Below are 115,343 nucleotides of genomic sequence, written 5' to 3'. Positions count from 1 at the left end.
GATGGTCAGCTCGCCATTGGCCCTGAACGCAAAGGCTCGGCGATGGCGTTTGACGGTCCGGTGCCAACACCGACCGACGCCATGATCGTGCTCGGCCTCGCCAACATCGGCGACAAGGCCAAGGCGACTGCCGCGATTGAATCCGTTGCCAGGGACCTCGGCAAATCGACCGAGCAAACCGCACAAGCCATCATGGATCTCGCGTGCGAAACCATCGCCGCCAAGGTGCGCAGCATGATCGCCGAAGTCAACGGCAAGCCGGTCTACACGATTCACGAAATGCTGGAAGGCAAAGTACTCGCACCAACCGATGCGATTGTCGTCGGCGGCCCTGCGCCGTACATGGCCAAGCAAGTCGGCGAACTGCTGCAAATGAAAGCCATCGTTCCCGGCGATTCGGACGTGATCAACGCCAGCGGCGCCGCCATGGCGCGCACCACGGTCGAACTGACCTTGATGGCCGATACCGAAGAGCGCCAGATGTCGATTGCCGAAGAAGGTACGCAGGCAGATATTCCGCGCAACTTCACGATCAACGACCTGATCGATGTCGGTACCGAACGCCTGAAGGAAATCGCCCGCGTTGCCGGTGCGCCCGAGGAAGACATCGAGATCGAAGTGGCAGACAGCCAGAGCTTCAACGTCATCCGCGATGGCTCGACCACCGGCAAGAACTTCCGCGTCCGGCTGCAGATCAAGCCGGGTCTGACGAAACATGTAACTGCGCACGCAACCGCGAACTGACACAGTAAGGAACACACCATGACCAAAAAGAAAACCGGACTGGTATTTTTCCCCGCCTTCGACTACGCGATCTCGCCCAACCATCCTGAGCGCGAAGAGCGCCTGCTCTACACGCAAGATCAGGTCAGCGAAGAAGGCCTGCTCGACTTCGACAACATCATCGAATTCAAGCCCGATCTCGCCACCGCAGAAGACATCAACCGCGTGCACTTTTGCGTACCCGGCATCGATGAGCTCGTGCATGCCTCGCACCTGATCTCGGTCGGCGGCACACTGACGGCGGCAGACAAGGTAATGACCAAGGAAGTCGATAACGCCTTTGCGCTCGTGCGCCCTTGCGGCCACCACTCGATGCGCGTCGTGCACGGCACACGTGGCTTCTGCACGCTGAACATGGAGGCCATCATGGTCGAGTACATCCGCGAGAAGTATGGCGACAAGAACGGCATCAAGAAGATCGCCATCGTCGATACCGATTGCCACCACGGTGATGGCTCGCAGGATATCTTCTGGCACGATCCCAACACGCTCTTCATCTCGCTGCATCAGGATGGCCGCACGCTCTATCCGGGCTCAGGCTTCCCGGATGAACTCGGTGGCCCGAATGCATTCGGCACCACCATTAACCTGCCGATGCCGCCGAATACTTGCGAAGAAGGCTTCCTCTACGTACTGGATGAAATCGTGATGCCGATTCTGGCCGACTTCAAGCCAGACCTCATCATCAATTCGGCCGGTCAGGACAATCACTATTCCGATCCGATCACGAACATGAAATTCACGGCGCAAGGTTACGCCGTGCTCAATGATCGCCTCAAACCTGACATCGCCGTGCTGGAAGGTGGCTATTCGATCGAAAGCGCCCTGCCCTACATCAACACCGGCATCATCCTCGCGATGGCCGGCATGGACTACTCGCAGATTCGCGAGCCGGACTATGACGAAGAAGATCAAAAGCAGGACCCACGCATCAACGACTACCTGAAGAAGCTCAAGGAAGTCACGTTTGAGCGCTGGAACAATCGCGAAACCTTGCGCGATGAAGTCTATGGCGACGCACCATTCCACACGCGCGAACAAAACATCTACTACGACACCGCCGGCATCCGCGAATCACAAACGGAAACCGTGCGTACCTGCAAAGTGCCGGATTGCGGCGGTGCCGTGACGATAGAATCGCGCAACGAAAGCCGCCCACGTCTGCCAGTCTTTGCCGTACAGATTCCGCGCTTCTGCTGCCCTGAATGCCGTACGTGGGCAGAAGATCAGTACAACAAAGCGGAGAAGCGTTTGTACACGCAAGTGCTGCTGCAGGATAAGCAGAAGGATACGTATACGCAGAAGTAAGCGTTTGTCGCATCAAGCAAAAGCCGCACATGTGTGCGGCTTTTTTATGCCCTAAAGATTAGGAAGTTGATAGATAGTTAGATGAGGAGCATAAAAAGACGTATCAACTTGAAATGGATAACCAGCTTTAAACAAAGTCGGATCAGGATTCAATTGAGCTTTCTCGCCTTCTTCCCTATAGAAAAATAGCAGCAACACAAATAGACCTGCAACCGCATTAAGAGCATGCTTCAAATTAGCATCTGAAAAATGCGTATGTCTATGATGTTTGACATTGTTATAAGCAGTCCACCAGAGAGGTGTTTTATCTTTGCCCCACTGTTCCCACGGATGAAACTTCAATCCAAATCGAGGAATTTCCACACGCGTGTCTTTAATTTGTGGACAGGCGTTTAATAACTCATCTCGATACTTCATGATGTTGTTAGCTTTGCTATCTACATTAATTTTTAAACAAAGTCTTTTACAAATAACATCAACCTCAGATGAAGCTGCAAATAATATTCGCGCCAACTCCAATGAATAAGAAGAAAAATTTCTTTCAGTGGGCTCAAGATAACGAGCCAACTGAATCACATCATCTTCAAGTGAAAGAAAATAATTCCAGTGTTCCGGTGTCGGTATTCCCTGTATTCCCATGTCGTAACTTTAAGGCAATGTAGTTGGAGCAAAAGTTAAACGCGTTTGCACTTCTGCGGCTGGCGCATCCGATGTCGTGGATAACATTGTCCAACCATGAGATGCACCTTCCTTACTCAAAAAATAGCCTAACTGCCGATACTTTCCCCCAACGCCATCAGACACTTTATCGACAAGCGAGCTGATAGTTATGCCTGGTCGAGCCGTGCCTTTAACAAGCCGTTCAAAGCCCGTATTTACCGTTTTTGCATCTGCAGTTCTCGCCCAAGCAGAACAATGGTTTTCTCCAGATAGGACCACAATAAACTGACCAATTGAGTTTGGCACACCCCATACCTCGCCCTTTTGTCCTCGCAAAGCAGCCTTAGAAAATTGCTCATCTGCGCGCACATATTTATTTTCTTTAACGTAGCGAGAAATCTTATCGGTATTACCGAGATGTTTTACACATGTATCCATGTAAACACGCAATACAAAATTGCCTTGCTGTTCCGCTTGCGTGGTTTGAGCAAAAGCTGGAACCGCAACAACAAGCAGCAGACTAAAAAATCCAATCAGAAAACGCATATTGATCAACCATGAATTGAGATTTTTGATCATATGGGGCTAAGTTGCTGCATGTCAGAAGAATCCAAATAGCGCCTTCTTGAATACATCAAATCTCCCATTAGTATGGGATAAGATCTGTCGTTTTCTGCACGCGTAAAAAAAGCACCTTCACAGGTGCTTTTTCATTTCTTGAGTGCTCAGGCATAAGCCAAATTCCTGTCCGGCATAACTAACTCCTTCACCGGATGCCAGCACGCCAATCGCGCACCATCTGCCGATAACAACGCTGGTCTATCCTTGGTACAACGCTCACTCGCGTTATCGCAACGTGGTGCAAACGTGCAGCCTGGCGGAATGGCAGCGAGGTTGGGAGGTGCACCGCGTACGGCGGGCAATGGCTTGCCGCGATTGTCGCTGCTGACGGTAGAGCCGAGCAGACCTGCCGTGTACGGATGCATGGGCGATGTGACGATGCCCTTGACCGAGTTTTCTTCGATGATGCGGCCACCGTACATGACGGCGATGCGATCAGCGACTTCCACCGCGGCACCGATATCGTGGGTAACGAAGATGACGGACATGCCGGTTTCTTTTTGCAGCTCACGCAGCAGGAGCAGAATCTGAATTTGCACCGAGGCATCGAGCGCGGTGGTCGGCTCATCCGCCAGCAACAACTTGGGACGGCATGACAAGGCCAGCGCGATCATCGCACGTTGGCGCATACCACCAGACAGCTCATGCGGGTAGGCATCAAAGCGGCGCTTGGCTTGCGGGATTTGTACGCGTTCCAGCATTTCCAGTGCGCGCTTGGCCGCGGTAGCTTTGTCTACTGCATCATGTGCGCGAATGGTTTCGACGATCTGCTGACCAATGGTATAGACCGGATCGAACGCGAGGCCCGGCTCCTGAAAGATCATGGAGACGGTGCCACCGCGATAGTGATCGAGATCCTTGCCTTTCAGGTCCAGCACCTCCTTGCCATCGACCTGAATGCTGCCGCCGATGCGCGTGGTGCGCTGCGGATGCAGGCGCAGCAGCGTGCGCAAGGTGACGCTCTTGCCGGAGCCGGATTCACCCAGCAAACCCAGCACCTCGCCCGGTTGAATATCGAAGCTGACGTGATCGAGCGCACGGGCGCGGCGCGCACCGTTAAACTCGACACAAAGGTCGGTGACCTTGACCAGTGGATTTGTCATGCTGTTACCTCTTCGTTCGACTGTGCTGCCACGAAATTGACGCGCTGGGTGTGACCGGATTGCGCGTCGTTCATGTGGCAGGCGACCATGTGTTCTGTATTACTGCCAACTGCCATCAGCTTGGGCGCGAGCGATTCGCACACGGCTTCGGCATGCGCGCAACGTGCACAGAAGCGGCAGCCCGATGGCGGATTGATTGGATTGGGTGGATCGCCAGCGAGCGGCGATTTTTGCGTGCGGTTGTCCGGGTCCATCGATGGCACGGCGGACAGCAAGGCACGCGTGTACGGATGACGTGCGTTGCCGTAGATATCTTCGACCGGGCCTTTTTCGACGACCTGCCCCAGATACATGACCATGACTTCATCACTGATGTAATGGACGACGTGCAGATCGTGCGAGATGAACAGATAGGTCAGATCGTGCTCGACCTTGAGCTCCTGCAGCAAATTAAGCACCTGCGCCTGCACGGACTTATCGAGTGCAGCAACCGCTTCATCCAGAATCACGAGACGCGGCTGGAATGCCAATGCACGAGCAATGTTGACGCGCTGACGCTGACCACCAGATAGCTCATGCGGATAACGCTGGCCGAACATCGATGGCTCCAGACCGACGCGCTTGAGCAGATTGTTGGCGCGTTCCAGCGCTTCGGTACGCGAGACGCCATGTACTTGCGGGCCATAAGCGACGGTATCAAGAATCGTCAGACGCGGATTGAGCGAGGCGAACGAATCCTGAAACACCATCTGCAGGTTGCGACGGAATTCCTTGAATTCGATCCCGCCAAATTCGGCCACGCCTTCGCCATCGAAAATCATGCTGCCACTGTCCGGCTCGTTCAGGCGTGCAACCACGCGAGCAGTGGACGACTTGCCACAGCCGGATTCACCAACGATGCCAAGCGTCTTGCCCTTGGCGACGGAGAAGCTGACACCATCGACAGCGTGGACGAATTTTTTTTCGCGGTTGAGCAAGCCACCGCGGACGGGAAAGTATTTCTTGAGGTCCTTGACCACCAGCAAGGGTTGCGCAGGGCCGCCCTTGTCTTCCGTGGGGAACAGTTTGTTTTCGGTTTTCATTTGCGGATATCCATTGCAGAGCGCACGCCATCGGCTAGCAGGTTGAAGGCGATCGACGTGGCGAAAATCATGATGCCGGGCAGTGCCGCAATCCATGGATTGCGGAAGATTGCCGAGCGCAGCGTATTGAGCATGAGGCCCCATTCCGGCTCTGGTGGACGTACGCCCAGACCGAGGAAGGACAGACCGGCGGCGAGAATCATGCTGACGCTGAGCAAACCGGTTGCATACACAAAGACCGGACCGAGCACGTTACCAAGTACGTGCGTACGGATGATCGACATGGCGCTGGCACCACTCATGCGGGCGGCTTCGATGTAATCGAGCTTGCGAACCTGTGTGGTGACGCTTTCTGCCACACGCACGATCTGCGGCACGAACACCAGCGTCAGCGCGAGGATACTGTTGCTCATGCCAGGGCCGAGTGCGCCGGAGATGGCGACAGCCAGCAGCACGGATGGGAAGGCGTAGAACACGTCCAGCACACGCATGATGACCATGTTGACCTTGCCGCCCACATAACCGGCCAGCAGACCGATGGTGGTGCCGATACCGAAGGCACACAGCACCGGCATGACGCCCATCATCAGCGACAGGCGACCGCCGTACATCAGACGGCTCAGCATGTCGCGACCCAGTTCATCGGAACCAAGCAGATAGCCTTCGCTACCGATCGGCAGCAGGCGCTTGATCATGCTGCTCTTGAACGGATCGGCCGGCGCCAGCAGCGGTGCAAACACGGCTGCAGCAACGATCAGCAGCAGGACGATGGCGGCACCCATGGCAACCGGATCGCGCATGAGTTTGCGCAAGACCGTGCCCCAGTAACCGCGCGGTTGGGCGGCGACCACCGGCATCGGCGGTTGCGGCAGAAATTCAAATGGTGAAGCCTTCATTATTTTTTCCCAGTGTTACGTTTAGCGTGCATTCAGCGGACTTCTTAACGACCCATGCGTGGATCAAGAAGCGGTTGCAGAATGTCGACCAGCAGATTGAGCGCGACGAAGAACATGCACAACACGAGGATCGTGCCTTGCAGCAGCGGCATGTCGCGCTGGAAGATCGCGGTGTTCAACAGGAAGCCAGTACCCGGCCATGCGAACACGGTTTCGACCAGAATCGAACCGCCCATCAGGTAACCAATTTGCAGACCGGTGACAGCCAGTACGGTTGGTGCGGTGTTTTTGGCGATGTGACGGAAAATGGCGACATTGCTCAGACCACGTGCACGCAGCGAGACGACGAACTCCTGCTCCAGCATGTCGGCCACCAGCGCACGCACGGTGCGGGTGATGATGCCCATCGGGATCACAGCCATCGTTGCAGCAGGCAGGATCAGATGCTTGAAGTGTTCAACATCCCACTGCCAGCCACCGCCCGGCCCTGCACCCATCGCAGGCAACCAGCCCAGCCAGATCGAAAACACAATCGTCAGCACCAGACCCAGCCAGTAATGCGGGACGCTGACACCAATCACGGAAATAAATGTGGCGACACGGTCAATGATGCTGCCGTGCCAGTAACCAGCCAGTGCGCCGAGAATGCAGCCGGCAACCACCCCAACCAGACCGGCAGCGCCAGCCAGCAACAAGGTGTTACTGACCGCGCTCATGACTTCGCTCACGACTTCACGGCCGGTGGCGATCGAGGTACCGAGATCCCCTTGTACCGCGCGCAGCAGCCACATGCCGTATTGCACAGGGACCGGCTTGTCGAGGCCATAGGCGGCCTTGAGTGCGGTGATGACTTCTTCCGGTGCATCGGCGGGCGCAATCGCGTTGAGCGGATCACCAGGAGCGAGATAGACCAACATGAACGACAGCACGGTCACGCTCAGCGCAATCGGGATCGCGTACAACAGGCGCTTGAGGATATAGGTAAACATGAGACAGCTTTCATGACGCGCCGCAAGGGCGGGGTAAGTCAAAAACAATTTCGCAAACATGCCGATGCCATCCACGGCATCGGTGACGACGTATTGGGCCGGACACAGCACGGCGAACCGCACTGCGCCGGGAGTACTGCTATTGCAAACAACCACATCACTTTCAACTGCGGAGCGGGAACCGGAGATGTTGAGGACAACCGCGGCTCCCTTGGGATTACATCTTGATCGTGGTCAGATCTTGGAACCAGTGCTGTGCCTGAACAAAACCTTTGACCTTTGGCGAGATGGCGTGCGGATTGACGTCATGCACAACCCACAGCATCAGCGCATCGTCGACCATGGTTTGGTGCACTTGTGCCAGCAATGCGTCCTGCTTCTTCACATCGAAGCTGGTACGGATTTGATCAAGCATGGCATCCACTTTCGGGTTGTTGTAACCACCCCAGTTGACGCCGTTTGGTGCAACGTAGCGGCTGTCAACGAAACGGGTGATGCCGTAGAACGGATCAGCAGTCACGTACCCCAGGTTGATTGCGGTGATCCCTTTGCTGGTCGCCATGTCAGCCTTTGCACCACTACGCCAGTAGAGGTACAGGTTTTCCAGTTCAACGACTTCGAACGAGATCTGGATGCCGATTTCAGCCAGGCTTTGCTGGATGTATTCGTTCATCGGCAGCGACAGCATCTGACCGGTACCGCCTTGGGCGATCACGACTTTTGCTTTCAACGGTTTGGATGGGCTGTAGCCAGCTTCAGCCATCAGCTTCTTGGCTGCTGCGAGGTCGTACTTGAGCTTGAACGATGGCTTGCCGAACCATGGGCTGGTTGCATCGACCTGACCGACTGCAGGCACGGCCAGACCGTTCATCAGGGCCACGATGCCATCACGATCGATCGCCAGATTGGCAGCCTTGCGCACGCGGATATCGGTCCACGGCGAGCCTGGGTAGGTGCTGAAGTGATATGGCCAGACGTGCGGTGTGACGTTCTTGACGATCTTCATCTTCGCCGCTTGCAGTTGCGGCACGACATCTGGTGGTGGCGTTTCGATGATATCGACCTGACCGTTCAACAGTGCGTTGGCACGGGTCAGTGCATCAGGGATCGGCAACAGAACGATACGGTCGGTCTTCGCGATGCGGGTCTTGTCCCAGTAGTCAGCATTCTTGACGAGTTCTGCGCGTTCACGTGGCACCAGCTTGTCGAGCTTGAACGGACCGGTGCCGGATGGTTGCGAGGCAAACTTGTTCCAATCTTTGCCGAGCTTCTCCCACTGTGCCGGACTGGAGACCAGGAACCAGGGCAACTGGTAAGGGAACAATGCATCGACGTCCTTGGTGGTGATCTCGACTGCGTAATCGCTGATCTTGCGGTACGACGCCACGGACGGAATACGCGGGCGCACCTGTGCACTCTGCTTGGCATCGAATTGCGGCGACTTGTCATTTAGAACCTTGTCCAGATTCCAGATCACGGCGTCGGCCTTGAATTCGGAACCGTCATGGAATTTCACGCCCTTGCGCAGCGTGAAGGTCCACTTCTTGGGATCCTTGGCATCGGCTTTCCACTCGGTAGCCAAACCCGGGATCAGCTTGCCGGGACGCGAGTCGATGTTCGCTTCCCATGCGATCAGCGGATCGTAGAGGGTGTGACCGGTGAACTGATAAGCACCAGCGCCGCGATCAGGCTGGCCGGTGGTCAGCGGAATATCCGCCATAGAAATACCGTAGCGGGCGACCGTTTCGGCATACGCCCCTGAATGCAGGGTCAGTGCGAGTGGCACGGTTACCAGCAAACGGGAAATCCATTTGTATGAGGGCATGGCATTCTCCAAGATGAGTGACACAACAATGATGTGACATGTCAGTTCTAAGCATGTCGCATGCCAGAAATGTGTTTTGCTGAAACTTTCAGCAAATACCTTGAAAATTGCGCTCTTTTCGCAACGAATAAGCGCTTATGCACACGCAGAAAACCATTTTCGTAAGAAAACGGTAAGCAAAGGCACCGTTTTGGTACATTCTTTTCCAAACTGGGGCAAAACGAACAAAATCTGCCCTCTTCTCAGGTAAGCGAGAAACGAACCAGCAGGATCGGTGAGTTGATAAAAGGAAAAGGTGCGTTGGAACAGTCTGATTCGAGCCAGACTTATGGGGATTCGGATGACTGAACTGGGGCAGCGGAAGAAATCGGGACTTCCGTGATCGTTTCGGGAATCTTGGAAAGAATCATCAGTTGTACGCGACGATTGCGCAGACGGCCGTCAGCCGTATCGTTGGTATCAACCGGCTGATTGGCACCATGGCCGACAGCCAGCAGGCGTTTTTCACTAATGCCTGCATCGATGAACAGGCGTACCACACTGCTGGCGCGGACCGCCGACAATTCCCAGTTTGACGGGAAGATGGGATTGTTGATCGGTATGTTGTCCGTATGCCCTTCGACCTGGATCGAATTATCGACCTTGGTCAGCACCTCGGCGACGGCACGCAGCGTCTTTTCGGACTGCGCACTGAGTTTGGCATCCGCCGGTGCAAACAGGACGCTGGCATTGATCTCGACGCTGACGCCGCGATCGGTCTGCGTGACGCGAACCTTGCCCTGATCAATCAGCGGCGCCATTGCCGCCAGCAGATCGCGCGCGATACCGGTCATCTGCTCACGCTCTTTTTTTACCGCGTTGACGTTGGGATTGGCGCGACGCGGTGCGGGCATCGGCAATGGCAAAGCCGGCCTTTGCGATTCAATCGGTGAATCGACTACGGGTGCCTGCGGACGCAAACCGCTGAAGGCGATCCCCAGCGAATCGGACAGCACACGATACTTGCCTTCATTGACAGACGACACGGCATACATCACGACAAAGAACGCAAACAGCAGCGTGATGAAATCGGCGTAAGAAACCAGCCAGCGTTCGTGGTTGTCCTGATCGTCGTCGTATCGGCGTCTGCGTCGCATGACTCGTCCTGATCTGCCGTCAGAGCAGATAAATTGCCATGCGCTCTTCAATCAGGCGCGGATTGTCGCCGGCGGCAATGCCGGCAAACGCCTCGGCCAGCAACTCGTGACGGAACACATCACGATTGACCAGCGCCTTGAGCTTGTTGGAAATTGGCAGGAACACCAGATTGGCAAAGCCGACACCATAAATGGTAGCGACAAAAGCGATGGCAATACCGCTGCCGAGACGTTCCGGATCGGACAGGTTTTCCATCACATGAATCAAACCCAGCACGGCACCGAGAATACCGATGGTCGGCGCATAGCCACCGGCCGCTTCCCATATCTTGGCGGCCAGACGCTGTTTGGTTTCATAGACGCCGATTTCCATATCCAGCACTTCGCGGATACGGCGTGGCTCGATGCCATCCACAATCAGACGCAATCCATGCGCGATGAAAGGATCCTTGGCATCGGGAATGCGCTTTTCCAGACTGAGCAAGCCTTCACGACGTGCCGTAATGCTCCAGTCAACCACGGTACGCATCAGTTCGGGAAACTGATCATCATGCGCGCGGAACACGCGACGTGCCATGCCAATGCCGGTCATGAAGTTCTGCAGACCGCTCTGCAACAGCACCGCGCCCATCGTGCCGACGATGACGATGATAAAGGCGGCCGGCTGGATCAGTGACCCAAGCGTACCGCCTTCGAGCTTTTGTCCGATGAGCAGGCCACCAACGGCCAGCGTGATGCCGATCAGGCTACCCCAGTCCACGCCTTCTCCCGTAAATTGGCACGCATACGTGCAATGGCCTGACTATGCAGTTGCGAAACACGTGATTCGGTCACGCCCATGATCGCGCCGATTTCCTTCAGATTCATTTCCTGCTCGTAATACAGGCCCATGAGAATTTTTTCGCGCTCTGGCAAGGCTTCGATGGCAGCGATGACCGCCGAGCGGAATCCGGTGTTCATCAGATTCTGCAGCGGGTCCGAACTTTCGTCCGTGCAATAACGGTCGAGGAAATGCTCGTTGTCTTCGCTGTCGTGAAAGTCTTCGTAGTAGACCAGTTGATGACCGCCACCATCACTGAGCAAATCCTGATAGTCGGCGAGTGACAGCTTGAGCTGCTTGGCGACCTCGCTCTCGTTTGGCGCGCGGCCCAACTGCTGCTGCAAGGTGTTCATCGCAATCTCGATCTTGCGCATGTTCTGACGCATGCTGCGCGGCATCCAGTCGCTGCTGCGCAACTCATCGAGCATCGCACCACGGATGCGCTGCACGGCGTAGGTCTCGAACTGTGCACCGTGTGTTTCTTCGTAGCGGTTGACTGCGTCAAGCAGTCCCATCATGCCTGCCTGAATCAGATCGTCGACTTCGACGCTGGGTGGCAGTTTGGCCTTCATCTGATGCGCAAGTTTCTTCACGAGCGGCACATGTTCGCCGACGAGATGATCCCTGTCCGATTTTCCGGCCGCTGTATACATTCAATCAAACCCCGAGTTCTACTCTGCCTGCTATCGCGTCCGGTACGGCGAAGCGCTGCGCCAGACGGCGAAATGCTGTCGCCGCACCTGCACGCGGAAAGGCATCGATCACCGCGCGCCCCAGACGGGCAGCACGCGTGACCTGTTCATCGTCAGGAATCGAGCCGATCGAGAACAGGGAAATGGCCAGATAGCGACTCGCTGCCTGCGCCAGATTCTGATACACGACGGCAGCTTCTTGTTCATCTGCACCGGTCACCAGAATGCCAAACGGACGACGACCAAGCTGCGCGTACAAACGCTTGATCAGGGCATAGGCATCCGTGATCGACGCTGCAGCAGGCGAAACCTGAATCACGATATCGCCATTGGCCAGCACATTCAGTGGCAAGGCATCCGCATCATCCAGCTCGGCATCGACCACTACGACGTCGGCTTGTGCAGCCAGTACATGAAAGGTATTGGCGAGGCGACGCGACTCCACCAGATCATGCGTCATCGCACGGCGCGAACCCGTCGTCAGCGACGCCAGACGAAAGCCCTGGGGCATCATCTGCACTGCCTGATCGAACGCACGATGCTGACGTGAAACATCCAGCAAGGTTGCGCTGACCTCTGCGCCCATGCGATGCACCAGCCCCTGATCCGAGGTGCACGCATCGAGCATGACCACATCACGACCGCATTCAGCGAGCGAAGCACCCAGATTGACGAGCATGGTGCCCTTGTCAGCGACCGATGTCGTGGAAAGGAATGTGAAGATGCGTGGCCGTGGCCCTGCAAGCAGGCGGCGCAGCCCTTCAGCCTGATCACATTCAAAACTAGCCAAGAATCACCTCACGCAGACTTTTATCATTCATTGCACGTGCCGTATTGGCCATGACCAGCGGAATCTCCGCATCGTTGAAGCGGAACGGCGCGGTTTCACGCTTGAGCTTGAAGGCACGGTCAACCAGATATGCCTTGTTGGCGACATGCAGGTCTTCCGGTACGCGCTGTCCATTTGCCACGTAGTATAAATTCAATTTCTGGCGAATGGCGACATCCAGTGCATTGCCAATGGTTGCAGCTTCATCCAGTTTGGTCAATATGCAACCAGCCAGACCATCGCCCATGTAGGCGCGTGCCACTTCATTCAGCGTTTCGCCATTGGAGGTGGCATTGAGGCACAGCAGGCGTTTGACTTCGGTACCGGCGCCCGACAGCATCGCAATCTGCTCGGCAACCATCTTGTCGCGCTGGCTGACGCCGACGGTATCGATCAGGATGGTGTGCTTGCCTTTGAGTTCTTCCAGTGCGATGCGCAGATCGGCCTCATCCTTGACCGAATGCACCATTACGCCAAGAATCTTGCCGTAGATGCGCAACTGCTCGTAACCGCCAATACGATAACCATCGGTCGTGATCAGCGCCAGCTTGCCGGCACCGTGACGCATGACGCAACGTGCGGCCAGTTTGGCCGTGGTCGTGGTTTTGCCGACACCGGTCGGACCAACCAGTGCATAGACACCACCCTTTTCCAGAATTTCATCGTCGCTGGTGATGGTCGTCAGGTTCTTTGCGAGCACGCCCTGAATCCAGCTCATGCCTTGCTTGTGCGATGCACCGGCCGGCATGCGTTCGATCATATAGCGTGACAGGCTGGCGCTGAAACCGGCTGCCAGCATTTCACGCAGGACACTGGATTTCGCTGGCTCTTTCTTTTGCTGATCGGTCCATGCCAGCTCGGCCAGCTGCATTTCGAGCATGCCACGCATGCTGCGGATTTCGTTCATTACGGAATCCAGCTCACTGCGATCAAATGCAGATGCTGCCGGCGCGACCTCCGCATGGGCCGATTGCTTGGCGGGTGCTGCCGCCGGTGTCGCTTTGGCTGCAGGCTTGATGCTGATCGCTGCATTCGGTTGAGCAAAGCTCAGTGCGGGCGCTTCAGCACGCTTTGTCGACAAGGCGGCCAGCGTCTGTGGCGAGATCGCGGATTTTTCGACAACCGGTGCCGCCAGTGCGGCCATGTCTTCACCAGCCAGCGCCAGAATCTCCGTGCCACCTTCCACCGAGCGATTGGAGAGAATGACGGCGTCTGCACCGAGCGCCTCGCGTACCAGATGCCACGCTTCACGCGATGTGGGTGCGGTAAATTTTCTGACGTTCATACTTGACCTCCGACTAGGCTGGTTACCCTGATGGTTTTGGTGTCAGGCACTTCTGCGTGCGACAACACCTTCAATTGTGGAATTGCACGGCGCAGGAAGCGCGAGAGCAAGGTTCTGAGTTGGGCCGGTACCAGCAACACTGGTGTCAGTCCCATTTGTTCTTGTTGGCGCGTGGCGGCTTCTGCCTGCGCGGCGATGGTATCTGCCAGACCTGGTTCGATCCCTGCACCATCGGCACCGTTGGACTGCATGGCTTGCATCAACAGACGCTCCAGACGATTGTCGAGCGTCATCACCGACAGTTCGTTGGACGAAGGGAACAGTTGCTGCACGATGGCACGACCCAGTGCAACGCGGACCAGTGCAGTCAGATCGTTGACGTCCTGCGTGTAGGCAGCGTGCTCGGTCAGGGTTTCGATGATGGTGTGCATATCGCGGATGTGCACGCCTTCGATCAGCAGGTTTTGCAGCACTTTTTGCAGTGCCGACAAGGTCATCAGCTTCGGCACCAGGTCCTCGACCAGTTTGGGCGATTCCTTGGTCAGATGATCCAGCAATGCCTGCACTTCCTGACGACCCAGCAGTTCCGATGCGTGCGTGGTGATCAGATGATTCAGATGGGTTGCAACGACGGTGCCCGCGTCTACCACGGTGTACCCCATGCCTTGCGCCTGATCGCGCATGTGCGAATCGATCCATGTCGCAGGCAGACCAAACGCCGGATCGCTGGTCACAGCGCCGGGCAAGGTACCGGTGACCATGCCAGGATTGATCGCCAGATACTGACCCGCATGTGCTTCTCCGTTACCGACTTCCACACCCTTGAGCGTGATGCGGTAAGCCGATGGCTTGAGTTCGAGGTTGTCGCGAATATGCACTGGTGGCGAGAGGAAACCCACTTCCTGTGCAAACTTCTTGCGAATACCTTTGATGCGACGCAGCAGTTCGCCGCTCTGTGCCTTATCGACCAGCGGAATCAGGCGATAGCCCACTTCTAGGCCCAGCGTATCGACTTGCACGATATCGTTCCAGCTTGCTTCTTCGACTTCCGGTGCAGCGGCTGGGGGTTGTGCGACTTCGGCCTCGACCTGCGGTGCATTCTTGGCGCGCTGTGCGATCAGGTAGCCGGCACCAGCCAGAACGCCAGCCAGAAACAGAAAGGCAACGTGTGGCATGCCGGGAATCACGCCCATGCCGCCAATGATGCCGGCGGCAATGTACAGCACTTGTGAACGGGCAAACAACTGGCCGATCAGCTGGCCGCCGATGTCCTGATCGCTGGCCACGCGCGACACGATGATACCGGCCGCGGTCGAGATGATCAGCGATGGCAACTGCGCCACCAGACCATCACCGATGGCCAGCAAGGTGTAGTTTTCAATCGCGTTCGAGAATGCCATGTCATGCTGGATCATGCCGACGATCAGACCGCCAACGATGTTGATGACGGTGATGATGATGCCGGCGATCGCATCGCCCCGAACGTATTTGCTTGCACCGTCCATCGCACCGTAGAACTCGGCCTCCTGTGCCACTTGCGTACGACGCATGCGCGCATCCTGTTCACCAATCAGACCAGCGTTCAGATCTGCATCGATCGCCATCTGCTTGCCTGGCATCGCATCCAGAGCGAAACGCGCACCAACTTCCGCAATACGGCCCGCACCTTTGGTCACGACGGTGAAGTTGATGATGGTCAGGATGATGAACACCACGATACCGACGGTGTAGTTGCCGCCGATCAGGAAGTGACCGAACGCTTCGATCACCTTGCCTGCTGCATCCGGACCGGCGTGGCCTTCGGTCAGCACGACACGTGTGGAAGCCACGTTCAACGACAGACGCAGCATCGTGGTCACCAGCAACACGGTTGGAAACACCATGAAGTCCAGGGGCTTGACGGTGTACAAGGCCGTCAGCAGGACAATGATCGACAAGGCCAGATTGAAGGTGAACAGCATATCCAGCGCCAAGGCCGGCAGAGGCAATACCATCATCGCCAGCATGAGGACGATGAGAATTGGTGCAGCGATCACACGCGAATTGGTACCCGCCATCCATGAGGGCAAATTCAGGCTGTTCATTGTTTTGTACCGTTTTGTGCAGCAGGGTTAAGAGGATCCATCTGTGGTGGCACATCCAGATCGACCGGTTTTTGCGGACGTTGCCCGCCATGTTTGCTATAGGCGCGCAGCTGGAAGACGTAGGCCAGGACCTCGGCAACGGCGACATAAAGGCCTTCCGGGATTTCATCGCCCAGCTCGGTGTGACGGAACAATGCACGTGCGAGCGGCGGCGCCTCGAGCAACACCACATTGTTTTCAATCGCGATCTCGCGGATTTTGGCGGCCACTTCATCGGCACCTTTGGCGACGACCTTCGGTGCGCGCATGCCGTTTTCCGAATACTTCAGTGCCACGGCAAAGTGGGTCGGGTTGGTTACGACGACGTCCGCGGTTGGTATTTCGGTCATCATGCGACGACGTGCCATGGCACGCTGGGTCTGACGAATCTTGGCCTTGATCTCTGGGTTACCGTCGGATTCCTTGGCTTCCTGACGCACTTCCTGACGGGTCATCATCAGTTTCTTGGCGTGCTGCCACATCTGATACGGCGCATCAACTGCGGCGATGATGATCAGACCACTGGCAATAAAGGTGAAAGTCAGCAGCATCAGATGACCAAGATGCTCTGCGCCGGTTTTCAGCGACTCGACGCTCAATGCCATCACAGCGTCAATTTCAAACCGGATGACCGTATAGGCAATGCAACCGACCAGCAAAGTTTTACCAATTGCCTTGCCGAGTTCGACTGCTGCACGCGTCGAGACCATGTTGCCCAGTCCCTTGATCGGGTTCATGCGTGCGAAATTGGGTTGCAGTGCCTTGGCGCTAAACAGCCAGCCACCAATGAGCATGGGAGAAGCCAGCGCCACCACGATCAAAATCAGGGCAGCCGGAAGGAAAGCGATCAGCAGATCGATGATTTGCGACGCGGTATGCGTCAGCAGGAGATTCATGTCGAATGCCATGTCACGGTTGAATGACAGGCCGGAGGACAGCATGGTGTTGATCTGATTGATCATGCTGCCACCTGTGAACCAGAAAGCCGCGCCAGCGCCGAGCAGCAACGTACACGTTGCCAGCTCACGCGAACGGGGGACGTCGCCCTCTTCCCGCGCCTTTTCCAGCTTGCGCGGTGACGCGGGTTCCGTCTTTTCGAGATCACTTTCTTCAGCCAAGGCCGACTCCTGAGCAGTCCGGTTTGGGTCGGGAATGACGCCATACGGACCGATGAGTGCGATTATTGGTCAGAAAGCGACGCGGCCATCGGGGGAATAAGAAGGGAAACTACCCGCTATTAATGTTTCTGCTCTGCACGAATTGCAGGCAAAGGCGGGACGGAGCGACGTCAAATCAGAAATGGACTGATGTTCAACGTGAGACGGCGCCAACAAGAACGCCGGCTCGATGCGTCAAGGCTTGATTTTCTGCGACCAGGCCAGTGCTTCCAGATGTGCTTCGTTGATCTGTCGCGCCCGGATAAACAGCGAATCGGCCGTGGCTGCCAGCGGGCCATTGTCTTTTTCACATGATTCAGCCAATGTGAGGAACGGACCATACATGCCATCCCGCGTGAGCAAGGCCTGTGAAACCGCATCCGACAAATGGATATGTCCGAGCACGTCGTTCATCGGCATACCCAGGAGGCGATCCAGCAAGGAGAACATACCAACCACGAACAGATTCTCGGCTTCATGCTTTGGCAGAATCCCGTGCCCTGCAAGCTCGGCAATCCGGCCGCGCACGATGGCTGTCTGCATCAGCAAGGCCGCCTGGCTGTTGTCGCTGAGGGCAGCCAGCAGCAGCGACAACCAGCGGTACAACGGCGAATACCCCAGCATGGTCACGGCGTGACGCAAGGACTGGATTTCCACGCCAAGCCCGAAACTGGCGCTGTTGATGTATCGGAACAATTTATAGGACAGCGCTGCATCGCGCTTGAGCACTTCTTCCAGCTGTCGTACATCGGCATTCTTGCGCACCATGTCCATCAACTGCACGATGATGACCTGCGCCGGGCTCAATCCCTTGGGCGTGGTCAGCACGCGTGGCTTGTTGTATAGATTGCCGATGAATACGGGCAGACCGTCCGCCAGACAAGCGTCAAAGGTATCCCAGTCGTCGACTTGCCGCACCAGAGTCTGCACACCAGCCTGTTTGAAGAGAGCGACGTTGCTAGCCGACTTACCGAACGCGCCCTCGGCATGCGAGATCACAGACAGCAACGGGCTATCAGTTGGCAAATCATCCGCATTACAAAGCGAAATGCCGTAACCGAGCTGACGCAAGGCGCGCGCGCGTTCCAGCGTATCACCGTCCGACAGATCAGCCAGTGTCATGCGGAATACCGTGTTAGCGGGCGGCAGTACCTCGATCTGTTCAGAGGCCAGCACCGCCGGCGTGACTTCAAAAAACAGAATCAGGCTGCCAAGCAGCCATGTGCCGTCACTCTTGATCAATTGAGAAGACGCAAAGGAAGTCAGCGCCAGCAATTCTTCATCACCAGACAGCGCACCACCTTCCACGCTGCTGTACCAGGACAACTCGTAGCCAAGAATCTGATGCGCCGGACTGACAAGCGGCGAACGAATGAGAAATTGGTTATCCGACATGAATAAGCACAAGCTATCGCAAATTGAAATCTTGATCAGAAACCAAGGCTGTCCAGCAGATCGTCAACCTGCTCCTGCGTGGCGACGACATCCTGTCCGGTGGGGTGAATCTGCGGACCATTCAGTAAGCCGGTATCGACATCGCGCATTTTCTCCGATGGCGTGTAATCGACCAGTACCTGCAACAATTGCTGTTCGATACCGTGCGCGAGTTCCGTCACTTTCTTGATGACCTGCCCCGTCAGATCCTGAAAATCCTGCGCCATCATGATATTCATCAGATGCTGGCGCGTCTCGACCGAGGCTTGCTGTGTCTGTTGCAGACTGCTCACCGTACGTGCTGCCAGATCGCGGAATGTCTGTTCCGAAAATGGAAGATTCAGCGCCTGCTGCCAGTCGTGGGCCAGCGCGGACGCGTCGTTTTGAATACGCTCCTGCAGAGGTCCGGCCAGATCCGTCGCATTGAGAACGCGTTGCGCCGCCTGTTCCGTCATGCGGGCAACATAATCCAGACGATCCCGCGCATCCGGAATATCGTTGGAAGCGCGCTCGAGCAACTGATCGAAACCCAGACCGCGCAGGTTTTCATGCAAGGCACGTGTCATTTGACCGACACGCGCCAGCATTTCTTCGCTGGCGGGTGTTTCCGGTGACATCGCATCCATTCGCTGCATAACGGCTCCCCCCGAAGCAGCGGTCAACTCAACCTCCGGTACTGGCGAGTTTTTCGAAAATCTTTGCCAGCTTTTCGTCCAACGTGGCCGCCGTGAACGGCTTGACGACGTAACCGTTGGCACCGGCTTGCGCAGCCGCGATGATGTTCTCCTTCTTGGCTTCAGCCGTCACCATCAGCACTGGCAATTTGGACAAGGCCGGATCAGCACGAATCTGTTGCAACATCGTCAGGCCGTCCATGTTGGGCATGTTCCAGTCGGAGACCACGAAATCGAATTGCTCGCTGCGCAGTTTGGCCAGCGCCATTGCGCCATCTTCTGCTTCATCGACGTTGGTATAGCCCAGTTCCTTCAGCAAATTGCGCACGATACGACGCATCGTCGAGAAATCGTCAACAACGAGAAACTTGGTATTTGGACCTGCCATGAATTACTCCATTCATTCTTGATTCGTCATCAGTCCCTATACAGACCGAACGCGTGTTTATCCAGATCGTTGCTATTATGCCCTGTGGCAGCCGTCACGCAGAAAGAAAAAGAGACAACAATAGCCCGCTATTCGTCATACGCGCAACGCGCGGGTGCTGTTTGTTGACAAATAATTCATCACCATCGACGGCAACGCTTGCAAGGCGCCGACTTCATGTGCAGCCCCAACAGCAATCGCTTCGCGTGGCATACCGAACACGACGCACGATGCCTCATCCTGCGCAAAGTTGTATGCACCGGCCTTCTTCATCTCCAGCATGCCCTGTGCCCCATCTTTTCCCATGCCGGTCAGAATCACACCGACGGCGTTTTTACCGGCGTGTGTCGCGGCAGAATGAAACAGCACATCGACCGAAGGACGATGACGGTTGACCGGCGGTCCCTGATCGAGCTGCGTCATGTAGTTGGCGCCACTGCGGACAAGTTGCAAATGCATATCGCCCGGTGCCAGATAGGCATGGCCCGGCAGAATACGTTCGTTGCCTTCGGATTCCTTGACGCTGATCTTGCACAGGTTGTCCAGACGTTGCGCAAATGACTTGGTGAACCCCGCAGGCATATGCTGCGTGATCAAAATGCCCGGACAATCGGACGGCATCTGCATCAGAAAATCCTTGATCGCTTCCGTGCCACCTGTCGAGGCACCGATGATGATCAGCTTTTCACTACTGGTAAGCGGATTGCGAATCTGTGGCAACGCGCCGCCACTGGCCTTACCGGCATCCACGGGCATGATTTGACGCGCCTTGATGCGTGCCCGGGAAGCCGCGCGAATCTTGTCGGCAATCATCTCGGTGTATTCCAGCATGCCGCTCTGGATCGACATCTTGGGCTTGGTCACAAAATCCACGGCGCCCAGTTCCAGCGCACGCAGTGTGATTTCCGAACCGCGTTCCGTCAACGACGACACCATCACCACCGGCATGGGGCGCAGACGCATGAGCTTCTCAAGGAAATCGAGACCATCCATTTTCGGCATCTCGACATCCAGCGTCAGCACATCCGGATTGGTTTGCTTGATCAAATCACGCGCAATGATGGGATCTGGCGCCACACCGACCACTTCCATATCGGGCTGACTATTGATGATCTCTTTCATCACACTGCGAATCAATGCAGAGTCATCAACAATGAGGACCTTGGTTTTCATAGGTTGTCTTGTTCTGAATTATTGTTTTACCTGGACGAACTCACGAAAAGAGTTCGACATCTCCGCTTACATTGCCCGCCTGCAGACGGTTGGCGTAATCCTGCTCGCGATTAACCAGCGTATTGTTGTTGAGCTGGCGCAGCTTCTTGACCAACACCTTGCCGCTGCGCGGGAAGTAATACACCTTGCGCGGATGGATGTCGTTCAGATCTTCTGCCACGATGCGAATATTTTCTGTTTTCAGAAAATTGCGCACGAATTGCGCATTGCGCTCTCCGACATTCATATTGACGAAACCACGCAGGACGTTGCCGCCGCCAAACACCTTGGCCTCCAGATTTTCGCGACGCGCGCCCGCTTTCAACAAGTCGTTGATCAGAATTTCCATGGCATACGTGCCATAGCGTGCCGAAGCGGAAACCGGACTGTCCACATCACCATCGGGCAACATGAAGTGATTCATGCCACCGACACCCGAGACCCGATCGCGGATGCAGGCCGATACACAGGAGCCCAGCACGGTCACGATCAACATGTCCTTGCCGGTGTAGTAATACTCGCCCGGCAATATCTTGGCGGCATCGCGGTCAAACGTCCGGTCAAAATAGACGTTTGTCGCGAAATGCTCGTTGACTGGTCCTATCATGTCCTCTCCCTCATGCGCGCCGCACTCTGGAGCCGCCCGCATTGCGGTTCGGATCGAGTTCGTAGACCGTTTTGCCACGTAATTTGTAAGCATTGCTGGCGTACAGGAAATTTTCCGAATGCCCGGCAAACAGCAATGCATCTTCTTTCATCATCGGCGCAAAGCGATCAAGAATTTTGCCTTGCGTCGGCTTATCGAAATAAATCATGACGTTACGACAGAAAATCACGTCGAACGGACCAGACACAGGCCAGTGATCCGAAAGCAGATTGAGCTGACGAAAGGTGATCATCTGTCGCAATTCAGGGCGCACACGCACCATGCCTTCCTGTGCGCCCTTGCCTTTCAGGAAAAAACGACGCATGCGTTCCGGCGCCATTTTTTCCAGGCGATCGATCGTGTAAATACCATTCTCGGCGGTCTGCAATACGTTGGTATCGATATCCGTTGCAATGATGCGTACCGGCGGCGTCAGGCTATTGAACGCCTCGCATGCTGTAATGGCAATGGAATAGGGCTCTTCACCCGTGGACGCCGCGCTGCACCAGATTTCCAGCGGAGCCTTGGTCTTCTTGAGATGCTCGGCAAGCAGCGGAAAGTGATGTGCTTCGCGAAAGAATGACGTCAGATTGGTGGTAAGCGCATTGGTGAATGCCTCCCACTCTGCACCATCGCTATGGCGTTCCAATGAATCAAGATAAGTCTCAAACGAATTGATGCCGGTTGCACGTAAGCGGCGTGCCAGACGGCTGTACACCATTTCCTGCTTGCTTTCGGCTAGGGCAATACCCGCGCGCTTGTAGATCAAGCCACGTACTCGTTCAAAGTCACGCGCGGTAAATTCGAATTCCTTTGTGCCTTCCGGCCGGATTTGCGCGTTTGCTTTCATGATGCAGATGTTTCCTTGTTAGCCTCTCGCTATGCGCGATCTCCGTCAGATTCTGCCGCGATAAACATCGACCGCACTGCTGTCGATGATCACATCAGGCAGCGATCGTTTCGATCAAACCCATTTCGGAACTGGACATCAGACGATCGATATCGACCAGGATCAGCATGCGTTCTTCCAGCGTACCCAGACCGATCAGATAATCGGTATTGAATGCCGTGCCCATTTCCGGCGCAGGACGAATCTGTTCCGGCGCCAGCGTGATCACGTCAGACACACTATCCACCACCATGCCGACGACGCGCCCACCGATATTGAGAATGATGACAACGGTAAACTGATCGTAGGTTGGTTCGCCCAAATTAAATTTGATGCGCATATCGACGATCGGCACGATGATGCCGCGCAGATTGACCACGCCCTTGACGAAATCCGGTGCATTGGCGATGCGGGTAACCGCTTCATAGCCACGAATTTCCTGCACCTTCAGAATATCGATGCCGTACTCTTCCTTGCCCAGTTTGAATGCCAGAAACTCATTGCCGTTTTCACTACCGGTCGTATTGTTTTTCAAGACATCATTCATCTTGTCTCCCTCCTGATAATCATGCTATTCAAAAATAAACCGGGTCTTCGCTCAACTGCTTGCTCGAGCGTAGTAGCGCTGCCACATCAATAATCAGCGAGACGCCGCCATCTCCGAGAATCGTCGCGCCAGAAATCCCTGCTACCTTGCGATAATTCGACTCCAGATTTTTGACCACAACCTGCTGTTGTCCAACCAGATCGTCGACAAACAAGGCAGCCTTGCGACCTTCCGATTCCAGTATCACTACAATACCCTGAGATGGGTCGGTAAAACGGGGTGTTACATCAAAAATCTTGTATAAAGGAATTAATGGCAGATACTCGCCACGTACCTTGATCACTCTGCCTTGCCCGGTTATCTCCTTGACATCATCCTTCGATGGCTGCAGAGACTCGACCACGTAACCCAGCGGGAGAATGTAAATCTCTTCGCCAACCCTGATCGACATCCCGTCCAGAATCGCCAGCGTGAGCGGCAGAGAAATCGAGATCGTGGTGCCGAAGCCCTTGCTGGATGCGATATCGACAACCCCTCCCATCGCCGTAATATTCCGTTTGACGACATCCATACCGACGCCCCGACCGGACACGTCCGTTACGGCTTCTGCCGTTGAAAATCCCGGAGCAAAGATCAGTTGCCACACGTCGCTGTCCGGCATGTCGTCACTGACAGGCAAGCCGTTCTGTTTTGCCTTGCTGAGGATACGTTCACGGTTCAGACCACCACCGTTATCACTGACCTCGATAATGATGTTGCCGCCTTGGTGTGCCGCAGAGAGCGAAAGCTGTCCCATCGGCGGTTTGCCCGCAGCGATTCGGACATCGGGTGCCTCGATGCCATGATCGATACTGTTGCGTACCAGATGGGTTAGCGGATCGACGATCCGTTCGATCAATCCTTTATCAAGCTCCGTCGCTGCGCCATGGGTCACAAACTCGACTTTCTTGCCGAGCTTGCCGGCCAGATCGCGCACCATGCGAGGAAAGCGGGAAAACACGTAATCCATCGGCATCATGCGAATCGACATGACAGCTTCCTGCAAATCGCGTGTATTGCGCGTCAGTTGCGATACGCTGTTGAGCAGGCGTTCATGCAGCATGGGATCGAGCGATCCGGTACGTTGTTCAATCATGGCTTGTGTGATCACCAGCTCACCAACCAGATTGATCAGTTGATCCACCTTTTCAATGCCGACACGGATCGAGGTGGACTCGGCACTAGGTGCCGCCGCTGATTTTTCTTCACGTTTGGCGGCTGGTTTGCGTTCTGCTGCACTTGATTTGCCAATGCCGCCAGCATCAACAGCCGGATCGGTAGTATGTGCCACCGTCACTGCAGCGGAAGCCGTAGCCTCCAGCGGCTCAAAGAAGCCGTACCCCTGTGCCTCTTCCTGCTCACGCGTTGCCTGTGCTTGTTCACTGGCAGACAATGGCTCGAAAAAACCATAGCCCTGCTCTTCTTCCTGAAGACGTTGCGCCGCAGCCGACTGAGCACCAGTGTCCTCTTCAATCTGCAACTCGTCAGGATCTAGAATGAACGAGCAAATGGCAATGATGTCATCCTGACTGCCATTTGTCGTCAGCGTAAACTCGGTCCGCTGGTCCGCCAGGGTCACGCGCTGGATGTCGCCAAGCAAACCCAACTCGGCCGTCAACGCATCGACATCACGTGGTGTGGTCGGCAGCGGGAGGGTGACACGGAAAATCCGGTTACCGTGTGTTTGAACAACGGATGCGGTAATCGGTGGCGGTGCGATCGTTGCCACGGCAGGTTGTGGCGCAACCTGCGCACCCGCTTCCTGCGCCAGAGATTCCAGCATGATGCGCACGTCGGCAACCGCATCCAGATCGACTTCCGTATGCAGGCGATGGCCGTCGAGCTGCATTTTGAGAACGTCTTTTGCCGACAAAAAGGCATCGACGTGTTCTGGCATCAATGCCATCTCACCCTTGCGGATCTTGTCGAGCAAGGTCTCCAGAACGTGCGTGACTTCAGTCAGATCAGTAATGCCGAACGTCGCTGCACCACCTTTGATGGAATGCGCCGCGCGAAAGATCGCATTGAGATCTTCGGCATCAGGTGCTTCGATGTCGACTGCAAGCAGCAGCTTTTCCATCTCTGCCAGCAGTTCTTCAGTCTCATCGAAGAAAACCTGAAAAAACTGACTCATGTCGATGGTCATTGCCTTACCCCGTTTATTGTGAGTACGGTGATTTCCGTACTCATCGTTCTCGTTATATGCGCATCAACCGATGACTTTTTTGACGACCTCTGTCAGGCGCTGGGGATCGAAAGGCTTCACTAGCCAGCCATTGGCGCCGGCGGCACGTCCCTTTGCCTTCATTTCATCACTGGATTCGGTCGTCAGCACCAGAATCGGCACCTTCTGATAAGTCGGCAAGGCACGCAGGGAACGAATCAATGTAAAACCGTCCATGCGCGGCATATTCTGATCAGTCAGCACCAGATCGAAAACCTGTGTCTTGGCTTTATCCAGACCATCCTGTCCATCCACGGCCTCAGTTACCTGATAGCCTGCTGCACGCAGACTGAACACCACCATCTGTCTCAGCGATCCAGAATCGTCTACTGCCAAAATTGTCTTTGCCATCTCTACTCCTGCTTGATACTGTTTTCAGACGAAACGACGTCTGTGATGAAGTTATACGTATTCAAAACAATTCAATGTCGCCACTTTCCATATGCGTCTGACGCACCGCTTTGCGTAATATCTGCTCGAGACTTACACTCTCCTGCTCCAGTGTCGTTTTCATACGATCAAGAATGGCAAGCATACTAGCCTCATTTTCCTGCAAGCCCAAGTCTTCACCCGTCGTACAGAAAATTTCCAGCACGTCACGAAAGCCCACTACTCGTTGCATCGTGCGTGCAATCAACTGATCCGTCATGTCCTGAAATTGCAAGCCGGTTATCGCCGCGTTCACGCACAAGGCCACTTTGGACGATGCGTCCCGCAAGGAATGCGCCATCTGCGTATTCGCGCCCTCAGCCAGAAGATGATCTACGATCACCTGCTGCTCTTGGGTCGCTTCATGAATAGCCATAAAACTCGCGCTCAGTTTGATGATCGCTTCCTTGAGCAACATATTGGTCTGCAAGAGATCGGACTCAATCTCAGTCAGATGTTGTCGGCCATGCTCGGACAACGATGACATTACATCCTGTAGTTTGGGTGCCAGCGAATGAGGGGTCGTCATGTGAGCAATATCGTGGATGGTCGGGCCGTGTGACTCAACGTGGTGTTTGCGCTGTCACCCCTTGCGCCGACGATGCCGCAGCCGCCGCTTCGGCGGCGACTGCAAGTGCAGGAGCATGTGGATTTGGCGTACCCGATGGCGGCGCTACTGGTCCGATTTGAGCGCCTTGCTCGACAGCCTTCTGCACGGACGCTTCATCCGACACATCAACTGTCTGATTCTCTTTTTCAATCGACTCTTCCGTCTTTTTGTTCATGACGATGATGCTGATACGCCGATTGATGGGATTGAAAGGATTTTCCTTGTCAAACAAAACCGCCGATGACAGGCCGACCACGCGCAGCATTTTGTCTTCCTGCATGCCGCCTGCAATCAGTTCGCGACGGGACGCGTTGGCGCGATCCGAGGAGAGTTCCCAGTTACTGTAGCTGCGCTCACCGCTGGCATAAGGTGTCGCATCCGTATGGCCGGACAGGCTGATCTTGTTGGGAATATCGTTAAGGGTTTTGGCAATCTCATGCAGGATCAGCTTGGTATACGGTTGCAACTCGGCGCGCGCGAGTGCAAACATCGGGCGATTCTTTTCATCCACGATCTGGATGCGCAAACCCTCTGTCGTGATATCCAGAAGAAGCTGATTCTTGTATTGCTGCAGGCTCGGCACGGTTGCAATCGCCAGTTCGATACGCTCTTTCAGCGCCCGCAAGCGACGCGCTTCCGCCCTTGCCAATTCTTCTTCGGCAGCCTTCAGATTGAATTTCTTTGTCGCGTTATCGTCTTCGCCTTTTTTCTGCTGGCCATCAATGCGCGTCAAATCCTTACCGCCGCCCTGAATCACGCTAGTCGCATCGCCACTGCCAGATCCACCGGCCATCGCCACCTTAAGCGGGTTCGCAAAATAATCGGCAATTCCCTGCAGGTCGCCTTTCGACGTCGACCCTAACAACCACATCAGCAGAAAGAACGCCATCATCGCCGTCACAAAGTCGGCGTACGCAATCTTCCAGGCGCCGCCGTGGTGACCGCCGCCGCCCTTCTTGATCCGCTTTACGATAATGGGACGGAGTCCTTCGTCAGCCATTTAAGTCTCCGCTCAGATACGCTGTGTTCTGCAATGAATGTTCAACAATGCTTACTTCGAACGCGATTGCTTGATGTGTTCCTCAAGCTCGCTGAACGAAGGACGCTCTGTCGAGAACAGAACCTTGCGACCGAATTCAACTGCCAGTGCCGGTGCGTAACCATTCAAGCTGGCCAGCAAGGTCACTTTTACGCACTGGAATACCTTCGACGATTCGTGCAACTTCTGTTCCAGCACGCTGGAGAGCGGCGACACAAAACCGTATGCCAGCAAAATACCGAGGAAGGTACCCACCAGCGCATTCGCAATCAGGATACCCAGCTCGGCTGGCGGCAAACCGACGGACGCCATCGTGTGGACCACACCCATCACGGCGGCAACGATACCGAACGCGGGGAAGCCATCGCCAAGTTTGGCAATGCAATGGACCGGGATTTCCCCTTCGGCATGGTGGGTTTCGATCTCGTTATCCATCAGATTTTCAATCTGAAACGCATCCATATTGCCCGACACCATCAAACGCAGGTAATCGGTCATAAACTCGGTCAGGTGATGGTCAGCCAGTACAGCGGGATATTTGGAAAAGATAGGACTTTCTTCGGGACTTTCGACGTCGCCTTCAATGGACATCAAGCCTTCTTTGCGTACCTTGCTCAGAATTTCAAACAGCAAGGTCATCAATTCCATGTACAAAGCCTTGTTGTACTTGGAGCCCTTGAGCGTGCTCGGCAGTGCCTTCAGGGTTGCCTTGATTGCCTTGCCGTTGTTACCGACAAAGAAGGCACCTGTCGCCGCCCCGCCAATCATCAGCAATTCGACCGGCTGGAACAGCGAATGCAAATGACCGCCAGCCAAGACAAAACCGCCAAATACAGAACCGAGGACAACGAGATAACCGATGATGACTAACAAGCGAAGGCTCCGTTTGGATGGGGTTAGCTATCATTATTGCCCTAACGATTGCCTATACGCAACTCAACTCGCGGAGCGCTGTTGCATATCCGTCGGTACAAAATGATGGAGATGTCATCTTCAACGGCTAGGATAAGGGGAACTTGATGCTTGAAAGCAAACTGCACAGCAAATAAATTTTACATTTTCCATCCGTACAACTCAGGCCCCTTTTCCTCCGGCCTCATTACGATTTCGGCCGTCACATCCGGTATCTGGAATTCATAGCTCAATAACAGTGTGCCCGGCCGCATTTCCACGCGCGCCTTCTGCCACAAATCCGGCATGGCAGCCGGAGACAGATAAGCAAAAATGACATCGTACTGCGCGAAGTCGAGATCGCGATAATCACCACGCACAAAATCAACATGACGGCGAGAAAACCGAGCGCGCAACCTGCTAATGAACCATGGCAATGGCGCAATCTCGATGCCCTGCAACACGTCATCGGGACGTTGTTTTGCCAGATGCAACGACAAGCCGCCCAATCCACTTCCGATATCAATGATGCGAATGGGCGATGTTGATGGCAAAAGTGACTCGACTGCCTGCCAGGCCGCCATACGGGAAGGATAAAACGGCACTTGTGTTCTGTAGGTGCTCCAGTAGAGCAATAGCAAAATCAGAAACGCGCCAAGAAACAAGGTTGGCGGCAAATGCAACCCAAGCAACAGCACCAACACGATCGGAAAGAAAAACTGAATCGCCAGCCACCATGGTGCCTGCTTGCATACGCGCGAAAGTGCAGCGGCAATCCCACCTTGCAGCGTCGCCGCCAGCACGACATGCACAGCAACGCCAAAGATTGCGTCCAGACAGACAATCAGCAATAAGGTGACGACAAAGGAAAGAACTTGCAGAACGAGCGCCAAGATCGCAGGCGCTCGATGGAGAGGTTTGACAGAACTCGACTGGTGGTTACGACGCCGCTTTCTTTTCACGCAGAAATCCGATAGTTGACCCCGATCAGGCTGCCATCAATGCGGAATCCAGTTTGGCACGTTTTGTCTTACCGGCTCTGGACGGCATGTGACACAGACCGCAGGTGTAATTTGCTTTCAAATCGAGATGATGCACGACGAAATGTCCGCCGCATTCACTGCAGCATGCCGTCGACAACATTTTACTCTCGAAAAAGCGCACCAAGGTCCAGGCGCGGGTCAAAGACAGAATCGGTTCGCCATCCGCGCCAGGTTCAACCTGCTCCAGATACAGGCGATAGGCTTTCATCACGGCCTGAATACCGGATACCTGCGCATGTTCGACCAGATATTTATGGATTCCCATGAACAGGGAAGAATGGATGTTCGGCTGCCAGGTAATAAACCAGTCGGTGGAGAATGGCAGCATACCTTTTGGGGGCGACACACCACGTAATTCCTTGTACAGCTTCAGCAAACGTTCACGCGACAGCGATGTTTCCGATTCCAGCAATTGCAATCTGGCCCCCAGATTGATCAACTCAATCGCCAACTGGATTTCCTGAGATTCGGTCACAACACTTTTCTTGGCCATTTTTGCGCTCGCGTCAGTAAGGAAAGAATAATTCGGAACTCAATGCACACTCAGGCGATCTGTTCGATGGCTTGCCCTGCCATCAGAATCGCTGCATGAGATTGCGCGAGCGAGCGATCCTTGTTGTAGTTGGTCAGCATTCCAAGGATGGCGCCGTCGTCAAATCGAAATCGTGCCAACATCATGTTGGCCCCCGCAAGCTTGAGAATTTGAGCGTTGTTCATGCCTTCGATCAGATCAGCAATTTCGCTGCTGATGCCAAGGCGGAAGATTGCCGTTGCCTTGTCGGCCCGGATCATTTGTTGTGCCAGCATCAGGTAACCCAGATTAGCGTCGCGGATTTCAGCAATGATGTCGTTGTTCGTCATGATCGGCCCTTACTCGGAAAATGTTCGGCTGCAAATTTGCTCGCCGTGAATGCATTCTGAATTGGGGGCTGATCAGCAGGAATTGGCTCTGCTCTGTTTTTTTATACAGCACAGACGACAACGAGCCGGTAGGCGTTTGTCTTACAAACGTCGACCAGCATTGATATCACCCCGCTTTCAACAGGGCGGAGAGGCGCTTGGATATTACGTCTGCGTGTTTTGACCTACTGCAGACGGACACTTGGAAAAGTGTCAGAAAGACCGAATTTTATTTACTAATTACTAACGATATTTTTCAAAAAACAGTCTGCGAACAGCAAAAAATTTCTCTTTTACGCCACATCCTGTTTCTTTAACGGCACGGTTTTGCAGAACTTTAGGGTTCAAACAAAATATTTTTGAGTTTTTTTCAAAAAGATTTCCGGTTGTCTGTATTTCTTAACGGCAGGCAAAACGCGAACTTTAGGGTCACCTCAAAAAAATTTTCAGATTTTTTCAGAAATCCTCGTTTTTTACCTCTAAGATGATCAGGCCACACCAGCTTAATTAAGTTCGACGTGGCCCGATCCATATAACAAACGGAGAAATCCGTGACTGTGACCGGCTTATCCATAGCAAAAGGTTGCTTCGCCCGGGAATGGTGCGCGACCGCCATAAGGAGACAATGATGGATCTGATTGAGAAATTCGATGCAAAAGGTAAGACTGGCGCGGGATACCACGTTGAGGTCTATCAGGACGATGAGGGCACGCTTCCTCGCGTCAAAAGTTACAAGCTCAAGGATGGTCGTTCACTAGAGCCTCTGTCCGATGCCAAATTCAGAATTGTGCAAACGGGTGAAAAAATCTACCGTTTATAGATGTCTCAAGAACAAAAAAGCCCGCGGATGCGGGCTTTTTTGATGCGATCTGCTGTCATGCATCGGTGCGCACAACATCAGAAGTACTCATTGACCACTTGAGTAAATGCCGCTTCAGCAGTCAATCCTGTTTTCATCAGACGCGAGATTTCCTGCGAATGCTCCCTGATACCTTCCGGCAGCGTTGCGCTGTGTTCCTTGAAGTATGCGTACTTTTGCGCATCCAGATTCTCCTCCATCTTTTGTGCTGCCGTTACGGGGCGACTTGCTCCGCTACTACGTCTGACGGTAGCGCGAACCGGACGCGCTGCGGCTTGCTGCTTCATGCCTGCATTCGCAATCAATGCGTGCACCTGATCAAGAGAAAAGATCTTTGTTGCGGTCGTATCCGAAAACTCTTCTTCAGACGGATGCAGCAGATGATGATTCACATCAAACGCCATTTTTTTCTCAAAAGAATTGATCACCTGATACGCTGGCTGCGCGCTGCTGCCCACCAGACTGAATCTCACACGATCACCATACGCCGTCATCTGGCGCACCACCTCGTTCAGATACGCCGGCAACAAGGTATCCATCTCGCCATTCCAGCGTTTGCTTCGTTTAATAGTCAACTGCTTTACTTCCAATAAAATGATTTATGCCGAGGAAAGAAAAAAGCCCTTGATTTTCATCAAGGGCTTCGATTCTTGGCGGAGACGGAGGGATTCGAACCCTCGATACAGGTTTAAGCCCATATGCTTCCTTAGCAGGGAAGTGCCTTCGACCACTCGGCCACGTCTCCACACTTTGCAGCAGCACAGTTACTCGCTACCGAAAGGTCCAGCATGATAACTTTTCATGATGATCCGGTCAACCAGACCAAGCATGCAAAGTCGATTTAATTACTCTTTTCCAGATCAAATGTCTTGTGCAGTGCACGCACTGCCAGCTCCATGTACTTCTCATCGATCAGGACCGAGATCTTGATTTCAGACGTGGAGATCATCTTGATGTTGATGCCCTCTTCCGACAAGGTGCGGAACATTTGCGAAGCGATACCGACATGGCTACGCATGCCAACGCCGACGACCGACACTTTGGAGACCTTGGTATCACCCTCGATACTGGCTGCACCGATATGCGTCTTGACACTCTCGTTCAGCACATCAATCGCTTTGGCGTAATCATTACGTGGCACGGTGAAGGTGAAGTCCGTTTTTCCGTCGACCGACTGGTTCTGAATGATCATGTCGACTTCGATATTGGCGTCAGCAACCGGGCCAAGGATTTGGTAGGCGATGCCAGGACGATCCGGCACGCCCAGAACCGTAATCTTTGCTTCGTCTCGGTTGAATGCAATACCGGTGATTGCGGCTTGTTCCATGTGTGTATCTTCCTCAAACGAAATCAGTGTGCCGGATTTAGCTTCCTCTTCCAGCGGGATCATTGGATCGGTCAGTGATGACAACACGCGGGTTGGCATCTTGTAGTTGCCGGCAAATTCAACCGAACGAATCTGCAAGACCTTGGAGCCGAGCGATGCCATTTCCAGCATCTCTTCAAACGTCACCGTGTTCAGACGGCGAGCTTCGGTCACAACACGCGGATCGGTTGTGTAGACACCATCGACATCGGTATAAATCAGGCATTCCTGCGCCTGCATCGCAACCGCGACAGCCACAGCCGAGGTATCCGAACCACCGCGACCGAGCGTTGCGATATTGCCCTCGTCATCCACACCTTGAAAACCGGTGATGATCACGATGCGGCCGGCATCCAGATCCTTGCGCACCTTGGTGTCGTCGATCGATTGAATGCGCGCCTTGGTATAAGCAGAATCCGTCTTGATCGCAACCTGCCAACCTGCGTAAGAGACCGCATCCTTGCCGATTGCCTGTAATGCCATTGCCAGAAGCGCAACCGAAACCTGCTCCCCCGTCGATGCGAGCATGTCCAACTCACGCGGATCGGGTTGTGACATGACTTCCTTGGCCAGACCGATCAGGCGATTGGTCTCACCCGACATGGCGGAAGGCACCACAATGATCTGATGACCAGCGTCATGCCATTTGGCAACGCGTCGAGCCACATTCTTGATGCGCTCGGTCGAACCCATCGACGTGCCGCCGTATTTATGAACGATTAAAGCCATAGGGGAAAGTGTTCGGAAATGAGAAATGCTTCAAAAATCAACCCTCGACTTTACAGGCTGCGAGAGAGAAAGACAAGTCCGGCCAAGGTTTGCACAGCACCAAGGCGGTGCCTGATTCGGGCGTGACGAACCGCTTTTTCATCCATTTTCATGATCGAAAACCCAACGAAATTGCAGCCGATCGCCCTTGGCCGGCGCAAAAGCATGGCAGTCCATTCCGATGCCTGCAGCATAGATCAGTTGCTTATCTGCAAATACGATGGGCAGGCGCACACGTTCCCACGGCGGCACATCGCCTGCCTGATAATGCGCTTTCAATGATCTTGTCGGCCGATTTGCGGCGAGCTTCAATACTTCGCCGCCACGCCGCACATCTAGGCACAGCGATTGTGCAGCAAGCCACGCCGCGCTCATGCCCTCCTCGGCAGGTTCGATATGCAAGGTCCCGCCAAATGCGGGGAAATACAGACTGGATTCGCCTGCCCACACAAAAGCCTGTGCCGCTTGCGGCAAGGCTGCAGGATCAATGCGTGGTGTCATGAATACTTTTTGCCGATAGCGATGAATCTCGCAGTCCGCATGCGTGACACAAAGCTGCGCATCCTCCTTGGCCTCGAACAGTTGCGCGCGCATTTCATTGAGCCATGCTGTCGACGGCATGCGTACCCCGCGCGAGCCGAACCAGTAGCGCAACAGATTATCGACGCGGTCACGACTGAAACCAGCCAACTTTGCCACATCGATACAGTGATCAACCAAACAGGCTGACAGATCCTGTTCAGCGAGCTCAATCAATAGGCGCTGCGCAGATTGCATGTGCTGTGCCGTCCGCACGAAACGCTGCTGAAATCCGGGGAAGTCCGTCGCGATAAGCGGCATCACATGATGTCGTAATGCATTGCGTGCGTAGCGCGGATCGGCATTCGATTCATCTTCGACATGCAGCAGTTGATGCTGCTGCGCCCACGCTTCCAGCGAATCGCGAGAGATATCCAGCAAAGGGCGTCCCATCCACAATGCGTCATCTCCAAGCAAGTCGGCAGCCTGATTAGCGCGATCCATACCCGATAAGCCGGCAACACCGGAACCACGCAATAACTGCAGCAACACCGTTTCCGCCTGATCATCCTGATGATGTGCTGTCAGCAACAATGACACCGCGTGCGTGCGGCACATTTCCCCCAGGGCGGCATACCGGCGTTTGCGAGCCGCTTCTTCAATGCTACGCGTGCCTTCAAGGCAAATCTGACGCATATCGAACGCAATGCCTCGTGCATCACACGTTTTGCGGCAATGTGCAGCCCATTCATCTGCATGCGGGCTCAAGCCATGATGGACGTGAAACGCATGCAGTCGCCCCCCATGCTGTTTTACATAGACATGTGCGAGATGTAGTAAGACAGCTGAGTCAAGCCCCCCACTGAACGCAATTGCGATACTCAATGCGGGAGCAGACGCTGTTGCGCTATCAACCGTTGCGCAAAGAGAAACGCGCGTCCGGATTTCTCCTAACGCGCGTTCAAATTCGTTCTGCAGAACAAATGATGTTGCCACGTTACTCCGCTGCGTTGAGTTCCTTGAACTTGCCATAGGCCATGATCTTTTCATGACGTGCAGTCAGCAGGTCTTTGGTCTTCACACCCTGGAACTGACGCAAGGTATCGGCCAATGCCCGCTTGAGCAGGGAAGCCATTTGTTTTGGATCGCGATGTGCTCCACCGAGCGGTTCGTTGATGATCTTGTCGATCAGACCCATGGCTTTCAGACGATGTGCCGTCAGACCGAGTGCTTCAGCCGCGTCCGATGCGCGTTCTGCAGACTTCCATAGAATCGACGCGCAACCTTCTGGCGAAATTACCGAATAGGTCGAGTATTGCAACATCAGCACGGCATCGCCGACGGCAATTGCCAGTGCACCGCCAGAACCACCTTCACCGATGATGGTGGCGATCAGCGGGACTTTGAGTTCCGCCATCACGTACAGATTGTGACCGATCGCTTCCGACTGTCCACGTTCTTCCGCATCAATACCTGGGAACGCACCTGGCGTATCGACAAAGGTAAAGATCGGCAGGCCGAATTTTTCCGCCAGCTTCATCAGACGCATGGCTTTACGATAGCCTTCCGGCTTCGGCATACCAAAGTTACGCATGCTGCGTTCTTTGGTATCGCGGCCTTTTTGATGACCGATGACCATGCATGGTTGACCGTTGAAGCGCGCCAGACCGCCGACGATCGACAAATCATCTGCGTAGGTACGATCACCGTGCAGCTCATGGAAATCAGTAAAGATTTCATTCACATAGTCCATGGTGTATGGACGCTGCGGATGACGTGCAATCTGCGACACTTGCCAAGGCGTGAGCTTGGCGTAAATATCTTTTGTCAGCTGCTGACTTTTTTTGGACAGACGCTCGATCTCTTCGGAAATATCGACGGCGGAATCGTCCTGCACAAAACGCAGCTCTTCGATCTTGGAATCAAGCTCTGCAATCGGCTGTTCAAAGCCGAGGAAAGTCGTTTTACTCATCATGCTTCCTTCTGATGCGACACGTCACAAAATACGCGTCGTCGAATTCGTCTAATACGGTTTAATATGCAACCGGTACCGGCTCCAGACTGCGCCACAGATACCAGGTCGCGACCGTACGGTAAGGTTCCCAATTGGCCGCCACTTCCCGCGCATCACTGCGCGAAACGGGCTCGCCAGAAAAATAATTACGGCTGATGCCTGCCAAAAGACCAACATCGTCCAATGGCAAAATATTCGGTCGGAGCAGATTAAATATCAAAAACATCTCCGCTGTCCAGCGCCCGATGCCGCGAATCTGAATCAATTCGGCAATGACAGCCTCATCGTCCATTTCTGCCCACTTGTCATATTGGACACGTTTTGCCTTGAAATGGTCTGCCAGATCGAGAATGTACTCCGCTTTGCGCTTGGAAAGGCCACATCCGGCTAATTTTTCACCTGCCTTCATTACTTGCACAGGCGTGCATTTGGGACAAACTTCAAGAAAACGCTGCCAGACACTTTCGGCTGCCTTGACCGAAATCTGCTGTCCGATAATGGAGCGCGCCAAGGTCGAAAATGGTTCGCCACGACTACGCAGATGCAAATCACCAAACTGTGGAATCAGCTTGCGCATGATGCGATCACGCCGCATGAGCTCAGCCTTTGCCTCCTCCCAATAAGGAGGCAGGATGAACACTTCGTCCGTGACGCTTGTTTTTACCATGCTGCTTATGCCCTGCGCCATTCCGTCAAGCCACCGGGCTTGTCTTCGAGGATGATACCTTGCTCAAGCAAAGCACCACGAATGCGATCCGCCTCGGCAAAATTACGTGCCATTTTTGCATCGCTACGTGCAGTAATCTGTGCTGCCACCATGGTTTCCAGATCGTCATCCGTCTGACCGTTGACCGCGCCGCGTAGAAACTGCTGGGGCGCACGCTGCAACAAACCGACCAGACCGGCCAAACCATGCAACTGACGGGCCAGCTCGGGCGACTTGGTCTTGTTGACCTCATTGGCCAGCTCGAACAAAACGGCGACTGCCAGTGGCGTATTGAAATCGTCGTTCATGGCATCGGCAAAGCGTTGTGCATGCGCTTCCTGCATATCGAGCACTTTGCCGTCCGGCGCAACATCCTTCAGCGCCGTGTACATGCGCGTCAGCGCATTGCGTGCATCGTCGAGGTGCGCATCCGAATAATTCAGCTGACTACGATAGTGCGCGCGCAAGATAAAAAAGCGCACGACTTCCGGATCATATTTTTCCAGGACTTCACGAATAGTGAAAAAATTGCCCAGCGATTTGGACATTTTCTCGTTATCGACGCGGATGAAGCCGTTGTGCATCCAGTAATTGACGAAGGCATGGCCGTGCGCGCCTTCCGACTGCGCGATCTCATTCTCGTGATGCGGAAACTGCAAATCTGCACCACCACCGTGAATATCAAACTGTTGGCCCAACAGATCGCACGCCATGGCCGAGCACTCAATGTGCCAACCAGGACGACCGCTTCCCCACTTGGATTGCCATTTGACTTCATCGGGTTCGGATTCCTTTGATGCTTTCCACAAAACGAAATCGAGGGGATCCCGTTTGCCCGTATTCACATCGACGCGCTCACCAGCACGCAGATCGTCGAGTGACTTGCCAGACAGTTTTCCGTAACCGGCAAAATCACGTACCGAATAATTCACATCACCATCGGCTGCCTTGTACGCCAGTCCGTTACGTTCCAATGCTTCGATCAGTCCCAGCATCTGTGGCACATAATTCGTTGCACGTGGTTCATGATCCGGCTTGCACACACCCAGTGCTGCGGCATCTTCGTCCATGGCATCGATGAATCGTTGGGTCAGCGCCGAAATTGATTCGCCGTTTTCAGCGGCACGCTTGATGATCTTGTCATCAATATCCGTAATATTGCGCACATACGTCACATCGAAACCGGATGCCCGCAACCAGCGTTGCACCAGATCGAATACCACCATCACGCGTGCATGGCCGATATGACAATAGTCATACACCGTCATACCGCAAACGTACATGCGGACCTTGCCCGGCTCAATAGGTGTAAACGGCTGCTTCTCGCGCGCCAGCGTATTGAATATCTTCAGGGAATTCATGGGTGATGATGTCTGTGTCGACGGCCGTTTTCAACGTGTCAAAGGCTTGGAAACATCGTTCTGCAAGCCCGGCATTGCTCAGGCGGCGGCGACAGATGAGCCAAACACGTACGTATGCTCTTTTGATAAAATGCACATTTTTGCGGCAGTATAACATTGAAGCACCAGGCTTCTACGGCAACTTGCCCATCAGAATGCTGGCAGATCATTTGCTTTACTGCTACGGAATGCTTGCTGCGGGGCCGCGATCATAAGCCACGATGAGGCGACCTGCAACAACAAGGTTTGCATCGCAGTCATAGCAAACGTATGCCATTCACTCTTTCCCTATCCAAGAAAGTCAGTATGCTCATTTACCGCCGTCACCTCCTGATTCTGACCGCAGCTCTTTCTTTCACCGGTTTGTTTTCTCATGCGCAGGCAGCGGACCTGCCACGGGTTACGCTTAAAACCAACATGGGTGAAATCGTGCTGGAACTGAATCAGGAAAAGGCACCGGTTACCGTTGCCAACTTTCTGCAATACGTCAAAAGTGGTCAGTACAATGGCACCATTTTTCATCGCGTCATTGCCGATTTCATGATTCAGGGTGGCGGCTTCGATCGCAATATGCAGGAGAAAAAAACACGCGCACCAATCCAGAATGAAGCCAACAACGGCTTGCGCAATGAAATCTATACGATTGCCATGGCCCGCACGGCGGCACCCCATTCTGCAACGGCACAGTTCTTCATCAACACCAAAAACAACAGCAATCTCAACTACCCTGGCTTTGATGGCTGGGGTTACACGGTATTCGGCAAAGTGATCAAAGGTACCGAAGTCGTCGACCAGATCAAGAATGTCAGCACGGGGAATGCCGGCTTTCATCAGAATGTACCAACGTCGCCCGTGATTATCGAATCCGCTACGATCACAACACCCTGACAGCACACGTTATCGTTTATATTTCGCCCTTCACCACTTTATACAGACAAGGACCAACATGGCAGTCATTCTCACCACCAATCACGGCAAAATCACTATCGAACTCGATGCTGAAAAAGCGCCTAAAACGGTTGCCAACTTTCTGGCATACGTCAATGCCGGTCATTACAGCGGCACGATTTTTCACCGTGTGATCGATGGTTTCATGATTCAGGGTGGCGGTTTCGAGCCTGGCATGAAACAAAAGCCAACCAATGAACCAGTCGAAAACGAAGCCAAAAACGGCCTGAAGAACGAGATGTATACGGTCGCCATGGCACGTACGTCGGCTCCGCATTCTGCATCGGCGCAGTTTTTCATCAACGTCAATGACAATGGTTTCCTCGACTATCCAGGCCAGGATGGCTGGGGTTACTGCGTATTCGGCAAAGTGACGGATGGCACCGATGTCGTACAAAAAATCAAGGCAGTCAAAACCTCGCGCGCAGGCATGTTTGCCGACGTACCGGTTGAGGATGTCGTGATCGAGAAGGCAGAAGTCGTCTAAGTACACACGACACTTCCAGGCATGAGCGCAACGCGTTTATCTGACGACGCCAGGCAGCAAGCGCAGCCAACATGGGCTGCGCTTTTTGTTTCCGATCTCCATTTGCAGCCGGAAATGCCCAATACTGCACAGGCGTTTCTCGACTTTCTGCAAACGCGTGCCCATCAAGCCCGTCAGCTCTATTTGCTCGGCGATATCTTTGAAGCATGGCCTGGTGATGACGATCTGGATGATCCGTTTCACGCCCGCGTTGCACACGCCATTCGTGACGTGGCAAATCAAGGTACAGCGGTCTTCTGGATTGCGGGCAATCGTGACTTTCTGGTCGGGGAGCAATTCGCACAAGTTGCCGGGTTGACCTTACTGCCCGACCCTTTTGTCACAACCATTGCCGATCAGCCTTTCGTTCTGACGCACGGTGATGCTTATTGCACCGACGACACTGCCTATATGCAGTTTCGCGCACAAGTACGCATGCCGCAGTGGCAAGCCGGGTTTCTGGCACTGCCACTGGCCGAAAGAAAAAGGATCATCGCGGAATTGCGCGCAGGCAGCCGTGCTGCCCAAAAGGACAAGACGTACGAGATCATGGATGTCAATGACGACGCCATTGATGCTGTGTTCAAGGAAACAGGGGCGCGCATCATGATTCAGGGCCACACACACCGCCCTGCATCACATCTGCACATGATCAATGAATCACGACATGTCCGCCATGTTCTGTCGGACTGGGATCTGGATGGCACCAAGCCGCGTGGTGACTGGCTGGCGATTGATGACCAAGGACGCGTCCATCGCTACGGTCTAGATGGCAGCGTCCTGACAAATTGAGTTACTTTTGACGATCAGTCGAACTGCTGCCTGAACTGTTGAAACTGCTTTTTCAGTTCTTGCATCTCATCTTTAAGCGACTGAACTTCCGTCTCAAGCTGCGCAATTCTATCACCCCGCATTGTTCCTGCAGACTTGCCGGACTCTGCCTCGTCCGCCATCATTTCTTCACTGATTTCGCCAGATAACAGATGCGCATAGCGCGCTTCCTTGGTTCCCGGCGCACGTGCCAGACGCGCAACCAACGGCGGATACTTGTCCATCAAAAACTGCAGCGATTGCTCCACCTCTGCAATCGAAGCAAACTCGTGCAGGCGACCACAGCGTGTGCGTATCTCTCCAGCCGTTTGCGGCCCACGCAGCATCAGCACGGTCAATACGGCCAGCTTATCCTGTTCCAGCAACCACTTAACACGCAATCGATGTTCGTACTTTGCGACACGTGCGCCAGCCTGCCGCACTTCCGTTACGAATTTATCCGCCGTCAAGCGATCGAGCGTTGCCTGCACGTCACCCTCACTCAACGACATGACAGGGTCGCGACTGGACAACTGATTACAGCCATTTGTCAGCGCATTCAGCGACAAGGGATAGATATCAGGCGTCAGCGCCTCTTTTTCAGCCAGCACTGCCAGCACACGCAAGTCATGTGCGTTCAGCAGGTCTTGTTGTGATGTATCGGCAAGTGATGCCGATACATCGTGCAATTCTTCATTCGTCATTTGTTATTCGACCAGTTTATTCAGCTGATCCGGATCAAATTTTTCTGCTGTCTCCAGGGTTTCGCAATCGATGCCAGCGCACTTGAGCGCAGCCAGAATACGTTCGATCTGATGCTCTTGTGTCGCCGCATTATCGATCAGGCCATGCAGCGCCTTGGAAAGCGGATCATCACCGTTTGGCGTCACGCCGTAGGCAGCAAACATGCGTGCAGCGGTCTCGTCACGTGCATTACCGCTTTCTTTCTCAAGAATGCGCGCAGGATTTCCCACAGCCGTTGCACCAGCCGGTACCGGCTTGACGACGACGGCGTTAGAACCGACCTTTGCGCCTTCACCAACCGTGAAAGATCCAAGTACCTGTGCACCCGCCCCGATGATGACGCCATTGCCGAGCGTCGGATGGCGTTTGGCCCCCTTGCTCAAAGACGTGCCGCCCAGCGTGACCCCCTGATAAATCGTGCAGTCGTCACCGACCTCGGCGGTTTCACCGATGACGACACCAAAACCGTGATCGATGAACACTCGACGACCGATTTGTGCTCCCGGATGAATCTCGATACCTGTCAACCAGCGACCAATATGCGAGGTAAAGCGACCTAGCCATTTGAAATTGTTTTGCCAGAACCAATGCGCGCATCGTTGAATGACAATTGCATGAAAACCCGGATAACAGGTAATCACTTCCCATGCACTGCGTGCAGCGGGGTCGCGCGTCATGATGTTGGCGATGTCTTCTCGAATACGGCTAAACATGGTCTGAAAATGCAAGGTGACATAAAACGCCATGGTAGCGTTTTATAGACGTCTTTGCCCGACAGGGCCGGGCAAAATAAAACGGAATTGAATGCTTTAGACGGCAACCGCCAAACGCTGGCGACGGGCTTCGTATAGACAGACACCGGATGCCACGGACACATTCAAACTTTCAACCGTGCCGAACATCGGAATATTGACGAGTACATCGCAGGTTTCACGCGTCAGGCGACGCATACCCTCACCTTCCGATCCCATGACCAATGCGGCAGGACCGGAAAAATCCGCCTCATACAAACCTTTTTCCGCATCATCACTGGTACCAATCAGCAGGATTTCACGCTCTTTTAATTCGCGCAAGGTACGCGCCAGATTCGTGACTGTGATGTAGGGAACGGTATCGGCAGCACCACTGGCGACTTTGGCAGCCGTGGCATTCAGGCCAACGGCTCTGTCCTTAGGTGCAATCACTGCATGTGCGCCGACGCCATCGGCCACACGCAGACAGGCACCCAGATTGTGAGGATCCGTCACGCCGTCCAGAATCAGCAACAATGGGGGGCCATCCACCGCATCAAGTAACTCATCCAGATTGCGCGCCAGCGACAACACGCTGGCTTTGGCAATCACGCCCTGGTGACGGCGTGTGCCGACAATATTATTCAGCCGTGCATCATCAACGGGAATGATACGAACACGTGCAGCTTCTGCTGCACGAATCAGTTCACGCATGCGAGGATCACGACGATCCGCATCAATATAAATCTCTTCAACCGACGAGGCTTCATGACGCAAACGCGCCGTAACGGCGTGGAAGCCAAAAATCATCTTGCTTTTCATGGTTATCGCTTTTTCTTGCCTAAGCGTGATCGGCTTGCCGAGCCACGCTGTTTCTGAGGTGTTGCCGGCTGGCGCTTCCCTTTGACCTTGCCATGCGCAGGCGATTCTGCCACCACAGCGACCTTTTTGGCAGCAGATTTTTCTGCTTTTTTTGCAGCCGATTTTTTGGCTGCCGGCACATTCCTGCTTTCAGCCTTGCGTGCCTCGTTTTTCAGCACCGTACGAATGCCAGGCTCATCGACCAGACGCAAATCGATCTTGCGTGCATCCAGATCGACACGGCTGACTTGCACGGTCACACGATCCGTCAACTGATACCGAATGCCCGTGCGCTCACCTCTAAGCTCATGGCGTGCCTCGTCGAACTTGAAGTGATCCGCACCCAGCTCCGTTACATGGACCATGCCTTCGATATATAGCGAGTCGAGCTGAACAAAAATGCCGAATCCTGCCACGCCAGAAATCACGCCGGTAAATTCTTCGCCCAACTTGTCGCGGATAAAGTAGCACTTGAGCCAGGCCTCGACATCTCGCGATGCTTCGTCGGCACGACGCTCATTCGCTGAACAATGAATGCCCAGCGCTTCCCAGATTGCCAACTCACCTTCCGCCTTTTTCTTACCTTCGGCACGGTCCTGCGCATGCTTCTTGCGCGCTGCAGGCGACAGCATGGTATTCAACACGCTGGTATCAATGCCCTTTGGCACGTAGCGCTTGCCGAGCAAAACCGCTTTGATTGCACGATGCGTCAGCAGATCGGGATAACGGCGAATCGGACTGGTAAAGTGTGCATAGGCTTCGTACGACAAGCCAAAGTGACCGATATTCTCGGGGCTGTACACCGCTTGTTGCATCGATCGCAGCAACATGGTCTGCAGCAGGGTTGCGTCCGGGCGCCCCTTGATCTTACCCATCAGCTCGGCATAATCGGACGCCGTCGGTTTGGTACCGCCAGTGAGATTCAAGCCCACCTGTTTGAGGAAGGTACGTACCTGATTCAATTTCTCTTCGGTCGGTAACGCATGGACGCGGTACAGCCCCGGATGATCATGCCGCTCAAGCAGATCAGCCGCACAAACGTTGGCCGCCAACATGCACTCTTCGATCAGCTTATGCGCTTCATTACGTGTGCGCGGCAGGATCTGTTCGATCTTGCCGACTTCATTGCAAACGATATAGGTTTCCGTCGTTTCAAAGTCGATGGCACCGCGGGTATGCCGCGCTTGCAGCAATGCTTGATACACCGCATACAGATTCAACAGATGGGGCACCAGGGTCGGCTTTCTGGCTGCTTCGGTACCTTTGGTGTTACCCAGAATCGCGGCCACTTCGGTATAAGTCAGGCGGGCTGCAGAATGAATCACCGCGGGATAAAACTGATAGGCCTTAATCTCGCCTTTGGCAGTCACCACGGCATCACACACCAGCGTCAAACGATCTACGCCCGGGTTGAGCGAGCACAAACCGTTCGACAATTTTTCCGGCAGCATGGGAATCACACGACGCGGGAAGTAAACCGATGTACTGCGTTCAATCGCATCAATATCCAGCGGTTCGTTTGGCTTGACGTAATGACTGACATCCGCAATCGCGACGATCAAACGGAACCCATCGGCACGACCGATTTTGCACGGTTCGCAGTACACCGCATCATCGAAGTCACGCGCATCTTCGCCATCGATCGTTACCAGCGGCACATCACGCAGATCGACACGATCATTCAAATCAACAGCTCGAACTTCGGACGGCAACTTGGCAGCAGCCTTGCGCGCATCGTCGGAGAACTCATGCGGCACACCATACTTGCGCACCGCGATCTCGATTTCCATGCCCGGATCATCGATGTCGCCCAGGACTTCTGCAATCTTGCCAACCGGCTGACTGAAACGCGACGGCTGTTCGGTGAGTTCAACACTGACAACCTGCCCTGCCTTCGCCTTGCCAGGAGAGCCGGCAATAATAATGTCCTGCCCGATACGCTTGTCTTCCGGCGCGACAACCCAGACACCATTTTCATTGAGCAATCGACCAATCACATGCGTGTTGGCGCGTGCGACCACTTCGACAATCGTCCCTTCGGGACGACCGCGTCGATCCGTGCCAATGATGCGCGCCTGCACGCGATCGCCATGCAAGACTTTCTGCATTTCCTTTTCAGGCAGAAAAATATCGGCGCTGGCATCGTCAGGAATCAGAAAACCGTAGCCATCACGATGACTGCTAACGCGGCCTTCGATGAAATTCGAGGAATTCGCAAGTTGATAATTGCCGGCGCGGTCAGGCTTGATTTGCCCATCGCGCTCCATGGCATTAAGCCTGCGCATCAGCCCATCCATTTCGTCGGGCTTGACGTTCAATGCTGCTGCGAGAGAAGACGCATCATGCGAACCGGTCGCAGTGCGCAAGAGTCCGAGAATTTCTTCTCGGCTTGGAATCGTGTAGGTGTATTGGCTCAAAAGCTGTTTCTATTAATTGAATTGTTATTGGAACAAAGGCAGTGTAACGGACAGTGCCGATATTTGCATGCAAGACATGCGCCATGCAAATTCATCACAAACACTGTTGACATCCTCCATATCTAGGCTATAATCCTTTTCTTTCTGAAGCGCAGCAAATTTTCAGAAGTAAGGCCCACGTGGCGGAATTGGTAGACGCGCATGGTTCAGGTCCATGTGCCGCGAGGTGTGGGGGTTCGAGTCCCTCCGTGGGCACCAAACATTAGAAACCCGTTGATTCGTCAACGGGTTTTTTCTTTTGTACTTCCCGTTTGCAAGCCCGCTTTGACATGTCGTGCAAACGCTAGGCACTCTTGTCACTTCATTATCTGATGCAAAAATCGGCCGCAGATACCTGACACTATCAGGACAAGTCGCTTAATCCTTCGCCTTTTTTCATCCATGCGCCCAGCTGATGCGCACGTATGCCATCGTACTCTTCAAACGGCTGATGAATCCATGGGTTCCCTGCCAGATACTCGAGATAAAAATCCGGCCGGAAAACGGAACATGCCTTGTACCAGATGACCGCTGTTCTGACCTCCGTCACCGCAGGGAAATGTTCTGCCAGATGCGCGCTCACGTTGGCCAGCGTTACGCCGGAATCCACCAGATCATCGATCAACAGCAGCTTGCCGCCGAGGCTGCCCGTCGTCATCGTGACATGGGGCGCGATATCCAGCGCACCTTGTTGCGTGCCATTGCCGTCGCGGTATGAACTGGTCGACAAAATTGCCAATGGCACATCGAAGATGCGCGAAAACACGTCGCCCGGACGAAGGCCGCCGCGCGCCAAACACAGGACTTGATCGAACTTCCAGCCGGAATCATGTATCAGCAGTGCAAGTCGCTCGATTGCACGGTGATAAGCATCCCATGTTACCCAGAGATCGGATTCGGTCGATTCAGGCATGGGATGCTCAAAAGAGAAAGCGGAATTACTTGAATGGATGACGCAGCACGATCGTTTCTTCACGATCAGGACCGGTCGAAATCATATCGATCGGCACACCGACCAGTTCTTCGATACGATTGATATAGGCACGTGCTGTCGCTGGCAATACCGCCAGTGATTTCGCACCTACGGTACTTTCTTTCCAGCCTGGCATTTCTTCGTAGATCGGCTCGCACGCTGCTGCATCTTCGGCGCCAACAGGGAAGATATCCACTTTCTTGCCGTGCAAGGTATAACCCGTACACAGCTTGATCGTTTCCAGACCATCCATCACGTCCAGCTTGGTCAGACACATGCCGGTCACACCATTGATCTGTACCGAGCGCTTGAGCAGTGCCGCATCAAACCAACCACAACGGCGCGCACGACCAGTGACCGTACCGAATTCATGACCAACCGTTGCCAGATGCTTACCAATACCTTGATCGGTGGGCAGTTCCGATGGGAACGGACCGGAACCAACGCGCGTCGTGTATGCCTTCGTAATACCCAAGACATAGTGCAGCATGTCAGGACCAACGCCTGCACCGGTAGAAGCATTGCCGGCAACACAGTTACTCGAGGTGACATAAGGATAGGTACCGTGATCGACGTCCAGCAGGCTGCCTTGCGCGCCTTCGAACAGCAGATTGCCGCCTTGCGCATGCGTGGCATACAGAGCGCTCGACACATCACCAACCATCGGCTTCAGACGCGGCACATCGGCCAGCGCGTCATCCAGCGTTTTTTGATAATCGATTGCCTGTACTTTCAGATAATGCGTCAGAACGAAGTTGTGATAGTCCAGGTTCTCGAGCAGTTTTTCTGCCAAGCGTTTTTCGTTGAGCAGATCCGCAACGCGAATCGCACGACGCGCGACTTTGTCTTCATATGCCGGTCCGATACCCTTACCCGTCGTACCAATCTTGGCATCGCCGCGCTTCACTTCACGCGCAACGTCGAGTGCTACGTGGTACGGCAGAATAATCGGGCAAGCTTCCGAAATCTTGAGGCGCGACGGTACTTCCACACCAATGGCTTGCAACTTGTCGATTTCACGCAGCAGATCAGGTACCGACAACACCACACCATTACCGATATAGCATGCGACACCCTCGCGCATGATGCCCGATGGAATCAGCTGCAACGCGGTCTTGTGGCCGCCGATAACCAGCGTATGACCGGCATTGTGACCGCCTTGAAAACGTACGACACCTTGCGAATGATCCGTCAGCCAGTCAACGATCTTGCCCTTGCCTTCATCACCCCATTGGGTACCAACGACGACGACGTTCTTAGCCTTGCTTTGTGTAGACATCACTTAACCTAAATTTTTGAGAATCCAATTACCATTTTCAAGCACGAGTACGCGATCGCACTCGAACTCATCCTGATCATTTTCACTGCCTGGCAGGCTTTGAATGACGATTTCGCCTGCCTGACGCAGGGCAATAATTTTTTCCTTCAAGGCAGCATCGCGTCCCCATGGCGCGTGAATCGCACATTTGCGCCCTGCCACTGGCAGCAATCGGGACAATTCACGTAAATCAAGCGAAAAACCGGTTGCCGGACGTGCGCGTCCGAATGTTTCGCCCACATGATCGTAACGACCACCGCGCGCCACCGCATTTGGCAAGCCGGGCACGTAGAGGGCAAACATCGTACCGCTCTCGTATTGATAACCACCCAGATCGGCCAGATCAATCGTGACATCCGCCTTGCCAGCGAGGCCCACCAATATCGCAAGTTCGTCCAGCGCTTTGGTGATACCCGTCAACGCAGGCAGTACTGCGCGCGCACGTTGCAGCACATCAGCATTGCCGTACAAAGTTGGCAACACCAGCAGAGCCGCTCGTGTTACCGGTGCATATACAGCTGTCATGACTTCCAGCGTCGGCACGTCTTTGGCGCGCAACGCAGTATACAGTGCAGCTTCATCGCGTTGCGCATTCGGATCACTCTCCAGCAACGCCCTTAACACACCTACGTGACACAGGTCCATACGAACCTGCGAAAAACCAGCCAGCGACAGCGTCGACAGGGCCAGTTCCTGAATCTCGGCATCGGCTTCCAGCCCGGCATGACCATAAATCTCGGCACCGATCTGCAAGGGTTCACGGGTGGCGTGCAAACCATTTGGACGTGTCTGCAATACGCTGCCCGAATAACAGAGGCGCGTCACCGAGTTGCGGTTAAGCAAATGCGCATCGATACGCGCGACCTGCGTTGTCATATCGGCACGGATACCCATGGTGCGGCCGGACAACTGATCGATCAGTTTGAACGTGCGCAGATCCATATCGGCACCGGTGCCAGCCAATAAGGACTCGACATACTCGAGCATCGGTGGCATCACCAGCTCGTAGCCGTACAAATGGAAGTTATCCAGAATCGCACGACGCAACTCTTCGATCTTGCGCGCTTCGGACGGCAAGACATCGGCAATATTTTCAGGCAGAAGCCAGTTTGGCATGGCGGAAACGAAATGAATCAGGAAAGTGAAATGAAACAGCTCGACAATGCACTGCCAGAAAAGCAATGAAGCAATTGCCTTGATCAGGCAATCGCTTCAGGTTTTGCAACGCAGGCGATTAAACAGTCGACTTAGCGACCGCCCGAGGTCGGATTTTTAAAGTACTTGAAGAACTCCGAATTCGGATCAATCACAAGCATATCGTTACGTGTCTTGAAACTCGCGCGATAGGCCTCGAGGCTGCGGTAGAACTTGTAAAACTCCGGGCTTTGGCTAAAAGCTTGCGCATAGATCTGCGTTGCCTTGGCATCGCCTTCACCGCGAATCTGCTCTGCATCACGATAAGCTTCCGCGAGAATCACGGTGCGCTGACGATCTGCATCCGCACGAATCTTCTCGGATTCTGCCGCACCGGTCGAGCGCAACTCGTTGGCGACACGAGCACGTTCCGACTTCATGCGCTCAAACACCGAGTTGTTGATCTGATCAACATAATCAACACGCTTCAGGCGCACATCCACAATTTCGACGCCGATCTGTTTGGCTTCTTCCGTTACCTTGCGCTGAATGCCATCCATGACCTTACCGCGTTCGCCGGAGATCACTTCACGCACGGTGCGCTTGGTAATCTCTTCATTCAGCGACGCCTTGACGATCTGCGCCATACGATTTTGCGCACTACGCTCGTCGCCGCCAAAACTGACGAAATACAACCGCGGATCAACAATGCGCCATTTGACGAAAGCATCGACCAGGATGTTCTTCTTCTCGGCCGTAATGAAACGGTCCGCATCCGGCGTATCCAGCGTCAGAATACGCTTATCGAGAAACACCACGTTCTGGAATGGTGGCGGCAATTTGAAATGCAAGCCTGGCTCATTAATCACCTGCTTGACTTCACCCAGAGCAAACACGATCGCAAAACGACGCTGATCAACGACAAACAAGGTCGACGATAAAACGGCAAGCAGAATGCCGAGCGCGATCAGATAAGACATGGCGCGATTCATTATCGTACCTCCCGATCACGTGCACTGCGCTCATCACGAACGCGAGACTCTTGCTGCAATTGGCTCTCCAGCGAATTAGGATCCGTTCTTATGACCGATGTCGATGCTGCCGGTTGCGAAGAAGCGCCCGGCGTACCGGTCGCCCCTACCGGCTGCCCCGTCTGCGCAATCAACTTATCCAGTGGCAGGTAAATCAGGTTGTTGCCGCTCTTTGTATCCACCATGACCTTGGTCGTGCTGGTGAAAATCTTTTGCATGGTTTCCAGATACATACGATCACGGGTCACGGCCGGTGCTTTTGCATATTCCGTATAGACCTGCTTGAAGCGGCTCGCCTCACCTTCGGCATTAGCGATCACACTAGAACGATACGCTTCCGACTCCTGCAGCAAACGGGATGCGGCACCACGTGCGCGTGGGATGACATCGTTCGCGTAAGCTTGACCTTCGTTCTTTTGGCGCTCACGATCCTGTCCGGCCTTGACAGCATCATCAAACGAGGCCTGCACTTGTTCTGGCGGCTGCACTGCCTGCATGGTCACATTCGTAATCTGCACGCCGGAGCTGTACTTGTCGACGATCTGCTGCATCAGTTGACTCGTGTCGAACGCGACTTTTTCACGACCCTCGTAGAGTACGAAATCCATTTCGCTACGACCAACCACTTCGCGGATTGCGGTTTCTGCAACCTGCTTGACCATTTCTTCCTGCTCGCGGTTGTTGAACACCCAGTCAGATGCATTCTTCAAGGTGTATTGCACGGCGAACTGAATATCGATGATGTTTTCATCTTCGGTCAGCATCAACGATTCCTGCTGCTGCTTGTTGCGGACATTGCCGCGATAACCAATCTCGACCGTACGCACTTGCGACACGTTGACGATCTCATGACTCTGAATTGGTGTTGGCCAGCGCCAGTTGAAACCGGATTGCGTCATGTGGCTGTATTTGCCAAAGGTCATGACCACGCCGGTCTGACCTTCCTGCACGATGAAGAAGCCACTGACCAGCCAGAGGAAACCAACGATCGCTGCAACGATACCGGCGCCAATACCGGCACCACGCATATCGGGCCTGAAGCCACCGCCACCACCGCCTTCGTTGTTATTGTTGTTGCGATTACCGCCACCGTTGTTGCCGCCCTTGCGATTGCCGAAAAGGCCGCCAAGACGCTGATTAAAATCGCGCCACAACTGATCGAGGTCTGGAGGACCGTCATTCGACGGCTTCTTGCCACCCTGATTACCGTTGTTATTGTTGTCTTGCGAACCGCGCCCCCAGCCGGGGTCATTGAGCGAAAACTTCAAACCAAATCTTTTAAGTAAGGATACGAGCATTGCGGTCCGGGCTGAAAAAGTAAAGGTTGGATTGCCAAGTAAATTCTTAAACGTTTACATCGTCGGATGCGTAAAGTCTTGCATCTTCTAGGCTAGCGGCGTGCTCCTGCGCACGTTCGGCTATCGCTTCACGCAATAGATCCAATCCGCTTCCAGTCTGGGCACTGATAAAAACCCGACGGATTTTATCATATTCATCACGCTCCAAAGCAGGTTCCAGCCCTGCCGCGTCGATCTTGTTCCAGACAAGAAGTTGGGGAATATGATCTGCGCCTATCTCCTGCAGTACCATATTCACTTGTTCAATCTGCTCCATACGCGCAGGACTTGCGCCATCGACCACATGCAAGAGCAAATCGGCATGAATCGTTTCCTCCAACGTGGCGCGGAAGGCGGCAACCAATTGGTGCGGCAATTCGCGGATAAAACCGACTGTATCCGAAATCACGACATTGCCCGCTTCTCCCAGGTAGATGCGACGAGAAGTCGTATCCAGTGTCGCAAATAACTGGTCTGCAGCGTAGGCGCGCGCCTTGGTCAAGGTATTGAACAGGGTCGATTTGCCCGCATTGGTATAACCAACCAGCGAAACCGAGAAAACGTGATTGCGACCGCGCGCACGACGCTGGGTCGCGTGCTGCTTCTGTAATTTTTCAAGCCGCGCCCGCAACGCCTTGACGCGTTCACCGAGCAAGCGGCGATCCGTTTCCAGCTGCGTTTCACCCGGCCCGCGCAGACCGATACCGCCTTTCTGACGTTCCAAGTGCGTCCAGCCTCGCACCAGCCGCGTGGCCAAGTGCTGCAACTGCGCCAGTTCGACCTGCACCTTGCCTTCATGACTTTTGGCGCGTTGCGCAAAAATATCCAGAATCAGGCTAGTCCGATCGATAACACGGACCTTCAGATGACGTTCAAGATTACGCTGCTGAGCGGGAGACAGTGCATGATTGAAAATGACGATATCGATCTGATGATCAAATATCGCATCCGCAATCTCATTTGCCTTGCCGGAACCAACAAACAGTGCGGCATCCGGACTCGCACGACGCCCCGTGATCGTCATGATCGGATCTGCACCTGCGGATCGGGAAAGGAGGGAAAGTTCTTCGAGACTTGCGGCAAAGTCGCCTTTGCCAAAATCTACGCCAACGAGTACTGCACGCATTAGTGCAGTACCGTCGGGCATGTCAGCCGGTTTTTATTCAACGTCAGATTCAACATTCAGATTAACCGCACGTGCAGGCACAACGGTCGAAATGGCATGCTTGTATACCATTTGCGTGACGGTATTGCGCAACAGGACGACGTATTGATCGAACGATTCAATATGACCTTGCAATTTGATGCCGTTGACCAGATAGATCGAGACAGGAACGTGTTCTTTACGAAGCGCGTTCAGAAATGGGTCTTGTAACAGTTGCCCTTTATTGGTCATGGCAGCTCCATTGTGTTGTTGTGATGTGGAGGGCGAGACAATTGCTTCTTTTCAATAGTCTCTACTCGGAAATGTAATCGATTTTAGCGTTTTACGCCAAATGGTCTTATTTTTCGGCCCGATTAAACGGGTTCTTACCAGATCGCAATTCAATACGTAGTGGAGTCCCCACTAACGAAAAAGTTTCGCGGAAGTGTTTTTCAAGGTAACGCTTGTAGTTGGCATCGATACTTTCGAGTGAATTACCGTGAATAACAACAACAGGTGGGTTCATGCCGCCTTGGTGCGCATAGCGCATTTTGGGACGGATCGAGCCCTTGCGACGCGGTTGCTGATGCTCAACCGCTTCGATCAAAGCACGGGTCAATTTCGGCGTAGACAAATTGACCATGGCCGCGCCATAGGCTGCGTTGATTGATTTCATCATCGGACCAATACCGCTCGCCTGCAATGCAGAGACAAAATGGAATTTGGCAAACGACAGGAAATTCAACTTGCGCTCGATATCCATCTTGATGGCATCACGTCGATCACTGGTCAAACCATCCCATTTGTTGACGCCAACTACCAGAGCACGGCCGGACTCAAGGATAAATCCTGCTATGTGCGCATCCTGCTCGGAGATGTCTTGTTGTGCATCCAGCAGGAGCAAGACAACGTTTGCCTCGGAAATCGATTGCAGCGTCTTGACGACCGAGAATTTTTCGATTGCCTCGAACACCTTGCCGCGACGGCGAATACCGGCGGTGTCAATCAAGGTGTAGTGACGACCATCGCGCTCAAATGGAATCTCAATCGAATCACGTGTGGTACCCGGCATATCGAAGGCAATGACACGCTCTTCCCCCAGCAGGGTATTGACCAGGGTCGATTTGCCAACGTTCGGACGTCCGACGATCGCCAGCTTGATATGCTTGGCACTGGCTTCCGGCAACTCTTCTTCAGGCGGACGCTGTGCAAAAGCGATATTCAACGACTCCTCCACCAGATCAGCAACACCATCCCCATGCGCCGCGGAGATCACATACGGATCGCCCATACCAAGCTCATAGAAATCGGCCGTGACCGACGTGTACTTCATGCCTTCCGCCTTGTTGACGACCAACATGACCTGACGGCCCGACTTGCGCAGGAAATCGGTGATGGTTTTGTCGTGCGGCGTCAGGCCCTGACGTCCATCGACGATGAAAATCACGACATCAGCTTCGGCAACCGCTTGTTTGGTTTGCTTGGCCATCTCGTGCATGATGCCTTCTTTGGCAACGGGCTCGAAACCACCCGTGTCAATCACGAGAAACGGACGTTCACCTACACGTCCTTCACCATAGTGCCGGTCACGTGTCAAACCCGGCAAATCGGCGACCAACGCGTCACGCGACCGGGTCAACCGGTTGAAGAGCGTGGACTTGCCGACATTTGGTCGACCTACTAATGCAATAACCGGCTTCATGAAATAAATTTACTCGGCCGCGACAGCGACCACTGATCCTGATTGAGTTTGAAAAATGGCAAATCCATCTGCCATCTGCGGACGGGCGATGATGGCACCGCCACCTGTTTTGATACGTCCGATCAAAACACCATCCTCCTTGGAGAGGAAATGGATATAGCCCTCGAAATCACCGGTCGCAACTGCGTCGTTGAAAGACACTGGCGTCGACAAACGACGATTGGTCATTTGCGCGTTGCGCCAAACGCTGGTGCCGCCCATACGTGAAAACGCATTTACCCCCCCTTTTTCATCTGCCACATACACATTGCGCTCATCCACGGCAACGCCGCCATCGCTGGACAAGCCTGCCGCCCAGCGTGCCGAGCCACTGGCCGTATCGAAGCAAGCAACGCGGCCCTGGTAAGCAACTGCGCAAACGTCACGACCTGAGACCACAGGCGTACCGGAAATATCAGCAATACGCTCCAGCTCCGTCACACCACGCGGATCGCCCACCGCAACTTCCCAGCGCGGCGCGCCGTTCGTGAGCATCAGCGCAAGCATCCGTCCACCGGCGAAGCCGACATAGGCGGTACCATCCGAGATGGTGATGCCAGGTGCGGTACGCAACGATAAGGGTGGCGCAGTACGTTGCACCGTCCATTTCCGATCGCCCGTGTCTGCATCATATGCCGTGACGCGGTTATCCATGCTGCGAATCAGCACAACTCCCAATCCAATCGCGGGCGCCGACAGCACTTCACTGGTCGCTTGCGCTTTCCAGCGCTGCTTGCCCTCACTGTCGTAGGCAAGAATCACACCTTTTTCACCAACAACGACCACCGTGCGACCGTCACTGCCGACGCCGGCAGTCAAACCTGTATCCGTATCGATACGCCAAAGAGAACGCCCCGTCGCCAAATCCAGTTTGGAAATGCGGCCATTTTCAGAGGCTACATATACATTGCCGTCAACCAGTGCTGGCGTGAAAACATATTTGTCCGCCTTGCCTATCGAAGCGGACCAGACGGTACGCACACGTGCATCCGACTTCAACTCAACCAAAGGCGCTGGCTGAGTCTTAGGATTGGGCTTTTTGGCAAACGGATTCAGCGACGAACAACCGGTCAAGGCAACGATTACACCGGCACAGCACAACAGTGACGTAAAGCGCATCTAATTTTCCTTTTAGCGATTAAGCTGCTTTGGCTGCCGGCGCACCGCCGATAGCATCCAGTTTGATCTGAATCAGTTGACGTCCCGAACTGCGAGGATCCATCTTCTCCATGGCGGACTGATAGGCCACACGCGCTTCTTCCAGCTTGTTCTGTGCAACGAGAATATCGCCTTTGCGATCATCGACCAGACCGGCAAACTGGGATGGAAACTTCCCGGCCAGAACCTTCAAGGCTTCGTCATAAGCCTTTTCATCGAGCAGAATACCCGCCAGACGGACCTTGGCGATCGCCTTGTACTCATCCGTCTTTGCTTTATCGATTACCCACTGCAACTGCGTTTTCGCTGTTTGAAACTCACCTGCGTCAAATGCAGATTTCGCCGCGGCCAAACCAGACATCTGTGCGTAAGCAGTGCCGGAAAAACGGGACTGCATATCGCCTGTAACACGTTGCACCTTTTCCTTGTCATTACCCTGCACAGCACTTTGCAGCTCTTCATACAATTGTGCGGCTTGCGCTGTCTGCTTGTTCTGGTAATAAGTCCAGCCCTTCCAGGCAGCGAAAGCGCCCAAGGCGATGATCAGCAACCATGTGACGAGATTGCCGTATTGCTCCCACCAGCTTTTAAGTCCAGCCAGTTGTTCCTGTTCCGCGTGATCGTATGCCATGTTGATCCAGATTTAATGATGATAATGAACGTGTTCGTCGTGAGAATGATCATGGCCAACGATTTGATCGACCAGATAATCCGCGATGCCTTCAAATGGCACTTCCTTCTGATTGCCGCCAGCATCCGCATTGCGCAGTTCCTTGACGACGGCAGCACCTTTCGCCACTTCATCTTCAGCGATGATGATTGCATAGGCAGCGCCGCTACCGTCGGCACGTTTCATCTGGGACTTGAAGCTACCAATGCCTGTCGAGGAGGCGCAATGCAGAATCACATCCAGTCCTGCGTCACGCAAACGCTCGGCAACGACGGAAGCCTGCAACTGCGCCTCTTCACCTTGATGAACGAGGTACACATCGCACTGGTTCGGCGTGAATTGCTCGCCACTTGCCTTCATCAACTCCAGCAGGCGTTCTACACCCATCGCAAAACCGCAGGCGGGCGTTGCCTTGCCGCCAAACATCTCCACTAGCGGATCATAACGACCGCCGCCGCACACTGTTCCCTGCGAACCCAGTTGATCCGTAATCCACTCGAACACCGTACGATTGTAATAATCCATGCCGCGTACCAATCGCGGATTGATCGTGAACGGGATCGCATTATGGCGCAGAATCTTCTGCACACCTTCAAAATGTGCGCGGGAATCTTCACCCAGATAGTCGAGCAATTTGGGCGCTGCATTCACCAGATCCTGCATGGCAGGATTCTTGGTGTCGAGAATACGCAGCGGATTGCTATGCAGACGATTCTTCGCCTCGTTATCCAGCAGATCGCTGTGCTCTTCAAAATATGCGATCAAATCCGCGCGATGACGATTGCGCTCTTCCGCATTACCAATCGAATTCAGTTCGAGTCTCACGCCCTGCAGACCAAGATCGTCCCACAGGCGCTGACACATCATGATCAGTTCGGCATCGATGTCCGGTCCAGCAAAACCGATTGCCTCCGCCCCGATCTGATGGAACTGACGATAACGGCCACGTTGCGGACGTTCATGACGGAACATCGGACCGGCGTACCATAAACGCTTCGGACCATCGTAAGTCAGGTTGTGTTCCAGCGCCGCACGCACCACACCAGCCGTGCATTCCGGGCGCAAGGTTAACTGATCACCATTCATCGAATCGGTAAAGGAATACATCTCCTTCTCCACGATGTCGGTAACTTCGCCGAGACCGCGCGCAAACAAGGCTGTTGGCTCGACTATCGGTGTACGAATTTGCTGAAAACCATAGCTTTTGAGCACAGTGTGTACGGTGTTCTCAAACAATTCCCACAGCGGCGCGTCGGCAGGAAGAATGTCATTCATTCCTTTCACGCCGACGATTTTTTCTGTTTTTTTGGTATCTGACATTGTTGTTCTACTTTGCTTCTTTTTGCTGTGCGCTTACTTACGGCACCAAGTGCGGAGATCACGCCGCGCTTTTTTCCTTGCTGTAGTGAGTTTTCACATAGTCCAGCACGATGGCCTGAAATTCTTCGGCGATATTATCGCCGCGTAATGTCACGGCTTTCTCCCCATCCACGAACACAGGCGCAGCTGGCGACTCTCCCGTTCCGGGAAGACTGATCCCGATATTGGCGTGCTTGGATTCACCCGGGCCATTGACGATACAACCCATGACTGCCACGTTCATGGCTTCTACTCCCGGATATTCCTTTTTCCAGACAGGCATCTGATCGCGCAGATAGGTCTGGATACGATCAGCCAGTTCCTGGAACACGGTCGATGTCGTTCGTCCGCATCCCGGACAGGCAATCACCATCGGCGTAAACTTGCGCAAACCCATGGTTTGCAAAATCTCCTGCCCGACAACGACCTCCTTCGTCCGGTCGCCCCCTGGTTCTGGCGTCAACGAGATACGAATGGTATCGCCGATCCCTTCCTGCAACAGCACTGATAAGGCAGCCGTGGAGGCAACAATACCTTTGCTGCCCATCCCTGCTTCCGTCAGACCAAGGTGGAGCGGATAATCACAACGACGCGACAGTTCGCGATATACCGCAATCAGATCCTGTACGCCGGATACCTTGCACGACAGGATGATTTTGTTCCCGGCCAGACCAACCTCTTCCGCGCGTTGCGCGTTCTCGATCGCAGACGTTACCAGGGCCTCATACATCACGGCCTGGGCCGTCCATGGATTGGCACGAGCTGCATTCTCATCCATGATGCGCGCCAGCAATTCCTGATCGAGACTGCCCCAGTTGACGCCAATGCGCACCGGCTTGTCATAACGGCAGGCTATCTCAATCATCTGGGCAAACTGCGTATCGCGCTTCGCGCCTTTACCGACATTTCCCGGATTGATCCGGTATTTCGACAACAGTCGCGCGCATTCCGGATAATCACTCAAAAGCTTATGACCGTTGTAGTGGAAATCACCAACCAGCGGCACGGAGACATCCATACGCAACAATTGTTCATGGATGTGAGGGACGGCAGCTGCAGCTTCTGGTGTATTGACGGTGATACGCACCATCTCGGAACCGGCTCGCGCCAATTCCTTGATCTGAATTGCTGTGCCGATCACGTCCGCCGTATCGGTATTCGTCATCGACTGCACCACTACAGGCGCATCGCCACCAATACGTACTTCTTTACCATCGCAACGAATCACGGCCATACGGCTCGCGCGTCGCATCAAGGGACCTGTAGCAATAGGAGCTGTGGACATCTTTACTTCACATTCAATCTGGCGACGTTACTGCTGCTGCCGGTAATATTCAATGGCGTACCACGCAACGAGACGCTCACGCCGGCAGCATTGCCAATCACTACCGAGGCGGGACCCGGGATGTCGAATGCCTCGGTTGTGCCTGCCTGCAAGATACGCGATACCACGATGCTGTCATCTTCAGCCAGCTTGATCTCGACCCAACTGTCTTCAGCAACCTTGAAAACCATTTTGTTCTTGCCGTTTGCAACCGATGCTGGCGGCGCTGCAGTAGCGTTTGCTGCAGGCGCAGGTGTCACGACTTGCGCAGCAACTGGCGCTGGCACAATTGCAGGCGTCGTTACAGCAGCGGCTGGCGCATCCACTGCCTTATTTTCAACCGATGTGTCCGCATTGCTCTCTGCAGACGATGTTTCTTCAAACGTCTGCTCCTGCGGTGTCGGTTCGACAAAATCAGCAGATTCGACCGGCAGCTCTTTGACGACCGATCCATCCTTCATCACTGCCGCCAGTTCCGTCGGCGGGATCCAGCCGGCGCTGCGTGCCACGAAAAACAGGATGCCGCCCAGGACCACCAAGGCAGCAATAATCATTAACGCCGATGGACTACGACGCTTGCCAAACGGCACGCTGGTTTCAGAAAACGATGCCGACAATGGTGCCCGCTCCGGCACGACATTGGCCGCCTCAACGGGCGAGGCCACTGCTGCCAGAATAGGCGCAGGATCAACCCGCAACAATTTTGCATAAGTACGAATAAAGCCGCGCACAATCACCAAGCCTGGCAGTGCGGCGAAATTATCCTCTTCCAGCGCTTCAATCTGCCGTGGTGCCAGATTCAACTGACTTGCAACCTGCTCGATCGACCAGCCACGGGACTCTCGCAACATGCGCAGTTGTGCACCGGCAGAAATCTGTGGCTGTTGATCCTGATGCTGCCGAGGGGACTCCGAAGATGTACCGTTCTCGTCGTTCTGTACTACTTCATCATTCATTAAACGCTCCGCGCTGATAAGCGATAAATTCGGCAGAGTTTGGATAACGCCGGCCAAGCTGGGTCACAAGGCTGACTTCAGCAGCACGATCGCCCAGACGACGCTCGATCTTGATCGCAAGCCATAACGCTTCGGCACTGATCGCATCCGAGCTCGTAACACGATTGATATAGAAGCGGGCGCTGCGATCATCACCTCGCTCATAATTCAGGCGAGCCAGACCGATCGATGTTGTCGGATTGGAGGGATCAAGCTGAAATGCTTCTTTCAGATAATTCTCGGCAGCAACCAGATTTTTTAATTTCAGACTGCATACCCCTGCATTCGTCAGTGCGCGCGCAGGTGACTGGTACGCGCGATTACGGGCAGCAGATTCAAAATAAGGAAGTGACTGTTCGACCCGACCGTTCTGGCATAAAAACCAGCCGTAGTTATTACTCAGATCCGGATCTTGTGGCGACAGCCGAATCGCTCGGGAAAAATGTTCTTCTGCCAGCTTGATCTCGCCGAGATCCATATAAATCAGTGCCGCCATGCTGTGCGCATCGACGAAGTTCGGCGAAATCTGTAAGGCCTGTTTCACCTCGTCCAGCGCAATCTGCAATTGTCGCTGTTGATAGTACTCGGCCGCCAGTTGCAAACGGATACTGGCTCGGCGCTGTGTGTCGACCCGATCAACGCGTGTCGCGAATTCACTGTTGCTGGAGGAAGGTGACACCCCTGCGCAAGCCGACAGCAAAACGGCAGTCAACGCCCCTATCATCAGCAAAAACAAGCGACCGCTTCTCATCAAGATGAAATCTCCACGATACGCCCGAAATTCTGGCCGAACTTGCCCTGATAGTCGGCCATCTTTTTCATACGCTCCTGCACGCGCGTACGATCCTTTACCTCGCCAGCCAGTTGTCCACAAGCGGCGTCGATATCATCACCGCGCGTCTTGCGCACAGTGGTCACAATACCGGCGTCCATAAGCACTTGTGCAAATGCCTTGATACGCGGATTTTGTGAACGGAGCAGACCAGACTCGGGGAAAGGATTGAAAGGAATAAGATTGAACTTGCACGGCACATCACCCTCGCGCACGAGCGCAATCAGTTCCCGCGCATGCTGATCGGTATCATTGACGCCATCCAGCATGCAATATTCAAACGTGATGAAATCACGCGGTGCAAACTCAAGGTAACGTTTGCAAGCCGCCATCAACTCCACCAACGGATACTTTTTGTTCAGCGGCACAAGGCCATCACGCAGCGCATCATTCGATGCATGCAGTGACACTGCGAGTGCCACGGCGCAGTCCTTCGACAATTTGTCGATCATTGGCACCACCCCGCTGGTCGACAAGGTCACGCGACGACGTGACAAGCCATAAGCATTATCGTCAAGCATCAACTTGAGTGCGGTCACGGTGGGCTCGTAATTGAGCAAGGGTTCGCCCATACCCATCATGACCACATTGGTAATCTGACGCTCGCCTTTCGGCCCTGGCTCAATGCCTTTCGTCCGACGTAGCTCAAACTCTGCCATCCACAACTGGCCGATGATTTCGCCAACAGTGAGATTGCGATTGAAGCCTTGTTTGCCGGTTGAGCAAAACCGGCAGTTGACTGCACAGCCCGCCTGCGTTGAGATGCATAGCGTGCCGCGATTTTCTTCTGGGATAAAAACGGTCTCGACCGCATTGCCTTGACCAACATCGACGAGCCACTTGCGTGTACCGTCAGCTGAAGTGTGGTCCGAGATAATGGCTGGCGCTGTGATCGTCGCACGCGTTTTCAACTTCTCGCGCAACGATTTCGCCAGATCCGTCATGGCATCAAAATCACTGGCGCCGAACTGATGAATCCAGCGCTGCAACTGCTTTGCTCGAAACGGCTTCTCACCCAGCTCGCCGCAATAAGCGATGAGCTGCGCGGGATCGAGATCCAGCAAGTTGGTGAGAGTCGTCATCGAATCATTTCCGTAAAATCAAAGGCGAGCACAGTCAATATTGTGCCCGCCATCTTTGCTTTTGGCGCGAACCAAAAACAAACCAACCATTAACGCGAGTAAACGTTCAGCGCCGGGAAGAAGTACGCGATTTCGGTTTTCGCGGTTTCTTCTGCGTCCGAACCGTGTACAGCGTTCGCATCGATCGAATCGGCGAAATCAGCACGAATCGTGCCTTTTTCTGCTTTCTTCGGATCGGTTGCCCCCATCAGATCACGGTGTTTCAGAATGGCGTTTTCGCCTTCGAGTACTTGAATGATGACCGGACCGGAAATCATGAAGTCGACCAGATCCTTGAAGAACGGGCGTGCAGCATGCACAGCATAGAAACCTTCGGCTTCAGCACGCGACAGATGCGTCATGCGAGCAGCGATAATTTTCAGGCCTGCATTCTCGAAACGGGTGTAAATCTGACCGATTACATTTTTTGCGACTGCGTCTGGTTTAATAATCGACAGGGTGCGTTCGATTGCCATCTGAAAAACTCCAATAAAAAGAAAGGGTTAAAACAAAAAATTAATATTTCAACTAACCTTTGATTCTACCATGAAAGACCCTATACTACGAATACAAGGTGTTGTGAAGATTTCGTTAAGAAACGTTATACTAAGGCACGTGTCAAGAACCTGCTTGGCAACAAACTCGATCTTGATCTTAACCTGGAGAAAGCATGAACAACTTACATCAGACCTACAGCCCGTCTGCTGAGCTCGCGGTTGCAAGAAACCGCGTGCTGCGCAATACATACTGGCTGCTGGCCATTTCCATGATTCCTACCGTGCTCGGCGCATGGCTGGGCGTGCAATTCAACTTCACGTTTTTCGCCGGCAGCCCGTTCATGGGCATGATCGTTTTCCTGGCGGTCGCATTTGGTTTCTTCTATGCAATCGAAAAAACCAAGAATTCCGGCTTGGGCGTTGCCTTGCTTCTGGGCTTCACGTTCTTCATGGGTTTGATGCTGTCGCGCCTGATCGGTCACATTCTGGGCTTTTCCAACGGAACAGCCCTGATCATGACAGCCTTTGGTGGCACCGCAACCATTCTGGGCGTGATGGCTTCGGTCGCAACCGTGACCAAACGTGATTTCTCCGGTATGGGCAAATGGCTGTTCGTCGGCGTGCTGGTGATCCTGGTGGCAGCCATGGCCAACATCTGGCTCCAATTGCCTGCATTGCAACTGACCATCTCGGTGGTGGCAATTGGCATTTTCTCCGCATTCATTCTGTATGACGTACAACGCATTGTGAATGGTGGCGAAACCAACTACATCACGGCAACGCTGAGCCTATATCTGAGCGTATACAACATTTTCGCCAACCTGCTCTCTCTGTTGGGCATTTTCGGCGGCGATCGCGATTAAGCTTCCGGGCGCGCAAAAAACAAAAGCCGACTGCAAAGTCGGCTTTTTTATTTTTTTTGCAGTAACTGGCAGATGATTAATCGTTACGTAGCTCGAACACCCCCATGGATTCGACATGCGATGTGTGGGGAAACATATTCACCACGCCCGCATTCTTCAATACATAACGTCCTTGATTGACAAGGATGGCCGCATCTCGTGCAAGGGTTGACGGACTGCATGAAACATACACGATCCGCTTGGGCAACATGTCGGGATGCGACTCCCCCAGACCAACCAAGGCTTCGCACACCGCTTGCGCACCATCACGCGGCGGGTCGATCAGCATGCGGTCAAACTTGCCCAATGCGACAAAATCCTCCGTCTTGGCCTCGAACAGATTACGGCAGAAAAAAGAAGTCTTGTTCTCTACGCCATTGGCTCGTGCGTTTTCGAGAGCGCGTTCAGTCAAGGTTGTGCTGCCTTCAATGCCCACCACCTCGCTTGCCTGCGTTGCAATTGGCAAAGTGAAGTTGCCCAAGCCGCAAAATAGATCTGCGACGCGCTCATGAGGCTGCACATCCAGCAACCTTAACGCCCGTGCAACCAGCACGCGATTGATCTGATGATTGACCTGGGTAAAGTCCGTCGGCTTGAATGGCATGCGGATACCGAACTCGGGCAAGGTGTAATGCAACTCACCGTCTTGAGGATAGTATTGATATGCGCTATCCGGTCCGGCTGGCTGCAACCACCAATGGATCTGATACCGATCCGCAAATGCCTTCAGTTTTTCTTCATCCTCCGTGGTTAACGATGCCATGATGCGTAACACCATGGCGGTCATCCGCTTTTCAAGACCATGACCGATTGCCAGCTCAATCTGCGGCAATTGATCCGTGATCGATAAGGATGCAATCAAGGTGCGCAACGGAACCAGCATGGCGGAAACATGCGGAGGCAAGACCTCGCAGCTTTTCATGTCGGTCACGTAAATGGATTTACGCTCGTGAAAACCGACCAGCACACCGCCCTTTTTTGGTACGTTGCGAACAGAAATCCGTGCACGATAGCGATAACCCCACGTCGGCCCATGCACTGGGCGTAACATGGTTTCCGGCTTGACCTTGCCGATATGCTTGAGATTGTCCTCCAGAATCCGCTGCTTCATCGCGACCTGCGCAACGGCATCCAGATGTTGCATGGAACAACCGCCGCAGGTACCGAAATAATGACATTTCGGACTGACCCGCTCCGATGATTCCTTATGCAAGGCCATCATCTTTGCGGCTTCCCAGTTAGGCTTTTTGCGATAGGACGAAAACTCAACGCGTTCACGCGGCAATGCCCCTTCGACAAAGACAACCTTGCCCGGCGTGCCATCTTCATTGGGCAAATGACCGATGCCACGTGCCTCGGCATCAAGGGATTCAATCGAGAGTATGGTTTGCTGCATAACGATATTCAGCCGGTCACTGCAGGTGCCGGATGCAAGTAAGAGAAGTAGGGAAAATCAGGAGAGACAGGATGATAGCAAACCGCGCTATCTACTCGTCCGAAAAAATGATGCCTGCCACTAGAAAAGAGAATCCTTGCCCACACCGGTGCGGGCAAAGGCACGTTTCAGTTTCGTCAATGATTCTTGCTGAATCTGCCGGATGCGCTCACGGGTCACTCCCATTTCGGTGGCCAACTCTTCGAGCGTAGCTGGATCATCGTTATCCAGACCAAAACGCCGTGTAATCACCAATCTTTGCTTATCGGACAACTGCGCGAGCCAGTCACGCACCAGTACAGACAACTCGTGATGCTCGGCGACGGTATCCGGATCATTGGCGTGATCGCCTTGCAACATATCAAGCAGACTGGATTGCGGGTCACCATCCAGCGGTGCATCCAGCGATGTCGCATGCTCCGACAATGCCAGAATATCCTGCACATCTTCCACGCTTCGATCGACCAAGTGCGCGATGTCTTCAGCGCTGGCATCCTTGCCATCGTGATGCTGGGCTTCCAGATGAAATTTGGCGCGTAGTGTTTGATTGAGTTCGCGGACAACATGCACTGGTAGTCGCACGGTACGCGCCTGATTCATGATGGCACGCTCAATACTCTGACGAATCCACCACGTCGCATACGTCGAAAAACGGAAACCGCGCTCCGGTTCGAACTTGTCGATCGCACGCATCAGGCCGAGATTTCCTTCTTCGATCAGATCCAGAAGGACAACACCGCGATTGATGTAATGTTTGGCAATCGACACAACCAGACGCAGGTTGTGTTCAATCATTTTTTGACGACCAGCAAAATCACCCTGTTTGGCCAGGGTGGCGTAATGCACTTCTTCGGCAACCGTCAGCAATGGGCGCGAGCCAATCTGATTCAGATAATGCTGGGTCGTGTCGGTCGATAGCTCAGTGGAAAGGACACGCTTGATCTCGTCGATGCCGGCGACTTCAACATGCACCTCCGGTGTGTCCGGGGCAGCAGCCTCTTCATCGTCGTCAACCTCGTCACGATCTTCGTCCGATTGAAACGACAAATCGCGCTCATGCGCATCGGTATTGTCGTCATCCTCGGTTCGAACATCGCGATGTCGTGTCATTAGCGAGCAGGAAGAAATTTGGATGGATCAACCGGCTTGCCTTGTTGCCGGATCTCGAAATGCAACTTGACGCTGTCGGTATCAGAGTCTCCCATTTCGGCGATTTTCTGCCCACGGGTCACACTTTGCCCTTCCTTCACAGCGATACTCTTGTTATGTGCATACGCCGATAACAACGTATTCGTATGCTTGACGATCACCAGATTGCCATAACCACGAATACCACTGCCAGCGTACATCACTTTACCGCTACCAGCTGCCAGCACAGGTTGCCCTGATTTACCTGCAATGTCGATACCCTTCTTGTTATCGTCAAAATTGCTGATGACACGTCCTTCGGCTGGCCACATCCAGGAGACGGACTCTTCATCACCACTGGTTGCAGCAGATGCCTCTGCTTCGGAATAAGGGCGCTTTTCACCATTCGGACCTGTTTTATTGGCGGCAGCAGTCGTCGGCGGTGCAGACAATGGACGCGTCTCCACGCCAGACACCGTCGTCGTTACTGCACCGGTTTGTGCCGTGCCACTACTACGTGCCGCGTTGTCGGGAGGCGCCACCCGCAAGACCTGACCAACCTTGATGTCATTCGGGTTGGAAAGATTATTCCAGGTAACCAGTTCGCTATAGCTCTGACCGAAATCAAGGGCAATCCGATACAGGGTATCGCCTCGTTTGACCGTGTAATAACCACGCTCGTCCGCTTTTTTAGGCGTCGTCACCGCACTTGTTCCGCTTGTACGATCACTGACAGGCGCCGGCGAACGCGGTGCCGTCGTACAGGCCGTCAACGCACCAAGTGTCAAAGTCACAAATACAAATCTAAGTTTCGTCATTCTTATCGGGCTCAAAAAATCTGTTGATGCGTGCCAAACCTTTTCACTACCTAGGAGTGCGTTCCAGGGCGCAAAGGTACGAAATGGCAGTCTTCCAGTGTTGAGCTGTTCCATTCGAACTTGCTCACACGTTCAATTAGCTGCAAAACCTGGCGACGATCGCCAACTGGGGCGATCAGACGACCGCCAATCGCCATCTGGTCAAGCAGGGCCTGAGGCACTTCCATTCCGGCTGCCGCCAGAATAATGCCGTCGAAAGGTGCGACCTGTGGCAGACCAAGCATACCATCACCGTAATGCAGCCGGATATTTGCCACGCGCATCGGTCGCAGGTTCGTCTTCGCCAGCTCGTGCAAGCCTTTAATACGCTCGATCGAATACACCTCTTTGGCAACCAGCGAAAGCACCGCAGCCTGATATCCACATCCCGTGCCAATTTCCAGCACACGATTGAGTGCGCCACCATTGTTATTGTTCCGCAATATTTCAATCATCCGCGCAACAATATACGGTTGTGAAATGGTCTGGTGATAACCGATAGGCAACGAGGCATCAATATAAGCCTGACTGCGCAAGGCTGGTTCCATGAACAAATGTCTTGGCACCGCTTCCATCGCGGCCAGAACCTTGCTGTCCTTGACTCCTTGTTTTGCAACTCGGGCCACCATGGCCTTACGCACGGCATCTGACACCATCGGACTGGCGCGGTCTGGACCCTGCACGCTGGCCGTCGGCGTGACCCGTCCGTGTGTCGTTGTCGCGGTGCGGGATACGGTGGAGGACTGTTGATGACGTGAAGCGTTGGACGTTGCAGTCTGTGGCGTCGCTATACGCGACGTGGATGCAGGACGTACCTGTTCGGACTTGGATGTGCGGGACGACTTATCGGACAGCGAGGACAACGACAGCGGAAAACGCTTGTTTTTATTATCGTTCATGCGAGGGCCTTCTTCAGGTCGGCCAACTGCGTGTTGTGGGTCAAATCAATCTGTAGCGGTGTAATCGATACATGTCCCAATGACGTGGCGTGGAAATCCGTTCCCTCGCCAGCATCCTTTTCACCACCGCACGGGCCGATCCAGTAAATTTCCCTGCCTTGCGGATCCTGCGTACGAATGACGGCCTCTGACTGGTGCCGCTTCCCCAGACGCGTCGCAAGCGGCGGCTTCAAAGCCGCATAAGGCCGATTGGGAATATTGACGTTGAGAAGAAAATGTTCGGGAAACAACTCAAAACGACGCTCAACCAGATCACGCGCAACACGTGCCGCCGATGCCACTTCAGACCAGCCTTTCTCCACCTGAGAGAACGCCATGGCTGGCACACCAAACAGATATCCCTCCGTTGCGGCCGCAACGGTACCCGAATACAGCGTGTCGTCGCCCATATTCTGCCCCTGATTGATACCAGAGACGATCAAGTCGGGCACGTCCGACATGATGCCGGTCAGCGCAATATGTACGCAGTCTGAAGGCGTACCGTTGATGAAATAGAAACCGTTGGATGCCTGAAAGACTGAAAGCGGACGATCCAGTGTCAACGAATTGGAACTGCCAGAGCGATTACTGTCTGGAGCAACGACGGTAATGTCGGCAATCGGTGCCAACGCATCGGCCAATGCAATCAGACCCGGCGCCAGATAGCCATCGTCGTTGCTGATAAGAATTTTCATGTACAAATTCTACCTGAAGCATGGTGCTTAAAGGAAAGCCCTGTTTGCATTCAAACAAGATATCCGCCGTCCTTATGTATCAAGTGTCCGTAACTTTTCTCGCGCAATGTCAGCAAAGAAGTCGCAGACCACTGCCAACTCTCGCGTCCGCCTGAAAGGTGGCAAACTTTGCCAGACGCGCCGACCATACGGTTTGGAAATCAGACGCGGATCACAGATCATCAGTACGCCTTTATCGTTTTCATCACGGATCAAACGCCCCGCTCCCTGCTTCAGGTTGATGATCGCAGCAGGCAACTGATGATGCATGAAGCCGTTCAAGCCCTTCTTTTCCAACGCCTCAATACGTGCGGCAAGGACCGGATCGTCCGGCGGCGAAAATGGCAGTTTGTCGATAATCACCAGCGACAAGGCGTCCCCGCGTACATCCACTCCTTCCCAGAAACTCTGACTGCCAATCAGAACGGCATTTCCAGCAGCACGGAATCGGTCGAGCAACTCGGTTCTGCCCGCTTCTCCCTGCACCATCAGCGGAAATGGCAGATTGCGGCGCTCGAATTCTTCACGCAAACGTTCTGCCGTGCGATTGACGGCGCGTATTGTCGTGCATAAAAAGAAGGTTCGACCACCCGCCGCCTGAATTACCGGTAACGCGGCATCAATAACTGCATCCGTATAGTCCAACGAATTGGGTTGCGGCAGATTGTCCGGCACATAAAGAATGCCCTGCTTCTCATAATCAAATGGGCTGGGCCAGGACTGTGAAGGCTCGTCCCACAAACCCATCTGTGCGTTGTAGTGATTGAAGTCGTTTTTGACAGCCAGTGTCGCCGACGTGAAGATCCACGAACGTGCTGTCCCTTCGCGTTGTTTGTTGAAAATCGGCGCAATCGACAAAGGCGTGCGATGCAGTTGCAGTGACGACGAAAACGCTTCTACCCATAAGACGCTTTCCTGTCCGATCATGACTTCCGTCACTGGCTTGTTCCATGCGTCAAGCCGTGTTGCCAGTTCCAGCGCACGAACGCGACATTGTTCGATGGTGTCCGCCCGCTCGGCCTGCCGCTCCAACACGGCAATCATGTCATCAAGCTTGTCTTTCAGCGTTTCCAGCGCAGGGAAAAATGCGCTTGACGGCGCAATCTGATTGACGGATAAGCGCACCACATCCTGAGGAAAAGCCAGTCGCAGATCACGCGCTGCCTTCTCAACCGTCGTCACCGTGGCCGGCCAGTCTGCGCCATCACGTGCATGCGACAAGCCCTCCGCCAACACGTCGCGACACAGTTCCATCACCTGCGAGGTCGAAACGGTGTCACCAAAAAACAAGGTTGCCGTTTCCGGCAGTTGATGCGCCTCATCAAAAATCACGGTATTGGCAGATGGCAGCAGCTCTGCAATACCCGTATCCTTCAGCGCCAGATCGGCAAAAAACAGATGGTGATTGACAACCACCACATCAGCTTGCTGCGCTTCCTTGCGCGCCTTCATCACGAAGCAATCCTGGTAATACTGGCACTCGGCCCCTATGCAGGTATCGCGCGTGGACGTCACCAAACTCCAGACCGTTGCCGTTTCTGGCACGCGTGACAACTCTGCCTTGTCGCCGGAACTGGTGGTCTTCATGAAACGCGAAATCTCGCGCAAATAGCCCACATCCTCCCGCGAAGTCAGCCTGCCATTTTGCAGCGTGCGCTCCAGATGAAAATGACAAACGTAGTTGGCACGCCCCTTCAGCAAGGCAACAGAGACCGGCGCGCTCAGTGCTTTCCGCACGGACGGAATGTCGCGCAAGTAAAGCTGGTCTTGCAGATTCTTGGTGCCCGTGGAGATGATGACCTTCCCGCCCCAGAGCAGGGACGGCACCAGATACGCAAATGTCTTGCCGGTGCCGGTACCGGCCTCGGCGATCAACGTCTCTTGGTTGCCGATAGCGCGTGCGATTGCCTTGGCCATCTCGGTCTGGGCAAGGCGTGGACGAAAACTGCCGACGGCATGTCCCAGCAGACTCTCTGGGCCAAAAAGGCTGTCAATTTCCGCATCATGATTGACGGGGGTCGGACGTTCGGAAGACTCTGAATTCAAGGGAAGGCCAAAAGATCATCACCAAACCAGGGCTGGTCCGGCTGTACTGGAAAAACAATCCGCAAAGGAAAAAATTAAATCACGCAGGAATATCGGGAATCAGCTGCATCTTGAGCAACATGATGTTGTCCTTCAACTGCAATTTGCGTTTTTTCAGGCGACGTAACTGCAATTCATCATGAGCGGCCTGACTTAAGGTGGCAATGACCACATCCAGATCGCGATGCTCGACTTCCAGCTCAACAATACGACGTTGAATATCTTGTGATGAACTCATAGGGATGAAAGCACTTGAGGTGAGAAATATTCAAAAAATCATGAGCCCAAAAGCATGCAACATGCACCAAGTTACAACAACGCGAGCAGAATTGTTAAATTTCGGCCTGTATCCGACCACGAAATTGCAAAATATTCTTACAATTTACCGTACCGTCAGACAACTCGGCCCATGCAATAATCGCCGATTGCCAACCGAGCACATAGTTTAATCTACCCGCGAGCATGAGCCAATACAAGATAGAAGCCGGCACCGGTCAGCACATCGGCGACAGACAGGAACAACAGGACAGAGCGGCACTATTCGCAGCGCCCAAGGCACCTGGTTATATGCTGGCCGTGGTTGCCGATGGCATGGGTGGCCGCTCTGGTGGCGCACTCGCGGCGGAACAGGTCATTATGACCGCCAAGGAAATCTTTGAGCGCTTTTCGCCTTTGACCGACGATCCGGAAACGATCCTGCACACCATCGCACGTGAGGCGGATACCGTCATCAAACTCACGGCTATTTCCTCAGAAAAGCGTCCCCACAGCACCATTGTGCTGCTGATGCTCACACCAGAAGGTAAAGCCCTATGGGGTCATGCCGGCGATTCCCGTCTCTACCAGTTCCGCGGTCCGAATTTCGTGAAACGGACGGAAGACCATACCTACAGCGCCCATCTGGCGTTGCAGAATCGGGCACCGTCCACCCTTCAGGGGAATCCTGCCGTTGCCAATATGCTCGTTAATTTCCTTGGAGGCGCACAACGCGAGGTAAAGCTCAGTATCGACCACTACCAAGGCTTGCAAAGCGGAGATGCGTTCATCTTGTGCACCGATGGACTATGGCAATACTTCAGCGAAGCCGAACTGGGCGCAGCAATTGCTACGCATTCGCCTAGACAGGCATGCGAAATGCTTATTAAAAAAGCACGAGAACGTGCCATTGGTGTCAAAGCAGATAATTGCACGATTGCCGTCGTCAAATTGAGTAAGCCAGATGTCGTCACACCTGAATACAAAGCTCGTGCAATGCGCAGAGCGGTATAGAAATCAGGAAATTTCCACAAGGAAACTATTTTATTTCAGTAGAGTCTTATAAAACAGGTCTCTAAATAGTAGAGAGCGGCAATTTCGACTAGATTGAAGCGTCACACCGACTTTGCATGACCGATTGATCCCGCACGGATAACACCTTGAAAACCTCTTTCCTACAACGTTTCAATTTCGACAGCCTGCGCGTACGACTGCTCGTCCTCGTTTTGCTGGCGATCGTTCCGCCGGTCATTCTGACGGTGTATGGCGCATGGAAAGAGCGTCAGCAGGCAATCGCCATGGCAGAAGACAATCTGCAGCAGATGACCCAACTTGCCGCCACGAGCGAAGCGCGGCTGATTGAAGGGGCGCGGCAATTAATGAGTGTGCTGTCGACCGTGCCGGAATTGCGTGGCAATCCAAGAACATGCGCACGCTTTCTGGCCGACGTGCAGCAACGCAATCAGGGGTATGTCAATTTCGGTTTGATCCAACTCAATGGCGATGTGACGTGCAGCGCACAACCGCTTGCCGAGAAAACCAATCTGGGCAATCGCAAGTATTTTCAGCAAACCATCGAGCAGAATCGTTTTTTTGCCGGTGATTATGTTTTCGGTGCAAACAGCCGCAAACATGCCATCAACCTGACCTACCCTGTTCTGAACGCAAAAGGGAATATCGCTGCGGTCCTATTCGCGTCGCTCGATCTCAGTTATCTCGACCGGTTTGTCAGCGATATCGCGTTGCCGCAAGGCGCGGTACTGATCACTGCCGATAGCCAGGGCACCATCATTGCAAGACGGCCCGATCCGGAAAAATGGATCGGTACGCGGACTGCGCCTTCGCTCTATGACGTCATGATCAAGGTCGGGTTTGGCACGTCCGAGGTGAAGGACGTCGATGGCGTCACCCGCCTGTATGCCTTCGCCCCTGTCGGCACCACCGACGTTTCGACCTTCAAGGTCGGCATCGGCATCCCCATCGATGAGATTGTGGCACCAGCCAATCGTTTGCAAATGATGGAGCTCAGCACTCTGGCGATCATCGCTCTGCTTGCATTGGCAGCGGCATGGTTTGTGGGCGACGTCATCATCCTGCGTCGCGTGAAGGCGCTGGTTGGCACAGCCAATCAGATTGCAGCCGGCAATCTGCGTGTACGTACCGGCATCAAACATGGCAAGGAAGAAATCAGCCAGCTTGCGCGTGCCTTTGACACCATGGTGGTTGCCTTGCAGCAGAATGAGGCAGAACGTGCACAGTCTGCTGCCATCCTGTTTATGGAAAAAGAACGTGCGCAGGTCACGCTGGAGTCGATTGCCGATGCGGTCATCACGACCGACAAGCTTGGTCATATCGAATACATGAATCCGGTTGCCGAGGAATTGACGGGCTGGACCAAGGCTGAAGCGGAAGGCTTGCCCTCCTCGATGGTATTCCGCATTTTCAACGGCTTTACCAAAGAAGCCGTGCCTAATCCGGTTGAAGCCGTGCTGGAACTACAAAGCAATGTGGAACTGAGCAAGGACACCGTCTTGTTAAGTCGCACCGGCATGGAATACGCAGTGGAAGATTCGGCAGCACCGATCCGCGACCGCGATGGGAAATTAACAGGCGTCGTGCTGGTATTCCACGATGTCAGCGACTCACGCAAACTCGCGATCCAGCTGTCTCACCAAGCCGCCCACGACCCATTGACCGGCCTGTTCAATCGTCGCGAATTTGAACGTCGCCTGGAACTGGCCATCGAGGCGCTGACGCGGCAATCGAGGCAGCATGCGCTGCTCTACATGGATCTGGATCAGTTCAAAATCGTCAACGACACGTGTGGTCACAGTGCCGGTGACGAGTTGTTGCGTCAGATCACTGCCTTGCTGCAACCGCTGGTACGGGATAGCGATACGCTGGCCCGATTGGGTGGCGATGAGTTTGGTGCCTTTCTGGAAAACTGTTCCCCGGAATCCGCCACCAGAATCGCGGAAAAATTGCGGCAAACCATTTGCAGTTTCCAGTTCGTCTGGCAAGACAAGATCTTCCCGATTGGCGTCAGTATCGGTCTGGTCAATTTCAGCACCAATGTCCTATCGTTGCCTGATCTGTTGAGTGCAGCAGACACGGCGTGCTACATCGCCAAGGATTCGGGTCGTAACCAGGTGCATATCTACCGGCCGGAAGATCATCAGCAAGCTGCGCGCGAAGGTGAAGTTAAATGGAACGAGCGTATCCAGCAAGCATTTGAAAGTGACCGCTTCCGTCTGTTGTCGCGGCGTATTGCGTCGCTGAAAGATACCGACGACAACTACCTGTTTGATGAGCTCTGTCTTTACATGGAAGATGGCGCCGGCAAACTGATTCCGCCATCAGCTTTCATTCCGGCTGCAGAGCGCTATCACTTTATGCCGACGATTGATCGCTGGATCATCCGTACGGCCTTCTCTCAACATGCCATGACGTTGCAGGCCACCGGCGGCATTGGGTTGCACATGCTGATGATGCGCGTATCCGGCAACTCGCTTGACGACGAACACTTTCTGGATTTTATCTATACACAGTTCGAAGAGTTTGATTTGCCTTATGCGTCGATCTGTTTTGCTATTGCGGAGACCACCGCAATCACGAATCTGACGCGGGCGCTGGCCTTTATCGACGCGCTCAAGCAACGTGGCTGCAAATTTGCGCTCGATGATTTTGGCAGTGGCATGTCCTCATTTGCCTATCTCAAACACTTGCATGTGGATTTCCTGAAGATTGATGGCAATTACATCAAGGGCATGACAATTGATCCGGTCGATTACGCCAAGGTGGAAGCCATTGAACGGATCGCCAGTGTGATGGGCCTGCAGACAATCGCCCAGAAAGTCGACGATCCGGACACACTGACGCAACTGCAAAAGATTGGTATCGGCTATGCCGAAGGCAAGGTGATTAGCGAGCCTGTCTTCTTCTACCCTGTCGCCGCCGAAGCAATCGCGTAAAGCACGCTTCATCATTTGGCGGCGATGCTCGACAAATTGATTAACCATAAAAAATCCCGCATTCACTTGATCTGATGATCGCGTGGCTGCGGGATTTTTTAGGGCATTCCGACGATGCCCGGTCAGTCTGATTACTTGCGCGAAATCAGAAAACCGAACAACAGACCTACACCAGCAGAAATTGCCACGGCACGCCATGGATTCTCATGCACGTAGTCGTCCGTCGTGGCGGCGACTTCCTTCGTACGCGCAGCAGCAACCGAAGGTACTTCCTTGGCAGCGGCCAACGCCGAGTTGAAGAAATCCGCGCATTTCTTGCTCAACTCGCCTGCTTTCTCGACCGCTTCAGCTTGTGCTTCGCGCGCGAGCGCCTTGGTGTCCTTTTGCAGGTTTTTCACATCGTCCGCAATATCTTCAACTTTTGCATTCATCAGGAGCTCCTAGAGTGAGTGGATAAAATGAAAAACATCCCGTCAGAATGCACGGGATGCATGGCGTCTACCGATACCTTTTAGGGCATCACAGCGCTGCGACACGCGAGCGGTCACGCAACTTCTTGACCACATCATGATTCTGCAGCACGCCTTGGAATTGACGCTCAACGACCGCTTTTACATCCAGCGGCAACGGCTTTGCCAATGCGTTCCGATAACTTTTGACAGCGACATCCTCGCCGCGTTCGCATTCGTTGAGAATCGCTTCGTCATCCTTACCCATAATAGCCGATTTGATATCAATCCATCGACGATGCAAGGTACCGCTCAGGCTGCCCGAATTTTCCGGATTGCCGCCATGGGCGATCACCAACCCTTTCAATTCCTGCGCCGCCGCGGCGCACCCGGCCGACAAGGTTAAAAACGGTTGCTTGTATTGACCATCGCTGATGTCTTCAGCACAGGTCTTGAATCCAAGCTCACCATCTTTACACGTTTCAATCAAATCATTGAGTGTCGAAATCACGTCGTCATTTTTCATCTTCGTTCCTTTTTCATAATTTGCCATCTTGCGAAAGCAAGGACGGCAATGGTTACAAGGCCTGAAGCGGAAGCAGTGGCTTCGGTAACAGGTGATAGTTCTATCTTGGCATTTAACCAACGATGAATTCACTATCCCCGATTAAGCAGACATGCTCTGTTCGACATCCAACACTGGTATGCATTGAATTTTGGATAGAAGCAAGGGCCGAATGCGGCATAAATGCTGCACTTAGCAAAGGTTTGCATTCCATTGCGCACAAACAACAAAGCTGCACTGTACAATCTTGCTAGCACAAACTTGCCGTTTGGCAAAATATCTCTTCAATGCCTGACCCTGCGCTTCAGCAAGGTAGGGGCATCGTTAAGCCTCTCCTAAAACAGCATTTTTAAAACATTCCTGCCATGCTGATTGCGCAATACGACTCCGTCCTTGTCGTCATTTCCATTCTGGTTGCCATCCTTGCCTCCTACACTGCGCTCGATATGGCGGGCCGTATTCATGCAACCGCACGCAAAGGTGCAATACTGTGGCTGATTGGCGGTGCCATCGCGATGGGGATCGGGATTTGGTCCATGCACTTCATCGGCATGCTGTCGTTTCGCCTACCCATCCCACTTGGTTATGAGATCAGTCTGACCATTTTTTCGCTGGTGATTGCGGTGGTTGCCTCGGGTTTTGCCCTGTGGCGTGTCAGCCAGCCTGTTTTGCCTGTTTCGCAACTTTGCGTCAGTGCCGTCATGATGGGTAGCGCGATCGCCACGATGCACTACATGGGAATGGCGGCGATGCAGATGCGTCCCGGCATTGAATACGATCCCACCCTGTTCGCCCTGTCCGTGGTTATCGCCATCACCGCCTCCGGCGCTGCTCTCTGGATCGCATTTATTCTCCGCAAAAATACGCCACACGTAATTCTGGCGCGCATGGGGGCCGCGCTGGTCATGGGCGCCGCCATTATCGGCATGCACTACACGGGCATGGCTGCCGCCAACTTCCCGATTGGCAGTGTCTGCGGCGCTGCGTCGGACATCACGCCGGGCTGGCTCGCACTGGTGGTGATTGTTGTTACCTTGGCGATTCTGGCGATTGCCTTGCTGACCTCCGTGCTGGATTCCCGCCTGGAATCGCAAACCAGCATCCTCGCCAAGTCGCTCGCACTGGCCAATCAGGAACTGACACAACAAGCACTGCAAGACAATCTGACCAAATTGCCGAATCGTACGCTGCTTGAAGACCGTCTCGATCAGATGCTGCGCAAGGCATCGCGTGAACATACGCGCTTTGCCCTGATGTTTCTGGATCTGGATGGCTTCAAGGCCATCAATGATTCGCTCGGTCATCACGTCGGCGACCTGCTGCTGATCGAAGTGGCAAACCGTATTCGCAATAGCATTCGCGGTCAGGATACGGCGGCCCGACTCGGCGGCGACGAATTTGTCATCCTGATCGAAATAGCAGAGCCTGAAGACGCTGCCACGGTGGCAGAAAAATTATGCGATCTGATCAATAAGCCTTTCTATATTGAGAATCAGGAACTGGGGGTATCTGCCAGTATCGGCATCACGATTTACCCTGAAGATGGTCGGACCCCGCATGACCTGCTGATCAACGCCGATGCTGCGATGTATCACACAAAGAGTGCCGGCCGTAACGGCTATCACTTCTTCGAATCGTCGATGAACATCAATGTGCATAACCAGTTACAACTGATTCAGGACCTGCGTCACGCACTGGAAAACAAGGAATTCGTGCTGCACTACCAGCCCAAGTACGATGCCAGCAACGGTCAGGTCGTCGGCATGGAAGCCTTGCTGCGCTGGCAGCATCCGGCACGTGGTCTGCTGGCGCCGGGCGAATTCATTGCTGTCGCCGAACGCACTGGCCTGATTCTGCCAATTGGCGACTGGGTACTAGACGAGGCATGTCGCCAGATGCGCATCTGGTTCGATACCGGCTATACGGAATGGAAAGTGGCCGTCAATCTGTCCGCCATACAATTCAGCAATGGTCAGTTGGTCGAACATGTCTCAGCCACCTTGAAAAAATACGCGCTGCCAGCGCATTGCCTGATCCTCGAAGTCACGGAATCGACAGCCATGCAGGATGTGGAATCCAGCATGACCATCCTGACGGAGTTGGCCGTGCTCGGTATTGATATTTCGATCGATGACTTTGGCACCGGCTACTCCAGTCTGCTTTATCTGAAGCGCCTGCCTGCGTGCGAATTGAAGATCGACCGGGGGTTCATCAATAATCTGGCGAAGAATACCGATGATGAATCCATCGTCTCCGCGATCGTTGCATTGGGCCACTCGCTCAATTTGCGCATTGTTGCGGAAGGCGTGGAAACGGAAAAGCAGCAGGACATGCTGAAATCGCTCGGTTGCGATACCTTGCAGGGCTATCTGCTTGGTCGCCCGGTCGCGCCGGCGCAGTTGATGCTCAACCTCGACGAAGCACCAGATGCGCCAGCACGTCCCGTTTCATCCAATGTGTAAAAAGACATCGGCTTCTTGGCAACAAAAAAGCCTTGCAAACGCAAGGCTTTTTTCATTCATCGGGATCCCATTCAACGATCTTCAGGGGCATCCAGTTTGGTTTGCACGATACTGACCGGACGTCCTTTGCCCCACCGCCAGAAATACACACCGTAACCAGACAAGCCATACAACACAAACAAGCCAAACAACACTTTTGGCGGGTCGCTGGATACGGCAACAAAAGCGAGCACGATCAGGAACACGGCTATAAATGGCACTGACTTGCGATAGTTGACGTCTTTGAAGCTGTAGAACGGCACATTCGTCACCATGGTCAATCCTGCATACAGCGTGATGATCCATGCCGGAATGCTCAGTTCGTCGCCGCCATATCCCAAATCCTGCATCAGCCAGATAAAGCCTGCGACCAAGGCCGCAGCAGCCGGGCTGGGTAATCCCTGAAAATAGCGCTTGTCCACGACCTGAATATTGGTGTTGAAACGCGCCAGCCGCAACGCACCGCCTGCACAATAGACAAAGGCAGCCAGCCAGCCCAGCTTACCCAGATCATGCAAGGCCCACTCATAGACAACCAGCGCTGGTGCCGCGCCAAACGACACCATGTCTGCCAGACTGTCGTACTGCGCGCCAAACTCGCTCTGTGTGTTTGTCAAACGTGCGACACGGCCATCGATTGCATCCAGCAGCATGGCCCCAAAGATCGCGATAGCTGCATTTTCAAACTGCTGCCCCATCGCCATCACAATCGCGTAGAAACCGCAAAACAGCCCTGCCGTAGTGAATGCATTCGGCAGCAGATAAATCCCCCGACGACGCAAGCGCGGGGGTGGCGACAAATCGACAGCCGCGACATCACGCGCAGGCGCCTGATTATTGCGAGCCAGCTTGCCCAAGGGACGCGATTTGGAAAAAGAAGGTTTTTTCGCTTTGCGGCGATTGAAACTGGACATGCGAGTTCCGCTGGAGAGATGGCGCGTTAAAGGGAAGGATCAGGAAAAAATCCGGATGCGTAGTTTAGCAGACGTAAAAGCGCATGACGCGCCTGCAAGACGAACCCAAACAATTTAAACAATAAGAAAACGCACTGCCGTCACCTGACGTGCAGTGCGTTTTGTGTAACACGATCTGCCAGCAATATCCGTTGCTGGTGCAAGGCAGCTACCTCAACGGAAACGAACCTTGCCGACCACGCGCATGCTGAGAGTTGACTCGCCCGCTTCAAAGCTAGGCTCTTCGACTTGTGGCGCACCGTCAGCCATCATTGCAGCGCGCATCATCTTGGGTGCTGCGGCTTCCTGTGCATAATTGCCCGAACCTTCAAAATCCACGGTGTCCAGTACGGCATCTGCAGGATTACGGCCCATCGCACGTGCGATTGCGGCGATGCGCTCATTCAAGTTGCGATACGTTGCATCGATGCGCTGCGCGTCCAGTTTGCGGGTCGTTTCATCGGTCAGACCAAACTGCAAGCCGTTCAAAGCCAGTACACCTTGTGCAGCGGCCACCGTTTTAGGCAGACCACTCAGGTTCGTTGTTTTGACATCCAGGTAGTGACCAACACGCCAGCCGACCGGTTGACGTGGCTTGCTGGTCGCATTCGTAGCCTGACGTGGTTGCGGCTGCTCATCGGCATAGACGGCATACGTGTAATATCCGCGCGTGCTCAACACCGCTGTCGGATCCTGCTTGCGCACAATCTCCATACCCTGCTTCATCTTCTGATTGACGCGTGAAGCTGCAACAGACTTGTCCTTATCCTGTTCTTCAATCATCAGCGTCAGCACAGCCTGATCATTGGCATGCTTGACTTCGCCATAGGCCGGCACGATGACAAGCGTTCCGCTCGTTTGGGCAGGCGTTTGCGCAATGGCTGCGGCGCCCGCTGTTGCACATAGCAAGCCGATGAAAAGGGATTTGAGTCGTGTCATGATAAGTCTCCGTTTAAAGGGGAATGCAGAAGCAATGCAGCAATGCGTACGAGATAACGTAACGTTGAATCAGACGGATAGAGAAACGAATAGTTCTTTCCAATCGGAAACCGCTACCGCCTTTAATGCAACCAAATGTTAACGGAACATGCCAAAAACAAGAAAGCCAGGTATCTGTCTCGCTTTTTGTCGATCTATCGAAGCGTTGATGCTTCCATTGATCAATCCGCTTGTTTGTGCGATCCAAGGCAAGTCAGGACGTCTGGGCAAAAAAAAGCCGCTCCTTCGCGCGGCTTTTAGTCCGAGCGATATATTCGTGCACCAGCGAATGCCGAATGATGTCCGCAATCTCTTCGAAGGGATTAGTCCTTCGATTATCGACCGGCTTGTTTTTTGCAATCCAAGGCACGTAAGGACGTAAAAAAAGCCACGCAAATGCGTGGCTTTTCGTCCGAGCGCTGCATTCGTTTCAAACGAATGCAGATGATGCCCGCAGTCTCTTCGAAGAGATTAGTTCTTCGATTGATCGACCAGCTTGTTTTTTGCGATCCAAGGCATCATCGCACGCAGTTTTGCACCGACCTGTTCGATCTCGTGTTCTGCGTTCAGACGACGACGGGAAATCAGCGTAGGTGCGCCAGCCTTGTTTTCCAGGATGAAGCTCTTCGCGTATTCGCCGGTTTGAATGTCTTTCAGGCACTGACGCATTGCATTTTTGGTGTCTTCGGTCACGACGCGTGGGCCGGTGACGTATTCGCCGTATTCTGCATTGTTCGAGATCGAGTAGTTCATGTTGGCGATACCGCCTTCATAGATCAGATCAACGATCAGTTTCAGTTCATGCAGGCATTCGAAGTAAGCCATTTCAGGTGCATAACCGGCTTCGGTCAGCGTTTCAAAACCAGCCTTGATCAGTTCAACTGCACCACCGCACAGAACGGCTTGTTCGCCGAACAGATCGGTTTCGGTTTCTTCACGGAAGTTGGTTTCGATGATGCCGGCACGGCCACCGCCGTTGGCCATGGCGTACGACAGAGCGATGTCACGTGCAACGCCCGATTTGTCCTGATAGACAGCGATCAGGTGAGGAACGCCACCACCTTGTGCGTAGGTGCCACGAACGGTGTGACCAGGTGCCTTAGGCGCAACCATGATGACATCCAGATCAGCACGTGGAACAACTTGACCGTAGTGCACGTTGAAACCGTGTGCAAATGCCAGCACAGCGCCTTGCTTGGCGTGTGGTGCGATGTTTTCGCTGTAGACCTGAGCGATGTTTTCATCTGGCAGCAAGATCATGATGACGTCAGCAGCCTTGACTGCGTCGTTGACTTCTGCAACTTTCAGACCGGCCTTGGCAACTTTGTCCCAAGATGCGCCACCTTTACGCAGGCCGACGGTCACGTTGACGCCGGAATCGTTCAGGTTTTGTGCGTGGGCGTGGCCTTGCGAACCGTAACCGATGATGGCAACGTTTTTACCTTTGATCAGCGAGAGGTCACAGTCTTTATCGTAGAAAACTTTCATGATGTTCCTAATTGATGTTGATGTTGTTGGTTTGAATCGTAAGTGGCTTACAGCTTGAGAATGCGCTCGCCGCGGCCGATACCGGAACCGCCGGTACGAACGGTTTCCAGAATCGCCGTGCGATCGATGGAATCGATGAATGCGTCGAGTTTGGTTTTGTTACCGGTGAGTTCGATCGTGTAGGTCTTGTCGGTCACGTCGATGATGCGGCCACGGAAAATATCCGCCGTACGTTTCATCTCTTCACGTTCCTTGCCCACTGCACGAATCTTGATCAGCATCAGTTCACGCTCAATGAACGCGCCCTCAGTCAGATCCACAACCTTGACGACTTCGATCAGACGATTCAGGTGCTTGGTGATCTGTTCGATCACTTCGTCCGAACCACTGGTGACAATCGTCATACGCGACAACGTAGCGTCTTCGGTTGGAGCAACCGTCAACGTTTCAATGTTGTAGGCACGTGCGGAAAACAAACCAACCACACGCGACAACGCGCCCGCTTCGTTTTCAAGCAATACAGAAATAATATGGCGCATTACAGTTCCTCCGAGCCCAGCAGCATTTCAGTCAGGCCTTTGCCGGTCTTGACCATCGGCCAGACGTTTTCGGTTTGGTCCGTAATGATGTTCATGAATACCAGACGATCTTTCATGCCAAATGCTTCGCGCATCGCTGCATCCAGATCACCCGGTTTGTCGATCGTCATGCCGACGTGGCCAAACGACTCAACCAGTTTGTCGAAATCAGGCAGCGAATCCATGTACGACTCGGAATAGCGCGAACCGTATTCAAGCTGCTGCCATTGACGAACCATGCCGAGGAAACGGTTGTTCAACAGAATGATCTTTGGCGTCAGGTGGTACTGCTTGCAGGTTGCCAGCTCCTGGATACACATCTGGATCGATGCCTCGCCGGTAATGCAGGCCACCGTTGCATCCGGATTGGCTTTCTGCACGCCCATTGCATATGGCAGGCCAACACCCATCGTGCCCAGACCACCGGAGTTGATCCAGCGACGTGGCTTGTCGAACGGATAGTACTGCGCGGCCCACATCTGATGCTGACCGACGTCCGACGTGATGAAAGCGTCACCCTTGGTGACTTCCCATACTTTTTCGATCACCGATTGTGGTTTGATGACTTCCGTCGATGGCGTGTACTTCAGGCATTCGCGCTTGCGCCATTCGTTGATCTGCTTCCACCAGTCGGACAGCGCAGCACTGTTTGGCTTGGCTTCGGCAGCATCAAGTTGCGCCAGCAGCTCGACCAGGACATCCTTGACGTTGCCAACGATCGGAATATCCACCTTCACGCGCTTCGAGATCGAGGAAGGATCGATATCGATATGAATGATCTTGCGCGGATTCAGTGAGAAGTGTTTTGGATTGCCGATCACGCGGTCATCGAAGCGCGCGCCGATTGCGATCATCACGTCCGAGTGTTGCATCGCCATATTGGCTTCGTAAGTGCCGTGCATGCCAGGCATACCGACGAACTTGTCGCTGGTTGCCTTGTAACCACCCAGGCCCATCAGGGTATTGGTGCATGGATAACCGAGCTTGTCGACCAGACGATTGACCTCTTCCGCCGCATTGGCAAGGATGACACCGCCGCCGGTGTAGATCATCGGACGCTCTGCCTGCAGCAGCAACTGCACTGCTTTGCGAATTTGTCCGGTATGGCCCTTGTCCATCGGTTTGTACGAACGCATTTCGACTTCCTTCGGATACGCGAAGGTCGTCTTGTGCATCGTGATATCTTTTGGGATGTCGATCAGCACCGGACCCGGACGGCCGGTGGTAGCGATGTAGAAAGCCTTCTTCATCGTCTCGGCCAGATCCTTGACATCCTTGACGAGGAAATTGTGTTTGACGCATGGGCGCGTAATGCCCACGGTATCGCATTCCTGGAACGCATCGAGACCGATCGCGTGCGACGGCACCTGGCCAGAGATCACGATCATCGGGATCGAATCCATATAGGCCGTCGCCAGGCCGGTGATGGCATTGGTGACGCCAGGGCCGGAAGTCACGATACAGACACCGACCTTGTTCGAGCTGCGCGAATAGGCGTCAGCTGCGTGCACCGCGGCCTGTTCGTGGCGAACCAGAATATGCTGAAATTTGCTGTGATTGAAAATGGCGTCGTAGATATACAGCACTGCGCCACCAGGATAGCCGAACACATGTTCGACACCTTCTTCTGCGAGGCAACGTACGACGATTTCTGCGCCGGTGATTTCTTCACCGATGGCGTTATTACTTGTTTCCGAGGTCATGCTAAACGTCCTTTCAAGGTCCATTGGAAATTGATCGGATGCTCTCTCCTGTTGAAATCGCAACCCGCGACAGATAATTGGCGTTCCTTTTTTGTGCGGTCACGTCGATTCGTCACACATCTGTAGATGTGATTCAAACCTACGCTTAACGCGACTCGTTCGGCCAAAGAGACTGAAGCAGGATATTTGCGAGATCTCGCGCTTGTGGCGCGGGTTAGAGCAAACAGCTTTCAAGTGAAGCGCATTTCTCGACTTTATTGCATGATGAGCAACAGTCGAAAAACAAAGACTCCCTTCGCGATGGCAAAGGGAACGATACGTTACTGCGTTGCACCATCATGGTCAAGTCAAATCGCCGGAAACCGGCATGAAACCGCGGCTTTTACGCAAATTTCCAGCAAAACCGGGGCTTATTTGCTAGGATGCGTGCAATTCAGAAAAACACGGCGAGTCCTGCCGATCCGATTCGGCATTATTTTGGCAGCACTGGCCTCGCCTGCTGCACCTCATGGCAACCGACAAAGAACTCTCCGACTTTCTAGAAGATATCGAGCTGCGCGCATTTAAACAGGCTGTGTATGCCGTGCGCAAGGAGGAATCCGCGCTCGATATTGTTCAGGATGCAATGATCAAGCTCGCCGAAAAATACGGCGACAAACCTGCCGCAGAATTACCCATGCTGTTCCAGCGGATTCTGCAAAACACCATTCGTGACTACTTCCGCCGGGAGAAAGTGCGCTCGTCCTGGATCAGCCTTTTTTCCAGCTTTGGTAAGCAAGACGACCAAGAAAATTTTGACGCGCTGGAAGTCATCGAGGCCGAAGAAGGCAGCTATGGCGCCGAATCGGGGCAAAATCGACTGGAACGAAGTCAGATTCTGAAAATCATTGAAGAGGAAGTACAAAATCTGCCATCGCGTCAACGCGAAGCTTTCCTCATGCGTTATTGGCAGGATCTGAACGTGTCTGAAACTGCCGCCGTCATGGGATGCTCGGAAGGCAGCGTCAAAACACATTGCTCGCGCGCCACGCACACGCTGGCGACCGCACTGAGAGCCAAGGGGATTTACTTATGAATACGACGAAAGAGCTTAATACTGCCTATCGCCTGCGCCATGCACTGGACGAGCGTACTCACGAACTGCCAGAAAATGTTCGTGAACGCCTGTCTTCCGCACGCAAGATCGCCCTGTCTCACAAAAAGAGCTCGGTAGAAGCGCCTGTCGCCGTGCTGCAGCCGGCTATGGCCGGCCGCACTTCCGCTTTCCGCCAGCAAGGTGAAGGGCATGGTTTTGCGTGGTTAGGACGCATGAGCGTTCTGGTTCCGCTTGCGGCGCTGGTTTTTGGCATCGTTGGCATTTATCAATACGAACAGCATCAACAAATGCTGGAACTGGCTGCAATTGATGCAGAAGTATTAACGGATGATCTGCCTTTGTCCGCTTATCTGGACCATGGTTTCGATGCCTTTGTGACCAAAGGACAGGATTGAGATGGTGGTAGTACGCAAGATGATGTCGGGATTGTTGTCTGTTACGCAACCCAAGGTGCTGTTCGTGGCAGTCTTGGTCGCTGGCGCATACATGGTGCATGCCACTACACCGTCTGGCACAACCAACCCTGCTACGTCGCCCGTCGCCAAATCTGCCTCCAGCAAACCCGGCAAGGCAACCGCCAAGAACGACTGGAAGAGTTTATCGCCGGTACAACGCACTGCGCTGGCACCATTGGAAAAAGACTGGAACCGGCTGGACGACTTCCGCAAGGAAAAATGGATCGAACTTGCCAACCGATTCACCACCATGACACCAACCGAACAGTCACGCATGCAAGAACGCATGCGTGATTGGGTCGCCTTATCTCCGGAGGAACGACGTCTTGCGCGCGAAAACTATAAACGCGTACAAAAAGCAAAGGTGGAAAAGGCCCAGCAATGGGAACAATACCAACAGCTTCCGGACGAAAAGAAAAAGGAATTGGCTGCCACGGCCGTGCCTAGAAAGCCGCTGGCCAACCCGCCACGCACCGTGCAAAAGCCTGTTACCCCTGTCCATCCGCCAGTCGGGGCAAGTCCGGCCAATCCGCTCCCGGCCAGTTCAGCAGCCATGCATGAGCAGAATGGCAAAGACCTGTCCCAATCCGGTAGCATCCCTGTACAATCGTCGCCATCCACGCCCTGAGCCTGAATTGCGCGACGCATGCATTCAACACCCAGCGATCTCCCTCCTCCGACCATTAAACGCCGCCTGACCGTCATGCTGTACGAGGCGGTTTTGCTCTTCGGCGTCATCGCGATTGCCGGCCTGCTCTTTTCGATTACGTTCCAACAGCGCCATGCGCTCTATTTACGGCATGCATCGCAAGCCTGGCTGTTCGTGGTCGTTGGTGCTTATTTTGTCTGGTTCTGGATGCATGGTGGTCAAACCCTGCCGATGAAAACCTGGCGCATGCAACTGGTCACCACGGAAGGCCATGCCCTGCCGCTCAAACGCGCCATTGCACGCTATCTGCTGGCATGGCTCTGGTTTTTGCCCGGCTTGATGATTGCCTGGCTACTCGATGCCAAACCATGGATGGCCATCGCGCTGGTTTCGGCCAATATGCTGGCCTGGGCGCTATCCGCGCGGCTGCATCCGAGTCGGCAATTTCTGCATGACCGCATAGTCGGCACACAGATAGTCCAGCATCCCAAACATCCGCCGCAGACCAAACCCTGATACGCCAGGCGCTTGCGGCAACAACTTTGGTAACAGAAATATGAAATCGATTTGCGTCTACTGCGGCTCTTCTTTCGGCAATCAACCGCACTATGCAGAAGCAGCACGTGCGCTGGCCCAAGCAATGGCAGCACGTAATCTGGCACTCGTCTACGGTGGCGGCAACGTCGGACTGATGGGCGTCATTGCCAATGAAATGTTACGCCTCGGCGGCACCGTAACTGGCGTGATCCCCAAAGCACTGATGGACAAGGAAGTCGGTCACCGCGGACTGACGCATACGCATATCGTCAAGGATATGCATGAACGCAAGGCGATGATGGCGGAACTGTCGGATGGTTTCATTGCCATGCCCGGCGGTATCGGTACACTGGAAGAACTTTTTGAGATGCTGACCTGGTCGCAACTGGACTTTCACCGCAAGCCGATCGGTGTATTGAATGTCGATGGCTTCTATGCAGGACTCATCGGCTTTCTGCAGCAGCTGGTCGATAACGACTTCGTCAAGGCGGATCAGGCTGCCTTGATGATGCACGAAGCCGAGCCGGATGCGTTGCTGGCAAGATTGGAGAACTGGGTGCCGCAAAAGAGTACCAAACTGCGCGACGCGCTTGCCGCACAGGCACTCTTCCCTTGATGTACCGCTTCGCTTAAACGTCAAGCGCCTGACGAAAATCCTCGACCAGATCCGCCGTGTCTTCAATGCCCACGGAGACACGGATCAGCGACTCTGCAATCCCCATGCTGGCACGACGCTCTGGCCCCATTTCATAAAAAATGGTGTGCGACACCGGGATCACCAGAGTGCGCGTATCACCGAGATTGCTCGCGGACACACCCAGTTGCAGTCGATTCAGATAATCAAAACAGTCAATGCCGTCCTTCAGTTCAAAACTGAACAGGCTGCCATACGCACCAAACAACTGCGTGCACAAGGCATGCTGTGGATGCGATGCCAACCCTGGGTAGTACACGGCAGCGACACGATCATCTGCCTCCAGCATCTTCGTGACCGCCAGCGCATTCGCGCATTCACGTTCCATGCGCAACGCCATGGTTTCGGAACCGACGGCAATGTGATGCGCCGCTTCCGGCCCAAGTGACGCGCCAAAGTCACGCAACGCCTTGGCGCGGATCTGCGTCATCCCCCAGTTGGCAGAAGCATTCTTTTTATAGGTATCCAGAATGTTGCCGTAAGCAGCCCAGTCAAACACGCCGGTGTCCGTTAACGCGCCACCCAACGCATTGCCGTGACCGGCAATCGATTTGGTCAATGAGTTGACCACCAGACCGGCACCAACTTTCTTCGGTTTAAACAAATAAGGGGATGTCATCGTGTTATCGACGACATAAAGAATGCCGCGCTCCGCACACAGCTTGCCGATGCGTTCGAGATCGGCGACTTGCGTACGGGGATTGGCGATCGTTTCGACAAACACGATCTTGGTCTTTGCAGTCATGGCCGCTTCGATATTGGCAACATCGGTCGCATCTACCATCGCTATATCCACGCCCTGCAAGGCAACGGTTTGCCACAGACTATTGGTATTCCCGAACAGGAAAGCCGAAGACACCACATGGTCGCCCGCACGCAGCAACGCTTGCGCCAAGGCACCAATTGCTGCCATACCCGTCGCGAAACAGATGGTCGATACGCCCTCTTCCATACGCGTAATCTTGTCTTCCAACGCAGAGACGGTTGGGTTGCCCTGACGACCGTAACGATAGCCCGGTTGCTTGCCCTGGAACACGGTCGCCAGCTCACGTGCATCGTTGTAGCCGAAGGTCACCGAAGTATGAATCGGCTTGTGCAGCGAACCGTGTTCGATTGGCTTCTGACGATCGCCATGCAGTGTCGTTGTCGTAAAACCGTATTTTTTCTTGTCGTTCATAGTGGTCCGTAAAAAACAAAAAGCCTGATTGCACACCAACACTGTGCGCAATCAGGCATTCAATGGCGTAGCCCGATCAGTCGACTTGTGCCAGATTCAGATTCAGTTGCGAGCGGATGGTGTCTTCGATCGCTGGTTTTGGATTGTTGCGTGCAAACTCCAGACGATCCAGATAATCGCGTGAAATATCACCCGTCACGTAGATACCATCAAAACACGATGCCTCCAGATTCTTGAGTGCTGGATTGATGTCCGAGATCGAACGGCGCAGGGCTTCGATATCCTGATAGATCAAGGCATCCGCAGTGATTTCGCGACAGACTTCTTCTTCGGTACGGCCGTAGGCGATCAATTCGGCACGCGTTGGCATATCGATACCGTACACGTTTGGAAATTTAACCGGTGGCGCTGCGGAAGCAAAAATCACTTTCTTTGCACCCGATTCGCGCGCCATCTGCACGATCTCGCGGCTAGTCGTACCGCGCACGATCGAGTCATCGACCAGCAACACGTTCTTGCCCTTGAATTCGGAGCCGATGGCATTGAGCTTCTGGCGCACCGACTTCTTGCGCGTACCCTGACCAGGCATGATGAAGGTGCGGCCGATATAACGATTCTTGATGAAACCTTCGCGATACTCGATACCGAGCTTGAGCGCCAGTTCCATTGCAGCAGGACGCGAGGAATCAGGAATCGGCATGACCACGTCGATATCGCCCAATGGGAATTCACGGGCAATTTTCTCAGCCAGATACTCACCCATTTTCAGGCGCGTTGCATACACCGATGCGCCATCGATCACGGAATCAGGACGCGCAAAGTAGACGAACTCGAAAGCGCACGGATTGAGGCTTGGATTCTCCGCACACTGCTGGTTGTACAGCTTGCCATCTGTATCGATGAAAATGGCTTCGCCCGGCAATACATCGCGCAGGAAACGGAATCCCAGCCCCTCCAATGCCACTGATTCACTGGCAACCAGATACTCGGTGCCATTGTCGGTTTCATTGAAACCGATACACAACGGACGAATGCCGTATGGATCGCGGAATGCGAGCAAACCATGACCGGCAATCTGCGCCGTCACCGCGTACGAGCCGCGCACACGCTTGTGCAACACCGATACTGCCTTGAACAGGGCGGCAGGATCGAGCGAGTAGCCGGTCGTCGCCTGCTGGATTTCGTGCGCTAGCACGTTCAGCAGCACTTCGGAATCCGAAGTCGTGTTGATGTGGCGACGGTCATTCTTGAACATCTCGATCTTGAGCTGTTCCCAGTTGGTCAGGTTGCCGTTGTGGGCAAGGATGATGCCAAACGGTGCGTTGACGTAGAACGGCTGTGCTTCCTCTTCGCTGGACGAGCCGGCAGTTGGGTAGCGGACCTGACCGACCCCTGCGGTACCTGGCAGCGAACGCATGTTGCGCGTACGGAAGACGTCGCGCACGAGGCCATTCGCCTTGTGCATCGCGAACGCATGGCCGCTGTCGGTAGCGATACCGGCTGCATCCTGACCACGGTGCTGCAACAGCAGCAGCGCGTCATAAATGAGTTGATTAACTGGGTTGTGAGAAACGACGCCGACAATGCCACACATGGTGGACTCCTCAACAAGAACAAATGGAAACTGCCAGAACTGCCAATAAACCTACAAGCTACTGACTACCTAAACTTTATATGTTGCGTAAATTCGCCCGGCAGATGCGGCATCACCGTTTCCGCGGCTGTGACAGCCATCGGGCTGAATAACGCATCCTGCCAAAATGGCTGCTGCGGAATCTCCGTCATCCCGCACAGCAACACCGCAGCCAAAACCAGGACCAATCCTCGTGCAAGGCCAAACAAGCCGCCCAGTCCGCGATCAGCCAGTGTCAGCCCGGTCGCCTTGATCAGGGCATCCAGCGTCATCGACAACAAGCCCATCAAAATACGCACACCGATGAACAAGGCCAGAAACGCCACGATCAACCGCAAGGTATTGCCTTCGATCATCTGCGGCAGCCATGGTGCGACTGTTTCACCATAGGCATTGGCAACCACGAAAGCAACAATCCAGCTCAGAAGTGAAAGAATTTCCTTTACCAAACCGCGCAAGGTGCTGATCAGCACCGAGCAAGCCAGTACAAACAACACCAGATAATCAAATATCGTCACGGTCAATCAACGCTGTTGCTTATCCACACTGACAAGCATCAATGCGCCGCAATCGTACCCGTCAAGCCAATGCTGCTGAGCTTGGCACGCGCCTTTTCCGCTTCTGCTTCATTGGCAAACGGGCCCACACGCACACGGATGCGATCACCGGATGCCGTCGCCACTTTTTGCGTATACGATTTCAGACCGGCGGCCTGCAGCTTCTTCTGTAGCTCATTCACTTTATCCTGCGATGCCAGTGCCGCAACCTGCAAGGCAATCTTGCCCGAGGTTGCAGCTGGTGCAGGCTTGGCTGCTGCCGCCGCTTTGTCCTGAGGACGACCTTCCAGAATCGCGCGTGCCCGCGCGGCTTCAGCAGAAGTGTCGTTTTTGTCGATGGCTGGTGGTTGCGACGGTTTAGGCTGTGGTGCCGGCTCAACTTTGGCAACGGCAGGTGCTTGCGGTTTTGTCACGGGTACAGGAACGGGTTCCGGTGCAGGTTTTGCTCGAGCCGCGGGCGCTGGCGTCTCGACAACCTCTTCCGCCGCATCCAGCGAAGCGCGTGCGGTCTCTTCCGTCGTTACGGGCGTCTTCGCTGTCTGCGCTGGCGGCGGCGCGACAACGTCCTTGGATGGGATCTGGATGCTGATATCGTCCGACAATGGTTTGGGTTCGGAATCCAGAATCATCGGCAAGCCGATAACGGCTGCCAGTACCAGCGCAACAGCGCCAACCAGACGTCGGCGCGCGCGCTTCTTTTCAGGGAGAACAGGATCGACAGGGTCGTCGCGCTTGCTCTTGCGCTTGGGGCGAGAGGCCTGTTCTTCATCAGCGCGGGAATAAAAGTCGCTGTCGCTTGCCGACGATTCCTGCCGGTCTTTACGAAAAAACGAGAACAAGCCCATATGATTCAGTGGTCAATCTTCAGTGGTCAATTCGTCAATGCTGCGCTGAATTGCGGAATTCCATGACCCCGGCTACTGTGAGGAAGGATCCGAAAACCGCAATTCTATCACTCTCCCCCGCTCGGCTCAGGGCATTTGCAAAAGCATGTGCAGGACTTGCAAAGGTTTGCACACTGTGTTCAGTGTCGCCTTCTTTCAAACCGTCATCCATCTTGAGTATCTTGTCGCGCAGTTCGCTGGCCGAAGCTGCGCGTGGCAAGGGCAAGTCCGTCAGATACCAGTGGTCGATCCGCCCTTTCAAGTGCGCCAATACGCCTTCGATGTCCTTGTCCTGCATGGCACCGAATACCGCATGCGTGTAGGGATGGAAACCCATGTTGTCGAGGTTTTGTGCCAGCGTTGCGGCAGCATGCGGATTGTGCGCCACATCCAGAATCACCAATGGCTTACCAGGCAGAATCTGGAAACGACCGACCAGTTCCACAGTCGCCAGCCCACTGCGCACGTCCTGGGCACTGACTGGCAAGCGCAAACGCAAAGCTTCCAGCGCGGCCAATACCGAAGAAGCATTCAATAACTGGTTCGCGCCACGCAAAGCCGGATAGGCCAACGCATTACGACGATTACCACGTCCACTGAAATTCCATTGTTGCTTGTCGCCTGCGTAATTGAAATCGCGATTGAACAGCCAAAGATCGGCACCGATTTTTTCAGCGTGCTCAACCAAGGATGCCGGCGGTACCGGATCACCACAGATCGCGGTTCTGCCCGTGCGGAAAATGCCGGCTTTCTCAAAACCAATTTTCTCGCGCGTATCGCCCAGGTATTCCGTGTGATCAATATCGACACTGGTAACAATCGCGACATCCGCATCCAGCACATTGACTGCATCCAGCCGACCGCCCAGTCCAACCTCCAGAATCACGGCATCCAGCCCGGCTTCAGCAAACAACCACATGGCTGCCAGCGTGGTGAATTCAAAATAGGACAAAGAGACATCACCGCGCGCCTGTTCAATGGCATTGAAAGCAGCGATCAACTGTGCATCATCCACCATCTGCCCGTTGATCCGCACACGCTCGTTAAAGACCAGCAAATGCGGTGAAGTGTATAAGCCAACGCGATAACCTGCGCGCAGCAGAATGGCTTCCAGCATCGCGCAAGTCGAACCCTTGCCATTGGTCCCGCCCACGGTGATTACCGGGCAGGCAAACGCCATCTGCATGGACATTTTGACTTGCTGTACGCGCGACAAACCCATGTCGATCGTCTTGGGATGCATGGCTTCAAGACGGGTGAACCAGGCATCAAGCGTAACGGGAAGCGTATTCATGTGCAGAAATAAACGGGAGGAGAACCACTATATGCAGGCATTTGGTCAAATAAAAAGCCCGAACCTGATCAGGTTCGGGCTTGTCATTACAAACCGTTAATCAGGCCAGAACGTCAGCCGACTGGTTTTGCAACAAGGCCAACAGGCGACCGAGTTCTTCACGCATTTTGCGACGATCCACGATCATGTCGACCGCACCTTTTTGCACGAGGAATTCTGCACGCTGGAAACCTTCCGGCAGCTTCTCGCGCACAGTGTTTTCGATCACACGCGGACCGGCAAAGCCAACCAGTGCCTTTGGCTCTGCGATGACCACGTCACCGAGGAAGGCAAAGGATGCCGACACGCCGCCCATGGTCGGATCGGTCAGCACTGAGATAAATGGAATTTTGCGTTCGGAGAGCTTGGTCAGCATGGCCGTGGTTTTTGCCATCTGCATCAACGACAGCAAACCTTCCTGCATACGTGCACCACCGGTTGCGGTAAAGCAGATCAGCGGGACTTTTTGTTCCAGCGCGGTTTGGGCAGCACGGGCAAAACGTTCGCCAACGACCGAACCCATCGAGCCGCCCATGAATTCGAATTCAAAGCAGGCAACCACGACGGGCAAACTCATGATGGAGCCGCCCATGACCACCAGCGCATCGGTTTCGCCCGTGGCTTCCAGCGCCGACTTCAGACGATCCGGATATTTCTTGCTGTCCTTGAACTTCAGCGTATCGATTGGCAGCACTTCCTGCGCGATGTCATAACGACCACCGGCATCCAGCAAGGCGTCCAGACGATCACGGGCACGAATGCGCATGTGATGCGAGCATTTCGGGCATACGTGGATATTCGATTCCAGATCGGTGCGATACAACACCGATTCGCACGACGGGCACTTAACCCACAGCCCTTCCGGTACCGACTTGCGCTGCGCGCTGTCAGAACGCTGAATACGTGGTGGAAGGAGTTTTTCTAGCCAGCTCATCGTGACCTCTTTCAAATTTCAAGTTGCCGAATTGTACCGTTTGCCCGGTTATTCGCCAAAAATTGCGTGCTCTTGCGGAAAGAGCGCTATTTTACTGCGCTGCAACGACATTGCCACTTTATTCGTCAAGCGCCTTACGGATGCCAGAAACAAAATTGCGTACGGCATCCACCGCCTGCTCGCGTGGCGTATTTTCCAGTTCCTGAATGATGCGACTACCGATCACGACCGCATCCGATACTGCAGCAACCGCCTTGGCCGTCGCCGCATCACGGATACCAAAGCCGACACCAATTGGCAATTTGACATGTTGACGGATGGCAGCAATACGTTGTGCCACTTCCTGCGTATCGATATTGGCTGCGCCGGTCACACCCTTGAGTGAAACGTAATAGCTAAAACCTGCGCCATGTGCCGCAACCTGCTTGATGCGCTCTTCCGTCGAGGTCGGCGCCAGCAGGAAAATCGGATCCATGCCGGCAGCTTTCAGCAAGGCAGAAAAGTCTTCACACTCTTCCGGCGGGTAGTCGACCACGATCGTGCCGTCCACGCCCGCATCTTTAGCTGCCTGCACAAATGCCGCTTGTCCCATGCGTTCAATCGGGTTGGCATACCCCATCAATACGATCGGTGTCGTCGTATTGGTTTTGCGAAACTCGCTGACATAACCCAGGACATCGCGCATGCCGACATTGAACTTGAGCGCACGTTCGCAGGCACGCTGAATCACGGGCCCTTCTGCCATCGGGTCGGAAAACGGCACCCCCAGCTCCAGAATATCGGCACCGCCTTCGACCAGCGCATGCAGCAACGGCACTGTCAGTTCCGGCGCAGGATCACCTGCCGTGATGAAAGGAATAAGGCCCTTGCGTTTTTGCGCTGCCAAGGCGGTCAGCGTGGACTGGATTCTGGACATGAGATTTTACAAAAGTGGCACCTGGCTGTTCGCGAGATCGGTGCCGGTGATGTCAACAAAGCGAGTATGAAAAAAAAAACGGCACGCGCAAGGCACGCGCCGTTTGTCATCAATCGAACTTCAACCCCTTGCGCTGTGCAACGGTATGCATGTCCTTGTCACCACGACCGGACAGATTGGCCAGCACGACCTTGTCTTTTGGCAAGGTTGCCGCCAGCTTGGCCGCATAAGCCAATGCATGACTCGATTCCAGCGCAGGAATGATGCCTTCGATATGACAAGAATCATGAAAGGCCTGCAAAGCCTCTTCATCGGTTACCGACACATATTGCGCGCGCGATGAATCCTTGAGCCAGGCATGTTCTGGACCGACGCCCGGATAATCGAGACCAGCCGAAATCGAATGCGTCTCGATGATCTGGCCATTTTCATCCTGCAACAGATAGGTGCGATTGCCGTGCAATACACCGGGCGAGCCAGCCGTCAACGAAGCCGAATGCTTGCCCGTTTCCAGCCCTTCGCCTGCCGCTTCCACACCAATCAGTTGAACGCCTGGCACACCAATGTATGGATAAAAAATACCCATTGCATTGGAGCCGCCACCGATACAGGCCAGCACATAGTCCGGCTGGCGTCCTGCCATCTCCGGCATTTGCTCTTTGCACTCCTCGCCGATCACGGACTGGAAGTCTCGCACCATCATCGGATACGGATGTGGGCCCGCAACCGTACCAATGATGTAGAAGGTGTTTTCGACATTGGTTACCCAGTCGCGCATCGCTTCGTTCAATGCATCCTTCAGCGTTTTGGAACCCGATTCAACCGGCACCACCGTCGCGCCCAGCAACTTCATGCGATAGACGTTCTGCGCCTGACGCTTGACGTCCTCACTACCCATATAAATCACGCATTCGAGACCAAAGCGTGCGCAGATCGTTGCCGTTGCCACCCCATGCTGACCGGCGCCGGTTTCAGCGATGATGCGTTTTTTGCCCATGCGACGTGCCAGCAATGCCTGGCCAATCACGTTATTGATCTTGTGCGCGCCAGTGTGATTCAAGTCTTCGCGTTTGAAGTAAATCTGGGCGCCGCCCATTTTTTCGGACCAGCGTTTGGCGTGATAAATCGGGCTTGGACGACCGACGAAATGCTTGAGGTCGTAGTGAAATTCTTCGAGGAAGGATGGATCCTTGCTGTAATGGGCATAAGCCTTGGTGAGCTCGTCCAGCGCATGGCTCAGGGTTTCGGACACGAAGCTTCCGCCATACTGACCGAAATGCCCTTTCGCATCAGGAAAATTGTACGGCGCCGTTTGCTGCAGGGTCGTTTCCGTCACGGCTTGCCGCTCGGCGAAACCACCGAGTGCGTTCAGTTCTTTCATGCTTATTCTCTTGTGAAGTTAGTCCGGCTATGCAGCGTCGGCTGCACGCACTGCGCTGATGAAAGCGCGAATCTTTTCTGCGTCCTTGATACCCTTGGCCGCTTCGACACCACTGCTGATATCGACCGCGTAAGGGCGAACCCGACGCACTGCGTCAGTCGCGTTTTGTACGCTCAAGCCACCACTCAAAACGACCCGAGGCGCGATGCTTTCCGGAATGAGAGACCAATCGAAAACCTTTCCACTGCCGCCATAACCTTCTGCAAATGCATCCAGCAACAAGCCCGCAAACAATCCGCTGGCGGCGCGATATTCAGCCTCGTATTCTACCAAATCACGCGCCGTCGTCTCCGGTTTCACCCGGACCGCACGGATGAAAGGACGGTTAACCGCTTGCGCAATCGCTACGCACGTCTCTACCGTTTCATCCCCGTGAAATTGCAAAAGAGACACGGGCGCCTGCTGCAAAACGGCGCTTACCTCGTCCTGCGTCGCGTTCACGAACAATCCGGTCGTCGTAATGAACGGAGGAACCGAAGCGATCAGGCGCCCGGCATCGGCCGGTGCAAGGTAACGCGGACTTTTGTCATAAAAGACAAAACCGATCGCGTCAGCGCCAGCGGCCACTGCGGCCTGTACATCCTGCGCCCGTGTCAGGCCACAAATTTTGATTCGTGTGCGATGCATGTCGATGAAAAACCTAATGAATCTATCGGTTGCGTCAGTCAGGCCAAAGTGCATTTACCACAGGGGCCTGAGGCAAACTCCATATGGGATCGTAATCGATTTTTGCCAGGTACAAACCGTCCGGCATGAAGGTCGGTGCAGCCAACGCACGATCGCGCCCATCCAGAACCGTCTTGATCCACTCTGGTGGCTGATTCCCCACGCCCACCACAATCAGGGAGCCTAGAATATTTCGCACCATGTGATGCAGAAATGCATTTGCTTTCAATGTGAACAGAAACAGATCGCCGCGCTGTTCAACCGTAATCATCTGCATATGCTTGACCGGCGAATTGGCCTGGCACTGTGCGGCCCGGAATGCAGAGAAATCATGCTGCCCGATCAGATGCCTAGCAGCTTGTTGCATGCGCTCTAACGACAGGGGACGAAACACCCAACCGGCGCGCCCGGCCATCATCGGCGAGCGAACAGGATGGTTGTACAACACATACTGATACTGACGCGCACTGGCGCTAAAGCGCGCATGAAAATCCTTGCCACTATCCGTTGGCACTGCCGTCGCCCAGCGTACGGCGATTGAGGGTGGCAAAAACGTATTTACGCCGCGCACCCAGGAATTCATGTCCCGTTCCAGCGGTATATCGAAATGCACCACCTGCTCCAGCGCATGCACACCGGTATCCGTGCGACCGGCACACATCGTATCCACATCAAGCAACGTGAACGATTTGAGCGCAGCCTCCAGCCTGTCCTGCACAGTATGACCATCGGGCTGCGTCTGCCAGCCGCGCCAGTTGGCGCCATCGTATTGCACGCCAAGCACGATGCGTTTCGATTGATTGGTCATGAAAGAAACTTCTTCCGGTTAAAAAAGGAAAACGGGCGCAAGCATAGCATTGCGCCCGTTTGTCTGGGTCGGAAAGAGATCAGGCCAACTTGCTCAGCAACTCGCTTGCCCTGGCAGATTGCTCGGTGTTACCACCCTTGATCACCTCCTCAAGCAACTCGCGCGCCCCTTCCTTGTCACCAATTTCCTGATAGGCCAATGCCAGATCCAGCTTGGTCGCCATTTCTGCACTACCTGAATAATGCTCTTCGTCCAGCCCTTCCAACGCCGGCAAAACATCGCCCGACTGCGAAGGATCCAGTTCCAGAGAAATATCGGACAGATCGAAATCCTCTGGTTTTGCTGCAGGTGCGGCCACTTTCTCCGACTCACCCGGGAAAGACAGATCAAACGACTCAGGCAGTAGAACTTCGGGCGTGGCCGCAGGCGGTGGCACCACTGACTCTGTTTCCAATACGGGCACCTCAGGCTCCGGCAGCGATACCACTGGCTTCTCTTCTTCCGTGGACGCAAGGGACTGCGTAACAGGCGACTGATCCAGGAAATTGAAATCGATAGCGGCAACATCGGGCGGCAGTTCTGCCGGAACCGGCGGGACCTGAGCCTCCGCTACATCTTCTTTTTCCTCGCCAAATCCCTCGAGATCAAACTCAAGATCCTCGACCGGCTGTTTGTCATTGTCCGTTTGAGGTAACGTGAATTCGGCAGTATCGATACGAGCTTCCGAATTGTTTTCCGTCACCAACGCAGCACTATCCAATACCAACGTGGTATCCATCACTGGTTCGATGCGCCCGTCTACCTGTGCATCGGCCTCTTCCTGCATGATCTCTGGTGCCATTGGCTGTGTCGGTGCCGTCAGGGAAGCCGTACTGTCCCCAAACGCATCGGAGGCACCACCCGCGGCATACAGCGGATTGCTTGGATCAAGTACCAGACCCAGCGTTGCCGCCTGCATCCATTCCGGACCTTCACCACGCGTCATGCCATACATCTCGGTTGCAACCACTTCAAACGAGCGCGCATCGCCACGATTGGAATAGATCTCCAACAACTTGACACGTACTGCATGGCGGTCGGGCTGATTGCGTAAAGCTTCTTTCAGAATCTCTTCTGCTTGTGCATCGCGCCCATACGCGATATATACATCCGCTTCCGCAATCGGATCGACTTCGTTCGTATCGAGCTGGCTGGCAGATGGAACGAAATTGGAATTGAAAACACTGTTATTGGTATCAACACTCTGACCACCAGTCGAACCAAACAGAGAATTTGTCTTCAGGCTAGAATCACTCAGAATGCTGTCTTCAAAGCTTTTCGCTGGCTGCTTACGACGACGCGAGCTGTAAATGCCCAAGCCTGCCAGCAAAGCCAACAACACGGCGGCACCTGGCAGGAACATCGGATTGTTACTCAAATCTTCGAAGAAACTCGGCTCAGGTGGCGGCGGTGGCAACACCACAGGTGGTTTGGCTGCCGGTTTTGGATTCGCGGTTGCTGGCACCTCAGCCTGCGGCTTATCCTTGCCGGCTGCATTCTCTGCCGGTGCCGTCGCGGCAGGTTCGGCCGCCGGCGTTACGGGCGTTACCGGTGCAACTGCAGGTGCAGCAGGTGTGGCACTCTCGACAGGTTTGGTCGCAGCCGGACTTGCTGCTGCATTAGCTGCTGCAGTTGTCTCGACCTGCTTTTGTTGCGCAGCCAAATCCTGATTCTTGATCTCCAGCAGCTTCTGCAGATCACTGACATTTTTCTCGAGTTCGCGCACACGTGCATTGGCTTCGGCAATCGCCTTGTCACGTGCAATCAGTTCTTCCTCGCTCACCCCACCGGCCTTGGTAGTGCCCGTAGCATTGGCACCAGCAGCGCCCGACTTGGAGAGCTGCAAACGATCCTGCGCAGTATTCGCAGGCGTTTCTTCCTGTACGCGCGCCGTGATGCTGCCGCTGGAAGACTGACGGCCTTCTTCAGAACGCCGTGCCGAAGATGCAGCGACCTGTGAGGCCAGTTTTTCGCGATAGGCATTGAAGTCTGCGGCCTGTGTCACCACAACACCACGTGCTTCAGCGGCACCAATGGTTTCCGCCTCGGTTGCCGCAGGGATCGATAAAATCTGACCGCTACGCAGGCGATTCATGTTGCGGTCGACAAACGCATCGGGATTGGCGCGATACAGTGCGACCAGCATCTGATCCAATGACACGCCTGGCTCACGGTACTGATTGGCAATTTTCGCAAGCGTATCGCCGCGACGAACAACATGCTCCTCCGCAGTTTTGACAACTGCGCGCGGTGCTGGCGGAGGGTTAGCCGGTGCCGCCGGAGCAGGACGGGCAACCGGGCGTGGTGTCGCAGCGGGCACAGGCGCCGTTACCTCAGAAGCGGGGGCTCTCGCAAAAACAGGCGCCGGCGCCGGTGTAATTGGCTGCGGTGGAGGCAAGGCTGCCTGCTGCACCTGACTATTGATCATCGGAGAGACCGACGTTGATCGCGCTGCCCGCATTTCCGGCGGATCCAGCAAGAAAGTGTACTCGCGGATCAAACGACCGCGATTACCGCCCAGTTCCAACAGCATGTCGACAAACGGCTCGTTGACAGGTTGCGTGGATGTCACGCGGATGACGGGACCACCCGCGCGCTGCTCCACCGCAAATCGTAGTGAAAGCAATGTCGGATTCAGTTCAATATTGGCTTGACGGTAGGCTTCAGCAGGCGCCAGCTTCGGCGACAAGGTCGCCAGTTCGTCGGCGGCAACTGCGGTCAGTTCAATCTCGGCACGCAAGGGTTGCCCCAGCGAGGACTGTACCGTCAATCGTCCAAGGCCAGCCGCATGCGCATTCGCCAGCATGGCAATCGACAGAACCGCGGCACTGACTGCTTTTAGTTTGAAAGAAGAAACCCGGGAGCGAGAAGTTGACCGCATTTTGAATGACATGAAGATATTCCGTTGGCCTGCGTCAAGAAATCAAGAGCCTTGAACAACGATGTTTATCGTTTTTTCAATAACTTTCACCATAGCATCATGGACTTACGCCTGCAAGCGCAAGTATCTTCGCAAATAAATGTAAAACCCGCTGAATGCTCCCTGTTACATAGAGCAAAACAGCGGGTTTTTGTTGCGCTATGACAACGAGCGCACCTTACACCTTATTTGTCCAGAATGATGCGCAGCATGCGACGCAGCGGCTCAGCCGCGCCCCACAGCAGCTGGTCGCCAATCACGAATGAGGAAATGTATTCCGGACCCTGATTGAGCTTGCGAACACGACCCACGCCAATATCCAGTCCGCCGGTGATTGACGCCGGCGTTAACTCCTTGACGGTAATCGCGCGTTCGTTCGGTACCCATTTGACCCATTGATTACCACCGCGAATGATGCCTTCGATATCAGTCAGCGGGACATCTTTCTTCAACTTGATCGTCAATGCGAGGCTATGGCAACGCATCGCGCCAATACGCACACACAGACCATCGACGGGAATGGTTTGCGAAGTACCGAGAATCTTGTTGACCTCAGCCTGCCCTTTCCACTCTTCCTTCGACTGGCCGTTGTCCAGTTGTGCATCGATCCATGGAATCAAACCGCCAGCCAACGGTGCACCAAAGAATTCAGTCGGCACGTCCTGACGAATCGATTGCGCAACCTTGCGATCGATATCCAGGATGGCGGACGAAGGCGTCGCCAGTTCTGCAGCGACTGCGCCATGCACAACACCCATGCCGGATAGCAGTTCGCGCATGTGATTTGCACCACCGCCCGAAGCCGCCTGATAGGTCATTGAGCTGACCCAGTCAACCAGACCTTCCTTGAACAGGCCGCCAACGCCCATCAGCAGAATGGAGTTGGTGCAGTTACCACCAATGTAGTTTTTAACGCCCTTGCCCAGCGCATCCTTGATGACATTCAGGTTGACCGGATCGAGCACGATGACTGCGTCATCTTTCATGCGCAACGTGGATGCTGCATCGATCCAGTAGCCATCCCAGCCGGCTGCACGCAGCTTCGGGAAAATCTCGGTGGTGTAATCACCGCCCTGGCAGGTAATGATGATTTCGCATTTCTTCAGAGCGTCAATATCGTTGGCGTCCTGCAACGTGGTCTCGTTCTTTGCCAGCGCAGGTGCCTTGCCGCCCTTGTTGGAGGTCGAAAAGAATACCGGTTCGATATGATCGAAATCGCCTTCTTCCTGCATGCGCTGCATCAGGACAGAACCAACCATGCCGCGCCAACCAACCAGACCAACTAGCTTCATCATCATTTCCTTTATCTCGGACGAAGATCGCTTCGCCCTGGTCATCAAACTACTCTGCTGTATTACTTGAGTGCCTTCAGAACGGCATCACCCATCTGCGTGGTACCGACTTTGGTGGTACCTGCTTCGTAAATGTCAGGAGTACGCAGACCTTGTTGCAGCACGGCTTTAACAGCGGCTTCCACACGATCAGCCTGCTCTGGCTTGTTCAGCGAGTAACGCAACATCATCGCCAGCGACAGAATCTGTGCCAACGGGTTCGCCATGTCTTTACCTGCGATGTCAGGTGCCGAACCGTGCGATGGTTCGTACAGACCTTGATTCTTCGCATTCAGCGACGCCGATGGCAGCATGCCGATCGAACCGGTCAGCATCGCAGCCGCATCGGACAGAATGTCGCCGAACATGTTACCGGTGACAACGACGTCAAATTTCTTCGGTGCGCGTACCAGTTGCATCGCCGCGTTATCGACATACATGTGATCGAGTTCGACATCTGGATATTCCTTGTGCACGTCGGTCACGATATCGCGCCAGAACTGGAACGTTTCCAGCACGTTGGCCTTATCAACACTCGTCAAACGCTTGGTACGTTTTTGCGCAGCCTGGAATGCCACGTGTGCGATACGGCGGATTTCCGGCTCTGCGTAACGCATGGTATCGAAACCTTCGCGCTCGCCCTTGAACGCGCCGTCCGGGCATTCACGTACGCCACGTGGCTGACCAAAGTAGATATCGCCGGTCAGTTCACGCACGATCATGATGTCCAGACCAGAAACGATTTCCGGCTTCAGCGACGATGCACCAGCCAGTTCCGGATACAGGATCGCAGGACGGAAGTTGGCGAACAGCGACAGATGCTTGCGCAAACCCAGGATCGCCTGCTCGGGACGCAGCGAGCGCTCGAGCGTGTCGTACTTCCAGTCACCGACTGCACCAAACAGAATCGCATCGGCTTCCTTGGCAACCTTCAAGGTTGACTCTGGCAGCGGGTGGCCGTGTGCAGCGTAAGCAGCGCCACCGACCGGAACGGTTTCGGTTTCAAACTGCTCACCCAAGGCGTTCATCACCTTGACTGCCTGATTCATGATTTCTGGGCCGATACCGTCGCCGGGAAGAATTGCGATTTTCATGTGCGTCACTAAGAAAGTTTAAAAATTAAAAGTCGTATGCAAATTGTTTAAATCGTATTGGCAAGCCAAGGCTGCGATGCAAGATGACGCTCCTCAAAGGCGCGAATCTTGTCTGCTTTTTGCAGGGTCAGACCGATATCGTCGAAACCATTGAGCATGCAGTATTTGCGGAAGGCATCAATCTCAAATGGATAGTTGACGGCGCCGTTGGTGGTGCCGATCAATTGTTTTTCCAGATCGATGACCAGACGGAAGCCCGGGAATGCCTTGACCTCATTGAACAAATGATCAACTTGCGATTCACTCAGCACAACCGGCAACAGGCCATTCTTGTAGCAGTTGTTGAAGAAAATATCGGCAAAGCTCGGCGCCACCACTGCACGAAAGCCGTATTGACTCAACGCCCACGGTGCATGTTCACGCGAAGAGCCACAACCGAAGTTCTTGCGGGTCAGCAGGATCGATGCGCCCTGATAGCGCAGCTGGTTCAGCACGAAGTCCTTGTTCAGCGGACGCTGCGAGTTGTCCTGACCGGGCTGACCGACATCCAGATAACGCCATTCGTCAAAGAGATTCGGACCAAAACCCGTACGTTTGATTGACTTCAAAAACTGTTTTGGAATGATGGCATCGGTATCCACGTTGGCGCGATCCAGCGGCGCCACCAAGCCATCGAGAACTGTGAATTTTTCCATGATTTATCTACCGGTTATTGCAAAACAAGCGCATCACCTGATGCGCTTGCAGTACGCTTACTTACAGCTTGCGTACGTCGACGAAATGGCCTTCGATACCTGCTGCCGCAGCCATTGCCGGGCTAACCAGATGCGTACGACCGCCAGCTCCCTGACGACCTTCGAAGTTACGGTTTGAGGTCGATGCGCAACGCTCGCCAGGTTCCAGACGGTCTGCATTCATTGCCAGACACATCGAGCAGCCTGGCTCGCGCCATTCAAACCCGGCATCCTTGAAGATGCGATCCAGACCTTCGCGTTCCGCCTGCTCTTTCACCAGACCGGAACCCGGCACCACCATCGCCAGCTTGACGTTCGAAGCGCGATGCTTGCCACGCACAACCGCTGCGGCTGCACGCAAATCCTCGATACGCGAGTTGGTGCAGGAACCGATGAACACCTTGTCGATACGGATATCTTCAATTGGCGTATTCGGCTTCAGGCCCATGTAGACCAAGGCCTTTTCCATGCCATCACGCTTGACCGGATCCTTTTCTTTATCCGGATCAGGTACGCGACCATCGACCGGCACGACCATCTCTGGCGACGTACCCCAAGTGACTTGCGGCAGGATTTCAGCGGCGTTCAGCGTCACGACCATATCGAACTTGGCACCCGGATCGGAATGCAAGGTACGCCAGTAATCAACCGCGCGGTCCCAGTGCGGACCGACTGGCGAAAATGGACGATTCTTGACGTAGTTGATCGTCGTATCATCCACCGCCACCATGCCGGCACGTGCACCTGCTTCGATTGCCATGTTGCAAACCGTCATGCGGCCTTCCATCGATAAGGAGCGGATGGCTGAACCGGCAAATTCAATCGCGTAACCCGTGCCGCCGGCCGTACCGATCTTGCCGATGATTGCCAGCACAATGTCTTTGGCAGTCACACCGGCTGGCAGTACGCCATCGACCTGCACCAGCATGGATTTGGATTTTTTCTGCAACAGCGTTTGCGTCGCCAATACGTGTTCAACTTCAGACGTGCCGATACCATGCGCCAGTGCCGCGAATGCACCGTGCGTGGAGGTATGCGAATCACCGCATACAACCGTCATGCCTGGCAGGGTCGCGCCCTGCTCTGGTCCGATTACGTGGACGATGCCCTGACGCTTGTCGCGCATGTTGAAGTAAGTCAGGCCAAAGCTGTTGGCATTGGCATCCAGCGTTTCCACCTGCAGACGCGAGGTGGGGTCTGCAATGCCATGTGTACGATCGGTAGTCGGCACATTATGATCCGCCACCATGAGGTTGGCAGATACACGCCATGGCTTGCGATTGGCCAGCGTCAGGCCCTCAAACGCTTGCGGGCTGGTCACTTCATGCAACAAGTGACGATCGATATAGAGCACAGTCGTACCGTCTTCGCCGGTTTCGACGACGTGTGCATCCCAAAGTTTGTCGTAGAGCGTTTGAGCCATGATTCGCGTGAATATTTAGTCAGCGACGGAAGAATTTTCCCGTCTGGAAAGCCCTCGATTATGCCATATTTGTGATAGGGATATTACGTCTGCCCCCAATGGATGGCGCGTTATCGATGGAAGCGCAACATAGATTGGGATGATTTGTGACAGCGCAATGCAAAAGGCGGGCATTTGCCCGCCTGGATGGTCAAAACGTCAAGGATCAGCGCTTGGCCTGTTGGTAAAGCGGCATGACGCGCTGGGAGTAGACCGTCAGATCGCTGATGCGATCCTGACTTGACGGGTGCGTGGACAGCAGTTTTGGCGGTGCATTGCCACCGGCGGCCTGCGCCATTTTTTGCCAGAGGGCGATCGCTGCACGTGGATCATAGCCGGCGCGCGCAGCCAGTTCGACACCGATACGATCAGCTTCTGTTTCGTGGCTGCGAGAGTTTGGCAAGCCGATCAAGCCCATGTAGGCGTATTGAGCACCCTGCTGACCCAGATCACCGACACCCAGAATTGCCGATCCAATGGAAATCAGACCACCCGCCACGGCCTGCTCGGAGGCACGTTCACGTGCATGCTCCCGCAGCGCATGGGCGATTTCATGGCCGATCACAGCGGCGAGCTCATCGTCGGTAACCTTCAGCTTTTCAATCAGACCCGTGTAAACAGCGATTTTACCGCCGGGCATACACCATGCGTTGATCTCTGCCGACGTCAGGACATTGACTTCCCATTTCCAGTTTCTTGCATCCGGGCGGAATACACCCGTTTGCGCGATCAGACGATCAGAAATGGCGCGCACACGGGTTACCTGTGCTGCGTTGGTGTTCAGCGTGCCCTTCTTTTTCTGTTCGGCCAGTAATTCGGAGTACTGCTTGGTTGCCGCCTGATCCAGCTCTTGCGACGACACAGCCATATGTTGCTTACGGTCGATGCCGACCGCACCACCCTGTGTGGTCTGCACCGTTTCGCACGCGGAAAGCATCAGGACAGAACCGGCCACGAGCGTCGAAGCCAGACCGGTTCGTAGAAGGGATCGCTTCATTTTTTCTCCTTTGTTATCGTTGAGGCGCAGAAACAGAGTCGAATGTGCGGGCAAAAGTTCAAGGGCGCTGTGCGCGAATCTTGGGCGTCGAAACGGAAACGTCACCACATTGCGCGCGATGACGCAGAGCGTGATCCATCAGAACCAGTGCCAGCATCGCTTCGGCAATCGGGGTCGCGCGAATACCAACACAAGGATCGTGACGGCCATGGGTTTCCACCATGATCGGATTACCCGCCTTGTCGATCGAGTGGCGTGGCGTATGGATACTGGATGTCGGCTTGATGGCAATCGATGCCGTAATCGACTGACCGGTCGAAATCCCGCCCAACACACCACCGGCATTATTGCTGGCAAAACCTTCAGGAGTGAGCTCGTCGCCATGTTCGGTTCCCTTCTGAGCGACAGAAGCAAAACCGGCACCAATTTCCACGCCTTTGACGGCATTGATCCCCATCAAGGCATAGGCGATATCGGCATCCAGCTTGTCATAAATCGGCTGCCCCAGTCCGACTGGCACGTTGTCCGCCACGACCTCGATACGCGCACCGCACGAATCACCGCTCTTGCGCAAGGCATCCATGTAGCTTTCCAGCTGCGGAATCATGCTGGCGTTGGCGGCAAAGAAAGGATTTTCGGTCACATGGGACCAGTCTTCAAACGGCACCACCAGCTCACCAAGCTGACTCATGTATCCGCGGAAGATCGTTCCGTATTGCTGTTGCAACCACTTCTTGGCAATCGCGGCAGCGCCAACTACCGGTGCCGTCAAACGCGCTGAAGAGCGACCGCCACCGCGCGGATCGCGAATACCGTATTTATGCCAATAGGTGTAATCAGCGTGACCCGGGCGGAAGCTTTCAGCAATGTTGCTGTAATCCTTGCTGCGTTGATCCTGATTGCGGATCAGTAAGGCGATTGGCGTCCCGGTCGTTTTACCCTCATACACGCCAGACAGGATTTCAACCGTATCCGGCTCCTGGCGTTGCGTGACATGACGCGACGTGCCCGGCTTGCGGCGGTCGAGGTCAAATTGGATATCGGCTTCGGACAGGGCCATGCCGGGAGGGCAACCATCAATAACGCAACCGATCGCAGGGCCGTGCGACTCGCCGAATGTGGTAACCGTGAAAAGTGTGCCAAAGGTATTGCCGGACATGGAATGTACTTATCTGCCAATAAAGCGCTCATTCTACCAGTGCAACAATTCCACAAACAGACCCACCCTCGCACAAAAATATTGCATTAGAACAAGTCCCTATGCAATAGTCCTAAACACCTATGCCTTATCGTTATCCGGAGCTCTTCGTTCATGCCTCAGTCGCTCAGCAGTCAAAAACAAGGATTGGCATATCAGTCCAGACTGCAATCCACACCGACTACTACCGAGAATCAGCGTGAAAAGCATGTTCTGCTAGTTGGCCAGAATCCAGATTTTCATACGGCAATCGGTTTTATTTTGGCGCATGCCGTCGCATCGACCGCCCACCTGCCTTTTTTGCACGCGCACTCTCTTTCCCAAGCGTGCTCAATTCTTGAACCTGTTCAGAATCTCGCCGTGATTATCGTCGACGATCTGGCACTTCCGCTGGCAGATACCGTCACGCTGCTGCAAACAATACGTTCTTCATCGCGATTTCCGGATGTCAGCGTCCTGGTGCGTACGAGTGCAGACAATCTGGACGTCGCACGCGAAGCGCTGGCCGCCTTCGCGGTCTTCGGCTATCTGATTGGCAGCACGCTCGAACGCGCCGCCTGCACCGAGCTGTTTCAGAACGCAGTACTTGTGCACGAACAGGCCGCCGATTTGCGGGCAACCGATCGCGGGCTGGAAAAAATTCTTCAGACAAGTAACAAGTTCGCCGAACTGACAAAAATCGAAGACTTTGCAGACGCTGTGTTGCACGATCTGAGCGACCTGCTTGGCCTCCCTAACGATGGCTTGATTTGCATTAGTGAAGTACTCAACAACGGGCAAACCGAACTGTTTGCCATTTCAGCCGCCGGCCGTTGCACCACCCTGCTGAATCAACCCGCATCAGGCTTTGATGAAGTCATGCAGCATGTCATGCTGCAAGCAATGCACGATAAACGTACCGTGCATGCCAACAACATGACGGCGCTTTATTTTCCGGGCGACGGCACGCGCTGCCTGATCGCCGTCATCTGCAATACCCATGTTCTGAATCATATCGAGCAACGATTGCTTCATGTATTTGGCAGTACCGCTTCCATCGGTCTGACCAATATCCTTCTCGTCACGCGCTTGCATAACTATGCGTACTACGACACGCTGACCAAGCTACCCAATCGTGAGCGTCTGCGTGAAATTCTCGACGAAACACTGCAAAAGCCGGTCGGCTTGCCGACCACCCTGGCATTGATCGATATCGACCATTTCGCCGAAACCAACGACACGCTCGGCCACAAGTTTGGTGACCAGTTGCTGCTGGCGGTTGCGACGCGCCTGCAATCACGCCTTGGTCACCACCTGATCGTCGCACGCGTGAGCGGCGATACCTTTGCGGTTCTGGGTGACGACAACCAAGTCACGCCGGAAGCGATTTTTGCGCAGTTCGAACGACCTTTCAGCATCGCAGCCCAGCAAGTGCAGCTATCCGCCACCGTCGGCTTGATGCGTCTGGCAGAGCACAACGGGCGCGGCGCAGAAGCGCTGAAAAACGCCCAGATCGCACTCAAGCGCGCCAAGCTGCAGCAACGTGCCGGACATTTGTATTTTTCACGCAGCATGGGCATCGATATCAGCGAGCGGGTCAACATGATGCATGCCCTGCGCGAAGCTTTCGAAGAACGACAACTCTATGTCGTCTATCAACCGCAGATCGACATGCTGACGCGTACCGCGGTTGGTGCAGAAGCATTGCTCCGCTGGTGCAATGAAGGCGTAATGATTTCGCCGGCACGTTTCATTCCGATTGCCGAGTATTCTGGCCTGATCATCGAACTAGGCGAATGGGTTTTAAGACAGGCTTGTCTTGAAACCGTCCGTCTGAAACGCAGGGGCTTCGATCACTTCATGATTTCGATCAACGTGTCGCAAGTGCAGTTCCGTCATCCGCAATTCCTGAGCATGCTCAAGCGTACGCTCAGCGACACCGAAGCATCACCACATTGCATCGAACTGGAAATTACGGAATCCATGGCAATGGAAGATCCGGACGCATTGACTGCATTGCTGAATCAAATCACGGCAACCGGCGTCAGTATCGCGATTGATGACTTTGGCACTGGTTTCTCTTCCATGAGCCATTTGCAGAAACTCAATGTCGATCGCCTCAAGATCGATCGCGCGTTCGTGACCGAAATTACGGAATCTGCACGCGGCAGCAGCATCGCCGAGGCCATCATTCAACTCGGTCGCAACCTTGATCTGGACGTCATCGCAGAAGGTGTCGAGAACGAACGTCAGGCGACTATTCTGTCTGAACTCGGGTGTGCGTACGGTCAGGGCTATCTGTACGCCATGCCGCTCACGTCAGACGAACTGGATGAATGGCTCCAGCAACACGCACAGCCTGCTCCCCACTGAGCAATTAGCCTTTGCGCAACGCCCATGCGCAGAATCGCTGAACAAATTCCGGCATTGCCCAGCAAACCAGCACGCATACCACCGCGTTGAGTATTGCCGTTACCATGAATAGCTGAGGAATAGTCAAGCCGGCCTTGAGCAATACCATTGCCAGCAAGGCGGCAACGACCATAAACAAGGCATTGAGAATATTCATCCCCGCAATCGTGCGCGACATGTGAGTCGGCTCACAACGCGTCTGCACCAGCGCAAACAAAGGGACAATGTAGATGCCACCAAAAATACCGATCATCAGACAGTCAAACACGATGCGTGCACTGCCGGTCTGTTGAAAATAACTGGCGATATCGACCGATGACGTCGCTGAATAAGTGCCGGAAGCCAGATACAGATCAAAGCAAAAGATCGTCAGGCCAATCGCGCCTAACGGCACCAGACCGATCTCCACCTTGTGACCGGACAGGCGTTCACACAGCAGCGAGCCGGTTCCGACTCCCAAAGAAAAAATCGTCAGCAGCAAAACGAACACACTGTGATCACCTTGCAGATAATCCTTGGCATACAAAGGAAACTGCGCCAACAGGATCGCCCCGTAGAACCAGAACCACGAATTGGCCAGCATGGCGATAAAGACCGGCTTGTTCTGCTTTGAAAAACGCAGATTTGCCACGGTTTCACTGGCAATATTCCAGTTGATTTTCAGTTCGGGATCAGGCGCAGGCGAAACCGGCATGGCACGTGCGAATAACCAACCCGCAATGGCAATCGCAATCGTGCCGCCAGCTACCAGTTCCAGTCCCCACGGACGCTGCGAGACCAACACGGCGCCCAACACTTCGCCCAGCAGAATGCCGACGAACGTTCCCATCTCTACCAGGCCATTGCCGCCGACCAGTTCATTCGGTGCCAGTTTCTGCGGCAAATACGCGTATTTGACCGGACCAAACAAGGTGGAGTGCAGCCCCATACCCACAACGGCTGCGATCAACAGCCACAGGTTCTGCTGCATCCAGCCAATGGCGGCGATACCCATGATCGCTATTTCCAGCAGCTTGACGTAACGCGTCAGCGCAGACTTCTCGAACTTGTCGGCCAGTTGCCCGGACAAGGCGGAAAACAATACAAAGGGAAGAATGAACAAACCCGGAATCAGATTGTTCAGCAAGCCGCGATCCAGCGTGGTCCAGCTCAGCGCATCGAACGTCAGCGCGGTCAGTAATGCGGTCTTGAAGACATTGTCATTGAATGCGCCGAGGAACTGCGCACAAAAGAATGGCGCGAAACGACGTTGGGTAAGCAGGACGAACTGGCTGGTTTTGCGCATGTAAGCTGGCGACGGGATTCATCGCATTCAATATGGCGCACGACAAGCCGCCGGTTGCAGACAACCGGATTGTAAGGGAGAAGCGAGCTTGCATGAAACCGTTCGTCACATCTGGTTGTAACCGGTATGCGAACGAACGGTTGGCGGCTTCAACGCTCTTCTTCCACCTCGACAGGCGAATCCTGAATATAGGACTTGAGCATGCGATTCTCAAAGCTTTGCGCCTCGAATACCGCCCTGGCCACGTCATAGAAGGACATGACGCCCATCAGACTGCCATCTTTTTCATCCTGTACCGGCACATAACGCGCATGCTGCTCCAGCATCAGGCGGCGCACGTCATTGAGATCGGTATCGGGAGAAACGATGATCGGTTTTTTGTTCATGTGGCTGCGTACACTTTCGCGCCCCAGCGAACCATCATTTTCGTGAATCGTGGCGATGACTTCACGGAATGTCAGCATGCCGATCAGCTTGCCCCCCTCCATCACGACCAGTGAACCAATGTCCTTCTCGGCCATGGTATTGACAGCATCGAGAATCGGACTGTCGGGTGTCACCGTAAAGAGAATGTTTCCTTTTACCTTGAGTATTTCGGATACTTTCATGGGACTGTCCTCGCACGTTATGGTTATACTTCGGACGCTTGTACTCTAATCCCGGCGCTGCAAAAAATCCATCTCCTTTCATGTCGAAAAACGACAGCCAGTATCGTCAGACGACATGTCTCGCATGCCTGATGGGATGTTGGTCTGACAACCACCCCATCAAATAAATCCCTAAAAAAATTGCAATGATTTCTCTGCAGAAACTCAAGCCCTGAGCCCATCGCTGATCGGGCACGCTTCGCCTCGCTCTTGCAATCGGCCAAAGTAGTTTTCCAGTGTTTCGGTCAATCCCTCTTCCACTGCCGCTTCCACCTGTCGTGCCAGTGAAGCGTTCCCCGCCGCACTGAAAACAAAAACGCGATAAACATCCGCCAACGTCAATGTACGCAAATTGGCCAGCAGGACCCAGCTATCAAGCCCGTCCGTGATGCGTTTGCCAAACTGCAGTTTGCGCGGGCCATCCGATTTGATGCGACCAACCCAGCCAGCGTCCAGCATTTGCTGCAGCAGCGTTTCAGACTCTTCAAATCCCAGGCGCGTCTTTTGCCGCATGTGTTTGGCATCCACGGCAGCGTTTGGCGACTGACGCGCAGCATGCAGCACTTGCAACAGGGCAATCGCATCGACGAATGCACTCCCCGGCTGCGGCACGTGCCACCAGCGTTCATATTTGATAATCGGCAGCGCTGCAGTTACCACTGCACCCGTCAGGGTGATCAGCCAGCCCATGTAAATCCAGATCAGAAAAATCGGAAAGGCGGCAACCGCGCCATAGACAATCGTATAGGTTGGTCCCTTGACGATGAAAATGGCAAAGAGACGCTTGAGGATCTCAAATGCGATGGCTGCCAGCAAACCACCCCACAAGGCATCACGCCACTCCACTATCTTGTTCGGGACCACGACATATAAGGAGGTGAAGGTAACAGTCGTCAGTAAAATGGAAATCGATGAAAAAAAGAAGGCGCCAATGAACGGCACGTTCTTCACCACGCCATTGGTCGCGGTGAACAAGTAGGACGTCAGCGATATGGATGCGCCGATCAACAGCGGCCCCAGCGTCACAATCGCCCAGTACACCAGAACACGCTGCGTGATCGGACGTTTGGTCTTGACACGCCATATCTGATTGAACACCCGATCAATCATCAACATCATCGCGACTGCCGTCGCAATCAGCGCCACCGCGCCAAAGGCAGACAAGCGCGTTGCCTTGCTTGAAAACTGCGTCAGATAACCGAGGATCGTATTGGCAATCCCCTTGGGCATCAGGTTCTGGACGAAATACGCTTCCAGCGATGCACGGAAGGTGTTGAACAAGGGAAAAGTCGTGAAGATGGCAAAGGCAATCGTCAGCACCGGTACCAATGCCAGTACTGTCGTAAAGGTCAGACTGCCGGCCACCTGCGGGAGTTGCTCTTCCCGCAAGCGCCGTACGGCAAAATGAAACAGGTCGCGCACCTGCGACCAGGATAATTCACGGAAAAAGGTCAAGCGGGGAGACGTCATGTATTGCAATTCAAACGTAAGCAAGATGGACATGTACAGCTGCCAGGCAGATAGCGCCACGATGTCATCCGTAAAAATGCCGATTCCAGTCCAGTAGCAGACCGTTCAGACAGGTAGTTGACCTGCTTTATGGATTGGCAACAAAGCGCCCTATAATAACAAGCATGACTGCCTCCTCACTCCCTATTCTCGTTTTGTATTACTCGCGCCACGGCGCCACACGCAAACTGGCTGAACTGATCGGCCAGGGAATCGATAGCGTGAGCGGTTGTGAAGCCCGCCTGCGAACCGTCCCTGCAGTGTCAACCGTCACCGAAGCCACCGAGCCGGATGTGCCGGCAGAGGGCGCGCCTTACGTCGAGCTGCGTGACCTCGAGGAATGTGCCGCACTGGCACTGGGATCGCCCACACGTTTCGGCAATATGGCAGCAGCCATGAAGTATTTCTGGGATGGCACGACATCGCAATGGCTGGCAGGTGCACTGAATGGCAAACCGGCTTGCGTATTCACCTCGACCGGCAGTCTGCACGGCGGACAGGAAACCACGCTGCTATCCATGATGATGCCCTTGCTGCACCACGGCATGCTGATCGTCGGTCTTCCCTATTCCATGCCGGAATTGATGACCACCACAAGTGGCGGTACACCGTATGGCGCATCGCACTGGTCCGGCGTCAACGGCAACCAACCGATTTCGGCAGAGACCCGCACACTGGCAATCGGACTAGGCCGCCGCCTGGCAGAAACCGCACTGCGTCTGAAAGACCAATCTCAGTGAATACACAACGCCAACAACTGTTGCATGGCGGTGCCGTCTGCAGTCTGGTTGCGTTGATTCTTCTGTGCATTGCATGGGAAACCATCTTGGCACCTGTACGCCCCGGTGTTTTCTGGCCTGCACTCAAAGTACTGCCGCTCCTGTTGCCCTTGCGCGGTGTCCTGCGCACCGATCTGTACACCATGCAATGGTCGTCGATGCTGATTCTGCTGTACTTCATGGAAGGCATCGTGCGCGGCTGGAGCGATAGCGGTCTGTCAGCGCTGCTGGGCTGGATGGAAGTCGGGCTTGTGCTGATTTTCTTCACCTGTGTGGTGAGTTTTCTTTACCCCTACAAAAAGGCCGCACGCGCCAAGATGCGTGCGGCCAGCATCAGCAAGCAATGAATACGTTCATCGAGGCCTGCCAAGAAGCCATTGGTACCGAACATGTCCTCACCAGCGCTGAAGACCTCGCCCCCTATCTGCGTGATCAACGTGGCAGATACATCGGCGTTGCCTGCGCAGTCGCCCGTCCGGGCACCACGGAAGAGGTAGCGCAACTGGTCAAGCTATGCCAGCAGTATCGGGTTCCCATCGTGCCGCAAGGCGGCAATACGGGACTTGTACTTGGCAGCGTGCCGGATCAAAGCGGCACGGCACTGGTCCTGTCCTTGCGACGTCTCAATCGCATACGGCACATAGATCCGCTCAATCAAACCATGACGGTTGAAGCCGGCTGCATTCTGCAAAACGTCCAGCAAGCTGCCCATGATGCGAAGCGGCTGTTTCCTCTCTCGCTCGGCGCGGAAGGCAGTTGCACAATCGGTGGCAATTTGTCGTCGAATGCGGGTGGCACCGCCGTCCTGCGTTACGGCAACAGCCGAGAATTGTGTCTGGGGCTGGAAGTCGTCACCCCGCAAGGCGATATCTGGGATGGGCTGCGCGGACTGCGCAAGGACAATACCGGGTACGATCTGCGCGATTTATATATTGGCGCAGAAGGCACGCTGGGAATCATCACCGCTGCCGTGCTGAAGCTGTTCCCGCAACCGGTTGCGATACGCACGGCCTTCATCGCGCTTGAATCGGTTGATCATGCCTTGCAGTTCCTGACACTGACGCAACAGCGTTGCAGTGCTGCGCTGACAGGCTTTGAACTGATGTCCAGTTTTTGTCTGGAACTGGTCCGCCGGCATTTTCCCGAAACACCACCGCTGTTTGCACAGACATACCCGCAGTACGTCTTGCTCGAGCTGTCCGATCACGAATCAGAAAGTCATGCAAATACCCTGCTGGAAACCGTGATCGCCCATGCCTTGCAAGAAGGGATCGTCGCTGATGCAGTGGTTGCGAGTTCGCTTTCCCAGTCGTCTGCGCTGTGGCAATGGCGTGAACGGATTCCGCTGGCACAGGCCATTGAAGGCAAGAATATCAAGCACGATATCTCCCTGCCTATCTCGCGCATCGCCGATTTCGTTTGCGACACGGATGCGCAATTGAAGCAACGTTATCCGGGCGTTCGTCTCGTGACGTTTGGGCATCTTGGCGACGGCAACCTGCATTACAACGTGGCAGGCCCAACCGATATTCCCGATCATCGTTTCCTTGAAAACCAGCAAGCCATCAATCGTCTCGTGCATGACAATGTCCATGCCTACGACGGCTCGATCTCGGCCGAACATGGATTGGGCGCATTGAAACGCGAAGAAATCCTGCGCTACAAATCGCCCGTTGAAATGCAGCTGATGGGTCAGATCAAACAGGCGCTGGACCCCCATAATCTGATGAATCCGGGAAAAGTTCTGTAGAAACTGGCAACAGGCAACCCAAATCCGGCTGAATTTGATGCATGTCAAACTGCTGTCACACACGGTCGCTATCATCGCTTCGTGCTCTCGATGAGCCGTACTAGCACAACGAAGGTTGCTACTACCGGGGCTGGCGGTCGGGAAATATACCAGCACCAATTTCGCAGAAGCCAGGCAAGCTTGTCGCCATCAGCCGATGCCAGTACCATGAACATCCCGGTGGCGGCGGAACGCCTGCCGATTTCGTCGCTC

Annotated in this window: 109 protein-coding genes, 2 tRNA genes and 1 pseudogene (1 of these 112 cut by a window edge); 22 read left to right on the top strand and 90 right to left on the bottom strand. The window is 54.2% G+C overall.

All coding sequences use genetic code 11. From position 1 onward, the window contains the following. Positions 1 to 744, top strand: the final stretch of a protein-coding gene (locus IEV29_RS01645; RefSeq protein ID WP_188379531.1) for a hydantoinase/oxoprolinase family protein. It extends 933 nt beyond the left edge of the window; 744 of the gene's 1,677 nt are visible here — the last part of the coding sequence; the start codon falls outside the window, past its left edge; the stop codon is at positions 742 to 744. A gap of 18 nt (positions 745 to 762) precedes the next feature. Next, positions 763 to 2,091: a histone deacetylase family protein gene (locus IEV29_RS01640; protein WP_188379530.1), complete on the top strand. Its 1,329-nt coding sequence runs from the start codon at positions 763 to 765 to the stop codon at positions 2,089 to 2,091. 51 nt (positions 2,092 to 2,142) lie between these two features. On the opposite strand, the gene IEV29_RS01635 is transcribed toward IEV29_RS01640, so the two are convergent. The 6 genes from IEV29_RS01635 to IEV29_RS01610 all read right to left on the bottom strand — a co-directional run bounded on the left by IEV29_RS01635 (position 2,143) and on the right by IEV29_RS01610 (position 7,442). Next, positions 2,143 to 2,730, bottom strand: coding sequence for a hypothetical protein (locus IEV29_RS01635; RefSeq protein WP_188379529.1), 588 nt, complete (start codon positions 2,728 to 2,730; stop codon positions 2,143 to 2,145). Between the two features lie 9 nt (positions 2,731 to 2,739). Next, positions 2,740 to 3,330 carry an NMCC_0638 family (lipo)protein gene (locus tag IEV29_RS01630; RefSeq protein WP_188379528.1) on the bottom strand — a complete coding sequence of 197 codons (591 nt, stop codon included), beginning with the start codon at positions 3,328 to 3,330 and terminating at the stop codon, positions 2,740 to 2,742. Positions 3,331 to 3,476: 146 nt separating this feature from the next. Then, a complete protein-coding gene (locus IEV29_RS01625) occupies positions 3,477 to 4,475 on the bottom strand; it encodes an ABC transporter ATP-binding protein (RefSeq protein WP_188379527.1) in 999 nt (332 codons plus the stop codon). Then, positions 4,472 to 5,557, bottom strand: coding sequence for an ABC transporter ATP-binding protein (locus IEV29_RS01620; protein ID WP_188379526.1), 1,086 nt, complete (start codon positions 5,555 to 5,557; stop codon positions 4,472 to 4,474). Before IEV29_RS01620 ends, IEV29_RS01625 begins: the two co-directional genes overlap by 4 nt. Beyond that, positions 5,554 to 6,453, bottom strand: coding sequence for an ABC transporter permease (locus IEV29_RS01615; RefSeq protein ID WP_188379525.1), 900 nt, complete (start codon positions 6,451 to 6,453; stop codon positions 5,554 to 5,556). The genes IEV29_RS01620 and IEV29_RS01615 overlap by 4 nt, the downstream gene beginning before the upstream one ends. A gap of 44 nt (positions 6,454 to 6,497) precedes the next feature. Further along, positions 6,498 to 7,442, bottom strand: a complete 945-nt coding sequence (locus IEV29_RS01610; RefSeq protein WP_188379524.1) for an ABC transporter permease — start codon at positions 7,440 to 7,442, stop codon at positions 6,498 to 6,500. Positions 7,443 to 7,454: 12 nt separating this feature from the next. On the opposite strand from IEV29_RS01610, the gene IEV29_RS01605 reads away from it, so the two are divergent. Continuing rightward, positions 7,455 to 7,670, top strand: a complete 216-nt coding sequence (locus IEV29_RS01605; protein WP_188379523.1) for a hypothetical protein — start codon at positions 7,455 to 7,457, stop codon at positions 7,668 to 7,670. Here the strand turns inward: IEV29_RS01605 and IEV29_RS01600 are convergent. From IEV29_RS01600 to flhD, 23 genes are all read right to left on the bottom strand, one after another. Beyond that, complete coding sequence (locus IEV29_RS01600) at positions 7,660 to 9,267, bottom strand: ABC transporter substrate-binding protein (protein WP_188379522.1); 1,608 nt, start codon at positions 9,265 to 9,267, stop codon at positions 7,660 to 7,662. The two genes, IEV29_RS01605 and IEV29_RS01600, sit on opposite strands and share 11 nt — an antisense overlap. A 326-nt stretch (positions 9,268 to 9,593) precedes the next feature. Further along, positions 9,594 to 10,403 (bottom strand): flagellar motor protein MotD, encoded by an 810-nt coding sequence (motD, locus tag IEV29_RS01595; RefSeq protein ID WP_188379521.1) that lies wholly within the window; start codon positions 10,401 to 10,403, stop codon positions 9,594 to 9,596. Between the two features lie 19 nt (positions 10,404 to 10,422). Further along, the gene (locus tag IEV29_RS01590; protein ID WP_188379520.1) at positions 10,423 to 11,163 is read right to left on the bottom strand and encodes a flagellar motor protein; all 741 of its coding nucleotides are present in this window, start codon (positions 11,161 to 11,163) and stop codon (positions 10,423 to 10,425) included. Further along, complete coding sequence (locus tag IEV29_RS01585) at positions 11,145 to 11,876, bottom strand: RNA polymerase sigma factor FliA (RefSeq protein WP_188379519.1); 732 nt, start codon at positions 11,874 to 11,876, stop codon at positions 11,145 to 11,147. The genes IEV29_RS01590 and IEV29_RS01585 overlap by 19 nt, the downstream gene beginning before the upstream one ends. Before the next feature lie 4 nt (positions 11,877 to 11,880). Next, positions 11,881 to 12,705 carry a MinD/ParA family ATP-binding protein gene (locus IEV29_RS01580; protein ID WP_188379518.1) on the bottom strand — a complete coding sequence of 275 codons (825 nt, stop codon included), beginning with the start codon at positions 12,703 to 12,705 and terminating at the stop codon, positions 11,881 to 11,883. Then, positions 12,698 to 14,029: a flagellar biosynthesis GTPase FlhF gene (gene flhF / locus IEV29_RS01575; protein ID WP_188379517.1), complete on the bottom strand. Its 1,332-nt coding sequence runs from the start codon at positions 14,027 to 14,029 to the stop codon at positions 12,698 to 12,700. Before flhF ends, IEV29_RS01580 begins: the two co-directional genes overlap by 8 nt. Continuing rightward, entirely contained in the window at positions 14,026 to 16,113 is a 2,088-nt protein-coding gene (gene flhA / locus IEV29_RS01570) for a flagellar biosynthesis protein FlhA (RefSeq protein ID WP_188379516.1), read from the bottom strand. Before flhA ends, flhF begins: the two co-directional genes overlap by 4 nt. Then, the gene (gene flhB, locus IEV29_RS01565; protein WP_188379515.1) at positions 16,110 to 17,270 is read right to left on the bottom strand and encodes a flagellar biosynthesis protein FlhB; all 1,161 of its coding nucleotides are present in this window, start codon (positions 17,268 to 17,270) and stop codon (positions 16,110 to 16,112) included. The genes flhA and flhB overlap by 4 nt, the downstream gene beginning before the upstream one ends. Positions 17,271 to 17,504: 234 nt before the next feature. Beyond that, on the bottom strand, positions 17,505 to 18,704 hold the full coding sequence (locus IEV29_RS01560) for an EAL and HDOD domain-containing protein (RefSeq protein WP_188379514.1): 1,200 nt from the start codon (positions 18,702 to 18,704) through the stop codon (positions 17,505 to 17,507). A gap of 35 nt (positions 18,705 to 18,739) precedes the next feature. Beyond that, positions 18,740 to 19,369: a protein phosphatase CheZ gene (gene cheZ / locus IEV29_RS01555; protein WP_373464212.1), complete on the bottom strand. Its 630-nt coding sequence runs from the start codon at positions 19,367 to 19,369 to the stop codon at positions 18,740 to 18,742. A 37-nt stretch (positions 19,370 to 19,406) separates the two neighbouring features. Beyond that, positions 19,407 to 19,805: a chemotaxis response regulator CheY gene (gene cheY / locus IEV29_RS01550; RefSeq protein WP_188379512.1), complete on the bottom strand. Its 399-nt coding sequence runs from the start codon at positions 19,803 to 19,805 to the stop codon at positions 19,407 to 19,409. 135 nt (positions 19,806 to 19,940) lie between these two features. Next, the gene (locus IEV29_RS01545) at positions 19,941 to 21,017 is read right to left on the bottom strand and encodes a protein-glutamate methylesterase/protein-glutamine glutaminase (RefSeq protein WP_188379511.1); all 1,077 of its coding nucleotides are present in this window, start codon (positions 21,015 to 21,017) and stop codon (positions 19,941 to 19,943) included. Positions 21,018 to 21,057: 40 nt separating this feature from the next. Beyond that, entirely contained in the window at positions 21,058 to 21,663 is a 606-nt protein-coding gene (cheD, locus tag IEV29_RS01540; protein ID WP_188379510.1) for a chemoreceptor glutamine deamidase CheD, read from the bottom strand. Between the two features lie 10 nt (positions 21,664 to 21,673). After that, positions 21,674 to 22,552, bottom strand: a complete 879-nt coding sequence (locus IEV29_RS01535; protein WP_188379509.1) for a CheR family methyltransferase — start codon at positions 22,550 to 22,552, stop codon at positions 21,674 to 21,676. A gap of 94 nt (positions 22,553 to 22,646) precedes the next feature. Beyond that, positions 22,647 to 23,138: a chemotaxis protein CheW gene (locus IEV29_RS01530; protein ID WP_188379508.1), complete on the bottom strand. Its 492-nt coding sequence runs from the start codon at positions 23,136 to 23,138 to the stop codon at positions 22,647 to 22,649. A gap of 28 nt (positions 23,139 to 23,166) precedes the next feature. Continuing rightward, complete coding sequence (gene cheA, locus IEV29_RS01525) at positions 23,167 to 25,323, bottom strand: chemotaxis protein CheA (protein ID WP_188379507.1); 2,157 nt, start codon at positions 25,321 to 25,323, stop codon at positions 23,167 to 23,169. A 63-nt stretch (positions 25,324 to 25,386) separates the two neighbouring features. Further along, positions 25,387 to 25,752: a response regulator gene (locus IEV29_RS01520; RefSeq protein WP_188379506.1), complete on the bottom strand. Its 366-nt coding sequence runs from the start codon at positions 25,750 to 25,752 to the stop codon at positions 25,387 to 25,389. A 61-nt stretch (positions 25,753 to 25,813) separates the two neighbouring features. Beyond that, on the bottom strand, positions 25,814 to 26,359 hold the full coding sequence (locus IEV29_RS01515; RefSeq protein ID WP_188379505.1) for a chemotaxis protein: 546 nt from the start codon (positions 26,357 to 26,359) through the stop codon (positions 25,814 to 25,816). A gap of 34 nt (positions 26,360 to 26,393) precedes the next feature. After that, positions 26,394 to 27,440 carry a flagellar motor protein MotB gene (gene motB, locus IEV29_RS01510; protein ID WP_188379504.1) on the bottom strand — a complete coding sequence of 349 codons (1,047 nt, stop codon included), beginning with the start codon at positions 27,438 to 27,440 and terminating at the stop codon, positions 26,394 to 26,396. A 51-nt stretch (positions 27,441 to 27,491) separates the two neighbouring features. After that, positions 27,492 to 28,352 (bottom strand): flagellar motor stator protein MotA, encoded by an 861-nt coding sequence (motA, locus tag IEV29_RS01505; RefSeq protein WP_188379503.1) that lies wholly within the window; start codon positions 28,350 to 28,352, stop codon positions 27,492 to 27,494. A 179-nt stretch (positions 28,353 to 28,531) separates the two neighbouring features. Next, a complete protein-coding gene (locus tag IEV29_RS01500) occupies positions 28,532 to 29,263 on the bottom strand; it encodes a class I SAM-dependent methyltransferase (protein WP_229726149.1) in 732 nt (243 codons plus the stop codon). Positions 29,264 to 29,357: 94 nt separating this feature from the next. Further along, positions 29,358 to 29,906, bottom strand: a complete 549-nt coding sequence (flhC, locus tag IEV29_RS01495) for a flagellar transcriptional regulator FlhC (RefSeq protein WP_188379501.1) — start codon at positions 29,904 to 29,906, stop codon at positions 29,358 to 29,360. 50 nt (positions 29,907 to 29,956) lie between these two features. After that, the gene (flhD, locus tag IEV29_RS01490) at positions 29,957 to 30,274 is read right to left on the bottom strand and encodes a flagellar transcriptional regulator FlhD (protein ID WP_188379500.1); all 318 of its coding nucleotides are present in this window, start codon (positions 30,272 to 30,274) and stop codon (positions 29,957 to 29,959) included. 667 nt (positions 30,275 to 30,941) lie between these two features. On the opposite strand from flhD, the gene IEV29_RS01485 reads away from it, so the two are divergent. Continuing rightward, positions 30,942 to 31,133 (top strand): hypothetical protein, encoded by a 192-nt coding sequence (locus IEV29_RS01485; protein WP_188379499.1) that lies wholly within the window; start codon positions 30,942 to 30,944, stop codon positions 31,131 to 31,133. A gap of 77 nt (positions 31,134 to 31,210) precedes the next feature. On the opposite strand, the gene IEV29_RS01480 is transcribed toward IEV29_RS01485, so the two are convergent. From IEV29_RS01480 to cysS, 7 genes are all read right to left on the bottom strand, one after another. Beyond that, positions 31,211 to 31,747, bottom strand: a complete 537-nt coding sequence (locus IEV29_RS01480) for a hypothetical protein (RefSeq protein ID WP_229726147.1) — start codon at positions 31,745 to 31,747, stop codon at positions 31,211 to 31,213. A gap of 76 nt (positions 31,748 to 31,823) precedes the next feature. Beyond that, positions 31,824 to 31,917 (bottom strand) — tRNA-Ser (locus IEV29_RS01475). A gap of 96 nt (positions 31,918 to 32,013) precedes the next feature. After that, positions 32,014 to 33,267 (bottom strand): aspartate kinase, encoded by a 1,254-nt coding sequence (locus IEV29_RS01470; protein ID WP_188379498.1) that lies wholly within the window; start codon positions 33,265 to 33,267, stop codon positions 32,014 to 32,016. 138 nt (positions 33,268 to 33,405) lie between these two features. Continuing rightward, a complete protein-coding gene (gene tilS / locus IEV29_RS01465; protein ID WP_188379497.1) occupies positions 33,406 to 34,857 on the bottom strand; it encodes a tRNA lysidine(34) synthetase TilS in 1,452 nt (483 codons plus the stop codon). Continuing rightward, a complete protein-coding gene (locus tag IEV29_RS01460; protein WP_188379496.1) occupies positions 34,823 to 35,797 on the bottom strand; it encodes an acetyl-CoA carboxylase carboxyltransferase subunit alpha in 975 nt (324 codons plus the stop codon). The genes tilS and IEV29_RS01460 overlap by 35 nt, the downstream gene beginning before the upstream one ends. A gap of 61 nt (positions 35,798 to 35,858) precedes the next feature. Next, a complete protein-coding gene (locus IEV29_RS01455) occupies positions 35,859 to 36,506 on the bottom strand; it encodes a DNA-3-methyladenine glycosylase family protein (protein WP_188379495.1) in 648 nt (215 codons plus the stop codon). A gap of 5 nt (positions 36,507 to 36,511) precedes the next feature. Beyond that, positions 36,512 to 37,906 (bottom strand): cysteine--tRNA ligase, encoded by a 1,395-nt coding sequence (gene cysS / locus IEV29_RS01450; RefSeq protein WP_188379494.1) that lies wholly within the window; start codon positions 37,904 to 37,906, stop codon positions 36,512 to 36,514. Between cysS and IEV29_RS01445 the strand changes: the two genes are divergently transcribed. The 4 genes from IEV29_RS01445 (at position 37,905) to IEV29_RS01430 (ending at position 40,211) form a co-directional block, all read left to right on the top strand. Beyond that, complete coding sequence (locus IEV29_RS01445; protein ID WP_188379493.1) at positions 37,905 to 38,060, top strand: hypothetical protein; 156 nt, start codon at positions 37,905 to 37,907, stop codon at positions 38,058 to 38,060. The two genes, cysS and IEV29_RS01445, sit on opposite strands and share 2 nt — an antisense overlap. A 191-nt stretch (positions 38,061 to 38,251) precedes the next feature. Continuing rightward, the gene (locus IEV29_RS01440) at positions 38,252 to 38,833 is read left to right on the top strand and encodes a peptidylprolyl isomerase (protein ID WP_188379492.1); all 582 of its coding nucleotides are present in this window, start codon (positions 38,252 to 38,254) and stop codon (positions 38,831 to 38,833) included. Positions 38,834 to 38,891: 58 nt separating this feature from the next. Further along, a complete protein-coding gene (locus tag IEV29_RS01435; RefSeq protein ID WP_188379491.1) occupies positions 38,892 to 39,380 on the top strand; it encodes a peptidylprolyl isomerase in 489 nt (162 codons plus the stop codon). Between the two features lie 21 nt (positions 39,381 to 39,401). After that, positions 39,402 to 40,211, top strand: a complete 810-nt coding sequence (locus IEV29_RS01430) for a UDP-2,3-diacylglucosamine diphosphatase (protein WP_188379490.1) — start codon at positions 39,402 to 39,404, stop codon at positions 40,209 to 40,211. 14 nt (positions 40,212 to 40,225) lie between these two features. Here the strand turns inward: IEV29_RS01430 and IEV29_RS01425 are convergent, their stop codons facing one another. The 4 genes from IEV29_RS01425 to rnr form a co-directional block, all read right to left on the bottom strand. Next, complete coding sequence (locus tag IEV29_RS01425; RefSeq protein WP_188379489.1) at positions 40,226 to 40,933, bottom strand: YceH family protein; 708 nt, start codon at positions 40,931 to 40,933, stop codon at positions 40,226 to 40,228. 3 nt (positions 40,934 to 40,936) lie between these two features. After that, positions 40,937 to 41,686, bottom strand: a complete 750-nt coding sequence (gene cysE / locus IEV29_RS01420; RefSeq protein WP_188379488.1) for a serine O-acetyltransferase — start codon at positions 41,684 to 41,686, stop codon at positions 40,937 to 40,939. A 96-nt stretch (positions 41,687 to 41,782) separates the two neighbouring features. Next, positions 41,783 to 42,526, bottom strand: a complete 744-nt coding sequence (gene rlmB / locus IEV29_RS01415; RefSeq protein WP_188379487.1) for a 23S rRNA (guanosine(2251)-2'-O)-methyltransferase RlmB — start codon at positions 42,524 to 42,526, stop codon at positions 41,783 to 41,785. Between the two features lie 2 nt (positions 42,527 to 42,528). After that, the gene (gene rnr / locus IEV29_RS01410; protein WP_188379486.1) at positions 42,529 to 44,982 is read right to left on the bottom strand and encodes a ribonuclease R; all 2,454 of its coding nucleotides are present in this window, start codon (positions 44,980 to 44,982) and stop codon (positions 42,529 to 42,531) included. A 173-nt stretch (positions 44,983 to 45,155) separates the two neighbouring features. Between rnr and IEV29_RS01405 the strand changes: the two genes are divergently transcribed. Then, positions 45,156 to 45,240: transfer RNA gene (locus IEV29_RS01405), tRNA-Leu, on the top strand. 145 nt (positions 45,241 to 45,385) lie between these two features. Here IEV29_RS01405 and IEV29_RS01400 read toward each other — a convergent pair. From IEV29_RS01400 to ndk, 16 genes are all read right to left on the bottom strand, one after another. Further along, complete coding sequence (locus IEV29_RS01400) at positions 45,386 to 45,934, bottom strand: phosphoribosyltransferase (protein ID WP_188379485.1); 549 nt, start codon at positions 45,932 to 45,934, stop codon at positions 45,386 to 45,388. Positions 45,935 to 45,959: 25 nt separating this feature from the next. Beyond that, positions 45,960 to 47,273, bottom strand: a complete 1,314-nt coding sequence (locus tag IEV29_RS01395) for an adenylosuccinate synthase (RefSeq protein WP_188379484.1) — start codon at positions 47,271 to 47,273, stop codon at positions 45,960 to 45,962. 3 nt (positions 47,274 to 47,276) lie between these two features. Then, complete coding sequence (locus IEV29_RS01390) at positions 47,277 to 48,428, bottom strand: ATP phosphoribosyltransferase regulatory subunit (protein WP_188379483.1); 1,152 nt, start codon at positions 48,426 to 48,428, stop codon at positions 47,277 to 47,279. Between the two features lie 131 nt (positions 48,429 to 48,559). Beyond that, positions 48,560 to 49,438, bottom strand: coding sequence for a protease modulator HflC (gene hflC / locus IEV29_RS01385; RefSeq protein WP_188379482.1), 879 nt, complete (start codon positions 49,436 to 49,438; stop codon positions 48,560 to 48,562). Continuing rightward, positions 49,438 to 50,775, bottom strand: a complete 1,338-nt coding sequence (hflK, locus tag IEV29_RS01380) for an FtsH protease activity modulator HflK (protein ID WP_188379481.1) — start codon at positions 50,773 to 50,775, stop codon at positions 49,438 to 49,440. Before hflK ends, hflC begins: the two co-directional genes overlap by 1 nt. A 46-nt stretch (positions 50,776 to 50,821) precedes the next feature. After that, complete coding sequence (gene hflX, locus IEV29_RS01375; RefSeq protein ID WP_188379480.1) at positions 50,822 to 51,940, bottom strand: GTPase HflX; 1,119 nt, start codon at positions 51,938 to 51,940, stop codon at positions 50,822 to 50,824. A 33-nt stretch (positions 51,941 to 51,973) separates the two neighbouring features. Next, a complete protein-coding gene (hfq, locus tag IEV29_RS01370; protein ID WP_188379479.1) occupies positions 51,974 to 52,210 on the bottom strand; it encodes an RNA chaperone Hfq in 237 nt (78 codons plus the stop codon). Between the two features lie 106 nt (positions 52,211 to 52,316). Continuing rightward, on the bottom strand, positions 52,317 to 53,660 hold the full coding sequence (der, locus tag IEV29_RS01365) for a ribosome biogenesis GTPase Der (protein ID WP_188379478.1): 1,344 nt from the start codon (positions 53,658 to 53,660) through the stop codon (positions 52,317 to 52,319). A gap of 9 nt (positions 53,661 to 53,669) precedes the next feature. Then, positions 53,670 to 54,818, bottom strand: coding sequence for an outer membrane protein assembly factor BamB (gene bamB, locus IEV29_RS01360; RefSeq protein WP_188379477.1), 1,149 nt, complete (start codon positions 54,816 to 54,818; stop codon positions 53,670 to 53,672). A gap of 19 nt (positions 54,819 to 54,837) precedes the next feature. Beyond that, a complete protein-coding gene (locus IEV29_RS01355; RefSeq protein WP_188379476.1) occupies positions 54,838 to 55,488 on the bottom strand; it encodes a tetratricopeptide repeat protein in 651 nt (216 codons plus the stop codon). A 12-nt stretch (positions 55,489 to 55,500) separates the two neighbouring features. Further along, on the bottom strand, positions 55,501 to 56,847 hold the full coding sequence (gene hisS / locus IEV29_RS01350) for a histidine--tRNA ligase (RefSeq protein ID WP_188379475.1): 1,347 nt from the start codon (positions 56,845 to 56,847) through the stop codon (positions 55,501 to 55,503). A 58-nt stretch (positions 56,848 to 56,905) separates the two neighbouring features. After that, a complete protein-coding gene (ispG, locus tag IEV29_RS01345; RefSeq protein ID WP_188379474.1) occupies positions 56,906 to 58,171 on the bottom strand; it encodes a flavodoxin-dependent (E)-4-hydroxy-3-methylbut-2-enyl-diphosphate synthase in 1,266 nt (421 codons plus the stop codon). Between the two features lie 2 nt (positions 58,172 to 58,173). Next, positions 58,174 to 59,166, bottom strand: a complete 993-nt coding sequence (locus IEV29_RS01340; RefSeq protein ID WP_188379473.1) for a helix-turn-helix domain-containing protein — start codon at positions 59,164 to 59,166, stop codon at positions 58,174 to 58,176. Beyond that, entirely contained in the window at positions 59,159 to 59,956 is a 798-nt protein-coding gene (gene pilW, locus IEV29_RS01335; RefSeq protein WP_188381029.1) for a type IV pilus biogenesis/stability protein PilW, read from the bottom strand. The genes IEV29_RS01340 and pilW overlap by 8 nt, the downstream gene beginning before the upstream one ends. Further along, entirely contained in the window at positions 59,956 to 61,119 is a 1,164-nt protein-coding gene (gene rlmN, locus IEV29_RS01330) for a dual-specificity RNA methyltransferase RlmN (protein ID WP_188379472.1), read from the bottom strand. Before rlmN ends, pilW begins: the two co-directional genes overlap by 1 nt. Before the next feature lie 89 nt (positions 61,120 to 61,208). Next, on the bottom strand, positions 61,209 to 61,634 hold the full coding sequence (gene ndk / locus IEV29_RS01325) for a nucleoside-diphosphate kinase (protein ID WP_188379471.1): 426 nt from the start codon (positions 61,632 to 61,634) through the stop codon (positions 61,209 to 61,211). A 194-nt stretch (positions 61,635 to 61,828) separates the two neighbouring features. Between ndk and IEV29_RS01320 the strand changes: the two genes are divergently transcribed. Then, positions 61,829 to 62,518, top strand: coding sequence for a Bax inhibitor-1/YccA family protein (locus IEV29_RS01320; protein WP_188379470.1), 690 nt, complete (start codon positions 61,829 to 61,831; stop codon positions 62,516 to 62,518). A 76-nt stretch (positions 62,519 to 62,594) separates the two neighbouring features. Here the strand turns inward: IEV29_RS01320 and rlmD are convergent, their stop codons facing one another. From rlmD to IEV29_RS01285, 7 genes are all read right to left on the bottom strand, one after another. After that, positions 62,595 to 63,953, bottom strand: a complete 1,359-nt coding sequence (gene rlmD, locus IEV29_RS01315) for a 23S rRNA (uracil(1939)-C(5))-methyltransferase RlmD (RefSeq protein ID WP_188379469.1) — start codon at positions 63,951 to 63,953, stop codon at positions 62,595 to 62,597. Positions 63,954 to 64,073: 120 nt separating this feature from the next. Then, complete coding sequence (gene rpoS / locus IEV29_RS01310; protein WP_188379468.1) at positions 64,074 to 65,102, bottom strand: RNA polymerase sigma factor RpoS; 1,029 nt, start codon at positions 65,100 to 65,102, stop codon at positions 64,074 to 64,076. Next, positions 65,102 to 65,938 carry a peptidoglycan DD-metalloendopeptidase family protein gene (locus IEV29_RS01305; RefSeq protein ID WP_188379467.1) on the bottom strand — a complete coding sequence of 279 codons (837 nt, stop codon included), beginning with the start codon at positions 65,936 to 65,938 and terminating at the stop codon, positions 65,102 to 65,104. The genes rpoS and IEV29_RS01305 overlap by 1 nt, the downstream gene beginning before the upstream one ends. A gap of 50 nt (positions 65,939 to 65,988) precedes the next feature. Then, positions 65,989 to 66,876: a protein-L-isoaspartate(D-aspartate) O-methyltransferase gene (locus IEV29_RS01300; RefSeq protein WP_188379466.1), complete on the bottom strand. Its 888-nt coding sequence runs from the start codon at positions 66,874 to 66,876 to the stop codon at positions 65,989 to 65,991. Next, a complete protein-coding gene (gene surE / locus IEV29_RS01295; protein WP_188379465.1) occupies positions 66,873 to 67,610 on the bottom strand; it encodes a 5'/3'-nucleotidase SurE in 738 nt (245 codons plus the stop codon). Before surE ends, IEV29_RS01300 begins: the two co-directional genes overlap by 4 nt. Before the next feature lie 72 nt (positions 67,611 to 67,682). Further along, a complete protein-coding gene (yoaA, locus tag IEV29_RS01290) occupies positions 67,683 to 69,695 on the bottom strand; it encodes a DNA repair helicase YoaA (RefSeq protein WP_188379464.1) in 2,013 nt (670 codons plus the stop codon). 79 nt (positions 69,696 to 69,774) lie between these two features. Further along, positions 69,775 to 69,972, bottom strand: a complete 198-nt coding sequence (locus tag IEV29_RS01285; RefSeq protein WP_188379463.1) for a YdcH family protein — start codon at positions 69,970 to 69,972, stop codon at positions 69,775 to 69,777. A gap of 224 nt (positions 69,973 to 70,196) precedes the next feature. Between IEV29_RS01285 and IEV29_RS01280 the strand changes: the two genes are divergently transcribed. Both IEV29_RS01280 and IEV29_RS01275 read left to right on the top strand, forming a co-directional pair. Next, entirely contained in the window at positions 70,197 to 71,003 is an 807-nt protein-coding gene (locus tag IEV29_RS01280) for a PP2C family protein-serine/threonine phosphatase (RefSeq protein ID WP_188379462.1), read from the top strand. Positions 71,004 to 71,149: 146 nt separating this feature from the next. Further along, positions 71,150 to 73,960 carry an EAL domain-containing protein gene (locus IEV29_RS01275; RefSeq protein WP_188379461.1) on the top strand — a complete coding sequence of 937 codons (2,811 nt, stop codon included), beginning with the start codon at positions 71,150 to 71,152 and terminating at the stop codon, positions 73,958 to 73,960. Between the two features lie 131 nt (positions 73,961 to 74,091). Here IEV29_RS01275 and IEV29_RS01270 read toward each other — a convergent pair whose 3' ends face one another. After that, entirely contained in the window at positions 74,092 to 74,391 is a 300-nt protein-coding gene (locus IEV29_RS01270; RefSeq protein ID WP_188379460.1) for an ElaB/YgaM/YqjD family protein, read from the bottom strand. 88 nt (positions 74,392 to 74,479) lie between these two features. Further along, positions 74,480 to 74,935 carry a ferritin-like domain-containing protein gene (locus tag IEV29_RS01265; RefSeq protein ID WP_188379459.1) on the bottom strand — a complete coding sequence of 152 codons (456 nt, stop codon included), beginning with the start codon at positions 74,933 to 74,935 and terminating at the stop codon, positions 74,480 to 74,482. A 404-nt stretch (positions 74,936 to 75,339) separates the two neighbouring features. Between IEV29_RS01265 and IEV29_RS01260 the strand changes: the two genes are divergently transcribed. Next, on the top strand, positions 75,340 to 77,436 hold the full coding sequence (locus tag IEV29_RS01260; RefSeq protein ID WP_188379458.1) for a putative bifunctional diguanylate cyclase/phosphodiesterase: 2,097 nt from the start codon (positions 75,340 to 75,342) through the stop codon (positions 77,434 to 77,436). Between the two features lie 71 nt (positions 77,437 to 77,507). Here IEV29_RS01260 and pssA read toward each other — a convergent pair whose 3' ends face one another. From pssA to IEV29_RS01235, 5 genes are all read right to left on the bottom strand, one after another. Next, positions 77,508 to 78,389 (bottom strand): CDP-diacylglycerol--serine O-phosphatidyltransferase, encoded by an 882-nt coding sequence (gene pssA / locus IEV29_RS01255; protein ID WP_188379457.1) that lies wholly within the window; start codon positions 78,387 to 78,389, stop codon positions 77,508 to 77,510. A gap of 213 nt (positions 78,390 to 78,602) precedes the next feature. Beyond that, positions 78,603 to 79,367: an SIMPL domain-containing protein gene (locus tag IEV29_RS01250; protein WP_188379456.1), complete on the bottom strand. Its 765-nt coding sequence runs from the start codon at positions 79,365 to 79,367 to the stop codon at positions 78,603 to 78,605. 510 nt (positions 79,368 to 79,877) lie between these two features. Further along, positions 79,878 to 80,894, bottom strand: coding sequence for a ketol-acid reductoisomerase (gene ilvC, locus IEV29_RS01245; RefSeq protein WP_188379455.1), 1,017 nt, complete (start codon positions 80,892 to 80,894; stop codon positions 79,878 to 79,880). A 47-nt stretch (positions 80,895 to 80,941) separates the two neighbouring features. Then, positions 80,942 to 81,433, bottom strand: coding sequence for an acetolactate synthase small subunit (gene ilvN, locus IEV29_RS01240; protein ID WP_188379454.1), 492 nt, complete (start codon positions 81,431 to 81,433; stop codon positions 80,942 to 80,944). After that, on the bottom strand, positions 81,433 to 83,175 hold the full coding sequence (locus tag IEV29_RS01235) for an acetolactate synthase 3 catalytic subunit (RefSeq protein ID WP_188379453.1): 1,743 nt from the start codon (positions 83,173 to 83,175) through the stop codon (positions 81,433 to 81,435). Before IEV29_RS01235 ends, ilvN begins: the two co-directional genes overlap by 1 nt. 508 nt (positions 83,176 to 83,683) lie before the next feature. On the opposite strand from IEV29_RS01235, the gene IEV29_RS01230 reads away from it, so the two are divergent. Genes IEV29_RS01230 through IEV29_RS01210 form a run of 5 tightly spaced genes read left to right on the top strand, consistent with a single transcriptional unit; the run spans position 83,684 to position 86,528 of the window. Further along, the gene (locus IEV29_RS01230) at positions 83,684 to 84,250 is read left to right on the top strand and encodes an RNA polymerase sigma factor (RefSeq protein ID WP_188379452.1); all 567 of its coding nucleotides are present in this window, start codon (positions 83,684 to 83,686) and stop codon (positions 84,248 to 84,250) included. Next, the gene (locus IEV29_RS01225; protein WP_188379451.1) at positions 84,247 to 84,666 is read left to right on the top strand and encodes a DUF3619 family protein; all 420 of its coding nucleotides are present in this window, start codon (positions 84,247 to 84,249) and stop codon (positions 84,664 to 84,666) included. Before IEV29_RS01230 ends, IEV29_RS01225 begins: the two co-directional genes overlap by 4 nt. A gap of 1 nt (position 84,667) precedes the next feature. Then, positions 84,668 to 85,354 (top strand): DUF3106 domain-containing protein, encoded by a 687-nt coding sequence (locus IEV29_RS01220; protein ID WP_188379450.1) that lies wholly within the window; start codon positions 84,668 to 84,670, stop codon positions 85,352 to 85,354. Between the two features lie 18 nt (positions 85,355 to 85,372). Further along, complete coding sequence (locus IEV29_RS01215) at positions 85,373 to 85,891, top strand: RDD family protein (RefSeq protein WP_188379449.1); 519 nt, start codon at positions 85,373 to 85,375, stop codon at positions 85,889 to 85,891. Between the two features lie 40 nt (positions 85,892 to 85,931). After that, complete coding sequence (locus IEV29_RS01210) at positions 85,932 to 86,528, top strand: LOG family protein (RefSeq protein ID WP_188379448.1); 597 nt, start codon at positions 85,932 to 85,934, stop codon at positions 86,526 to 86,528. A 13-nt stretch (positions 86,529 to 86,541) separates the two neighbouring features. Here IEV29_RS01210 and IEV29_RS01205 read toward each other — a convergent pair whose 3' ends face one another. The 17 genes from IEV29_RS01205 to aroC form a co-directional block, all read right to left on the bottom strand. Beyond that, positions 86,542 to 87,783, bottom strand: coding sequence for a cystathionine gamma-synthase family protein (locus IEV29_RS01205; RefSeq protein ID WP_188379447.1), 1,242 nt, complete (start codon positions 87,781 to 87,783; stop codon positions 86,542 to 86,544). Positions 87,784 to 87,859: 76 nt separating this feature from the next. Beyond that, entirely contained in the window at positions 87,860 to 89,377 is a 1,518-nt protein-coding gene (gene purF / locus IEV29_RS01200) for an amidophosphoribosyltransferase (RefSeq protein ID WP_188379446.1), read from the bottom strand. A gap of 65 nt (positions 89,378 to 89,442) precedes the next feature. Next, on the bottom strand, positions 89,443 to 89,934 hold the full coding sequence (locus IEV29_RS01195; protein WP_188379445.1) for a CvpA family protein: 492 nt from the start codon (positions 89,932 to 89,934) through the stop codon (positions 89,443 to 89,445). 38 nt (positions 89,935 to 89,972) lie between these two features. Further along, positions 89,973 to 90,818, bottom strand: a complete 846-nt coding sequence (locus IEV29_RS01190; protein WP_188379444.1) for an SPOR domain-containing protein — start codon at positions 90,816 to 90,818, stop codon at positions 89,973 to 89,975. Between the two features lie 34 nt (positions 90,819 to 90,852). Next, positions 90,853 to 92,151, bottom strand: a complete 1,299-nt coding sequence (gene folC, locus IEV29_RS01185) for a bifunctional tetrahydrofolate synthase/dihydrofolate synthase (protein WP_188379443.1) — start codon at positions 92,149 to 92,151, stop codon at positions 90,853 to 90,855. Positions 92,152 to 92,251: 100 nt separating this feature from the next. Further along, on the bottom strand, positions 92,252 to 93,124 hold the full coding sequence (gene accD / locus IEV29_RS01180) for an acetyl-CoA carboxylase, carboxyltransferase subunit beta (protein ID WP_188379442.1): 873 nt from the start codon (positions 93,122 to 93,124) through the stop codon (positions 92,252 to 92,254). A 118-nt stretch (positions 93,125 to 93,242) separates the two neighbouring features. Further along, entirely contained in the window at positions 93,243 to 94,040 is a 798-nt protein-coding gene (gene trpA, locus IEV29_RS01175; protein WP_188379441.1) for a tryptophan synthase subunit alpha, read from the bottom strand. Positions 94,041 to 94,149: 109 nt separating this feature from the next. Next, entirely contained in the window at positions 94,150 to 95,421 is a 1,272-nt protein-coding gene (trpB, locus tag IEV29_RS01170; RefSeq protein WP_188379440.1) for a tryptophan synthase subunit beta, read from the bottom strand. Positions 95,422 to 95,448: 27 nt separating this feature from the next. Next, entirely contained in the window at positions 95,449 to 96,108 is a 660-nt protein-coding gene (locus IEV29_RS01165; RefSeq protein WP_188379439.1) for a phosphoribosylanthranilate isomerase, read from the bottom strand. Positions 96,109 to 96,142: 34 nt separating this feature from the next. Then, positions 96,143 to 96,955, bottom strand: a complete 813-nt coding sequence (gene truA, locus IEV29_RS01160; protein ID WP_188379438.1) for a tRNA pseudouridine(38-40) synthase TruA — start codon at positions 96,953 to 96,955, stop codon at positions 96,143 to 96,145. 79 nt (positions 96,956 to 97,034) lie between these two features. Then, positions 97,035 to 99,887 carry a motility hub landmark protein FimV gene (locus IEV29_RS01155; protein ID WP_188379437.1) on the bottom strand — a complete coding sequence of 951 codons (2,853 nt, stop codon included), beginning with the start codon at positions 99,885 to 99,887 and terminating at the stop codon, positions 97,035 to 97,037. A gap of 212 nt (positions 99,888 to 100,099) precedes the next feature. Beyond that, positions 100,100 to 101,212 carry an aspartate-semialdehyde dehydrogenase gene (gene asd, locus IEV29_RS01150; RefSeq protein ID WP_373868066.1) on the bottom strand — a complete coding sequence of 371 codons (1,113 nt, stop codon included), beginning with the start codon at positions 101,210 to 101,212 and terminating at the stop codon, positions 100,100 to 100,102. 56 nt (positions 101,213 to 101,268) lie between these two features. Further along, entirely contained in the window at positions 101,269 to 102,339 is a 1,071-nt protein-coding gene (leuB, locus tag IEV29_RS01145; RefSeq protein WP_188379435.1) for a 3-isopropylmalate dehydrogenase, read from the bottom strand. Positions 102,340 to 102,386: 47 nt separating this feature from the next. After that, the gene (gene leuD, locus IEV29_RS01140; protein ID WP_188379434.1) at positions 102,387 to 103,034 is read right to left on the bottom strand and encodes a 3-isopropylmalate dehydratase small subunit; all 648 of its coding nucleotides are present in this window, start codon (positions 103,032 to 103,034) and stop codon (positions 102,387 to 102,389) included. A gap of 61 nt (positions 103,035 to 103,095) precedes the next feature. Next, positions 103,096 to 104,496, bottom strand: coding sequence for a 3-isopropylmalate dehydratase large subunit (gene leuC, locus IEV29_RS01135; RefSeq protein WP_188379433.1), 1,401 nt, complete (start codon positions 104,494 to 104,496; stop codon positions 103,096 to 103,098). Positions 104,497 to 104,701: 205 nt separating this feature from the next. After that, on the bottom strand, positions 104,702 to 105,472 hold the full coding sequence (locus IEV29_RS01130) for a M48 family metallopeptidase (protein WP_373868115.1): 771 nt from the start codon (positions 105,470 to 105,472) through the stop codon (positions 104,702 to 104,704). 118 nt (positions 105,473 to 105,590) lie between these two features. Then, positions 105,591 to 106,691, bottom strand: a complete 1,101-nt coding sequence (gene aroC / locus IEV29_RS01125; RefSeq protein ID WP_188379431.1) for a chorismate synthase — start codon at positions 106,689 to 106,691, stop codon at positions 105,591 to 105,593. Between the two features lie 399 nt (positions 106,692 to 107,090). Here aroC and IEV29_RS01120 point away from each other — a divergent pair, with 399 nt between their 5' ends. Next, the gene (locus IEV29_RS01120; protein ID WP_229726145.1) at positions 107,091 to 109,082 is read left to right on the top strand and encodes a putative bifunctional diguanylate cyclase/phosphodiesterase; all 1,992 of its coding nucleotides are present in this window, start codon (positions 107,091 to 107,093) and stop codon (positions 109,080 to 109,082) included. A gap of 16 nt (positions 109,083 to 109,098) precedes the next feature. Here IEV29_RS01120 and IEV29_RS01115 read toward each other — a convergent pair. The 3 genes and pseudogenes from IEV29_RS01115 to IEV29_RS01105 all read right to left on the bottom strand — a co-directional run. Further along, positions 109,099 to 110,406 (bottom strand): annotated as a pseudogene (locus IEV29_RS01115) (MFS transporter); the annotation flags it as partial. Positions 110,407 to 110,555: 149 nt separating this feature from the next. Next, positions 110,556 to 111,014 carry a CBS domain-containing protein gene (locus IEV29_RS01110; protein WP_188379428.1) on the bottom strand — a complete coding sequence of 153 codons (459 nt, stop codon included), beginning with the start codon at positions 111,012 to 111,014 and terminating at the stop codon, positions 110,556 to 110,558. Positions 111,015 to 111,218: 204 nt separating this feature from the next. Continuing rightward, positions 111,219 to 112,556, bottom strand: a complete 1,338-nt coding sequence (locus IEV29_RS01105) for a YihY family inner membrane protein (RefSeq protein ID WP_229726142.1) — start codon at positions 112,554 to 112,556, stop codon at positions 111,219 to 111,221. Positions 112,557 to 112,687: 131 nt separating this feature from the next. Here IEV29_RS01105 and wrbA point away from each other — a divergent pair, with 131 nt between their 5' ends. The 3 genes from wrbA to IEV29_RS01090 are packed head-to-tail and all read left to right on the top strand — an operon-like array spanning position 112,688 to position 115,091. Beyond that, positions 112,688 to 113,302, top strand: coding sequence for an NAD(P)H:quinone oxidoreductase (gene wrbA / locus IEV29_RS01100; RefSeq protein WP_188379427.1), 615 nt, complete (start codon positions 112,688 to 112,690; stop codon positions 113,300 to 113,302). Beyond that, positions 113,299 to 113,688 (top strand): DUF2069 domain-containing protein, encoded by a 390-nt coding sequence (locus IEV29_RS01095; RefSeq protein ID WP_188379426.1) that lies wholly within the window; start codon positions 113,299 to 113,301, stop codon positions 113,686 to 113,688. Before wrbA ends, IEV29_RS01095 begins: the two co-directional genes overlap by 4 nt. Then, positions 113,685 to 115,091 (top strand): FAD-binding oxidoreductase, encoded by a 1,407-nt coding sequence (locus IEV29_RS01090; protein ID WP_188379425.1) that lies wholly within the window; start codon positions 113,685 to 113,687, stop codon positions 115,089 to 115,091. The genes IEV29_RS01095 and IEV29_RS01090 overlap by 4 nt, the downstream gene beginning before the upstream one ends. Positions 115,092 to 115,343: the final 252 nt, after the last annotated feature.

The organism is Oxalicibacterium faecigallinarum, from assembly GCF_014635705.1.
Taxonomy (GTDB): domain Bacteria; phylum Pseudomonadota; class Gammaproteobacteria; order Burkholderiales; family Burkholderiaceae_D; genus Oxalicibacterium; species Oxalicibacterium faecigallinarum.
This window is presented reverse-complemented; position numbering and strand designations above follow the sequence as displayed.

Coding starts and splice junctions, on each gene's coding strand:
- IEV29_RS01640 (WP_188379530.1), top strand. CDS start 763: ATGACCAAAAAGAAAACCGGACTGGTATTTTTCCCCGCCTTCGACTAC.
- IEV29_RS01635 (WP_188379529.1), bottom strand. CDS start 2,730: ATGGGAATACAGGGAATACCGACACCGGAACACTGGAATTATTTTCTT.
- IEV29_RS01630 (WP_188379528.1), bottom strand. CDS start 3,330: ATGATCAAAAATCTCAATTCATGGTTGATCAATATGCGTTTTCTGATT.
- IEV29_RS01625 (WP_188379527.1), bottom strand. CDS start 4,475: ATGACAAATCCACTGGTCAAGGTCACCGACCTTTGTGTCGAGTTTAAC.
- IEV29_RS01620 (WP_188379526.1), bottom strand. CDS start 5,557: ATGAAAACCGAAAACAAACTGTTCCCCACGGAAGACAAGGGCGGCCCT.
- IEV29_RS01615 (WP_188379525.1), bottom strand. CDS start 6,453: ATGAAGGCTTCACCATTTGAATTTCTGCCGCAACCGCCGATGCCGGTG.
- IEV29_RS01610 (WP_188379524.1), bottom strand. CDS start 7,442: ATGTTTACCTATATCCTCAAGCGCCTGTTGTACGCGATCCCGATTGCG.
- IEV29_RS01605 (WP_188379523.1), top strand. CDS start 7,455: ATGACGCGCCGCAAGGGCGGGGTAAGTCAAAAACAATTTCGCAAACAT.
- IEV29_RS01600 (WP_188379522.1), bottom strand. CDS start 9,267: ATGCCCTCATACAAATGGATTTCCCGTTTGCTGGTAACCGTGCCACTC.
- motD (WP_188379521.1), bottom strand. CDS start 10,403: ATGCGACGCAGACGCCGATACGACGACGATCAGGACAACCACGAACGC.
- IEV29_RS01585 (WP_188379519.1), bottom strand. CDS start 11,876: ATGTATACAGCGGCCGGAAAATCGGACAGGGATCATCTCGTCGGCGAA.
- flhF (WP_188379517.1), bottom strand. CDS start 14,029: ATGAACGTCAGAAAATTTACCGCACCCACATCGCGTGAAGCGTGGCAT.
- flhA (WP_188379516.1), bottom strand. CDS start 16,113: ATGAACAGCCTGAATTTGCCCTCATGGATGGCGGGTACCAATTCGCGT.
- IEV29_RS01560 (WP_188379514.1), bottom strand. CDS start 18,704: ATGTCGGATAACCAATTTCTCATTCGTTCGCCGCTTGTCAGTCCGGCG.
- cheZ (WP_373464212.1), bottom strand. CDS start 19,369: ATGGATGCGATGTCACCGGAAACACCCGCCAGCGAAGAAATGCTGGCG.
- cheY (WP_188379512.1), bottom strand. CDS start 19,805: ATGGCAGGTCCAAATACCAAGTTTCTCGTTGTTGACGATTTCTCGACG.
- IEV29_RS01545 (WP_188379511.1), bottom strand. CDS start 21,017: ATGAAAACCAAGGTCCTCATTGTTGATGACTCTGCATTGATTCGCAGT.
- cheD (WP_188379510.1), bottom strand. CDS start 21,663: ATGATAGGACCAGTCAACGAGCATTTCGCGACAAACGTCTATTTTGAC.
- IEV29_RS01535 (WP_188379509.1), bottom strand. CDS start 22,552: ATGAAAGCAAACGCGCAAATCCGGCCGGAAGGCACAAAGGAATTCGAA.
- IEV29_RS01530 (WP_188379508.1), bottom strand. CDS start 23,138: ATGAATGATGTCTTGAAAAACAATACGACCGGTAGTGAAAACGGCAAT.
- cheA (WP_188379507.1), bottom strand. CDS start 25,323: ATGACCATCGACATGAGTCAGTTTTTTCAGGTTTTCTTCGATGAGACT.
- IEV29_RS01520 (WP_188379506.1), bottom strand. CDS start 25,752: ATGGCAAAGACAATTTTGGCAGTAGACGATTCTGGATCGCTGAGACAG.
- IEV29_RS01515 (WP_188379505.1), bottom strand. CDS start 26,359: ATGACGACCCCTCATTCGCTGGCACCCAAACTACAGGATGTAATGTCA.
- motB (WP_188379504.1), bottom strand. CDS start 27,440: ATGGCTGACGAAGGACTCCGTCCCATTATCGTAAAGCGGATCAAGAAG.
- flhC (WP_188379501.1), bottom strand. CDS start 29,906: ATGGCCAAGAAAAGTGTTGTGACCGAATCTCAGGAAATCCAGTTGGCG.
- flhD (WP_188379500.1), bottom strand. CDS start 30,274: ATGACGAACAACGACATCATTGCTGAAATCCGCGACGCTAATCTGGGT.
- IEV29_RS01485 (WP_188379499.1), top strand. CDS start 30,942: ATGGATCTGATTGAGAAATTCGATGCAAAAGGTAAGACTGGCGCGGGA.
- IEV29_RS01470 (WP_188379498.1), bottom strand. CDS start 33,267: ATGGCTTTAATCGTTCATAAATACGGCGGCACGTCGATGGGTTCGACC.
- tilS (WP_188379497.1), bottom strand. CDS start 34,857: ATGGCAAGTTCAAGGAACTCAACGCAGCGGAGTAACGTGGCAACATCA.
- IEV29_RS01460 (WP_188379496.1), bottom strand. CDS start 35,797: ATGAGTAAAACGACTTTCCTCGGCTTTGAACAGCCGATTGCAGAGCTT.
- IEV29_RS01455 (WP_188379495.1), bottom strand. CDS start 36,506: ATGGTAAAAACAAGCGTCACGGACGAAGTGTTCATCCTGCCTCCTTAT.
- IEV29_RS01445 (WP_188379493.1), top strand. CDS start 37,905: ATGGGTGATGATGTCTGTGTCGACGGCCGTTTTCAACGTGTCAAAGGC.
- cysS (WP_188379494.1), bottom strand. CDS start 37,906: ATGAATTCCCTGAAGATATTCAATACGCTGGCGCGCGAGAAGCAGCCG.
- IEV29_RS01440 (WP_188379492.1), top strand. CDS start 38,252: ATGCTCATTTACCGCCGTCACCTCCTGATTCTGACCGCAGCTCTTTCT.
- IEV29_RS01435 (WP_188379491.1), top strand. CDS start 38,892: ATGGCAGTCATTCTCACCACCAATCACGGCAAAATCACTATCGAACTC.
- IEV29_RS01430 (WP_188379490.1), top strand. CDS start 39,402: ATGAGCGCAACGCGTTTATCTGACGACGCCAGGCAGCAAGCGCAGCCA.
- IEV29_RS01425 (WP_188379489.1), bottom strand. CDS start 40,933: ATGACGAATGAAGAATTGCACGATGTATCGGCATCACTTGCCGATACA.
- cysE (WP_188379488.1), bottom strand. CDS start 41,686: ATGTTTAGCCGTATTCGAGAAGACATCGCCAACATCATGACGCGCGAC.
- rlmB (WP_188379487.1), bottom strand. CDS start 42,526: ATGAAAAGCAAGATGATTTTTGGCTTCCACGCCGTTACGGCGCGTTTG.
- IEV29_RS01400 (WP_188379485.1), bottom strand. CDS start 45,934: ATGCCTGAATCGACCGAATCCGATCTCTGGGTAACATGGGATGCTTAT.
- IEV29_RS01395 (WP_188379484.1), bottom strand. CDS start 47,273: ATGTCTACACAAAGCAAGGCTAAGAACGTCGTCGTCGTTGGTACCCAA.
- IEV29_RS01390 (WP_188379483.1), bottom strand. CDS start 48,428: ATGCCAAACTGGCTTCTGCCTGAAAATATTGCCGATGTCTTGCCGTCC.
- hflC (WP_188379482.1), bottom strand. CDS start 49,438: ATGAATCGCGCCATGTCTTATCTGATCGCGCTCGGCATTCTGCTTGCC.
- hflK (WP_188379481.1), bottom strand. CDS start 50,775: ATGCTCGTATCCTTACTTAAAAGATTTGGTTTGAAGTTTTCGCTCAAT.
- hflX (WP_188379480.1), bottom strand. CDS start 51,940: ATGCGTGCAGTACTCGTTGGCGTAGATTTTGGCAAAGGCGACTTTGCC.
- hfq (WP_188379479.1), bottom strand. CDS start 52,210: ATGACCAATAAAGGGCAACTGTTACAAGACCCATTTCTGAACGCGCTT.
- der (WP_188379478.1), bottom strand. CDS start 53,660: ATGAAGCCGGTTATTGCATTAGTAGGTCGACCAAATGTCGGCAAGTCC.
- bamB (WP_188379477.1), bottom strand. CDS start 54,818: ATGCGCTTTACGTCACTGTTGTGCTGTGCCGGTGTAATCGTTGCCTTG.
- IEV29_RS01355 (WP_188379476.1), bottom strand. CDS start 55,488: ATGGCATACGATCACGCGGAACAGGAACAACTGGCTGGACTTAAAAGC.
- hisS (WP_188379475.1), bottom strand. CDS start 56,847: ATGTCAGATACCAAAAAAACAGAAAAAATCGTCGGCGTGAAAGGAATG.
- ispG (WP_188379474.1), bottom strand. CDS start 58,171: ATGTCCACAGCTCCTATTGCTACAGGTCCCTTGATGCGACGCGCGAGC.
- IEV29_RS01340 (WP_188379473.1), bottom strand. CDS start 59,166: ATGAATGATGAAGTAGTACAGAACGACGAGAACGGTACATCTTCGGAG.
- pilW (WP_188381029.1), bottom strand. CDS start 59,956: ATGAGAAGCGGTCGCTTGTTTTTGCTGATGATAGGGGCGTTGACTGCC.
- rlmN (WP_188379472.1), bottom strand. CDS start 61,119: ATGACGACTCTCACCAACTTGCTGGATCTCGATCCCGCGCAGCTCATC.
- ndk (WP_188379471.1), bottom strand. CDS start 61,634: ATGGCAATCGAACGCACCCTGTCGATTATTAAACCAGACGCAGTCGCA.
- IEV29_RS01320 (WP_188379470.1), top strand. CDS start 61,829: ATGAACAACTTACATCAGACCTACAGCCCGTCTGCTGAGCTCGCGGTT.
- rlmD (WP_188379469.1), bottom strand. CDS start 63,953: ATGCAGCAAACCATACTCTCGATTGAATCCCTTGATGCCGAGGCACGT.
- rpoS (WP_188379468.1), bottom strand. CDS start 65,102: ATGACACGACATCGCGATGTTCGAACCGAGGATGACGACAATACCGAT.
- IEV29_RS01305 (WP_188379467.1), bottom strand. CDS start 65,938: ATGACGAAACTTAGATTTGTATTTGTGACTTTGACACTTGGTGCGTTG.
- IEV29_RS01300 (WP_188379466.1), bottom strand. CDS start 66,876: ATGAACGATAATAAAAACAAGCGTTTTCCGCTGTCGTTGTCCTCGCTG.
- surE (WP_188379465.1), bottom strand. CDS start 67,610: ATGAAAATTCTTATCAGCAACGACGATGGCTATCTGGCGCCGGGTCTG.
- IEV29_RS01285 (WP_188379463.1), bottom strand. CDS start 69,972: ATGAGTTCATCACAAGATATTCAACGTCGTATTGTTGAGCTGGAAGTC.
- IEV29_RS01280 (WP_188379462.1), top strand. CDS start 70,197: ATGAGCCAATACAAGATAGAAGCCGGCACCGGTCAGCACATCGGCGAC.
- IEV29_RS01270 (WP_188379460.1), bottom strand. CDS start 74,391: ATGAATGCAAAAGTTGAAGATATTGCGGACGATGTGAAAAACCTGCAA.
- IEV29_RS01265 (WP_188379459.1), bottom strand. CDS start 74,935: ATGAAAAATGACGACGTGATTTCGACACTCAATGATTTGATTGAAACG.
- IEV29_RS01260 (WP_188379458.1), top strand. CDS start 75,340: ATGCTGATTGCGCAATACGACTCCGTCCTTGTCGTCATTTCCATTCTG.
- pssA (WP_188379457.1), bottom strand. CDS start 78,389: ATGTCCAGTTTCAATCGCCGCAAAGCGAAAAAACCTTCTTTTTCCAAA.
- IEV29_RS01250 (WP_188379456.1), bottom strand. CDS start 79,367: ATGACACGACTCAAATCCCTTTTCATCGGCTTGCTATGTGCAACAGCG.
- ilvC (WP_188379455.1), bottom strand. CDS start 80,894: ATGAAAGTTTTCTACGATAAAGACTGTGACCTCTCGCTGATCAAAGGT.
- ilvN (WP_188379454.1), bottom strand. CDS start 81,433: ATGCGCCATATTATTTCTGTATTGCTTGAAAACGAAGCGGGCGCGTTG.
- IEV29_RS01235 (WP_188379453.1), bottom strand. CDS start 83,175: ATGACCTCGGAAACAAGTAATAACGCCATCGGTGAAGAAATCACCGGC.
- IEV29_RS01230 (WP_188379452.1), top strand. CDS start 83,684: ATGGCAACCGACAAAGAACTCTCCGACTTTCTAGAAGATATCGAGCTG.
- IEV29_RS01225 (WP_188379451.1), top strand. CDS start 84,247: ATGAATACGACGAAAGAGCTTAATACTGCCTATCGCCTGCGCCATGCA.
- IEV29_RS01220 (WP_188379450.1), top strand. CDS start 84,668: ATGGTGGTAGTACGCAAGATGATGTCGGGATTGTTGTCTGTTACGCAA.
- IEV29_RS01215 (WP_188379449.1), top strand. CDS start 85,373: ATGCATTCAACACCCAGCGATCTCCCTCCTCCGACCATTAAACGCCGC.
- IEV29_RS01210 (WP_188379448.1), top strand. CDS start 85,932: ATGAAATCGATTTGCGTCTACTGCGGCTCTTCTTTCGGCAATCAACCG.
- IEV29_RS01205 (WP_188379447.1), bottom strand. CDS start 87,783: ATGAACGACAAGAAAAAATACGGTTTTACGACAACGACACTGCATGGC.
- purF (WP_188379446.1), bottom strand. CDS start 89,377: ATGTGTGGCATTGTCGGCGTCGTTTCTCACAACCCAGTTAATCAACTC.
- IEV29_RS01190 (WP_188379444.1), bottom strand. CDS start 90,818: ATGGGCTTGTTCTCGTTTTTTCGTAAAGACCGGCAGGAATCGTCGGCA.
- folC (WP_188379443.1), bottom strand. CDS start 92,151: ATGAATACGCTTCCCGTTACGCTTGATGCCTGGTTCACCCGTCTTGAA.
- accD (WP_188379442.1), bottom strand. CDS start 93,124: ATGAGCTGGCTAGAAAAACTCCTTCCACCACGTATTCAGCGTTCTGAC.
- trpA (WP_188379441.1), bottom strand. CDS start 94,040: ATGTCCAGAATCCAGTCCACGCTGACCGCCTTGGCAGCGCAAAAACGC.
- trpB (WP_188379440.1), bottom strand. CDS start 95,421: ATGAAAGAACTGAACGCACTCGGTGGTTTCGCCGAGCGGCAAGCCGTG.
- IEV29_RS01165 (WP_188379439.1), bottom strand. CDS start 96,108: ATGCATCGCACACGAATCAAAATTTGTGGCCTGACACGGGCGCAGGAT.
- truA (WP_188379438.1), bottom strand. CDS start 96,955: ATGACCAATCAATCGAAACGCATCGTGCTTGGCGTGCAATACGATGGC.
- IEV29_RS01155 (WP_188379437.1), bottom strand. CDS start 99,887: ATGTCATTCAAAATGCGGTCAACTTCTCGCTCCCGGGTTTCTTCTTTC.
- asd (WP_373868066.1), bottom strand. CDS start 101,212: ATGATGATGAAGCTAGTTGGTCTGGTTGGTTGGCGCGGCATGGTTGGT.
- leuB (WP_188379435.1), bottom strand. CDS start 102,339: ATGAAAATCGCAATTCTTCCCGGCGACGGTATCGGCCCAGAAATCATG.
- leuD (WP_188379434.1), bottom strand. CDS start 103,034: ATGGAAAAATTCACAGTTCTCGATGGCTTGGTGGCGCCGCTGGATCGC.
- leuC (WP_188379433.1), bottom strand. CDS start 104,496: ATGGCTCAAACGCTCTACGACAAACTTTGGGATGCACACGTCGTCGAA.
- IEV29_RS01130 (WP_373868115.1), bottom strand. CDS start 105,472: ATGCTTTCCGCGTGCGAAACGGTGCAGACCACACAGGGTGGTGCGGTC.
- aroC (WP_188379431.1), bottom strand. CDS start 106,691: ATGTCCGGCAATACCTTTGGCACACTTTTCACGGTTACCACATTCGGC.
- IEV29_RS01110 (WP_188379428.1), bottom strand. CDS start 111,014: ATGAAAGTATCCGAAATACTCAAGGTAAAAGGAAACATTCTCTTTACG.
- IEV29_RS01105 (WP_229726142.1), bottom strand. CDS start 112,556: ATGTCCATCTTGCTTACGTTTGAATTGCAATACATGACGTCTCCCCGC.
- wrbA (WP_188379427.1), top strand. CDS start 112,688: ATGACTGCCTCCTCACTCCCTATTCTCGTTTTGTATTACTCGCGCCAC.
- IEV29_RS01090 (WP_188379425.1), top strand. CDS start 113,685: ATGAATACGTTCATCGAGGCCTGCCAAGAAGCCATTGGTACCGAACAT.